107 protein-coding genes (2 of these 107 only partly in view) are annotated in these 112,592 nt (G+C 67.0%); 65 read left to right on the top strand and 42 right to left on the bottom strand.

The window, feature by feature from the left end:
- Positions 1-813, bottom strand: the beginning of a protein-coding gene (locus V5F68_RS22160) for a DUF3772 domain-containing protein (RefSeq protein WP_394015244.1). The gene continues 1,740 nt to the left of window position 1, outside the view; 813 of the gene's 2,553 nt are visible here — the first part of the coding sequence; it begins with the start codon at positions 811-813; the stop codon falls past the left edge of the window.
- A 180-nt stretch (positions 814-993) separates the two neighbouring features.
- Between V5F68_RS22160 and dapE the strand changes: the two genes are divergently transcribed.
- The 3 genes from dapE to V5F68_RS22145 all read left to right on the top strand — a co-directional run bounded on the left by dapE (position 994) and on the right by V5F68_RS22145 (position 3,502).
- A complete protein-coding gene (dapE, locus tag V5F68_RS22155; RefSeq protein WP_394015245.1) occupies positions 994-2,184 on the top strand; it encodes a succinyl-diaminopimelate desuccinylase in 1,191 nt (396 codons plus the stop codon).
- An 18-nt stretch (positions 2,185-2,202) separates the two neighbouring features.
- Complete coding sequence (locus V5F68_RS22150) at positions 2,203-2,970, top strand: alpha/beta hydrolase (protein ID WP_394015246.1); 768 nt, start codon at positions 2,203-2,205, stop codon at positions 2,968-2,970.
- 82 nt (positions 2,971-3,052) lie between these two features.
- Positions 3,053-3,502 (top strand): DNA polymerase III subunit chi, encoded by a 450-nt coding sequence (locus V5F68_RS22145; protein WP_394015247.1) that lies wholly within the window; start codon positions 3,053-3,055, stop codon positions 3,500-3,502.
- 14 nt (positions 3,503-3,516) lie between these two features.
- Here the strand turns inward: V5F68_RS22145 and V5F68_RS22140 are convergent, their stop codons facing one another.
- Both V5F68_RS22140 and V5F68_RS22135 read right to left on the bottom strand, forming a co-directional pair.
- Complete coding sequence (locus V5F68_RS22140) at positions 3,517-3,984, bottom strand: phage holin family protein (RefSeq protein ID WP_394015248.1); 468 nt, start codon at positions 3,982-3,984, stop codon at positions 3,517-3,519.
- The gene (locus V5F68_RS22135; RefSeq protein WP_394015249.1) at positions 3,981-4,346 is read right to left on the bottom strand and encodes a hypothetical protein; all 366 of its coding nucleotides are present in this window, start codon (positions 4,344-4,346) and stop codon (positions 3,981-3,983) included. Before V5F68_RS22135 ends, V5F68_RS22140 begins: the two co-directional genes overlap by 4 nt.
- 372 nt (positions 4,347-4,718) lie before the next feature.
- Between V5F68_RS22135 and V5F68_RS22130 the strand changes: the two genes are divergently transcribed.
- The 3 genes from V5F68_RS22130 (at position 4,719) to V5F68_RS22120 (ending at position 7,071) form a co-directional block, all read left to right on the top strand.
- A complete protein-coding gene (locus V5F68_RS22130) occupies positions 4,719-5,348 on the top strand; it encodes a 2-hydroxychromene-2-carboxylate isomerase (RefSeq protein ID WP_394015250.1) in 630 nt (209 codons plus the stop codon).
- Between the two features lie 86 nt (positions 5,349-5,434).
- Complete coding sequence (locus V5F68_RS22125) at positions 5,435-5,857, top strand: hypothetical protein (protein ID WP_394104120.1); 423 nt, start codon at positions 5,435-5,437, stop codon at positions 5,855-5,857.
- A gap of 116 nt (positions 5,858-5,973) precedes the next feature.
- A complete protein-coding gene (locus V5F68_RS22120; RefSeq protein ID WP_394015252.1) occupies positions 5,974-7,071 on the top strand; it encodes a DmpA family aminopeptidase in 1,098 nt (365 codons plus the stop codon).
- Positions 7,072-7,254: 183 nt separating this feature from the next.
- Here V5F68_RS22120 and V5F68_RS22115 read toward each other — a convergent pair whose 3' ends face one another.
- Positions 7,255-11,754 (bottom strand): choice-of-anchor I family protein, encoded by a 4,500-nt coding sequence (locus V5F68_RS22115; RefSeq protein WP_394015253.1) that lies wholly within the window; start codon positions 11,752-11,754, stop codon positions 7,255-7,257.
- Positions 11,755-12,181: 427 nt separating this feature from the next.
- Between V5F68_RS22115 and V5F68_RS22110 the strand changes: the two genes are divergently transcribed.
- Complete coding sequence (locus tag V5F68_RS22110; RefSeq protein WP_394015254.1) at positions 12,182-13,033, top strand: alpha/beta hydrolase; 852 nt, start codon at positions 12,182-12,184, stop codon at positions 13,031-13,033.
- A gap of 10 nt (positions 13,034-13,043) precedes the next feature.
- Complete coding sequence (locus tag V5F68_RS22105) at positions 13,044-13,511, top strand: secondary thiamine-phosphate synthase enzyme YjbQ (RefSeq protein ID WP_394015255.1); 468 nt, start codon at positions 13,044-13,046, stop codon at positions 13,509-13,511.
- A gap of 154 nt (positions 13,512-13,665) precedes the next feature.
- Here V5F68_RS22105 and V5F68_RS22100 read toward each other — a convergent pair whose 3' ends face one another.
- Positions 13,666-13,824, bottom strand: a complete 159-nt coding sequence (locus V5F68_RS22100; protein ID WP_394015256.1) for a hypothetical protein — start codon at positions 13,822-13,824, stop codon at positions 13,666-13,668.
- A 129-nt stretch (positions 13,825-13,953) separates the two neighbouring features.
- Here V5F68_RS22100 and V5F68_RS22095 point away from each other — a divergent pair, with 129 nt between their 5' ends.
- Positions 13,954-14,940 (top strand): GlxA family transcriptional regulator, encoded by a 987-nt coding sequence (locus tag V5F68_RS22095; protein ID WP_394015257.1) that lies wholly within the window; start codon positions 13,954-13,956, stop codon positions 14,938-14,940.
- Positions 14,941-15,055: 115 nt separating this feature from the next.
- Here V5F68_RS22095 and V5F68_RS22090 read toward each other — a convergent pair whose 3' ends face one another.
- Positions 15,056-16,096 (bottom strand): glutamine synthetase beta-grasp domain-containing protein, encoded by a 1,041-nt coding sequence (locus V5F68_RS22090; RefSeq protein ID WP_394015258.1) that lies wholly within the window; start codon positions 16,094-16,096, stop codon positions 15,056-15,058.
- Positions 16,097-16,586: 490 nt separating this feature from the next.
- On the opposite strand from V5F68_RS22090, the gene V5F68_RS22085 reads away from it, so the two are divergent.
- The 3 genes from V5F68_RS22085 (at position 16,587) to V5F68_RS22075 (ending at position 19,355) form a co-directional block, all read left to right on the top strand.
- Entirely contained in the window at positions 16,587-16,784 is a 198-nt protein-coding gene (locus V5F68_RS22085; protein ID WP_394015259.1) for a DUF2735 domain-containing protein, read from the top strand.
- Between the two features lie 509 nt (positions 16,785-17,293).
- Positions 17,294-17,914: a LuxR C-terminal-related transcriptional regulator gene (locus tag V5F68_RS22080; RefSeq protein ID WP_509274719.1), complete on the top strand. Its 621-nt coding sequence runs from the start codon at positions 17,294-17,296 to the stop codon at positions 17,912-17,914.
- Between the two features lie 67 nt (positions 17,915-17,981).
- On the top strand, positions 17,982-19,355 hold the full coding sequence (locus V5F68_RS22075) for an AmpG family muropeptide MFS transporter (RefSeq protein ID WP_394015260.1): 1,374 nt from the start codon (positions 17,982-17,984) through the stop codon (positions 19,353-19,355).
- On the opposite strand, the gene V5F68_RS22070 is transcribed toward V5F68_RS22075, so the two are convergent.
- Entirely contained in the window at positions 19,352-20,206 is an 855-nt protein-coding gene (locus tag V5F68_RS22070; protein ID WP_394015261.1) for a C40 family peptidase, read from the bottom strand. The genes V5F68_RS22075 and V5F68_RS22070 overlap by 4 nt on opposite strands.
- 10 nt (positions 20,207-20,216) lie before the next feature.
- Complete coding sequence (locus V5F68_RS22065) at positions 20,217-21,590, bottom strand: leucyl aminopeptidase family protein (protein ID WP_394015262.1); 1,374 nt, start codon at positions 21,588-21,590, stop codon at positions 20,217-20,219.
- Positions 21,591-21,773: 183 nt separating this feature from the next.
- Here V5F68_RS22065 and leuS point away from each other — a divergent pair, with 183 nt between their 5' ends.
- From leuS to holA, 3 genes are read left to right on the top strand one after another with little or no spacing between them, the layout of a single operon-like run.
- A complete protein-coding gene (leuS, locus tag V5F68_RS22060) occupies positions 21,774-24,404 on the top strand; it encodes a leucine--tRNA ligase (RefSeq protein ID WP_394015263.1) in 2,631 nt (876 codons plus the stop codon).
- Positions 24,391-25,041, top strand: coding sequence for a hypothetical protein (locus tag V5F68_RS22055; RefSeq protein ID WP_394015264.1), 651 nt, complete (start codon positions 24,391-24,393; stop codon positions 25,039-25,041). The genes leuS and V5F68_RS22055 overlap by 14 nt, the downstream gene beginning before the upstream one ends.
- 3 nt (positions 25,042-25,044) lie before the next feature.
- Entirely contained in the window at positions 25,045-26,070 is a 1,026-nt protein-coding gene (holA, locus tag V5F68_RS22050) for a DNA polymerase III subunit delta (protein WP_394015265.1), read from the top strand.
- A 10-nt stretch (positions 26,071-26,080) separates the two neighbouring features.
- Here holA and V5F68_RS22045 read toward each other — a convergent pair whose 3' ends face one another.
- A complete protein-coding gene (locus tag V5F68_RS22045; protein ID WP_394015266.1) occupies positions 26,081-27,280 on the bottom strand; it encodes an alpha/beta hydrolase family protein in 1,200 nt (399 codons plus the stop codon).
- A 185-nt stretch (positions 27,281-27,465) separates the two neighbouring features.
- On the opposite strand from V5F68_RS22045, the gene V5F68_RS22040 reads away from it, so the two are divergent.
- From V5F68_RS22040 to eda, 4 genes are all read left to right on the top strand, one after another.
- Positions 27,466-28,635 (top strand): MFS transporter, encoded by a 1,170-nt coding sequence (locus V5F68_RS22040; protein ID WP_394015267.1) that lies wholly within the window; start codon positions 27,466-27,468, stop codon positions 28,633-28,635.
- Positions 28,636-28,793: 158 nt separating this feature from the next.
- Positions 28,794-28,958, top strand: coding sequence for a Flp family type IVb pilin (locus V5F68_RS22035; RefSeq protein WP_348845587.1), 165 nt, complete (start codon positions 28,794-28,796; stop codon positions 28,956-28,958).
- 5 nt (positions 28,959-28,963) lie between these two features.
- Positions 28,964-29,440 carry a prepilin peptidase gene (locus tag V5F68_RS22030; protein WP_394015268.1) on the top strand — a complete coding sequence of 159 codons (477 nt, stop codon included), beginning with the start codon at positions 28,964-28,966 and terminating at the stop codon, positions 29,438-29,440.
- Positions 29,441-29,592: 152 nt separating this feature from the next.
- Positions 29,593-30,240: a bifunctional 4-hydroxy-2-oxoglutarate aldolase/2-dehydro-3-deoxy-phosphogluconate aldolase gene (gene eda, locus V5F68_RS22025; RefSeq protein ID WP_394015269.1), complete on the top strand. Its 648-nt coding sequence runs from the start codon at positions 29,593-29,595 to the stop codon at positions 30,238-30,240.
- 46 nt (positions 30,241-30,286) lie between these two features.
- On the opposite strand, the gene V5F68_RS22020 is transcribed toward eda, so the two are convergent.
- The 3 genes from V5F68_RS22020 to V5F68_RS22010 all read right to left on the bottom strand — a co-directional run bounded on the left by V5F68_RS22020 (position 30,287) and on the right by V5F68_RS22010 (position 33,149).
- Positions 30,287-31,210 (bottom strand): sugar kinase, encoded by a 924-nt coding sequence (locus V5F68_RS22020; RefSeq protein WP_394015270.1) that lies wholly within the window; start codon positions 31,208-31,210, stop codon positions 30,287-30,289.
- 150 nt (positions 31,211-31,360) lie between these two features.
- Positions 31,361-31,942: a lysozyme inhibitor LprI family protein gene (locus V5F68_RS22015; RefSeq protein ID WP_394015271.1), complete on the bottom strand. Its 582-nt coding sequence runs from the start codon at positions 31,940-31,942 to the stop codon at positions 31,361-31,363.
- A 22-nt stretch (positions 31,943-31,964) separates the two neighbouring features.
- Positions 31,965-33,149 carry a pyridoxal phosphate-dependent aminotransferase gene (locus V5F68_RS22010; RefSeq protein WP_394015272.1) on the bottom strand — a complete coding sequence of 395 codons (1,185 nt, stop codon included), beginning with the start codon at positions 33,147-33,149 and terminating at the stop codon, positions 31,965-31,967.
- A 143-nt stretch (positions 33,150-33,292) separates the two neighbouring features.
- Here V5F68_RS22010 and V5F68_RS22005 point away from each other — a divergent pair, with 143 nt between their 5' ends.
- Entirely contained in the window at positions 33,293-33,859 is a 567-nt protein-coding gene (locus V5F68_RS22005) for a type 1 glutamine amidotransferase domain-containing protein (protein WP_394015273.1), read from the top strand.
- Between the two features lie 71 nt (positions 33,860-33,930).
- Here the strand turns inward: V5F68_RS22005 and V5F68_RS22000 are convergent, their stop codons facing one another.
- Complete coding sequence (locus V5F68_RS22000) at positions 33,931-35,160, bottom strand: polyhydroxyalkanoate depolymerase (RefSeq protein ID WP_394015274.1); 1,230 nt, start codon at positions 35,158-35,160, stop codon at positions 33,931-33,933.
- 297 nt (positions 35,161-35,457) lie between these two features.
- Here V5F68_RS22000 and V5F68_RS21995 point away from each other — a divergent pair, with 297 nt between their 5' ends.
- A complete protein-coding gene (locus V5F68_RS21995; protein WP_394015275.1) occupies positions 35,458-36,108 on the top strand; it encodes a glutathione S-transferase family protein in 651 nt (216 codons plus the stop codon).
- Between the two features lie 201 nt (positions 36,109-36,309).
- Here V5F68_RS21995 and V5F68_RS21990 read toward each other — a convergent pair whose 3' ends face one another.
- Positions 36,310-37,215, bottom strand: a complete 906-nt coding sequence (locus tag V5F68_RS21990; protein WP_394015276.1) for a hypothetical protein — start codon at positions 37,213-37,215, stop codon at positions 36,310-36,312.
- Positions 37,216-37,449: 234 nt separating this feature from the next.
- Positions 37,450-38,349: a LysR family transcriptional regulator gene (locus V5F68_RS21985; protein ID WP_394015277.1), complete on the bottom strand. Its 900-nt coding sequence runs from the start codon at positions 38,347-38,349 to the stop codon at positions 37,450-37,452.
- 76 nt (positions 38,350-38,425) lie between these two features.
- On the opposite strand from V5F68_RS21985, the gene V5F68_RS21980 reads away from it, so the two are divergent.
- Positions 38,426-39,196 carry a TSUP family transporter gene (locus V5F68_RS21980; protein ID WP_394015278.1) on the top strand — a complete coding sequence of 257 codons (771 nt, stop codon included), beginning with the start codon at positions 38,426-38,428 and terminating at the stop codon, positions 39,194-39,196.
- A 61-nt stretch (positions 39,197-39,257) separates the two neighbouring features.
- Here the strand turns inward: V5F68_RS21980 and V5F68_RS21975 are convergent, their stop codons facing one another.
- The 3 genes from V5F68_RS21975 to V5F68_RS21965 form a co-directional block, all read right to left on the bottom strand.
- A complete protein-coding gene (locus V5F68_RS21975) occupies positions 39,258-40,409 on the bottom strand; it encodes a DUF3734 domain-containing protein (protein ID WP_394015279.1) in 1,152 nt (383 codons plus the stop codon).
- 158 nt (positions 40,410-40,567) lie between these two features.
- Positions 40,568-41,314 carry an acetoacetate decarboxylase gene (locus V5F68_RS21970; protein WP_394015280.1) on the bottom strand — a complete coding sequence of 249 codons (747 nt, stop codon included), beginning with the start codon at positions 41,312-41,314 and terminating at the stop codon, positions 40,568-40,570.
- Between the two features lie 174 nt (positions 41,315-41,488).
- Positions 41,489-42,481 carry a WD40 repeat domain-containing protein gene (locus V5F68_RS21965; protein WP_394015281.1) on the bottom strand — a complete coding sequence of 331 codons (993 nt, stop codon included), beginning with the start codon at positions 42,479-42,481 and terminating at the stop codon, positions 41,489-41,491.
- 153 nt (positions 42,482-42,634) lie between these two features.
- Here V5F68_RS21965 and hrpB point away from each other — a divergent pair, with 153 nt between their 5' ends.
- The 3 genes from hrpB (at position 42,635) to V5F68_RS21950 (ending at position 47,806) form a co-directional block, all read left to right on the top strand.
- Entirely contained in the window at positions 42,635-45,118 is a 2,484-nt protein-coding gene (gene hrpB / locus V5F68_RS21960) for an ATP-dependent helicase HrpB (protein WP_394015282.1), read from the top strand.
- Positions 45,119-45,306: 188 nt separating this feature from the next.
- The gene (locus tag V5F68_RS21955) at positions 45,307-46,713 is read left to right on the top strand and encodes a sodium:proton antiporter (RefSeq protein ID WP_394015283.1); all 1,407 of its coding nucleotides are present in this window, start codon (positions 45,307-45,309) and stop codon (positions 46,711-46,713) included.
- Positions 46,714-46,744: 31 nt separating this feature from the next.
- Entirely contained in the window at positions 46,745-47,806 is a 1,062-nt protein-coding gene (locus tag V5F68_RS21950; protein ID WP_394015284.1) for a hypothetical protein, read from the top strand.
- Positions 47,807-47,830: 24 nt separating this feature from the next.
- Here the strand turns inward: V5F68_RS21950 and V5F68_RS21945 are convergent, their stop codons facing one another.
- The 5 genes from V5F68_RS21945 to V5F68_RS21925 form a co-directional block, all read right to left on the bottom strand.
- On the bottom strand, positions 47,831-48,907 hold the full coding sequence (locus V5F68_RS21945; RefSeq protein WP_394015285.1) for a CobW family GTP-binding protein: 1,077 nt from the start codon (positions 48,905-48,907) through the stop codon (positions 47,831-47,833).
- 101 nt (positions 48,908-49,008) lie between these two features.
- Positions 49,009-49,962: a metal ABC transporter substrate-binding protein gene (locus V5F68_RS21940; protein WP_394015286.1), complete on the bottom strand. Its 954-nt coding sequence runs from the start codon at positions 49,960-49,962 to the stop codon at positions 49,009-49,011.
- A gap of 11 nt (positions 49,963-49,973) precedes the next feature.
- Positions 49,974-50,846, bottom strand: coding sequence for a metal ABC transporter permease (locus tag V5F68_RS21935; RefSeq protein WP_394015287.1), 873 nt, complete (start codon positions 50,844-50,846; stop codon positions 49,974-49,976).
- A 3-nt stretch (positions 50,847-50,849) separates the two neighbouring features.
- Positions 50,850-51,596, bottom strand: coding sequence for a zinc ABC transporter ATP-binding protein AztA (gene aztA / locus V5F68_RS21930; RefSeq protein ID WP_394015288.1), 747 nt, complete (start codon positions 51,594-51,596; stop codon positions 50,850-50,852).
- A complete protein-coding gene (locus V5F68_RS21925; protein ID WP_394015289.1) occupies positions 51,593-51,808 on the bottom strand; it encodes a hypothetical protein in 216 nt (71 codons plus the stop codon). The genes aztA and V5F68_RS21925 overlap by 4 nt, the downstream gene beginning before the upstream one ends.
- 155 nt (positions 51,809-51,963) lie before the next feature.
- Between V5F68_RS21925 and mobA the strand changes: the two genes are divergently transcribed.
- From mobA to V5F68_RS21870, 11 genes are all read left to right on the top strand, one after another.
- Positions 51,964-52,614: a molybdenum cofactor guanylyltransferase gene (gene mobA, locus V5F68_RS21920; protein ID WP_394015290.1), complete on the top strand. Its 651-nt coding sequence runs from the start codon at positions 51,964-51,966 to the stop codon at positions 52,612-52,614.
- 35 nt (positions 52,615-52,649) lie between these two features.
- A complete protein-coding gene (locus V5F68_RS21915) occupies positions 52,650-53,042 on the top strand; it encodes a group II truncated hemoglobin (RefSeq protein WP_348845611.1) in 393 nt (130 codons plus the stop codon).
- Positions 53,043-53,441: 399 nt separating this feature from the next.
- A complete protein-coding gene (locus V5F68_RS21910) occupies positions 53,442-54,872 on the top strand; it encodes a homospermidine synthase (protein ID WP_394015291.1) in 1,431 nt (476 codons plus the stop codon).
- 243 nt (positions 54,873-55,115) lie between these two features.
- A complete protein-coding gene (locus V5F68_RS21905; RefSeq protein WP_394015292.1) occupies positions 55,116-57,011 on the top strand; it encodes an extracellular solute-binding protein in 1,896 nt (631 codons plus the stop codon).
- Positions 57,008-58,927, top strand: coding sequence for an extracellular solute-binding protein (locus tag V5F68_RS21900; RefSeq protein ID WP_394015293.1), 1,920 nt, complete (start codon positions 57,008-57,010; stop codon positions 58,925-58,927). Before V5F68_RS21905 ends, V5F68_RS21900 begins: the two co-directional genes overlap by 4 nt.
- A gap of 46 nt (positions 58,928-58,973) precedes the next feature.
- Positions 58,974-60,086: a microcin C ABC transporter permease YejB gene (locus V5F68_RS21895; RefSeq protein ID WP_394015294.1), complete on the top strand. Its 1,113-nt coding sequence runs from the start codon at positions 58,974-58,976 to the stop codon at positions 60,084-60,086.
- Positions 60,087-60,089: 3 nt separating this feature from the next.
- On the top strand, positions 60,090-61,268 hold the full coding sequence (locus tag V5F68_RS21890; RefSeq protein ID WP_394015295.1) for an ABC transporter permease: 1,179 nt from the start codon (positions 60,090-60,092) through the stop codon (positions 61,266-61,268).
- A 34-nt stretch (positions 61,269-61,302) separates the two neighbouring features.
- Positions 61,303-61,569 (top strand): hypothetical protein, encoded by a 267-nt coding sequence (locus V5F68_RS21885; protein WP_394015296.1) that lies wholly within the window; start codon positions 61,303-61,305, stop codon positions 61,567-61,569.
- A complete protein-coding gene (locus V5F68_RS21880; protein WP_394015297.1) occupies positions 61,523-62,041 on the top strand; it encodes a type II toxin-antitoxin system VapC family toxin in 519 nt (172 codons plus the stop codon). Before V5F68_RS21885 ends, V5F68_RS21880 begins: the two co-directional genes overlap by 47 nt.
- A complete protein-coding gene (locus tag V5F68_RS21875; protein ID WP_394015298.1) occupies positions 62,031-63,662 on the top strand; it encodes an ABC transporter ATP-binding protein in 1,632 nt (543 codons plus the stop codon). Before V5F68_RS21880 ends, V5F68_RS21875 begins: the two co-directional genes overlap by 11 nt.
- The gene (locus tag V5F68_RS21870) at positions 63,659-64,318 is read left to right on the top strand and encodes an NUDIX domain-containing protein (RefSeq protein ID WP_394015299.1); all 660 of its coding nucleotides are present in this window, start codon (positions 63,659-63,661) and stop codon (positions 64,316-64,318) included. Before V5F68_RS21875 ends, V5F68_RS21870 begins: the two co-directional genes overlap by 4 nt.
- Positions 64,319-64,365: 47 nt before the next feature.
- Here the strand turns inward: V5F68_RS21870 and V5F68_RS21865 are convergent, their stop codons facing one another.
- Together V5F68_RS21865 and V5F68_RS21860 are read right to left on the bottom strand one after the other, a co-directional pair.
- Complete coding sequence (locus tag V5F68_RS21865; RefSeq protein ID WP_394015300.1) at positions 64,366-65,379, bottom strand: Ldh family oxidoreductase; 1,014 nt, start codon at positions 65,377-65,379, stop codon at positions 64,366-64,368.
- Positions 65,376-66,191, bottom strand: coding sequence for a creatininase family protein (locus V5F68_RS21860; protein WP_394015301.1), 816 nt, complete (start codon positions 66,189-66,191; stop codon positions 65,376-65,378). The genes V5F68_RS21865 and V5F68_RS21860 overlap by 4 nt, the downstream gene beginning before the upstream one ends.
- A 248-nt stretch (positions 66,192-66,439) precedes the next feature.
- Here V5F68_RS21860 and V5F68_RS21855 point away from each other — a divergent pair, with 248 nt between their 5' ends.
- From V5F68_RS21855 to V5F68_RS21840, 4 genes are all read left to right on the top strand, one after another.
- On the top strand, positions 66,440-66,931 hold the full coding sequence (locus tag V5F68_RS21855) for a MarR family winged helix-turn-helix transcriptional regulator (RefSeq protein WP_348845623.1): 492 nt from the start codon (positions 66,440-66,442) through the stop codon (positions 66,929-66,931).
- A gap of 346 nt (positions 66,932-67,277) precedes the next feature.
- Positions 67,278-68,030, top strand: coding sequence for an SDR family NAD(P)-dependent oxidoreductase (locus V5F68_RS21850; protein WP_394015302.1), 753 nt, complete (start codon positions 67,278-67,280; stop codon positions 68,028-68,030).
- Between the two features lie 40 nt (positions 68,031-68,070).
- Positions 68,071-69,000 carry a DMT family transporter gene (locus V5F68_RS21845; RefSeq protein ID WP_394015303.1) on the top strand — a complete coding sequence of 310 codons (930 nt, stop codon included), beginning with the start codon at positions 68,071-68,073 and terminating at the stop codon, positions 68,998-69,000.
- A gap of 84 nt (positions 69,001-69,084) precedes the next feature.
- Complete coding sequence (locus tag V5F68_RS21840) at positions 69,085-69,951, top strand: type 1 glutamine amidotransferase (protein ID WP_394015304.1); 867 nt, start codon at positions 69,085-69,087, stop codon at positions 69,949-69,951.
- A gap of 146 nt (positions 69,952-70,097) precedes the next feature.
- Here the strand turns inward: V5F68_RS21840 and V5F68_RS21835 are convergent, their stop codons facing one another.
- The 6 genes from V5F68_RS21835 to V5F68_RS21810 all read right to left on the bottom strand — a co-directional run bounded on the left by V5F68_RS21835 (position 70,098) and on the right by V5F68_RS21810 (position 78,217).
- A complete protein-coding gene (locus V5F68_RS21835) occupies positions 70,098-71,000 on the bottom strand; it encodes a hydroxymethylglutaryl-CoA lyase (RefSeq protein WP_394015305.1) in 903 nt (300 codons plus the stop codon).
- Entirely contained in the window at positions 70,997-73,000 is a 2,004-nt protein-coding gene (locus V5F68_RS21830; protein ID WP_394015306.1) for an acetyl/propionyl/methylcrotonyl-CoA carboxylase subunit alpha, read from the bottom strand. The genes V5F68_RS21835 and V5F68_RS21830 overlap by 4 nt, the downstream gene beginning before the upstream one ends.
- Positions 72,997-73,773, bottom strand: coding sequence for an enoyl-CoA hydratase/isomerase family protein (locus V5F68_RS21825; protein WP_394015307.1), 777 nt, complete (start codon positions 73,771-73,773; stop codon positions 72,997-72,999). The genes V5F68_RS21830 and V5F68_RS21825 overlap by 4 nt, the downstream gene beginning before the upstream one ends.
- A 118-nt stretch (positions 73,774-73,891) precedes the next feature.
- Positions 73,892-75,499, bottom strand: coding sequence for a carboxyl transferase domain-containing protein (locus tag V5F68_RS21820; RefSeq protein ID WP_394015308.1), 1,608 nt, complete (start codon positions 75,497-75,499; stop codon positions 73,892-73,894).
- A 153-nt stretch (positions 75,500-75,652) separates the two neighbouring features.
- A complete protein-coding gene (locus V5F68_RS21815) occupies positions 75,653-76,333 on the bottom strand; it encodes a TetR/AcrR family transcriptional regulator (protein ID WP_394015309.1) in 681 nt (226 codons plus the stop codon).
- 261 nt (positions 76,334-76,594) lie between these two features.
- Complete coding sequence (locus tag V5F68_RS21810; protein ID WP_394015310.1) at positions 76,595-78,217, bottom strand: AMP-binding protein; 1,623 nt, start codon at positions 78,215-78,217, stop codon at positions 76,595-76,597.
- A gap of 168 nt (positions 78,218-78,385) precedes the next feature.
- Between V5F68_RS21810 and V5F68_RS21805 the strand changes: the two genes are divergently transcribed.
- From V5F68_RS21805 to V5F68_RS21775, 7 genes are all read left to right on the top strand, one after another.
- Entirely contained in the window at positions 78,386-79,234 is an 849-nt protein-coding gene (locus V5F68_RS21805) for an ABC transporter ATP-binding protein (protein WP_394015311.1), read from the top strand.
- 7 nt (positions 79,235-79,241) lie between these two features.
- Positions 79,242-81,200, top strand: coding sequence for a long-chain fatty acid--CoA ligase (locus V5F68_RS21800; RefSeq protein WP_394015312.1), 1,959 nt, complete (start codon positions 79,242-79,244; stop codon positions 81,198-81,200).
- A 43-nt stretch (positions 81,201-81,243) separates the two neighbouring features.
- On the top strand, positions 81,244-82,137 hold the full coding sequence (locus tag V5F68_RS21795) for a branched-chain amino acid ABC transporter permease (RefSeq protein WP_394015313.1): 894 nt from the start codon (positions 81,244-81,246) through the stop codon (positions 82,135-82,137).
- Between the two features lie 4 nt (positions 82,138-82,141).
- Positions 82,142-83,212 (top strand): branched-chain amino acid ABC transporter permease, encoded by a 1,071-nt coding sequence (locus V5F68_RS21790; protein ID WP_394015314.1) that lies wholly within the window; start codon positions 82,142-82,144, stop codon positions 83,210-83,212.
- A gap of 132 nt (positions 83,213-83,344) precedes the next feature.
- Complete coding sequence (locus tag V5F68_RS21785) at positions 83,345-84,565, top strand: ABC transporter substrate-binding protein (protein WP_394015531.1); 1,221 nt, start codon at positions 83,345-83,347, stop codon at positions 84,563-84,565.
- Between the two features lie 140 nt (positions 84,566-84,705).
- On the top strand, positions 84,706-85,545 hold the full coding sequence (locus V5F68_RS21780) for an ABC transporter ATP-binding protein (RefSeq protein WP_394015315.1): 840 nt from the start codon (positions 84,706-84,708) through the stop codon (positions 85,543-85,545).
- 202 nt (positions 85,546-85,747) lie between these two features.
- On the top strand, positions 85,748-86,995 hold the full coding sequence (locus tag V5F68_RS21775) for a phenylacetate--CoA ligase family protein (RefSeq protein WP_394015316.1): 1,248 nt from the start codon (positions 85,748-85,750) through the stop codon (positions 86,993-86,995).
- A gap of 176 nt (positions 86,996-87,171) precedes the next feature.
- On the opposite strand, the gene V5F68_RS21770 is transcribed toward V5F68_RS21775, so the two are convergent.
- Positions 87,172-88,284 (bottom strand): alanine racemase, encoded by a 1,113-nt coding sequence (locus V5F68_RS21770; RefSeq protein WP_394015317.1) that lies wholly within the window; start codon positions 88,282-88,284, stop codon positions 87,172-87,174.
- 371 nt (positions 88,285-88,655) lie between these two features.
- Between V5F68_RS21770 and V5F68_RS21765 the strand changes: the two genes are divergently transcribed.
- The 4 genes from V5F68_RS21765 to V5F68_RS21750 are packed head-to-tail and all read left to right on the top strand — an operon-like array spanning position 88,656 to position 91,704.
- The gene (locus V5F68_RS21765) at positions 88,656-89,414 is read left to right on the top strand and encodes an amino acid ABC transporter ATP-binding protein (protein ID WP_394015318.1); all 759 of its coding nucleotides are present in this window, start codon (positions 88,656-88,658) and stop codon (positions 89,412-89,414) included.
- A gap of 5 nt (positions 89,415-89,419) precedes the next feature.
- Complete coding sequence (locus V5F68_RS21760) at positions 89,420-90,121, top strand: amino acid ABC transporter permease (protein WP_394015319.1); 702 nt, start codon at positions 89,420-89,422, stop codon at positions 90,119-90,121.
- A gap of 9 nt (positions 90,122-90,130) precedes the next feature.
- The gene (locus V5F68_RS21755) at positions 90,131-90,808 is read left to right on the top strand and encodes an amino acid ABC transporter permease (RefSeq protein WP_394015320.1); all 678 of its coding nucleotides are present in this window, start codon (positions 90,131-90,133) and stop codon (positions 90,806-90,808) included.
- Positions 90,809-90,855: 47 nt separating this feature from the next.
- The gene (locus V5F68_RS21750; protein ID WP_394015321.1) at positions 90,856-91,704 is read left to right on the top strand and encodes a substrate-binding periplasmic protein; all 849 of its coding nucleotides are present in this window, start codon (positions 90,856-90,858) and stop codon (positions 91,702-91,704) included.
- Positions 91,705-91,770: 66 nt separating this feature from the next.
- Here V5F68_RS21750 and V5F68_RS21745 read toward each other — a convergent pair whose 3' ends face one another.
- On the bottom strand, positions 91,771-92,640 hold the full coding sequence (locus V5F68_RS21745) for a GntR family transcriptional regulator (RefSeq protein WP_394015322.1): 870 nt from the start codon (positions 92,638-92,640) through the stop codon (positions 91,771-91,773).
- 194 nt (positions 92,641-92,834) lie between these two features.
- Between V5F68_RS21745 and V5F68_RS21740 the strand changes: the two genes are divergently transcribed.
- From V5F68_RS21740 to V5F68_RS21715, 6 genes are read left to right on the top strand one after another with little or no spacing between them, the layout of a single operon-like run.
- Complete coding sequence (locus V5F68_RS21740; RefSeq protein WP_394015323.1) at positions 92,835-93,644, top strand: putative hydro-lyase; 810 nt, start codon at positions 92,835-92,837, stop codon at positions 93,642-93,644.
- A gap of 1 nt (position 93,645) precedes the next feature.
- Positions 93,646-94,137 (top strand): RidA family protein, encoded by a 492-nt coding sequence (locus V5F68_RS21735; RefSeq protein WP_394015324.1) that lies wholly within the window; start codon positions 93,646-93,648, stop codon positions 94,135-94,137.
- A gap of 54 nt (positions 94,138-94,191) precedes the next feature.
- Entirely contained in the window at positions 94,192-95,115 is a 924-nt protein-coding gene (locus V5F68_RS21730; protein ID WP_394015325.1) for a glutamate cyclase domain-containing protein, read from the top strand.
- A gap of 42 nt (positions 95,116-95,157) precedes the next feature.
- Entirely contained in the window at positions 95,158-95,928 is a 771-nt protein-coding gene (locus tag V5F68_RS21725) for a LamB/YcsF family protein (protein WP_394015326.1), read from the top strand.
- Positions 95,925-96,671 (top strand): 5-oxoprolinase subunit B family protein, encoded by a 747-nt coding sequence (locus tag V5F68_RS21720; protein ID WP_394015327.1) that lies wholly within the window; start codon positions 95,925-95,927, stop codon positions 96,669-96,671. The genes V5F68_RS21725 and V5F68_RS21720 overlap by 4 nt, the downstream gene beginning before the upstream one ends.
- Positions 96,668-97,708, top strand: a complete 1,041-nt coding sequence (locus tag V5F68_RS21715; protein WP_394015328.1) for a 5-oxoprolinase subunit C family protein — start codon at positions 96,668-96,670, stop codon at positions 97,706-97,708. The genes V5F68_RS21720 and V5F68_RS21715 overlap by 4 nt, the downstream gene beginning before the upstream one ends.
- Before the next feature lie 22 nt (positions 97,709-97,730).
- On the opposite strand, the gene V5F68_RS21710 is transcribed toward V5F68_RS21715, so the two are convergent.
- The 3 genes from V5F68_RS21710 to V5F68_RS21700 form a co-directional block, all read right to left on the bottom strand.
- The gene (locus V5F68_RS21710) at positions 97,731-98,354 is read right to left on the bottom strand and encodes a YceI family protein (RefSeq protein ID WP_394015329.1); all 624 of its coding nucleotides are present in this window, start codon (positions 98,352-98,354) and stop codon (positions 97,731-97,733) included.
- 129 nt (positions 98,355-98,483) lie between these two features.
- The gene (gene ispG, locus V5F68_RS21705; RefSeq protein ID WP_394015330.1) at positions 98,484-99,779 is read right to left on the bottom strand and encodes a flavodoxin-dependent (E)-4-hydroxy-3-methylbut-2-enyl-diphosphate synthase; all 1,296 of its coding nucleotides are present in this window, start codon (positions 99,777-99,779) and stop codon (positions 98,484-98,486) included.
- Positions 99,780-99,893: 114 nt separating this feature from the next.
- Positions 99,894-100,376, bottom strand: coding sequence for a Fur family transcriptional regulator (locus tag V5F68_RS21700; RefSeq protein WP_394015331.1), 483 nt, complete (start codon positions 100,374-100,376; stop codon positions 99,894-99,896).
- A 336-nt stretch (positions 100,377-100,712) separates the two neighbouring features.
- Between V5F68_RS21700 and V5F68_RS21695 the strand changes: the two genes are divergently transcribed.
- Together V5F68_RS21695 and V5F68_RS21690 are read left to right on the top strand one after the other, a co-directional pair.
- The gene (locus V5F68_RS21695) at positions 100,713-101,495 is read left to right on the top strand and encodes a 3-hydroxybutyrate dehydrogenase (RefSeq protein ID WP_394015332.1); all 783 of its coding nucleotides are present in this window, start codon (positions 100,713-100,715) and stop codon (positions 101,493-101,495) included.
- A 25-nt stretch (positions 101,496-101,520) separates the two neighbouring features.
- Positions 101,521-102,732, top strand: coding sequence for a patatin-like phospholipase family protein (locus V5F68_RS21690; RefSeq protein WP_394015333.1), 1,212 nt, complete (start codon positions 101,521-101,523; stop codon positions 102,730-102,732).
- 213 nt (positions 102,733-102,945) lie between these two features.
- On the opposite strand, the gene V5F68_RS21685 is transcribed toward V5F68_RS21690, so the two are convergent.
- Positions 102,946-103,464, bottom strand: coding sequence for a hypothetical protein (locus V5F68_RS21685; protein ID WP_394015334.1), 519 nt, complete (start codon positions 103,462-103,464; stop codon positions 102,946-102,948).
- A gap of 197 nt (positions 103,465-103,661) precedes the next feature.
- On the opposite strand from V5F68_RS21685, the gene V5F68_RS21680 reads away from it, so the two are divergent.
- The gene (locus V5F68_RS21680; protein ID WP_394015335.1) at positions 103,662-104,420 is read left to right on the top strand and encodes an RluA family pseudouridine synthase; all 759 of its coding nucleotides are present in this window, start codon (positions 103,662-103,664) and stop codon (positions 104,418-104,420) included.
- Positions 104,421-104,423: 3 nt separating this feature from the next.
- Here V5F68_RS21680 and V5F68_RS21675 read toward each other — a convergent pair whose 3' ends face one another.
- Positions 104,424-105,323, bottom strand: a complete 900-nt coding sequence (locus V5F68_RS21675) for a DMT family transporter (RefSeq protein ID WP_394015336.1) — start codon at positions 105,321-105,323, stop codon at positions 104,424-104,426.
- A gap of 131 nt (positions 105,324-105,454) precedes the next feature.
- Here V5F68_RS21675 and V5F68_RS21670 point away from each other — a divergent pair, with 131 nt between their 5' ends.
- Complete coding sequence (locus V5F68_RS21670) at positions 105,455-106,321, top strand: LysR substrate-binding domain-containing protein (protein ID WP_394015337.1); 867 nt, start codon at positions 105,455-105,457, stop codon at positions 106,319-106,321.
- A 24-nt stretch (positions 106,322-106,345) separates the two neighbouring features.
- Here V5F68_RS21670 and V5F68_RS21665 read toward each other — a convergent pair whose 3' ends face one another.
- Together V5F68_RS21665 and V5F68_RS21660 are read right to left on the bottom strand one after the other, a co-directional pair.
- Positions 106,346-107,107 carry an ABC transporter permease gene (locus V5F68_RS21665; protein WP_394015338.1) on the bottom strand — a complete coding sequence of 254 codons (762 nt, stop codon included), beginning with the start codon at positions 107,105-107,107 and terminating at the stop codon, positions 106,346-106,348.
- The gene (locus V5F68_RS21660) at positions 107,104-108,030 is read right to left on the bottom strand and encodes an ABC transporter ATP-binding protein (RefSeq protein ID WP_394015339.1); all 927 of its coding nucleotides are present in this window, start codon (positions 108,028-108,030) and stop codon (positions 107,104-107,106) included. The genes V5F68_RS21665 and V5F68_RS21660 overlap by 4 nt, the downstream gene beginning before the upstream one ends.
- Positions 108,031-108,169: 139 nt before the next feature.
- Here V5F68_RS21660 and V5F68_RS21655 point away from each other — a divergent pair, with 139 nt between their 5' ends.
- Positions 108,170-108,412: an Ada metal-binding domain-containing protein gene (locus V5F68_RS21655; RefSeq protein ID WP_394015340.1), complete on the top strand. Its 243-nt coding sequence runs from the start codon at positions 108,170-108,172 to the stop codon at positions 108,410-108,412.
- A 12-nt stretch (positions 108,413-108,424) separates the two neighbouring features.
- Here the strand turns inward: V5F68_RS21655 and V5F68_RS21650 are convergent, their stop codons facing one another.
- Together V5F68_RS21650 and V5F68_RS21645 are read right to left on the bottom strand one after the other, a co-directional pair.
- A complete protein-coding gene (locus V5F68_RS21650; RefSeq protein ID WP_348845663.1) occupies positions 108,425-108,613 on the bottom strand; it encodes a DUF3008 family protein in 189 nt (62 codons plus the stop codon).
- A 71-nt stretch (positions 108,614-108,684) separates the two neighbouring features.
- Complete coding sequence (locus tag V5F68_RS21645; RefSeq protein WP_394015341.1) at positions 108,685-109,353, bottom strand: GntR family transcriptional regulator; 669 nt, start codon at positions 109,351-109,353, stop codon at positions 108,685-108,687.
- Between the two features lie 167 nt (positions 109,354-109,520).
- Between V5F68_RS21645 and V5F68_RS21640 the strand changes: the two genes are divergently transcribed.
- The 3 genes from V5F68_RS21640 to V5F68_RS21630 all read left to right on the top strand — a co-directional run.
- Positions 109,521-110,660, top strand: a complete 1,140-nt coding sequence (locus V5F68_RS21640; protein ID WP_394015342.1) for an ABC transporter substrate-binding protein — start codon at positions 109,521-109,523, stop codon at positions 110,658-110,660.
- 93 nt (positions 110,661-110,753) lie between these two features.
- Complete coding sequence (locus V5F68_RS21635) at positions 110,754-111,629, top strand: branched-chain amino acid ABC transporter permease (RefSeq protein ID WP_348845666.1); 876 nt, start codon at positions 110,754-110,756, stop codon at positions 111,627-111,629.
- Positions 111,630-111,639: 10 nt separating this feature from the next.
- On the top strand, positions 111,640-112,592 hold the 5' portion of the coding sequence (locus V5F68_RS21630; RefSeq protein WP_394015343.1) for a branched-chain amino acid ABC transporter ATP-binding protein/permease. 802 nt of this gene lie beyond the right edge of the window; 953 of the gene's 1,755 nt are visible here — the first part of the coding sequence; its start codon is at positions 111,640-111,642; the stop codon falls past the right edge of the window.

Here is a 112,592-nt window from a genome sequence, read left to right as displayed (position 1 = left end):
CGCCACAGGCGTCGTCAGGGCGTTGAATACCGCCATCTTCACCGCTTCGCGGGCGGAGCGGAGCCGCGAATAGCTGGTGCCTTCCGCCGGCGGGGGACAGGCGAACCTGCGCCGCAGGAAACGCCCGCCCGCGAACACCAGACCGAAGATCAGCAGGGCGCCGGCGGTGATCGCCACCAGCACCGGGCCGCCCTGGCGCTGCAGGGCGAAGGCCAGCCAGTCGTTCGCCAGGAAGCGGAGCGAGCGGCCCTCGCTGCCGAGCCCGCTTGCCGCCCCGGTCCACAGGCTTGGGTCGAGGATGCTCATGGAGCGGTCGAACAACTGCCCGGTGAACAGGCTGCGGCGGCGGCTCGACAGGCGGTCCGACAATTGGTCCGCCCGCACGAGCAGCGCGCGGTTCTGCTTGATCACCGCATCCAGCTCCGCGATCAGGCTCTGCATGCTCTCGCGGTCGGCGGTGACCGAGGGATCTTCCGGCGGCGCGCCGGCGGCGGGCGGCTCCCCCAGCTCCTGCGCGCGGGTCTTGGCATTGGCGAGGCGCGGCACCAGGGCGTCGGTGCGCTGGGCCAATTCGCGGCGCACCGGGTCGAGGCGGTTGCGCAGTTCGTCGAGATCATCGGCGCGCAGCCCCTCCACCGAGAGCGCGCCCTCGATGCTGTCGAGGGAGGAGCGCGTCGCGTCCACCTTTTCGCGCGCGGCCTGCACGGCCGGATCGCTCGCGGCGGCGGCAAGCCCAGGCAAAGCCAGGCTCCCGAACAGAACCGCGATCAGAAGTCCAGCCAAAGCGGCGGCGCGCGCGATGGGTCGCGACATGAGAAACCTCCAGGGGGCGCCCGTACAGAAGGCGCCCTTATAGGAAAGCGAAGGCGGCAGACTGATGGCCGCCCGAAAATGGCCGCGATGCGGGCAAAGCCGGCGGCACGCCGCGCGACTGTTTCCATTCGCGGGCGAAGCGCACTAAGAACAGGAAAACCTCGACGCGGACCTACCTCCATGACCAGCCCCCTTCCCGTCAAGAGCGAAGCTCCGATCGCGGTGCGCGATCCCCTCGCGTTGGCTCAGGCGCTGCTGCGGGCGCCCTCGGTGACACCGGATGCCGAAGGGGCGGTTGCCCTGGTGGCGCAGATCCTGGAGGGCGCGGGCTATGAGGTGACGCTCCTCCCATTCGACAGCGCCGGCCCGCGGATTGCCAACCTCTATGCGCGGATCGGCACCGGGCATCCCAATTTGTGCTTCGCCGGCCATGTGGACGTGGTGCCGCCCGGCAACGAAGCCGCCTGGAGCCACCCTCCGTTCGGCGCCGAGGTGGTGGATGGCCAGCTTTATGGCCGGGGCGCCGTCGACATGAAGGGCGCGGTCGCGGCGGCGCTGGCGGCGGCGCTGCGCCATGGCGCGCCGAACAAGGGCGCCATTTCCTTCCTCATCACCGGCGATGAGGAAGGCCCCGCGCTCGACGGCACGGTGAAGGTGGTGGAATGGCTCAAGGCCCGCGGCGAGCGGGTAGACCATTGCATCCTCGGCGAGCCGACCAATCCCTCCGCGCTCGGCGATGCGGTGAAGATCGGCCGGCGCGGCAGCCTTTCCGGCGTCATCCGCGTGCATGGCAAGCAGGGGCATGTGGCCTATCCCCATCTCGCCGACAATCCGGTGCCCCGCCTGCTCCGGCTGCTGACGGCCTTGACCGCGCAGCCGCTCGACTTAGGGTCGGCCCATTTCCCGCCCTCGAACCTGGAAGTGGTCTCGGTGGATGTCGGCAATCCCGCGTTCAACGTCATTCCCGCGGAGGCCGAGGCCAAGTTCAACGTGCGCTTCAACGACCAGTTCACGCTCGACAGCCTGAAGGCCGAGATCACCCGCCGCCTCGCCTCGGCGCACCACACCGGCTCCTATGAGGTGAGCTTCCGCACCGGGGCGAGCACAAGCTTCCTTACGGCGCCCGGCCCGTTCGTCGATCTCGTCAGCGGCGCCATCGCCGAGGTGACGGGCCATATGCCGGAGCATTCCACCTCCGGCGGCACGTCGGATGCCCGCTTCATCAAGGATCTGTGTCCCGTGGTGGAGTTCGGCCTGGTGGGCCGCACCATGCACGCGGTCGACGAGTGCACCCCGGTCAGCGACCTGGAAGACCTCACCCGCATCTATGAGCTGATGATCGCCCGCTATTTCGCCGCCTTCGCGGCCTGACCCGTTCGGAACCGACCCATGAGCACCCCCGGCGCGGAAATCCTGACCCATCTCGACGTGAACGGCCGCGCCATCGCAGTGCGCCGCCTGCCCGGGCAGGTGCCCGGCGTGATGTGGCTCGGTGGCTTCAAGTCCGACATGATGGGCTCCAAGGCGCAGACCCTCGCCCATTGGGCGGCCCAGCGCGGGCAGGCCTATGTGCGCTTTGATTATTCTGGCCACGGGGAATCCGCCGGCCGGTTCGAGGACGGCACCATCTCCGCCTGGGCGGAGGAGGCGCTCGCTGTTTTCGATCGCGAGACCGTCGGCCCGCAGATCCTCGTCGGCTCGTCCATGGGCGGCTGGATGGCGCTGCTACTTGCTCGCGCCCTTGCCGCGCGGGGCGAGAGCCGGCTGAAGGCCCTGGTGCTCATCGCCCCCGCGCCCGATTTCACCGAGGACCTCATGTGGGCGCGCTTTCCGCCCGAGGCGCAGCGCGCGATCCTGGAGACCGGCCGCTATGAACGGCCCTCCGATTATAGCGCCGAGCCCTATGTGATCACCCGCGCCCTGATCGAGGATGGGCGGCAGCATCGTGTTCTTGGCGCGCCGTTCGCGGTGGGCTGCCCGGTGCGCATTCTCCAGGGCGCGCAAGATGAAGACGTGCCCTGGCAGCACGCCATGCGCCTTGTGTCCTGCCTGGCGGAGGACGACGTGGTCTTCTCCTTGGTGAAGGATGGCGACCATCGCCTCTCCCGGCCCGAGGATCTGGAGCGGCTGACGGCGGTGCTGGAAGAATTCGTCTGAGCGCGCGCCGCTTGACCGGGCACGCGAGGCACCGCACATCTGACGCTTGGCCCCGCAAGGTCGCGCGGCGAAGGAACGGGCGTTGAGCGAAGTCGTCTTCTACCATCTGGAGCGGCGCCCCCTGGAGGACGCCCTGCCCGCCTTGCTCGAAAAGAGCCTGGAGCGGGGATGGCGTTGTGTCGTCCAATGCTCCTCGCCCGAGCGGCGCGACGCGCTCGATGCCCATCTGTGGACCTATAACGAAAGCTCGTTCCTGCCCCACGGCACGGACGCGCAGCCCCAGGTGGAACGCCAGCCGATTCTCATCACCACCACGGAGGAAAACCCCAACGGGGCGCAGGTGCGCTTCCTGGTGGACGGCGCGATCCTCGCCGATGCCGCGCCCTATCTGCGGGTGATCCATATGTTCAACGGCCGCGACGAGGAAGCCGTCGCTGCCGCCCGCGACCGCTGGCGCGAGGCCAAAGCTGCCGGCCACGCCCTCACCTATTGGCAGCAGGACGAAAACGGCCGCTGGGTGCGCAAGGCATAACCCCTGGCCTGCGGCTATTTTCCCCGGTCGGACCGCAGCCCCTTCAGCAGCGATCCCACCACCGGCACGAGCAGCGCAGGCAAGGCCGAATCGAAGGGGTGGCGCACCGCGTTGGCGATCGCCTTCACCTCGCCCTCCGCCTCGCGCAGGTCCGCCGCCAGGGCCTCGATGGCCGATTTGTGGATCTCGTTGGCGAATTCCAGGTCGCGCCCCGGTTTGATGGCGCTTGCAATGACCGCTGCAATGCCGGCGACGAGGATGTTGCCTCCGCCCACCGCAACGGCCGCCCAGATCGGGCCCCACAGCTCCGACAAGGCGAGATAGGCAGCGACGCCCAGCATCAGCACGCCCCCAGACGCGATTAAAGCCGCGAAGGCGTAGATGCCGGACCGGGCGAGCAGCGTGCGCAGATGAATGTCGGCGATGATGGAATCGGCGCGCCAGAGAACCCGCAAGTTCCGCGCGGCAGTATCGAGCTTCATGACGAACGTCCCCATGCGCGTCCCACCAGGACGCCGAGAAGGAAGGCGGAGGCGACGGAGACCGCCGGATGCGCGGAAACGGTGGCATCGGCCTGTGCCTTCGCATCCGTCACCGCTTCCTGGAGATCGCGCACCAGAGCCTGCAGTTCGGTGAGGCTCGGCTCGGGCGCCTCGGAAGCGCTGTCGTCCGGCGGAAGAGCCTGGTCGCGGAGCGCCTCATCGAGCGGAGCATCGGGTGCCGGTGCGGCAGCGGGCTTCGCGCGGGACCTTGCCTTGTGAGGCGCGGCGGGCGCGGGATCGGCGGTCGCTTGCGCCGCCAGTTCGGCCTTGAGGGCGTCGAGTTCGGGACGGCGGGTTGCCATGGCGGGCCTTTCGAAGAAGCGGCCGGGAAACGGTCTCGCCCCAGCTTAGGCGCAGAGCCCGCACCCGGCAAAGTCCTTTGAAACCATGCGCCCGCGCCGCCGGCGCGCCTTGACGCGCATCAAACGCCGAGTCTGGCGTTCCAGCAAAGAAAAAGGCGCGACCAGAGGTTCGCGCCCAAAGGTGTCAGGGAGGACCTTTACCAGAACTGCCCGGAACGTTCGGCATGGCGAACGCTGAAGCAGGCAATGCCGAACGATGCCAATTTCACATTGTATCGTCAACATTTTAATTAAATAACATTATTTTTCGTTTAATTAGAGGCAAATCCTGCGCCGCAAGCGTGCTAAAACAGCAAAAAATTGGAGGCGCCAGTGTCCGCAACATCCCGTCATATCGACTATTTCTTTTCCGTCGTCAGTCCCTGGACCTTCCTCGGCCACGCGCCCTTCATGGCGGTTGCGGCCCGGCACAAGGCGCAGGTGCGGTTCATTCCGGTGGATCTGGGATCGGTATTCGCGGAATCCGGTGGCCTGCCGCTTTCGAGGCGGGCGCCGCAGCGCCAGCGCTACCGCCTGCTGGAACTCCAGCGCTGGCGGGTAAAGCTGGGGGTGGATTTCCATATCCATCCGGCGCATTGGCCGTTCAACGGGGCCTTGGCCGACAAGGTGCTGATCGCCGCTCTCGCCCGTGGCCTGGATATCGAACCGGTTCTGCCGCTTATCTTTTCCGGCATCTGGCAGAACCAGCAGAACCTCGCCGACCCGCAGGTGATCGCCGCGTTGTGCGACACCGTCGGACTGCCGGGCGCCGACCTGATCGCCGCCGCCGGAACCGCCGAGACCGATGCCGCCTATCACGCCAACCGGGAGCAGGCCCTGGCCGCCGACGTCTTCGGCGCCCCGGCCTATGTGCTTGATGGAGAAGTATTTTGGGGCCAGGATCGGATCGAGCTGCTGGACGATGCACTCGCCAGCGGCCGGGCGCCGTTCCGCCCGGTGTAGCAGCGCGCGTGCCGCGGTTCGGCCCACTTCCCCTGCGACAGTCGCAATCCATGCCTGACGGGAGACGGACGATGCAAAGGGCCTCCATGGGCCGACCAACCCTCGCGGGCCTTGGGTTTGCGGCCCTTCTTCTGATGCCGGCGCACGCCGCCGAGCCGGCCGCGCCCGGCGCTCCGGCGCCGGCGGGGCCGCGCTACACCTTCTCGCCGGTCGAGGGCGGGGCCCTGAAGCTCGATACCCAGAGCGGGCAGGTTTCCTTCTGCGGCAAGGGTTCGGCAGGCTATTCCTGCGAGGCGGTGCCGGATTCGCGCGATGCCTATGAGGCGGAGATCGCCCGCCTCCAGGCGCGGATCGCCACATTGGAAGGGCGGCCCGCGACCGCCCCCAATCCGGGATCATCCTACCTTCCGAGCCAGTCGGATTTCGACGCCGCCCTCGATTATGCCGAGCGGGCCTTCCGCCGCCTGCGCGATCTGGTGAACGGCACCCCAAGCGGCGACCGCACCTGACGAACATTGGTTTCATGGCCGATCACCGCGCCATGAAACCACTCTTCGGGGCGATTTCATCCGGATTTCATGCTCGGCGTAAAAAACAGTGCCCGCCTGATCGCGAAGGCTGAACCATGAGCGAACCTCACATCCGTTTCGCCCCGGCCACCCACGCCCCGACCGGTCGCCCGCGGGCGCGCGGGCTCGGCCTGAAGCTGCCGGGGACGCCGGGCGTGCTCAATGCAATCACGGATGTCGCCGGCGTCAGCGTGGGGATGACCACCCTCACCGCGCCCCAGGAGGGCATCCTCACCGGTGTCACCGCCATCCTGCCCCGGCCGCCCGACGCCCTGCTCGAACCCATCTGGGCCGGCGCCTTCTCCATGAACGGCAATGGCGAGATGACCGGGGTGCACTGGATCCACGAGGCCGGCTGGTTCACCGGGCCGATCACGCTCACCAACACGCTCTCGCTGGGCATCGCGCACCACGGAACGGCGCGCTGGATGTGCCGGCGCTTCGGCCCGGTGATCGGGGAAGACCTCTGGGTGCTGCCCGTGGTGGCCGAGACCTATGACGGGTATCTCAACGACATCTCCGGCTTCCACGTCACGGAAGAGCATGTGCGCGCGGCCATCGACGGCGCGCACGGCGGGGCTGTGGCGGAAGGCTCGGTCGGCGGCGGCGCGGGGATGATCTGTTATGAATACAAGGGCGGCACCGGCACCGCCTCGCGGATCGCCCGGACCCCCACGGGCGCGTTCACGGTGGGCGCGCTCGTGCAGGCCAACCACGGGATCCGGCCCTGGCTCACCGTATGCGGCCAGCGCGTGGGCGAGACGCTGACCGACAACCTGCTGTGGACCCGTGAGCGCGGCTCCATCATCGTCATCCTGGCCACCGATGCGCCCTTGCTGCCGACCCAGATGCAGCGGCTCGCGAAGCGGGCGGCCATCGGCATCGGCCGTGGCGGCACGCCCTCGGGCAATAATTCCGGCGATATCTTCCTCGCCTTCACCACCGCCAATTCGCCCGGTCCGCTGCCGGAGCCGCCGCGCCTGAAGCTGGAGGCGCTCTCCAGCGACGATCTCGACCCGATCTTCCTGGCGGCCGTGGAGAGCGTGGAGGAAGCGGTGCTGAATGCCATGCTCGCGGCCGATCCCGTGACCGGCAAGCGCGGGCGCGCCGTGGCGGCGCTCGACGGCGCGCGGCTGTTGGAATTGGTGCGCTAGGCCGATCGGCCCGCCCTCGGGCGCGCGCGTTTCCCGGCGCCATCCTCCTGAAACGACAAGGCCCTCCTTTTGGGAGGGCCTTGAACAAGATGCCGACTGCGGTGAAGGCGCGGCGGCAGGGAGCGCCGCAGCCGCGCCCATCCCGCAATCGCGCGCTGAACGCGCGATTGTGAAACGGCGTCCTCAGGCCATGGAGCCGTCCGCGAAGGTCTGGCGACCTTCGTAGATGCCGTAGGTGAGATAGTGCACCAGCGGGTTCACCTTGGCCTCCGCCACGTCCTGATAGGCGGCAAGGTAGGACGAACTGTCGAAATCGACGGAGGGGTCGCGGCCCTCGGCCGCGCCGTACAGGAGGTAGTGGGCCAGCGGATCGACGCCCGCCTTCGCCACGTCCGCATTCGCCGCCAGATAGGCCGAGGTATCGAACACCGCGTTGGGGTCACGGCCTTCCTTGATGCCGAATTGCAGATAATGCTGATAGGGGTCCATGCCGGACTGGCCGACATCCACATTGTTCAGCACGTAATATTCCCGGTCGAACCCGTTCACCAAGGTCTTGCCGATGGCTTCGTAGGTCTGGCGGCCTTCCGCCTGGCCGAACTGCAGGTAGTGCGCGAGCGCACCCATGCCGGATTTGGCCACATCGGAATTGTGCGCCAGATAAAGGGCGGCGTCGAAATTGGCCGAGGGGTCGCGGCCTTCGGCGGCACCGTTGTTCAGATAATGGGTCAGCGGGTTGAAGCCCGCCTTCGCCACATCGGGATTGGCGGCGAGATAGGCCTTGCCGTCGAAGAAAGCGTTGGGGCTGCGCCCCTCGGCCGCCCCGAAGCGGGCATAATGGGCTTCGGCATCCAGGCCGGACGCCAGGACGTCCGGGTTGCTGAGCAGGTAATAGAGATCGTCGACGAACGGGTTGTCGTCGGCGCCGTTGATCACGCGGTCGCTGAATTCCAGCTTCTCGATGCCGGACAGCAGGTCGTGCGTGCCGCCCGGGCCGGAGACCACGATGCCCTGGGCGGTGAAGGCGAACTTCGCCTGGGCGAAGCTGTGGGCGAACACCGCCGTGTCGATGCCCTGGCCGCCCTTGACCACATCCTCGCCGGCGGTGAGCACGAAACGCTCGTCGCCATTGCCGCCGGTCTGCGTCGGCGACTGGATCACCGTGTCGGCGCGGAAGTTGAGGTTCTGGATGCGGGTGTCCAGCGCCATCGGCGTATCCGCCTCGTCAAAGGCGGTTTCCTTGGTGGCGTGGTGGGCGGAGATATAGTCGTTGAACGCCTTCTGCTCGCCGAGCGCGTTGGCCGGCACGTTGGGCGCAACGGTGAAGTCCACCGCTTCGTCCAGCGCCGGGCCGACGGTGCCGTCGGTCAGGAGATAGCGGAAGTTCTCGCCGTTCGCCTTGGTGGGATATCCGTCGCCGCCGTTGGCAGTGAAGTTCAGCGTCACGACGCTGATCTTGGCGGGGGCGAGCGGGTTCACGATGCCGTCGTTCACCAGGACGGCGAGCACGGTGTCGTTCTCGTCGATCAGCGCCACGTCGGTGATGCGGTGGCCGGCCGGCAGGTCCGGATCATAGGCGAAGCGCACGCCGCCGATCTGCGGGAAGCGGCCCTGATTGCCGCCGGCCGCAACGCCGTGTTCCAGGATCGCCAGCAGGCCGGCGGCCGTGGTGTCGAACACCATCAGCTTGTTGTCGAAGCGCAGCGAATTCTCCACGTCGAGCTGGGAGATGCCGCCCTCCTGCTTGCCCGCGTCGGGATTGGCGGCAGGGCCGATCTTTTCGCCGGTCGCCGGGTCCACGGCGCCGATCTGCGCGCGGATGCCGCCGCCGTTCTTCAGCGACACCACGAAGGCGCCGTCCCCGAGCGCCTTCTGGGCGAAGGCGCCGTTGGCGTCGGCGGAGAGGTTGCCGAAATTGGTCTCCTCGCCGCGCACGAAGGTGCGCTCGCCTTCCAGATAGACGTCGGTGTAGCCGAACACCGTGCCGTCCTTGGAATCGATGATGCCCGACACCGCGTCGGTGATGTCGCGCACCTTGTCGCCCTTGGAGCCTTCGGCGAACGCCTTGGCGATGTCGGCGCCGTAGGCCGCTTCAAGCGTCTGCTGATTGGCGGCATAGGCGCCGTTGATGTCCACATTGGCGGCAACCGAGGGAAGGACGATGTCGCCATTGGCGTCGAAGTCCACCACGAGGCGACCGAGATAGCTGTATTCGTTGTCGGTATTAACGATCAGCGTGGTCTTGCCGTCGGTGCCGGCGGTGACGATGGGATAGGTGTCGGCGAAGTCCGCGCCGTGGCCGGGGAAGGTGCCGGGCACGTCCGTGCTGTCGCCGAGGCGGGTGTGCGAGCCGGCGGCCATGATGATGTCGACGCCGTGCAGCTTGGTGGCGAGGGCGCGCTCGTTGTTCAGGTCCTGCAGGTGGGTCTGCAGGATGATCTTGTTGAGGCCGGAGGCCAGCATCTGGTCGATGATCGGCTGGAGCTGGGCCGCCAGCAGGTCCATGTCGTCCACTTCGACATTGTTGTCGCCGGGTTCGCCGGCCTTCGGGAAGCCGTTCACCTCGGTGCCGGAGGGCGAGGAGATGCGCTCCAGGATCTGGGTGGTGGCGCCGAGGATGCCGATCTTCTCGCCGCCCTCGGTGACCGTCACCCACGGGGCGATCTTGCCCTTGATGCTGGCCGCGTCCTGTCCACCGGTGGTGGTGAGGGGCTTCACGGCGCTGTCGCCGGAGAAGTCGAGATTGGCCGAGACGGTGGCGTACTGGGCACCCACCCAGGCGCCCGAGCCGCGAATCGCATCGGCATAGACCGCCGAGCCGAGGTCCCATTCATGGTTGCCGATGGCCGAGACCTCGACGCCGAGCGCGTTGAGGATGGCGACGTCGGGGCGGCCCGGCGCGGTGGCGCCGATGAGCGCGTTCAGCGCCGGATCGGTGCCGGCATTGATGAACGGGCCGGGGATGAAGCTGTCGCCGCCGCTGAGGATCAGCGTATTGGCATATTGATCGTCGAAGCGGTCGACAAGGGCCGCGAGGATCGGGGCGGTGTCCTCGGCCAGCAGGCCGGCTTCCGCGTCCGACAGATGCAGGAGCTGCAGCGTGTAGGTCTTGGCCTCCGCCAGATAGGCGGTGACCGAGCCGCTGATCTCGTTCGCGGTCAGCACCAGGCCCTTGCCCGTGGGGCTGTCCACCGGGGCGATGTATTTCACGATCTCCGGGCCGTAATCCTGCGAGGTGGCCGGGGTGTAGCTCACGAACTGGATATGCTCGGGGTCGGTGACGTCATAGGTCATGATGCCGCCGAGGCGCTCCAGGCCGACGAAGGCGAAGAAGCGGCCGCCGATATTGGCCACGTCCACCGCTTCCGGCTCCGCCGCCTTGTTGTCCGAGCGGGTATCGAAGCTGCCGCCGTTCTCGCCGTTGAACACCGTGGTCGCGTTCGGCAGGGCCGCCGCGATCGCCTCAAACTCGCCGCCGGTCTCGTCCACCTTGACGATGGTGCCGTCCGCATTGACGCGGAACACCGACATGCCGCGCCCGCCGAAGGCATAGATGGCTTCGAGCCCGGCGGCCGAGGGGTCGAGGTCGCCGTCGATGTTGGAGATGGTCAGGCGGCCGGCGCCGTCGTCATTCTTCAGGATCGCCTCGTTGGAGCCGAAGATCGCGTTGTTGAGATCCACGTCCTTGAGGCGCGCTTCGTCCGAGCCGTCGACGCGGGAATCGCCCTCGTTGGCGGTGACGAAATAGGTGACGCCGCCCACCGTGAAGGTGGCGATCGCGTCGGGCATCAGCATGCCGCGGATCGGGTCGTTGCCGATGGAGATGGCGCCGCTGTTGCCGGGGCCGTCACGGTCGGAGAAGTCGCCCGCATTGCCGGGGAGGGAGAAGTCCACATAGCCGAGCGGCAGGATGGACTTGAGCACCGGTGTCTTGCCGGACACGTCGAACACGCCCACCGCGTTGACTTCCTGGAGCGTGACGTAGGCGGTCTTCCCATCGTCGGAGAGATCGATGTATTCGGGCTCGATATTGAGCGAGGCAAGCGTGCCCGGCGTGATGCGGATGCCGAGGGCGCGCAGCGCGTCTTCCTGGCCGTCGAAGCCGCCGAAGCCGGTGGTGGAGGCGGTCGCGCCAGCGGCGCCGGCCGACATGTCGATGATCGAGATGGAACCGGCGGGGTCGCCGACACCGGCGACCGGCTCGCCCTCATTCGCCACCAGGATCTTGGAGCCGTCGGGCGAGAAAGTCAGCATGTCGGGCAGCACGCCCACTTCCACGGTCTTCACGAGGGCGCCCGTGACGGTGTTGTAGAGCGCCACAAGGCCGTTCGCCATGCCGTCGGCGTTCTGCACCGCGACCGCGAGCGTCGTGCCGTACACCGCGACAGAATTCATGCCGCCATAGCCGGCGAGCGCACCCACGTTGATCTCGCCGATCTTGGTCATGGCGGCCGAGCTGGAGATGGAGACGATCTCCACCTTGTCCGTGACGTTGTTCATCACGAACATGTTCTTGGTCAGCTTGTCATAGGCGAACACCTCGCCGGACTCGGTGCCGGACCCGGTCTGATAGGCCCCGAGGCGCGTCAGCGTCAGCGCGTCGCTGCCGGTGGGGGTGGTGGGCGAGCCCGCGAGCGAGTTCGCCATATCCTGAATCTGGATGCCGCTTACCGTTCCAGCCATGGTAGCCCCTAATAGTTAGCCAGCTTGAAATGCTTCAGGTGGCAAAGTGACGTAAGTGCCGAATAACCCGGCGCTCCGTATATCAGGCGGCATTTGATCGATTTGTGACGTTTATATGATTTAGATTTATCTATATTTGCTGTGAAATAGACTAAGCCGGCTCAAAATTAGCTTTATCCGCCCACATTCTGCGACGTATTCCGCAGAGATTCGCATGCAGTGACTTGATCTGGCTTTGCGAATGAATATTCATACCATCACTTCACCTTGCGCATTTTCTCTGCCTCTGCGGCATCCCCAACGTCCGGTGCGGCGGCATAAAAAATTGGCGAACGGTGCGCGGCGCGCGCCTCTTGAATGCCGCGCCGTTCCGGTGTCGGCTCTGCGCAAAGGCGAAACGGATTCGGCGCGCGGGGAGAGCTTGGGGATGGACACGGCGATTGAAGCGCCCGATTGGCGCGCGCTCGACCAGGAGGCCCGCGATCGCGCCTTCAACAATTCGGCGGCGGTGGCCGACAGCGCCGAGATCCTACGCGGCTGGGGCGAGCGCTCGGCCGCCCTGCGCGCGCAATGCGGCCTCACGCTCGACTTGCCCTATGGCCCCGGCCCGCGCAACCGCATCGATTTCCTCAAAGCGGGCGAGAATGCCCCCACCCTGGTGTTCATCCACGGCGGCTATTGGCAGATGCGGGCGAAGGAGGACTTCACCTTCTGCGCCGCCGGGCCGCTCGCCCACGGCATCAATGTAGCGCTCATGGGCTATACGCTGGCGCCCGACGCCACCATCGACGAGATCAGCCAGGAAATTCGCACCGGCCTGCGCCATCTCACGCGCGAACTGCCGGCGCTCGGCGGCGATGTGGACCGGGTGTTCCTCTCCGGCTGGTCGGCCGGCGGGCACCTGGCGGTGATGAACCTCGACCACCCCCTCATCAAGGGCGGCATCGCGATCTCCGGCGTGTTCGACCTGGAGCCCATGCGCCACATCTATATCAACGCCAAGCTCGGGCTCGACGAGGCGGCGGTGGCGCGCAATTCGCCCACCTTGCTGCCGGGGCGCGGCGATGTTCCCCTCATCCTCGTGGCCGGCGGCGCCGAACTGCCCCTCATGCGCAAGCAGACCGCCGATTTCGCCGCCCATCGCGCGGCGCAGCACCTGCCGCTGCACTATGAGGAAATCCCCGATACCAATCACTTCACCATATTGGAGACCATGGCCGACCCCTCGGGCCGCATCGCCCAGCTCATCGCCGCCCTGGTGAAGGGTGTCGCGCTCTGAGGAGGCCGGCATGAGCCAGTTCCGCCGCGCCCGCGCGCGCGTCACCGCCCTCGACATCTGCACCCAGGCGCGGCTGGAGGTGGAGACGCGCGGCGAGGGCTTCACCGACCTCACCCGCGAGGCCCGCGCCTTCCTCGCCGAGGTGGGCGCGCGGGACGGCATGCTGCATTTGTTCTGCCGCCACACCTCCGCCTCGCTGACGATCCAGGAGAATGCCGACCCCGATGTGCGGGTGGATCTCCTCACCGCCCTGCGGCGCCTCGCGCCGGCGGATCATCCCTGGGTGCACGATCTGGAAGGGCCGGACGACATGCCCGCCCACATCCGCACAGCGCTCACCGCCAGCGACCTGTCGATCCCGGTGGCCGACGGCGCGCCGCTGCTCGGCACCTGGCAGGCGATCTATCTCATCGAGCACCGCTCCCGCCCGCATGTGCGCGAGGTGGTGCTGAGTTTCTGCGGCGAGTCGGGGCGATAGGAGCCTCCCGCACCGCCGGAGGTGCGGTCGTAGAGGCCGCAGCAGGCCACCGGACATGAAGGCCCGCGCACCGATCAATTCTGCGAGATTGTCAGCGCACTGAGTCCCGGTATCCCCGTGCGCCCGCCCGATGGAGCGGCCGTGGCGGTTTCCGTCATTGCAACACTTCCCTGGCCGCGCGGGTCGCAGGCGCCCGCGACGCTGCCCGGGCATCCGCCGCCGGCGCGCGGGACGCGGAGGGCAGGAGCGGCTGGCCTGCGCGGAAATCCTTGTAGAAGATATCCCTGCCGTCCTTCGTGGTGATCGCGCTCATGGTCCTGTCCTCGGTTGGAAGCGATTGGCGTCCGGCGCCTGCAAGATCGTTTTTTCCGTCGGCAAACTGCGAGCGGCGGCCTGCCACCGGGATTGTCGTTAGCGACATTTATCGGGCAAAAACCGACCCATGATTCCTGCCGAACTGACGCCATTCGAAATCGCCCTTCTCCTCTATCCCGGCATTCAGATCGCGGCGCTCCACGGCCTCACGGATCTGTTTGCGCTGGCTAACAAAGAGGCCGCGACCCGCGCGACGGGCGCGCCGCACCTGCGCGTCACCCATTGGGCGCGGCTGGACGACGGACGCTTCGCGCGCAGCTTCGATACCGATCCCGGCCTCGGCGGCACGCCGCGGGTGGTGATCCTGCCGCCCACCCTCAACCAGCCGGTCAGCCGGGAGGTCGCGGCACCCTATGGGCCTTGGCTGAAGGCGCAGCACGCGGCGGGAGCGACCCTCGGCTCGGTGTGCGCCGGGGCGTTCGTGCTCGCGGAGAGCGGGGTGCTCGCGGGTCGCACCGCAACCACCCACTGGGCCTATGCGGAAGCCCTCGCCACACGCTTCCCGGATGTCCACGTCGACCCCGACAAGCTTGTGATCGACGACGGCGACATCATCACCGCCGGCGGCTACATGGCGTGGACCGACCTGGGGCTGAAGCTGGTGGAGCGCGTGCTCGGGCCGAGCGTGATGATGGCGACCGCACGCTTCATGCTGGTGGATCCGCCGGGGCGCGAGCAGCGCTTCTACAGCCCGTTCGCGCCGCCTTTGCGCCACGGCGACAAGGCGGTGCTGAAGGTGCAGCATTGGTTGCGGGACCAGCACGCCAAAGACGTGCACCTGCCGGACATGGCGGCCCAGGCCGGGCTGGAGGAGCGCACATTCCTGCGCCGGTTCCGCAAGGCCACGGGCATGAAACCGATCGAATATTGCCAATATGTGCGGGTGGGCAAGGCGCGCGAGATGCTGGAGCTTTCCGCCAGCTCGGTGGAGCAGATCGCCCGCGAGGTGGGCTATGAGGACGCCGGCGCGTTCCGCCGCGTGTTCGCCAAGGTGACCGGCCTCTCGCCCGGGGATTATCGCCGTCGCTTCGCGCCCGGCCTCGCCGAGGCGTGAGGCCCGCAGAACCAGACACCGAGGACCCGGACCCCGCAGCCCCTCGCATATGAACCGCACAAATGAAAATGGCGCGACCGCAAGGCCGCGCCATTTTCCGTAACGCTGGGAAAGATCAGGCCGCAGCCGAGACGCTGTCCTTGGTGGGAACCTCGGAGATGGTCTTCAGGATCTGCGAAGCGATCTGGTAGGGGTCGCCCTGGGAATTGGGGCGGCGATCCTCAAGATAGCCCTTGTAGTCGTTCTTGACGAACGAGTGCGGCACGCGGATGGAGGCGCCGCGATCGGCCACGCCATAGCTGAACTTGTTCCACGGCGCGGTCTCGTGCTTGCCGGTCAGGCGCATGTGGTTGTCCGGACCGTACACGGCGATGTGGTCTTCAAGGTTCTTGTCGAAGGCCGCCATGAGGGCTTCGAAATAATCCTTGCCGCCGACTTCGCGCATGTACTTGGTCGAGAAGTTGGCATGCATGCCCGAGCCGTTCCAGTCGGTGTCGCCGAGCGGCTTGCAGTGGAACTCGATGTCCACGCCGTACTTCTCGGTCAGACGGAGCAGCAGGTAGCGCGCCATCCACACTTCGTCGGCAGCCCGCTTGGAGCCCTTCCCGAAGATCTGGAATTCCCACTGGCCCTTCGCGACTTCCGCGTTGATGCCTTCGTGGTTGATGCCGGCTTCGAGGCAGAGCTCGAGGTGCTCCTCGACGATCTCGCGAGCCACGTCGCCGACATTCTTGAAGCCGACGCCGGTGTAATAGGGACCCTGCGGGGCCGGATAGCCATGCTCGGGGAAGCCGAGCGGACGGCCGTCCTTGTAGAAGAAGTATTCCTGCTCGAAGCCGAACCAGGCGCCTTCGTCATCCAGGATGGTGGCGCGGGCGTTGGTGGCGTGGGGGGTGACGCCGTCCGGCATCATCACTTCGCACATCACCAGGGCGCCGTTCTTGCGCGCGGGGTCGGGATAGATCGCGACCGGCTTCAGCACGCAATCCGAGCTGCGGCCTTCGGCCTGATTGGTGGACGAACCGTCGAAGCCCCAAAGCGGCAGCTCATCGAGCGCGGGGAAATGGTCGAATTCCTTGATCTGCGTCTTCCCACGCAGATTGGGAACGGGGCTGTACCCGTCCAGCCATATGTACTCGAGTTTGTACTTTGTCATTACGAGCCTCTCGTGAGCTGATGACGCGACGTTTGACCGTGTTCGGATGCGCGACCCCGAAAAAGGATCGGCAGCGAATGGCGTGCTCGGCCGCCAACTGGCTGACCCTTCCCAAGCATTTCTTATGCCAACTCCGGCGACAGGCTGGACCGGACATATCCGGCCGTGAAACCCACCCCAGCCCCGAACCGTCCCAGGCCCGCACAAGATAGGCGGCTCAGCATGAGGCTGAATGGCGTGCCCAGGAAATGAACAGGCTCCATTTGACAGCAACCCCGTCAGCAGCCGCAGGGTGCGGCCGGAACTTCATGCGTAACCGCACGTTCCATCTTCATGGAATGCTAGCCGAAGATGCAAAAACCGAAGTGCTGATAATGTAGTCAAACGGTGATTTTAAAAGAGGCAACTTGTATAAAACGCGGGCAGACCATGCTATGCTCACCTAACGTCTGATGCGTTATCGCACAGCACAAAACGAGAGAGAGATAGAATGGCTACGAGTCAGTATCCGGGATCTGCAAAGATTTACGCCTTCCCCACCGGCGGACGCGCGGGTGTTTCCAGCCGGCAGACCCCCGCGAAGCCGGTGAACGACCTTGCTGCGATGCAGATCGCTACCATGAATTTCGGCAGCAGCTGGTACCACGAGGCTGCAATTCAGGACGCGGAGACGCCGCGCAAGCGCTGAATTCAAGACGTCCACGCAACCGATGCAACGTTCGTCTTCAAAACACTTTCACATGATCTAAGGGCCGGCCCGTACATGCGCCGGCCCTTTTTATTTGCAGACCCCCGCCCGCGTCACCTTGCCTCGCCGCAAAACCCTTCTCCCGCTTGGCCCCGTCACGCGCCGCACCGCAAAATGCGCGGCTGAAGCCGAATATGCTCAATTTTTACGCATTGTTGCCTTTTGAATAGGCATCATGCGGCGGTCGGCTGTTTCACGTGTGGTCGGCGCCGATTGCACCGGGCTTTGACCTGCCCGCTTGACTCCGCACCGTGCCGTATGCCCTCAAGGCACGGGTGGATAAGCCGGCTTGCAACGCGCGCCGACGGGTCGGATCATTCGCTTGTTTCCGATTCGGGCGCGGGCCTCAAGCAAAGGCCGGTGGGCAAGCAAAAGCCGGTGCGACCGGGGGGAGAAGCCATTTGGGAGACGCCAACGCCTTCCGGCTCGTCATCGCCGACGACCATCCGATGTTTCGCGGCGCGCTGCGCGAAGCGCTGACCGCGCTCTATCCGCAGAGCGAGATCGCAGAGGTCGGCACGTTCGACGATCTCCACGCCCTGCTCGAGAAGGAAGCGGATTTCGACCTGATCCTGCTCGATCTCACCATGCCCGGCGCGCGCGGCTTTTCCGGCCTCATCTATCTGCGCGCCCAATATGCCGGCGTGCCGGTGGTGGTGGTCTCCGGCAATGAGGAAGCGCCGATCATCCGCCGCTGCCTCGATCTCGGCGCCTCCGGCTTCATTCCCAAGACGCTCGGCGTCACCGCCATGCGCGACGCGGTGGCCACCGTGCTCGCCGGCGGAAGCTGGGCGCCGCCGGACATCAACCTCTCCGGCCGCGGCGACAGCGAATCCGACGCCATCCTCGCCCGCCTCTCCACCTTGACGCCGCAGCAGGTGCGCGTGCTCATGATGCTGTCCGAGGGGCGGCTCAACAAGCAGATCGCCTATGAATTGTCGGTGTCCGAGGCAACCGTGAAGGCGCATGTCTCGGCCATCCTCCAGAAGCTCGGGGTGGAAAGCCGCACCCAGGCCGTCATTGCCGTCTCCAAGGTGGAATCCGGCCTGTGGAGCCACGGGCAGGCCTGAGCCCTTTCGAGATCGCGCCCCGGGCCGCATGGTGGCGGCCCGGATGTCCCACGCTGGAGCCCGCTTCATGAGCCTCACATCTGCGAATGCGCGCGTTTCCTCCGCATTCGCGGCGCTCGCGGTCTATCTGCGGCCGAGCGTGCTGGTGGTGATCCTGCTCGGCTTCTCCTCCGGCCTGCCGCTGGCGCTCACGGGCACCACGCTGTCGGTCTGGATGACGGAAGCGGGGGTAAACCTCGCCACCATCGGCCTGTTCTCCTTGGTGGGCCTGCCCTACACGCTGAAATTCCTCTGGGCGCCGATCGTCGATGCGCTCGATGTGCCGGTGCTCTCGCGCTGGCTGGGCCGGCGGCGCGGCTGGCTGCTGGCGACGCAGATCGTGCTCGCCTTCGCCATCCTGTTCCTCGGCATCCAGAACCCGGCGTCGGCGCCGTTCGCCGTCGCGCTCGGGGCGGTGATCGTCGCCACCGTCTCGGCGACGCAGGACATCGTGGTGGACGCCTTCCGCGTGGAACGGCTCGACACGTCCGAGCAGGCCGCCGGCATGGCGGGCTATGTGGCGGCCTATCGCATCGGCATGCTGGTCTCGGGCGCCGGCGTCATCGCCATCGTCGCGGCACTGGAAGTCTATGGCGTGCCGCGCGCGCAGGTGTGGACCTGGGGTTATGTGGCCGCCGCGCTGTTCATGGGGGTTGGCATCGCGGCCACCTTCCTCGCCCGCGAGCCGGAAGCTCCGGTGCGGCACGATGGCGACACAGCGACCCGCGAGGGCAGCGCGCTGAAGCGCGTCGTCGCAACCGCAGTGGGTGCGTTCAGCGAGTTCCTCTCGCGTGACCAGGCGGTGACCATCCTGCTGTTCGTGCTGCTCTATAAGTTCTGCGACGCGTTCGCCGGCGTGCTCACGGCGCCGTTCGTCATCTCCATCGGCTTCGACAAGGCGACCTATGCGGCCATCGTGAAGGGCGTGGGGCTTGCCGCGGCCCTGCTCGGCGGCTTTGCCGGCGGGGCCTTGGCGCGCGCCTATCCGCTCGTCACCTGCCTGTGGATCGGCGGCATCCTGCAGATGACCTCGAACCTCGCCTTCTCCGCCCAGGCGCTGATCGGCGTGAACGTGCCGGCGCTCACCGCCACCGTGGTGGTGGAGAATTTCACCGGCGCCATCGGCACGGTGATCTTCGTCGCCTATCTTTCGGCCCTGTGCGGCGCGCGGGCGCACACCGCCACCCAATATGCCCTGCTCACCGCGCTCACCGCGGTGGGCCGCACCTTCCTCGCCTCCGGCGGTGGCTATATCGCGGAGGCGACCGGCTGGGCGCTGTTCTTCGTCATCACCGTCATCGCCGGCATTCCGGGCCTGATCCTGCTGGCCTGGCTGCAGGCACGCGGCCATTTCAAGTCGCTGGCGAAGAAGGATGCCTTGGCGGAGCAGCCGGCCGGTTAAAGCGCCAGCCGCTTCACACTGCGCAGCGGCGCCGTCTGGGGGATGCGGGCCAGCGCGTGCGCCAGAGGCTCGCGGGCAACGGACATGGCGAAGGCGTTGGCGTGGAGCAGGGTCGCCTCATCCTCGACGATTCCCACATGGCCCGCCCAGAACAGCAGGTCGCCCCGCCGCAACGGCGCATCCAGCGGCAGGGCGGTGCCGAGGGCCGCTTCCTGCTGGTCGCTGTCGCGCGGCGCGGCGATGCCGCAGGCGGCAAGCGCTGTCTGCACCAGGCCCGAGCAGTCGAGCCCAAACGCCGAGCGCCCGCCCCAGAGATAGGGTGTGCCCAAGAACCGCCCCGCCACTTCGACGAAATCGGCCTCCAGCACATCCAGCGGCGCCACATGCACGGCCGGCAAGAACCCGTGCGGCGTCACGGCGAAGGCGCCGCGCTCTTCGCGCACCTCCACTTGCGCGCCGAACGGCAGCACCGCCCGCGGCGGCAGCTTGATGTCCGGGCCGGGGAACAGGAAGGTGCGCTGCGCCCGCACCTTGTGGGTCGGCTGCTGGCCGAGGGCGGCGAGCGATTCGCTCGGCAGATAGCCCACATAGCCGTCGCTCTCCAGCTGGCCCCAGGCCCAGCCCTCGCCCTCATCCTCATAGATGGTGACGATCTCCCCCTGCAGCGCCTCGGTATCGAGTGCGGCGGTGGAGGACGGCGCGCGGCGCACCGCCGCCACCGGCTCCACCACGCGGCGCTTCACGCCCTCGTTGTAGAACGGCGCATCGACGATGCCGCGCAGGCTCTCGGCGGCGAGGTTTGCCTTGGCCGGCGTGAGACGCGGGTCGCGGCCTTTGGGCAGATCGTTCATGAAACGGCCCTCATGCGCCGTAGCGTTCGGCGATGAGGGCATCGAGCGCGCGGATGGTCTGTGCCTCGCCGCCCTCCGGCCGGCCGGGGCGGGCCGAGGGGTTCCAAGCATAGATGTCGAGATGCAGCCAGGATTTGGCGGTCTCGACGAATTTCGCCAGGAACAGCGCGGCCGTGATCGAGCCGGCAAAGCCGCCCGAGCCGGCATTGTTGATGTCCGCCACCTTGGAATCGAGCATCGCCGCGTACGGCCGCCACAGCGGCAGGCGCCAAAGCGGATCGGCCTGCGCCTGGGCGTGGCGGGCAAGATCGGCGGCGAGCGCCTCGTCGTCCGTGTAAGCCGGCGGCAGATGGGGACCGAGCGCCACGCGGGCGGCGCCCGTCAGCGTGGCGAAATCCACCAGCAGATCGGGGCTGTCCTCGTCCGCCAGCGAGAGCGCATCGGCCAGCACGAGGCGGCCTTCCGCATCCGTATTGCCGATCTCGACGCTGAGGCCCTTGCGGCTCGCGAAGATGTCGCCGGGGCGGAAGGCATCGCCGGCAATGGCATTCTCCACAGCCGGGATCAGCACCCGCAGCCGCACCTTCAGGCCGCGCGACATGATGAGATGGGCAAGGCCCAGCGCGGTCGCGGCGCCGCCCATGTCCTTCTTCATGATCAGCATGCCGGAGGAGGGCTTGATGTCGAGGCCGCCGGTATCGAAGCACACGCCCTTACCGACCAGCGTCACCTTGGGCGCGTCTTCCGGGCCCCAGGTCAGATCGAGCAGGCGCGGCGCGCGGGTGGCGGCACGGCCGACCATGTGGATCAGCGGAAAATTGCGCGCCAGCAGATCGGCGCCGACGATGGAGCGGAAGCTCGCCCCATGGCGGGCGGCGAGACGGCGGGCGGCATCCTCCAGTTCGGCGGGGCCGAGATCGTTTGCCGGGGTGTTGACCAGGTCGCGCACGAGGCTCACCGCCTCAAAGGTGCGCGCAAGCGCCGCGGCATCGTCGCCGGCGCCGAGCTTCAGGCGCGCCTGCCCCTTGGAATTGGCGCGATAGCGCGTGAAACGATAGGTGCCGAGCGCGAAGGCGAGGGTGTCCAGCGCGCCGATCTCGCCTTCCAGATGATAATCGCCTTCCGGCAGCAGCCCCGGCAGGGCGCCGGCGGCGAACGGGTCGCCCTTTTCGCCCGGCACGCCGAACAGAAAGCCCGCGACCGCCCCATCGGAGCCCGGCAGGGCCAGCAGCTTGCCGCTTTCGCCCTTGAAGCCCGCCGCTTCCGCGAACCGGCGCGCGGCCGGGGCCAGGGCCGCGGTCTTGAAGCCCTCCCGGGTCAGCAGGTGCACGGGCAAAGAGGGCGCGGCGGCGGGGGCGAAGCAATCGGGCAGCACGGTCGACATGGCGGTCTCCTTGCCCTGCTGGTTAGCATGGCGCCAAGGCGGCGGGCCAGTGCGACGGCGGGATGGCGTGCGGGTCCGCCATGCGTGTCCCGCCCCTCCCGCACCCCTCTTCCGCAGCCGCGAAGGTTGACCCGTGGCGCGGTTTCTGTCCTAGTCCCGCCGCCCCTGGACCATAGATATTCGATGACCACAGACCGATACAACGCGCGCGACGCCGAACCCCGTTGGCAGAAGATTTGGAAGGACCGCGGCATCTTCCGCACGCGGAACGACGATCCGCGTCCCAAATTCTTCGTGATGGAGATGTTCCCCTATCCGTCGGGCCGTATCCACATCGGCCACGGGCGCAATTATGTGATGGGCGACGTGCTCGCGCGCACCAAGCGCATGCAGGGCTTCAACGTGCTCCATCCCATGGGCTGGGATGCCTTCGGCTTGCCGGCGGAGAATGCCGCCATCGAGCGCGGCATCCATCCCAAGGCGTGGACCTACGAGAACATCGCCTCCATGAAGGAGCAGCTGCAGCTGCTCGGCCTGTCACTGGACTGGAACCGCGAGATCGCCACCTGCGATCCCTCCTATTATGTGGAGCAGCAGCGGATCTTCCTCGACTTCTTCGACAAGGACCTCGCCTATCGCAAGGAGAGCGAGGTCAATTGGGACCCCATCGACAACACCGTGCTCGCCAACGAGCAGGTGATCGACGGGCGCGGCTGGCGCTCCGGCGCGGTGGTGGAGCGGCGCAAGCTCTCCCAATGGTTCTTCCGCATCACCGATTTCGCCCAGGACCTGCTGGACGCCATCGACACGCTGGACCGCTGGCCGGACCGCGTGCGCCTCATGCAGCGCAACTGGATCGGCCGTTCGGAAGGCCTGGAGGTGCTGTTCGAACTGTCGAAGGCGCACCACCGGGAGAAGATTCCGGCCGGCACCGCGGCGGTGAAGGTCTATACCACCCGGCCCGACACGCTGTTCGGCGCGTCCTTCCTGGCGCTCTCGCCCGATCATCCCCTGACGGCGGCGCTGGCGGCGAAGGACGAGGCGCTCGCCGCCTTCATCGTCGCCTGCAAGAAGGGCGGCACCACCGCCGAGGCCATCGAGACCCAGGAGAAGATGGGCTACGATACCGGCCTGAAGGTGGTGCATCCGCTGGATGCCAGCCGCACCGTGCCGGTGTACGTGGCGAATTTCGTGCTGATGGACTACGGCACCGGCGCGATCTTCGGCTGCCCGGCGCACGACCAGCGCGACCTCGACTTCGCCCGCAAATACGGCCTCACGGTCACCCCCGTGGTGCTGCCGCCGGATGCCGACCCCGCAACCTTCGCGGTGCAGGACCTCGCCTATGACGGCGAGGGCACGCTGTTCAATTCCCAATTCCTCGACGGCATGAGCGTGGAGGACGCCAAGGAGGCGGTCGCCCGCCGGCTGGAGCGGTTCCGCATCGGCACCGAACCGCAGGGCAAGCGGCAGGTGAACTTCCGCCTGCGCGACTGGGGCATCTCGCGCCAGCGCTATTGGGGCTGCCCGATCCCCATCATCCATTGCGAGACCTGCGGCCCCGTGGGCGTGCCGCGCGACCAGCTTCCCGTGACGCTGCCGGACGATGTCACCTTCGACATGCCCGGCAATCCGCTGGATCGCGCCAAAGCCTGGCGCAACGTGCCCTGCCCCAAGTGCGGCGCGCCGGCGAAGCGCGAGACCGACACCATGGACACCTTCGTGGATTCGTCCTGGTATTTCCTGCGCTACGCCAGCGACGACGTGTCGAAGCCGCTGGACAAGGACGCGGTCCGCCATTGGCTGCCGGTGGACCAATATATCGGCGGCATCGAGCACGCGATCCTGCACCTGCTCTATTCGCGCTTCTTCACCCGCGCGCTGAACGCCTGCGGCCGCGTGGACATCAAGGAGCCGTTCGCCGGCCTGTTCACCCAGGGCATGATCGTCCACGAAACCTATAAGGACAAAGCCGGCCGCTGGCTGTTCCCGGAGGAAGTGAAGCTCCTCGGCACCGGCAAGGCGGTGAAGATCGACACCGGCGAGGACGTGGCGGTCGGCCCGCCGGAGAAGATGTCCAAGTCCAAGCGCAATGTGGTGGCCCCGGAAGTGGTGGCCGACACTTATGGCGTGGATTGCGCCCGCTGGTTCATGCTCGCGGACACCCCGCCCGAGCGCGACAGCGAGTGGACCCAGTCCGGCATCGAAGGCGCGTGGCGCTTCGTGCAGCGGGTGTGGCGTCTGGTGCACGAGGGGATCGCCCTCGGCGCGCCGGCCGACGCGCCGGTGCCAGACAGCTTCGGCGCGGAGGCGACCGCTTTGCGCCGCGCCTCCCATGCCCTGGTCGCCACGGTCGCCGAGGATGTGGAACGCCTGCGCTTCAACGTGGCGGTCGCGCATGTGCACGAGTTCGCCAATGCGTTCGGCCAGGCGATCGCCGGCGTGCGCGCCGGCGAGGTGGCGCCGGACATGGCGTTCGCCTTGCGCGAAGCCGCCGAGATGCTGGTGCGCACCATCGCCCCCATGACGCCCCATCTGGCGGAGGAATGCTGGGCCGCGCTCGGCCACGAGGGCCTGGTTGCCGAAGCCGCGTGGCCGCAGGTGGACCCGGCGCTGCTGGTGCAGAACACCATCACCCTGCCGATCCAGGTCAACGGCCGCAAGCGCGACGACATCGTCGTCCCGCGGGAGGCGACCGCCGCCGAGGTCGAAGCCGCCGTGCTCGCATTGGACAGCATCCAGCGCGCTCTCGACGGACGGCCGCCGAAGCGTATCATCGTGGTTCCACAGAGGATCGTGAATGTTGTCGCCTGACCGCGCCGCGCTGCTCGCCCGCCTCGGCCTCGTGTGCGCCCTCTCCGGGGCGCTCGCCGGCTGTTTCCAGCCCATGTATGCGGCCAATTCCACCGTCGCCGGGCCTGCCTTGCAGGAGCGGCTGCAGGACATCGAGATCGTCAAGATCAACGGGCGCATCGGCAACGATCTGCGCAACGACCTGATCTACAATCTCACCGGCGGCGCGGGAAATCCCGCCAACGCGCCGTACAAGATGTTCATCACGGTGAAATCGTCCAGCTCGTTCGCCATCGTCGACACCCAGTCCGGCCTGCCGGAAGCCAAGACCTTCCGCGTGGAAGGCGAATGGAAGCTGGTACGCGCGGGCGAGGAGACCAAGCCGCCGCTCGCCTCCGGTCGCGCCGCCGCCGCCGTCTCCACCGACGTCAGCGAGCAGCGCTTCGCCAATTACAGCGCCGCGCGCGATGCCGAGAACCGCGCCGCCCAGACGGTCGCGGACCAGATCAAGGTGCAGCTCGCTGCCTTCTTCATCAAGAACCCGACCGGCACGCCCGCGCCCGGCGGACCCTCGACCGGCAGCCCGCCGGTGCCGCCGCCGCCGGCAGCCGCTCCGGAGACGCCGGCCGCAGCTCCGGCCACAACTCCGGCGCGCTGACCCATGGTTGCGGTGCGCGCGGGCGAGGCGGACGCCGCCCTCGCGCGCCGCGATTCCAAGCGTCCCGTGGTGCTGATCTACGGCCCGGACATGGGGCTGGTGCGCGAGCGCGCCGCCGGGCTCGTGCGCCGCGCCGTGCCCGACACCGCCGACCCGTTCGCCGTGGTGCGGCTCGACGGCGACGAAGTCTCCTCCGATCCGCGCCGGCTTATGGACGAGACCCGCACCATCGGCCTGTTCGGCGGCCAGCGGGTGGTATGGATCCGCGCCGGCAGCCGCAACATCGTTCCCGCCCTGGAGCCGGTGCTCGCCGAGCCCTGCGACGCACTGGTGGTGGTGGAGGCCGGCGACCTGAAAAAGGGCGCCCCGCTGCGGGCCCTGTGCGAGGGCGCGCCGAACGCGCTCGCCATTCCCTGCTACGCCGACGGCGAGCGCGACCTGATGCGCCTCGTCGATACCATGCTGGGCGAAGCGGGCCTCGCCATCGACCGCGACGCGCGCGACCTGCTGGTTTCCCTCATCGGCGGCGATCGCCTCGCCTCGCGCGGCGAGATCGAGAAGCTGGCGCTCTACGCCAAGGGCAACGGCCGCGTCACGCTGGACGATGTGCGGGTGATCGTGGGCGATGCCTCGGCCCTCGCCATGGATGATGTGGTGGACGCAGCGCTCGCCGGCCAGCCGGCGCAGACCGCAACCGCCCTCGCCAAGGCGTGGGGCGCGGCGACGCGGCCCGATGCCATTCTCGGAGCGCTGCTGCGGGCGCTGATGTCGCTGCACCAGATGGCGCTGGCGGTGGAGGCCGGCAGCAGCATCGAGCGGGTGATCGACCAGGCCCGCCCGGCCGTGCATTTCTCCCGCAAGCCGTTAGTGGACAAGGCTCTGCGCTCCTTCACGCCGGAACGCTGTCTGCGCGCGATCCTCACCGTGGACGAGGCCATTCTCGCCTGCCGGCGCAATGCCGCCATGGCCCAGCCGATCACCGAGCGGGTGTTGCTGAACCTCGCCGTGCGTCGAAGGGATGCCGCCTGAGCCGCGCCGCTCAGCGCGCGAGCACGGTATCCAGCCAGTCGAACATCTCGCGATTGAAGAGCGCGCGGGCGCCGCTCTCGCAATGCGCCGCCGCACCGTCGTCCGCCTTGAAGAGGGCCAGGCGCTTGGTGCAGGCGAGCCGCTCGAACAGGCTTTCCGCCGAGGCGCCGATAGCGTCGCCCTGCGCCTTGCAGACCATGGTGGGGCAGGCGATCTCCTGCGCGCGGCCTTCCAGGGTGTAGGTGGCGATCGACTGCACATAATCCCACGGGGTCGCCACGCCATGGACGAACAGGCCGCGCCGCAGGGCCCAGCCCTTGGTGGGGCTGCGCATCATGCGCTCCATCATGCGGCTCAGCACCCGGCGCGTGAGGGGATTGCCCTTCGGCAGACCGCGACCGAGCCAGCCCGGCAGGCGTGCCCGCATCTCCTCCAGCAGGGAATATTGGCCGGGGTCCGCCACCAGGGCCGCGAGGCGCGGCTCGCCGCTCGCGCCCCGCGGCGCCAGATAGCCGCCGAGGCTGACGCCCAACAGCGCGATCTGGTCGGAGGCGACGCCCGGCTGGGCGAGGACGAAGTCCACCACAGGCCGCAGCACGTTTTCCCAGTCCGGCCGCAGGTGCAGACCTTGCTTGAACAGGGCCTCGCCCTGTCCCGGCCCGTCATAGAGCAGCACGTTATAGCCGCGCTCCAGCGCCGCCGCGCCGCTGTAGAAGAAGTTTTCCTCGGCCGTGCCGTCATAGCCGCCGGTCACGATGAGGGTCGCGCGGGGCGTGTCGGTCACCGAAGGCCGCAGGAACAGGCCGTGCAGGCTCGTCTCCTCGAACGGGATGCGCACGCTCTGCGCCGGGTGCTCCATGAGCGCGCAGGCGCGGGCGAAGGCTTCCGCCTGCCGGTCATAGGCCCGCACGGCGCGCTCATCGAGCGGCGCGGCGAGGAGGAACACATAGGCGGTGCGGAAATAATTGGAGGCGCGCAGAAAAGCCTGGCGCGCGCTAGTGCCCCGGCCGGCGGCAAGGCTCGCCTGCCCGGCATCGTAGAGCCGTTCGGCGAGCGCGTTCCATTCGCTGTACCAGCGCTCCGTGTCGCCATCCGGAATGCGCGCGGCGAGCGCCAGGCATTCGCCGATGTCGGCCCCGTGATAATAGGTATGGCCGAGCGTGCGCAGGAATTGCGCGTCGAACAGTTCGTCCCTGAAACGCAGGCCCATCGCCTCTCCCCTGCCCCCGTCGAACGCGGCTTTGGCAACATATCAGACACACGCGCGCTGTCGCGATGCGAAGACGAGCGGGTGCGCCCTCCCGCGCCATCGCATGGCTGGCAATACCGCACCGCACTTGCTGCAGCGCGTCAATTTGATCAGGATCAAATCTGACCCTCAGCGCGGATCCGCCCATGCCCTTGTCGCTCCTGTCGCTCGCCGTGGCCGCCTTCGGCATCGGCACCACGGAATTCGTGGTGATGGGCCTTCTGCCCGATGTGGCACGCGACCTCGGTGTCACCATTCCGCAAGCCGGCCTGCTGGTGACCGGCTACGCGCTCGGCGTCGTGGTGGGCGCGCCGTTGCTGGCCATCCTCACCGCCAACTGGCCGCGCAAGACCACGCTGGTGGGGCTGATGGCGGTGTTCATCGGCGGCAACATCCTGTGCGCGCTCTCGCCCAGCTATGGCCTGCTGATGGGGGCGCGCATCGTCACCGCCTTCTGCCATGCCGCCTTCTTCGGCATCGGCTCGGTGGTCGCCTCAGACCTCGTGCCGCGCCACAAGCGGGCGCAGGCGATCGCACTCATGTTCGCCGGCCTCACCATCGCCAATGTGCTCGGGGTTCCGGCGGGCACTGCGCTCGGCCAATGGCTCGGCTGGCGCTCCACCTTCTTCGCCGTGGCACTCATCGGGGCCGCTGCGCTCGCCGCCCTGGTGGTGCTGCTGCCCCGCGGCCTGCCCATGAAGAGCAGCCGCATCCTCAGCGAATTCCGCGTGCTGGGCGATGTCCAGGTGGCGCTGGCGATGCTCATCAGCGTGCTGTGCTCGGCCAGCCTGTTCAGCGTCTTCACCTATATCTCGCCCCTGCTGGCGCAGGTGACGGGGCTTTCCGCCAATGCGATCACGGGCGCCCTGCTGCTGTTCGGGGTGGGGCTCACCGCCGGCAACATGCTGGGCGGCAAGCTTGCGGACTGGCGGCTGATGCCCTCGCTCATCGGCACGTTGGTGGTGCTGATCGCCGTGCTGGTGCTGTTCGTGCCGGCGAGCACGGCGCCGCTGCCCGCGCTCGGGATCCTCACGGTGTGGGGCGTGCTGGCCTTCGCGCTGGTGCCGCTGCTGCAATTGCGCGTGGTGGACACCGCCGCCTCGGCGCCGAACCTTGCCTCCACCCTCAACCAGGGCGCCTTCAACCTCGGCAATGCCGCCGGCGCCTGGATCGGCGCGGTCGCCATCACCCATGGCCTCGCCTATCAGAACCTGCCGTTCGTGGGCATTGCGCTTGCCTGCGCGGCGCTCGCGCTCGGGCTGGTCTCGCAGCGGCTCGACGCCCGCGCCCAGCCGGCGGTGGCCGAGCGCTGCTGAGGGAGCGTTAACCTTCTGGGCAAGCTGTGCCGGCGCAAGAGGCCCCCGGACCCCCGCGTTTACCACTCGGCAAAGGAGCATCCCCTAGCGTCGGGACCCAAGGACGGGCGCTACACCGTCTGAGACCGCCGCGCGGGATGCGCGGACGAGGGTGCGCGATGAAGCTCTTGCTGGCCCGCTTCGTAAGGGAAGAACACGGCTCGACGGCCCTGGAATACGGGCTGATCGCCGCCGGGCTGTCCATTGCCATCGTCACCGTGCTGACGCAGATCGGCCTGACGCTGGCGCGGCTGAAGGCCGGCGCCGCAGCGGCGGGCAATTGAACGGCGTGGCCTTCCTTCCGCTCGACCATCTGCTGGTGCTCGGCCTGTTCCCGGCCGCTTTGGCGGCGGTGATCGCGACCGATCTGTCGCGCCGCATCATTCCCAACCTCATCATTTTTGCCTTGGCCGGCGGCTTTGCGCTGCTCGCCGGCGCCGGCCATGTGGATGATCTGCCGCTGCGGCTGATGCTGGCGGCCGGCGTGCTGGCGGCAGGCTTCTGGCTGTTCGCCCATGATCTGATCGGCGCGGGCGATGCCAAGCTCGCCGCCGCCCTCGCCCTGTGGCTCGATCCCTCCCAATTGCCGGCCTTCGCCCTGATCTGCGGCGTGTTCGGCGCCCTGCTGGTGGGCGGCGTCACGCTGTGGGCACGGGGCGGATGGCGCGGCCTCCGGATGGCGGGGAGCCTGCCCTATGGCGTGGCGCTCGCCGGCGCGGGGCTGGCGCTGTTCCCAAGCTCCAGCCTGATGACCGCCCTGGTCTGACACGCCGCCGATTTTCCGCCGGGCATTTCTTAAATCGTTTCAACCCTTTGGCGCGCAACGCCCGCGGCTGTGCGGGCCTGCCCTGCGCGATGCCCCCTCGACAGCGGATGGCGGGTGGGGTTCAAAGGCGGCTCGGTTGAGAGAGACACATCATGAGCCTTCCAAGCCCGCTCCCCTTCGTCGCCCGCGCGCCCGTCATCCCGGTGGTGGTGATCGAGCGCCTGGAAGATGCCGTTCCCCTGGCCCGCGCCCTGGTGCAGGGCGGCCTGCCGCTGATCGAGGTGACGCTGCGCACGCCCGTGGCTCTGGAAGCCATCCGCCATATCGTGCGCGACGTGGAAGGCGCGCTCGCGGGAGCCGGCACGGTGACCGACCAGGCCCAGGTGGAAGCTTCCATCGAGGCCGGCGCCGCCTATCTGGTGAGCCCCGGCACGACGCCGCGCTTCGCCGAATCGCTGGCCCAGGCGCCGGTGCCCGTGCTGCCCGGCTGCGCCACCACGAGCGAAGCCATGGTGCTCTCCGGCCTCGGCTTCGAGGTGCTGAAATTCTTCCCCGCCGAGGCCTCGGGCGGCGTCGCCTTCCTCAAATCCGTTGCCGGGCCGCTGCCACACCTGCGCTTCTGCCCCACGGGCGGCATCGGGCCCAACAATGTGGCGAACTATCTCGCCCTGCCGAACGTGGTGGCGGTGGGCGGCTCCTGGGTGGTGCCGGCGGATTTGATCCGCGCCGGCGACTTCACCGCCATCCGCGATCTCGCGAGCGTGGCCGCCGCTTTGCCCCGGGCCGCGAAGTTCGGCTGAGGCTGGTCCTGCCGCCATAAGCCGGGCGCGTGGAGCGCCCGGCCGCTCAATGGGCGGAAAGCCCCTCTTGCGACATGCGCGGGATGATGGCGCCGCGATGCATGATGACCGTGCCGGCGAGACGGTGGCCGGCGCGCGCAGCATCCTCCGGGCTTGCGCCCTTCAGGCGGGCGGCAAGATAGGCGGCGTTGAAGCTGTCGCCCGCGCCGGTGGTGTCCACGGGCCTGACTTCCCGCTCCACCGGCACTTCGACGATGCGGCCCTCGGCATAGACCAGCGCGCCGCCGGCGCCGTTCTTCACCACCACTTCTCCCACCCCATAGGTGGTCATGCGCTCAATGGTGGCATGCGGCGAGGCATCGCCCCAGAGCGCCGCCTCGTCCTCGAACGTGGGCATGGCGATGGACGCGCGCTTCAGCGCCTCGGCGAACACCGTGCGGGCGCGCGTGACATCGCCGCCCCAGCCGCGCGGCCGGTAATTGCCGTCGAACACGCGCCACGCGCCCCGCTCGCCCGCCATCTCCAGCGCGGCGAGGAACCGACCGAGCCCGACATTGGAATAGAGCGACAAGGTGATGCCGGAGAAATAGGTCGCCCGCGCATCCACGAGGATCTCAGCGACGCCCTGCCAGCCCTCGAACTCGAACAGCGAACGGGCGGGGGCGGTATCGCGCCAATAATGGAAGGTGCGCTCGCCCCGGTCGTCTGTGGTGATGAGATACAGCCCCGGCACCCGCCCCTTGGCGATCAGCACCGCATCGCGCTCAACGCCCTCGGTAGCGGCAAGTTCGAGGATCTGGGCGGAATAGGCATCGTCGCCGAGCGCGGTGGCGTAAGCGGTCTCGATGCCGGCGCGGGCCAGATAAACGGCGGTGTTGAAGGTATCGCCGCCGAAGGCGAGCCCGAACCGGCCGTCATTGCCGCGCGCCAGTTCCACCATCACTTCGCCGACGCAAACCACTTTGGCCATTGCACTTCCTCGAACGCATCCGCCCGCACCTTTGGCGAAAGCCAGCGGCTGGCGCAAGTCTAATGGTTTTAGGCGACAGGGGATGGCTGCCCCCTCACCCCAGCCCTCTCCCCGGCGGGGAGAGGGGGCATTTCCGGGAAGCTCGCGCGGCTAATCCAGCGGCCGCGCCACGGCGGCGAGCCAGGTGGCGGGGCGGGTGCCGATATTCTCCACCACGACGGCAGGGGCAGGCGCTGTGGGCGGCGGCACCTCGCCATAGCGCCGTCGCAGATCCTCGGCCCGGCGCTCGTTATTGGCGATCAGGCACAGGGCCCGCTGCTCGAAATTGCCGATGCCGCGCGGCCCCTCGAACGGCGCCACGCTCTGGCAATCGAAATTGCGGTACATGCCGTAGCGGATCTGCGCCTCGTCGAGCAGGAGACGCCAGCGGTTGCGCTGCGACGGCAAAAGATCCGAGCGGGCGTCGATCACCCCGAAGGCATTGGCGAGCGCCGCCTCCATCACCTTCTCGGACACCTGGATGGCATCGTAGAGGCAACGATTGTAGTCGCGCGCCAGCACCTCGCCGCTGCGGCAGCGGGCGGTGGCCGGCCAGGGCTCCGCCGCAACCGCTTTCGCCGGCGCGGCCGGGGGCTGGGCCTGCGCGTGCGGTGCGCCGAGAAGGAGGAGCACAAACAGAAGCCGCGCAAGACCGCAGCCGGGGAACCTGCGGGCGAAGGCGCAGCGTGTCATTCCCCCTCCGCCCGCCGGCTGCTCAGGCGACCTGCCGCCGCGCCAGGAATTCCGCGATGCGGCCAAGGGCGGCACGGATGTTCTCGGCCGAATTGGCATAGGACAGCCGCAGATACCCTTCGCCATAGACGCCGAAATCCGGTCCGCCGATCACCGCCACGCCCGCGTCCTCCAGCAGCGCCGATGCGAGCGCCTTGGCCGAGGTCCAGCCGGTGCCGGCGATGTTCGGGAAGGCATAGAAGGCGCCGCCCGGCGTCGCGCAGGAAATCCCCGGCAGCGCGTTCAGCCCCTCCACCACGATGTGGCGGCGGCGGTCGAACTCGGCGACCATGGCATGCACCGCGTCCTGGGGCCCCTGAAGCGCGGCGATGCCGGCATATTGGGTCGCGGCGTTGACGCAGCTCCAGGCGTTCACGGAGAGCTTGCGCACCTGCTCGTACAGGCCCTTCGGCCAGATGGAATAGCCGAGCCGCCAGCCGGTCATAGCATAGGTCTTGGACCAGCCGTTGAGCAGGATCAGCCGGTCGCGAATCTCCGGATAGGCGAGCAGGGTCTGGTGGGTTTCCCCATCGAAGACGAAATGGTCGTAGATCTCGTCCGACATGATCGCCACGTGGGGATGGGCGGCAAGGCCCTTCACCAGCTTGTCGATCTCGGCCTTGGGCGTGACGCCGCCGGTCGGGTTGGCGGGGGAATTGATGATCAAAAGCCGCGTCTTCGGCGTGATGAGCGCCAGCGTCTCCTCGGCCGAGAAGGCGAAGGCGTTTTCCTCGCGGATCGGCACCGGGATCGGGGTCGCGCCGGTGTGCTCGATCATCGAGCGGTAGATGGGGAAGCCGGGATCGGGATAGAGGATTTCCGCGCCCGGCTCGCCGAACAGGCGGATCGCCGCATACATGGTGACCTTGCCGCCGGGCACGATCATCACAAGGCCGGGATCCACCTCCACGCCGTAGCGCTTGTGGAGATCGCCCGCCACCGCCTCGCGCAGCGGCGCGATGCCCACCGAGGGGGTGTAGCCGTGCTGCCCGTCGCGCAGCGCCTTGATGGCGGCTTCCACGATATGCTCGGGGGTGCGGAAATCGGGCTGGCCGATGCCGAGATTGACGATGTCGCGGCCCTGGCTCGCGAGCGTGGTGGCGCGCGCCAGCACGGCGAACGCATTTTCCTCGCCGATCCGGTCGAAGGCGGCGACGGTTTTCAACATGGGGTCTCTCCCTCGGGCTCCCGGCGGCGCCAGGAACCCCTTGCTGCTTCCTCGGGTTGTTCCCCGGGGCCGGACGGGGCTCGTCCTCTCGCCACAGGGCTTGAGCGCACCGATAGCACCAATGAGCAAAAAGGAGAATTTCCATGGCTAACCGTCTCGACGGACGCAGGATCGCGGTCCTGGTCGCCAACGGCTTCGAGAATGTGGAGCTGACAGAACCGGTGAAGGCCCTCAAGGCCGCCGGCGCCGACGTGAAAATCGTCAGCCCCGAGAAGGGCGAGGTTCAGGGCGTCAATCACGACAAGCCCGCCGACCGCATCAAGGTGGATGTCGCGCTCGACCAGGCCGACGCGAAAAACTTCGACGCTTTGCTGCTGCCGGGCGGGGTCATGAACCCCGACGCGCTGCGCATCAATGACAAGGCGCTCGCCTTCACCCGCGCCTTCTTCGCCGATCACAAACCCGTGGCCGCCATCTGCCACGGCCCGCAGGTGCTGATCTCGGCCGGGCTGGTGAAAGGCCGGTCGATGACCGGCTACAAAGCGATCCAGGTGGATCTCGCCAACGCCGGCGCGAAGGTGGAAGACAAATCGGTGATGGTGGACCAGGGCCTCGTCACCAGCCGCAATCCCAAGGACATTCCTGATTTCAACGCCAAGATGATCGAGGAATTCGCCGAGGGGAAACACGGCGGCCAGCGCGCGGCGTGACGATGCCTGCCTGAATGAAACCGCCCCATGCGCGGGCTTCGCCCCCGGCCGCCCGGCCGGGGGAGCAATGTTCAATCGCTGGCGAGGATGTGGTTGCGCACCAGCGGATAGACTTGGCCGGCCCATTTGCGCCCGCTGAACACGCCGTAATGACCCACGCCCGCCTGCATGTGATGGCGCTTGCGATGGGGCCGCAGGCCCGAGCAGATATCCTGCGCCGCCATGGTCTGGCCGATGGAGCAGATATCGTCCCGCTCGCCTTCCACGGTGAGCAAAGCGGTGCGGCGGATCGCCTTGAAGTCGATGGGATTGCCGCGATAGGTCAGCTCGCCCTTCGGCAGGAGATAATCCTGGAAGACGTACTTCACCGTCTCCAGATAGAATTCCGAGGCCAGATCCAGGACCGCGAAATATTCATCGTAGAAGTGCTTGGTGGCATCGGCCTTTTCCAGCTCCCCGGCGGCGAGGTTCTCGTACAGCTCCATGTGCGCCTTCACATGGCGGTTCATGTTCATGCTGACGAAAGCGGTCAACTGGATAAAGCCGGGATAGACCTTGCGGCCGGCGCCCTTGAAGCCCATCGGCACGGTGGCGATGAGGTTCTTCTCGAACCATTCGATGGGCTTGGAGGTAGCCAGCTCGTTGACCTTGGTGGGATTGATGCGACAGTCGATGGGACCCGCCATCAGCGTCATGGAACGCGGATAGGCGGGGTTGCCCTCCTGCGCCATCACGGCCGCCGCCACCAGAACCTGCACACACGGCTGGCACACGCCAAGGATGTGGCAGCCGGGGCCCATGAATTCCAGGAACTTGATGACATGCTCGACATAATCGTCGAAGCCGAAGGCGCCGTGCTCCAGGCTCACGTCGCGGGCATTGTGCCAGTCGGTGATGTAGACATCGTGGTCCGGCAGAAGCGTCTTCACCGTGCCCACCAGCAGGGTGGCGAAATGGCCGGAGAGCGGCGCCACCACCAGCACGCGCGGCTGCGGCACCGTGGTGTCCTTCTTGAAATGCAGCAAGGTGCCGAAGGGCAGCACGTGGGCCGGCTCCTCGGTGACTTCCACCTCCTGGTTGCCGACCACCGTGCTTGAGATGCCGAACGGCAGGCGCGCGTGGCTGAGCCCGGCGCGTTCCACCATCTCGAACGCCGCCGAGAGATGGCGCATGCCGGTGCGCATGCTCTCGGTGCTGAACAAGGAGAGGAAGGAATTGTCGAGGGCGCGCCGGGCCATGTGGGCCCCGAAGCGCAACGGGTCCATCAGATCGGATTGGGTCTGGTAAGCGAGGTACATCATGATGCCCTTCGCTGCCGGAAAGAGGGGGGCTGGGTCCTGGAAGACAGGTTCTTTTTCATCGCGTTTGAACGCCTTTTACCCGCTGGATACCCGCTGAGCGTGCCGCGCCGACGACCGAGCCGGCCCGCAATTCGACCTGTCCGAAAGAGCTAAGGCTTTGGCGCAATTTCTGTTCTACAGCTTCCCTAGGCGCTCGATCGGATGTACTTAGAAAAGGATATTGGAGCGGGGGGTGGTGCATTGCAACACACAACCGCTAAGATTGCTTCAGATGCCTTCGAGCCAGCGGTGACGTTCATGAGCGCCCTCACCATTTCGAGCAAGAACTACTCCTCCTGGTCCCTGCGCGGCTGGCTGCTGTGCAAGATGGCGGGCCTCGCCTTCGAGGAGGAGCGGGTGCCGGTGGACGATCCGGACGCGAAGGCCGAACTGCTGCTGCTGTCCCCCTCCTTCCTCGTGCCGCGCCTGGTGCACGAGGGCGTCACCGTGTGGGACACGCTGGCGATCGCCGCCTATCTCAACGAAGTCTTTCCCGAAGCCCAACTTCTGCCCGCCGACCGCGCGGCACGGGCGCACTGCCTCTCCATCTCCGGCGAGATGCATTCCGGCTTCGCCAACATGCGCTCGGCGCTGCCGATGAACATGAAATCTCATTTTCCCGGCTTCAAGGTGTGGGCCGGCGCCCAGGCGGATATCGAGCGCATCCTGGCCATCTGGCGCGGCTGCTTCGCCGCCCACGGCGGGCCATATCTGATGGGCCAGAACATCACGCTCGCGGACGCCATGTACGCGCCGGTGTGCTCGCGCTTCGCCACCTATGACGTCGCCCTCGACGCCGCCTGCACCGCCTATCGCGACCGCATGATGGCCCACCCCTTCATGCAGGAATGGATCGCCGGCGCGAAGAGCGAGCCGGACGAGCTGGAAGAGCTGGACGTCGAGTTCTGAGGGCCGATCTTGCGGTTCCAGGTCCGGCATGTGGGGATCGGCTGAAACAGAAGGACCTGCGGGTGCTTCTGTCGCGACCGACGCTCGCACCGGGCCGCACGCGCGTGCGGCCCTCCTTTGACGCCGATGCGTCCGGCGACCCGCGCAGCGCTGGCGAGCGGCTTCAGGCTCTGTTGGTCATTCAGGCTCTGTTGGCGATCTTCAGGCTCTCTTGGCGATGCCGTACGGTGCGGCGGGCGCCCTGTGTCGCCGGGGCGCGAGGGTGGTGAACGGGGCTCGCAACGCATGCGTCCAGCCCTGCGAAAAGACCGCATCCGAGCCGGTATTCAATCCCACCCGATCCAGCGACCAGCCAACGCTCACCCGCAGCGCCTTACCCACCGCGCCGCTCGCCCGCATGGCCTGGTAGGAGAGGCGATGGCGCAGGACCGACACCGCCGGCCGCGTGCTGGAGGCGCAAAACCGTGCCTTGCTCATGGTATAGAGCGAATAGCTGTCGTCCAGGGGAGCGCCGCGGCACGCATCGGTGAGGCTCAGCCAATGCTCGTAATAAAAGCGCTCCATGCCTTCGCGGGGCTTTTGCAGGCCGCGGATATAGTCCGCCTTCGCCCACCAGAAATTGAACCACATCCAGCCGCCCCAATCGTCCCGATCACGGGCGGGAAACAGGCCGATCTTGTTGATCTCCTTCTGAGTCTCGAAAATCTCGAGCGCCTTCCGCCAGGATGAGAAGGTAAAATAGGTCAGGACCGCCTCGACCTTGCACCGCCGCTTGTTGGCGTAGCTCATGCTCTTGGTGCGCAGATAAGCGACATAGCGATATCCCGCACGGCCCTGCGCCAGATGCCACAAATAGGAAATCGCCCAGAATTCGTATTTGTTTTTCGCGTGAACCAGGATGCGCCGGCACGGCACGTCCAAACCGACGAAAAACGCTTCCACGCCGGCAACCCCGAAGGGATTCGAGACGATCACATGCAGATCCGCGACAGCGAGAACACCTGTCGCGCACAGGTCTGCCAGCTGCTCTCGGATAAAGCTTTTCCAATCCACCTGGGGATTGATGTAAACGCCATATACGATGGCCGCGACACGCTTCGTATTCATCGTCGTTCGATTGTCCAAAATACCTCGGATCATATCGAACAAGATAGTGAATCGGGTCAACGACTATTGGGTTATGTGTTATTTCCCATATTTTTCTAGATGTTTCTGGTTTCTGATCTTTCATTTCTGAATTTTTCTGAAAGGCGGCGGAAAAACAACCGGCCGAAGCCGCGATGCAGGCGGCGCAACGGAAATCGACGGCGAAATCACGGCACGGGACCTTGCGCCCAGCCTTCACGCCGCCGGCCGCAGATAGGCGAGCAGGCGCTTGGCATAGGCGGGCAATACGTCTTCACGCCGCACCGCGATCACCAGGGTACGGCGCGCCCAGGGCTCGTCCAGCGGCACGAAGACGAGGGCATGGCTCTCGCGCAATTGCTGCGCCACCGCCGCCGGGATCACCGCGAGCCCCACATGGGCTTCGATGTGCGGCCCCACCATGGTGGCGACCGCGGCAAACCCGTTCACCCGCACGCGATACTTCAGCGCCCCGCCGGCCCGCACCGCATTGCGATCCACCAAGCTTTGCAGGCCGTTGCCCTCGGGCAGGCCGACGAACGGCTGGTCCAGCACATCGGCGATGCGCAGGCGCGCGCGCTGGCACAGGGGATGGCCGCGCGGCATGGCCACCACCAGTTGGTCTTCCCGATACCGCGTCAGTTGCAGGCCCGAGGTGTCGGCGGCGTCCGAGGTGATGCCGAGATGGATCAGCCCCTCCGCGAGCGCCTGGGCGATCTGCCAGCTGGGCCGTTCCTCCAGATCCATATCGATATTGGGATTGGCCGCGAGAAAGCGGGCGAGGTCCGCCGAAAGGCCGTGGCCGAAGGAGGCGGTGTTGCACCACAGGCGCACATGCCCCTTCAGTCCCTTGCCATAGCCTGCAAGCTCGCCGCGCATCCGCTCGCTCTGCGCCAGCATCAGGCGGGCATGATGTACCAGCGCCTCCCCGGCCGGCGTCACGGCGATGCCGGCGCGCCCGCGCTCCAGCAGCGGCGTGCCGATCTCCGCTTCCATGTCACGGATCCGCGCGCTTACCGAAGCCAGCGCCAGATGGGCGCGCGCGGCCCCGGCGGTCAGGCTCCCGGCCTCCACCACATTCAGGAACAGCCGCAGGTCTGAGAGATCAAAGCGCATAGAAGGAGATTATCCTACGGAAATTCCGAAGGCTAGAAGCGGAAGTTCCACATTGCCGCGCTCGGGCGGAAGCAGCATGTTCGCGCCCATGTCCGACTGGCCCCTGCTCACCCTCATCTTCATCACCTTCGCACTGGTCCTCGCCGGTGTCGTGAAGGGTGTCATCGCCATGGGCCTGCCGACCATCGGCGTCGGCCTGCTCAGCATCGTCATGCCGCCCTCCCATGCGGCGGCGATCATCATCATTCCGGCGACCGTGACGAACGTGCTGCAATTGTTCAGCGGCCCGCGCGTCGTGCCCAACGCGAAGCGGTTCTGGGCGCTGCTGGCGATGCTGGCGACCGGAACGCTGGTCGGCGGCTATTGGCTGGGCGGGCTAAGCTCCCACTGGGCGCCGCCGCTGCTGGGGCTGACCTTGTCCGTCTATGGCGTGCTCGGCCTGCGGGCGATTCATTTCCATACGCCCAGCGGCTGGGAAGGCTGGCTCTCGCCGGTCATCGGCCTCGCGTCGGGCTTTCTCACCGGCACCACGGGCGTCACCGTGATGCCCTCCGCGCCCTATCTGCAATCGCTCGCCCTGGAGCGGGAGGATTTGATCCAGGCGCTCGGGCTCACCTTCACGGTGGCGAACTTCACCCTTGCCTTCGCCCTCACCGGCGGCGACGCGCCGCTCGCCGATCCGCATGCGGTGATGCTGTCGCTCATCGCTCTGGTGCCGGCACTGATCGGGATGGAGGCGGGCCGGCGCATGCGCCTCACCTTCTCCCCGGCGACGTTCAAGACCTGCTTCTTCGCCGGCCTCCTCGGCCTCGGCGTCTTCATGCTGGCGCGCGGCCTCCTCGCCTGAGGGGCCAGATGAAAATCCCCGGCCTGGAAGCCGGGGATGAAGCGTTCGGGACCCGCCCGGATCAGTCGTCGGTGCGGTGCACGTCGTGGATGACGATGGCCTTGCTCTTGTCCGGCTTCACCAGCCATTGCGGATGGCGCAGCGTCTTCACCGTATCCTCGAAGCCCGACGCCCAATGGTCGCGCATGGAGGTGCCGGAGAATTCGTAATCCTTGAAGTCGCGCTCGTAATCCTTCTCCTGATAGATCAGGTGGCAGATGTTGACCGCGCCGGACTTCTCGTAATCGGCGATCACCTGCTGGTCTTCCTCGGTGCGCAGCTGCTCGGGAATGCGCAGCACCGCTTCCGCATGCTTGGCGCGCAGCAATTGCACGCGGCGGAACAGGTCCGTGGTGTAGCGCGTGCGGCTGGAATAGCCGATGTCCTTCTGCCGTTCGATCACCTGGAACATGTCGCGGGGCAGTTCGCCGCGCGCGCTGAACAAATCCACCTGGAACACCAGGGCGCCCGGATGGTCCGGCTGGTCCAGCAACCATTGCAGCGGGGTGTTGGAGACCACGCCACCGTCCCAATAATATTCGCCATCGATGCGCACCGAGGGGAAAGCCGGCGGCAGCGCGCCGGAGGCCATCACGTGCTCGGGGCCGATGCGGTGCGTGGTGTTGTCGAAATAGACGAAGTTGCCGGTGCGCACATTGGTGGCACCCACAGAGAAGCGCTTCTGCTTGCTGTTGATGAGGTCGAAATCCACCAGCCGCAGCAGGGTCTCGTGCAGCGGCGTGGTGTCATAGAGGCTGGTGGCGCCCTCGGCGCCGGTCGGCAGCAGCCACGCATTGGGCCAGCGCGGCTTGAAGAAGCCCGGCTGTCCCATGTTGATGGTCACATAGGAACTCATCTGGTTGCGCAGGGCGCGGAACACGTCGCCGTCTGGGGTGAACGGCCAGATCTTGCGGCCGGAGACCGTCTCCCAGAATTCCCGCAAGCGGGGGATGCGGTTTTCCGGCGTGTTGCCGGCGATGATCGAAGCGTTGATGGCGCCGATCGAGACGCCGGAAATCCAATTGGGTTCGGCCCCCGCGATCGACAGCGCCTCATAGACACCCGCCTGATAGGCGCCGAGCGCACCGCCGCCCTGGAACACCAGGGCGATACGGTCGTAATCCTTCACGATCTCGCTGATGTCGTTGGGATTTTCACAGGTCCGCGTGCGCATGTCGTTCCCCATCCAGCTTGGCGGCCAGCGGCCCGTTCAGCGCGCAAGGGGCGGAGGTTTCCCCGCCACCCCTCGCCGGGCCACGCCGTCGTGTTCGAGAAGGCAAAATCAGGCGCCGGAGCGCAAGCGCCCTGCGGCGGCATGCCCTCCGGGCCGGATCATTTCGGCTCGGCCAAGTAATCGTACACCACTTCGCCCATGCCAAGGGTCAAGTCGGCGCGCAGGTGCAGGGCCGAGACCACCTCCAGCACCGGCAGCTTGGCGACGTCCGCCATCACGTGCGGGTAGAGGCCGAGCGCGGCCGGGCCGGTCCAGCATTCCTTGAGCTGGATGTCTTCCAGATAATAGCGGACCAGCTCGCAGATGCGGGGCGTGGCGTCCACATGGGGAATGATCTTGATGAGGAAGCTCGGCGTCTTCAGGGCGGCGAGCACCGCGTCCTTGTCGGCTTGCTTGTGCTTGTAGCCCATGGTGGCTTCCACGCACAGGGTCTTGCCGTAATGCAGGCGGCCGACCAGAACGTCCTTTTCCACTTCCATCTTGGGGTGGGCATACTTCTTGGGGAAGCCCCACAGCTCGCGGCCGCCGGCAATCGGCGCCTCGTCGTCCAGATACATGGAATGGACGTAGCCGCCTTCCACGCCGTTGAACTTCACCGGGATCACCTGTCCGGTCTCGGTGTAATCGCCGAAGCCGGTGGAATCGGGCATGCGGATGAATTCATACTTCACCAGCGGCTCATAGACTTCGAGCGGCTCGGGCACGACGCGGCGCAACGCCTCGATGTCGGTGCGATAGGTGATGATGAGGAATTCGCGGTCGAAGAAGCGGTAGGGTCCCGGCGGATAGGCGGGATTCGTCAGGGGCATGGAATAGGCGTTGCGGCGAACGTCCTCGATCTTCATGGAGCATCTCCGACCGGCTGTGGCATCTCGCGCCTGCGAGATGACGCTGACGTTAGCCGATAGCCCTTCGACGTGACAGCCCCGCGACGATCACAACCAGCCAAGGCGCGGCGGCGGGGTTGAGCCGTGGCGCCCAGGCGGCGGACCGCCTCATCCCGCCCGCCCGCGCACAGCCTAGAATTCCAGCAGCCCGGCGCTTCCGCCCGCCGTGCCGAACGCCACCGCGCCGCCGTCCTTGCGCCAGGCGATGGCCGAGACGGGGGAAGCGTCGGGCGCCCGCAGCAGGATTTCCGCGCCGTCGGTCAGGCGCACCATCAGCACCATGCCGTCGTCATAACCGCACGCCATCACCGGGTCCTTGGGATGGCAGGCCACCATGGTCACGCGCCCGCCGCTGGCCGAGGGCGCCTGCATGGAGGGCTGCTTGCCGATGGGGCCGTCCTTGGTGGCGAACGGCCAGAGCACCACTTCGGTCGAGCCGGAGGAGGCTAGCCACTTGCCGTCATGGGTGAATTCGAAACTCTTCACCCGCGCCGGATAGCCGGTCATGCGCATGTGCGCGCCGTCGGCGAGGCGCCAGCCGTGCAGCGAGGGTTCCTGCATGGTGGTGATGATGAAGCGACCGTCCGGCGAATAGGTGACGCCGAGATGGGAGCCCTTCCATTCCAGCACCTCGGGCTTCGCGTCGGCGGCGTTGGGGTACCACAGGCTCACCCCGCCATAATGCGCCACCGCCACCCGCAGCCCCTTGGGCGCGAAGGCGAGGCCGCCGACGGTGGAGGGCGCTGTGAAGCTGCGCGCCTCGCCCTTCGTCGGCACCATGTGGGCGACCTTGCCGGCGGAATAGGCGACCGCACCGTCCGGCCCCAGCGCGATCCGGTCGATCCAGCGAGCCTTCTGGGTGGCGATGGTCTTCGCTTCACCGGTGGCGAGCACCTCCATCACCTTGCCGTCGTCCCCGCCGGTGACGAGGCGCTGCCCGTCGCCGGCCGCGCACAGAACCACGCCGTCGTGCAGCGCGAGCGTGCGGTCCGCGCCGGGAAACAAGGCGGTGCCGGTCTCGGAAATGAAAACGCAGGTGCCGCGCAGGAACGCGACGCAGGCGGTCGCCCCGTCGAGGGCGAAGGTGCGCACCTTGTCGGTGAGCGAGGACGGCGTGGACGGCATTGAGGGCGACATTCCATGAAGGCGGTCGGATGCCGCCTTCATAAGCCAAGGCCGCCGCCTTGTCTCACTTCGGGGCGCCATGCGGGCGTGACTCCTCTGGATTTCCCTGCGCTTTGATGGCCTAAGGAGCGGCTCTCCTGGTCGCCGTGCTCCATGTTCGATACCCGCCTGCCCATCGACGCCGTTCTGCCCGCCCTCACCGCGACGCTGCGCGCGCGGGCGAGCGCCGTGCTGGTCGCCCCGCCGGGCGCGGGCAAGACCACGCGCGTGCCCCTCGCGCTGATGGACGAACCCTGGGTCGCGGGCCGGCGCATCCTGGTGCTGGAGCCGCGCCGCCTCGCGGCCCGCGCCGCCGCCCACCGCATGGCGCAGACGCTCGGCGAGCGCGTGGGGGATCGCGTCGGCTACCGGGTGCGCCTGCGCTCGGAAGTCTCCCGTCGCACGCAGATCGAAGTGATCACCGAAGGCGTCTTCACCCGCATGATCCTGGACGATCCGGAATTGTCCGGCGTCGCGGCGGTGCTGTTCGACGAATATCACGAGCGCAGCCTGGACGCCGACCTTGGCCTCGCCCTCGCGCTCGAGTCCCAGGGCGCGCTGCGCGAAGACCTGCGCCTGCTGCCCATGTCGGCCACGCTGGACGGCGCCCGCGTGGCCGCGCTGCTGGGCGGGGCGGGCGAGCCGGCGCCGGTGGTGGAGAGCGAGGGCCGGGCTTTTCCCGTCACCACCCGCTATCTCGGCCGCGATGCCCGCGCGCCCATCGACGCCCAGGTGGCGGACGCGGTGAAGACCGCGCTCGCCGCCGAGCGCGGCTCGGTGCTCGCGTTTTTGCCCGGTGCGGGCGAAATCCGCCGCACGGAAAACCTGCTGCGCACGCAGGTGCGGGACCCCTCCGTCGATATCGTGCCGCTCTATGGCGCGCTGGATTCCGCCGAGCAGGACCGCGCCGTGCTGCCCGCCCCGGCGGGACGGCGCAAGGTGGTGCTGGCCACCTCCATCGCCGAAACCAGCCTCACCATCGAGGGCGTGCGCGTGGTGGTGGACGGCGGGCTTGCCCGCGTGCCGCGCTTCGAGCCGGACGTGGGGCTGACGCGCCTTGAGACCGTGCGCGTGTCCCGCGCCGCCGCCGACCAGCGGCGCGGCCGCGCGGGCCGCACGGAGCCCGGCGTGTGCTATCGCCTGTGGGGCGAAGGGGAGACGGCGAGCCTTCAGCCGTTCGCGACCCCGGAGATCCTCGCCGCCGACCTGTCCGGCCTGGTGCTCGATCTCGCGGTATGGGGCGTGCGCGATGCCCGCAGCCTCGCCTTTCTCGATCCCCCGCCGCTGCCCGCCCTGGCCGAGGCGAAGGCCCTGCTGGTGCTGCTGGGCGCGCTCGACGAAGACGGCGGGGTGACGCCGCTCGGCCAGCGCATGGCGCGCCTGCCGCTGCCGCCGCGCCTCGCCCATATGGTGGTGATGGGCGCCGATGCCGGCGTGGCCGCGCTTGCCGCCGAAATCGCCGCGCTCCTGGTGGAACGCGGGCTCGGCGGCGAGAGCGTGGACCTGCTGCACCGCCTGGACGAATTCCGCCGCGACCGCTCGCGCCGCGCCGACGACGCCCGCCGCCTCGCAGAACGCTGGGCCGATCTTGCTGGCGCGCGCGCGCCGAAGACGGGCGATGCCCCCTGCCCCGCCGCCTTGTTGGCCCTCGCCTTTCCCGACCGGGTGGCGAAGGCGCGCGGCGACGGCACGCGCTTCCTGCTTGCGAACGGGCGCGGCGGGGTGATGGAGCCCTCCGCCGCACTCGCCAAGGCACCGCTGCTGGCGGTGGCGGAGATTTCAGGCCGGGCAGAGGCGGCGCGCATCTCGCTCGCCGCCGCGCTGTCCGACGAGGAGCTGGAGCGCCTGTTCGCGGGCGAGATCCGCACCGGAATCGAGATCGGCTTCGACGCCGAAGCCGCCGCCGTGCGGGCGCGCGAGACGCGGCGCCTGCGCGCCTTGGTGCTCGCGGACCGGCCGCGCCCGGTGCCGCCGGGTACGGAAACCGCGCGGGTGCTGGCGCAGGGGATCGCCGCGCTCGGCCTCAATCGCCTGCCCTGGACGGCGGCGCTTGCCCAATGGCGCGACCGGGTGGAATTCCTGCGCCATGCGGAGGGCGAGGCCCAGGGCTGGCCCGACCTTTCCGACGCAACGCTTTCCGCCACGGCGGACGTCTGGCTCGCCCCGTTTCTGGACGGCAAGTCGTCGCTCGCCCAGATCGGCGCGGGCGATCTCGCCAATGCGCTGCACGCCTTGCTGCCCTATGCGCTCACCGCCCGGCTTGAGGCGGAGGCGCCGACCCATTTCGATGCCCCCTCGGGCTCGCGCCTGCCCATCGATTATGAGAATCCCGAAGGGCCGCTGCTGGCGGTGCGGGTGCAGGAACTCTTCGGCCTCACCCGCCATCCCGCCATCGCAGGAGGCAAGGTGCCGCTGATTCTCTCCTTGCTCTCGCCCGCGCACCGGCCGATCCAGGTGACGAAGGATCTGCCGCAATTCTGGCGCGGCTCCTGGCGCGACGTGCGCGCCGAAATGCGCGGGCGCTATCCCCGCCATCCCTGGCCGGAGGACCCGGCGAGCGCGCCGCCGACGCACAGGGCGAAGCCGCGCAGGACATGATCCTTCCTGACGTTACGGCATGTGAGATGCCGAAAGCGGCCCGGCCAGCTTGCGTTAGCCGCCTGCATCGTCCATCAAAAAGCTTGGCAGACGTGGGAGGGTGGACGGTGGTGCGAAATCCGGGACGTGAAACCGCAGAGCCGCATGCACCCCACGGGCGAGGCCGACTGCGCACGCTTGCCGGCGCATTGGCCGCCACTCCGGTTCTGTTGGGCGCCTCGCTCGCCCACGCCGCCGCGCCGGGCGCGACGACCATCAACGGGGCCGACCTGAACCTGCTCTGGGGCATCCCGTTCGTCGGAATGCTGCTGTCCATTGCGTTGTTTCCGCTGCTGGCCAACCATTTCTGGCACCATCATTACGGCAAGGTGGCGCTGTTCTGGGGCGCCTGCTTCGTGGTGCCGTTCGCGCTCACCTTCGGACCCAGCCTGACCCTGCACGAAGTGGTGCATACGGCGACACTGGAATATATTCCTTTCATCATCCTCCTGTTCTCGCTGTTCACGGTCTCGGGCGGCATCCTGATCGCCGGCAACATCCACGGCACGCCGCTGACCAACACCGGCATTCTCGCCTTCGGCACGCTGATCGCCAGCCTCATCGGCACCACCGGCGCCTCCATGGTGCTGATCCGCCCGCTGCTGCGCGCGAACGACAATCGCCGCTACAACGTGCATGTGGTGGTGTTCTTTATCTTCCTGGTGTCGAACATCGGCGGCTCGCTGACCCCGCTCGGCGATCCGCCGCTGTTCCTGGGCTTCCTGAAGGGCGTCACCTTCTTCTGGACCACCACCCACCTGTTTCATGACACGGTGGTGGTCGCCGGCCTGCTGCTGGTGGCGTTCTATCTTCTGGACCGCTATTTCTATTCCAAGGAAACCCCGCCCCCGCTGCGCGATCCCACCCCGGACACCGAGCGCGTCAATGTGCGCGGATTGCAGAACCTGCCGCTCCTGGTCGGCATCATTGGCGCCATCCTTTTGAGCGCGCTGTGGAAGCCCGGCATCGTGTTCGATGTCTACGGCACCCGCGTGGAGCTGCAATGGGTGGTGCGCGACGTGCTGCTGATCGCCATCGCCTTCGTCTCGCTCGCCATCACCCCGCGCCTCGTGCGCGAGCGCAACGGCTTCGACTGGGAGCCGATCCTGGAAGTGGCGAAACTGTTCGCCGCCATCTTCCTCACCATCATCCCGGTCATCGCCATCCTGCGCGCGGGCTCCACCGGCGCGCTCGCGCCGCTGGTGGACCTCGTCACCGATCCGAACGGCCAGCCGGTGAACGTCTGGTATTTCTGGCTGACCGGCATCCTGTCCTCGTTCCTGGACAATGCGCCCACCTATCTCGTCTTCTTCAACCTCGCCGGCGGCGATCCCTATCGTCTCATGGGGCCGCTGCAGGTGACGCTGGAGGCAATCTCGGCGGGCGCCGTGTTCATGGGGGCCATGACCTATATCGGCAACGCACCCAACTTCATGGTGCTCTCCATCGCCCGCCATCGCGGCGTGAAGATGCCGAGCTTCTTCGGCTATATGGGCTGGTCCTGCCTGTTCCTGCTGCCCTGCTTCGCGCTGCTGACGTTCCTCTATTTCATCTAGCGGCCGGGCGGGGGGAAGACGGAGCGAGGCGATGTCCTTCACCCGCGAACAGATCGCCGAGGCGGCGGCCTCCGCCGCCATCGCACCCGATGCGGTGGCGCGGCTGCTCGCCGCCTTGCCGCAGACGCCCGCGACCGGCGCCTCCGCCATGGCGAAGCCGCGCTTCGATCTCACCCATCTGCTCTGGTATGGCGGGGCGCTGATCATCCTCGGCGCCATGACGCTGTTCGCCACCCTCGCCTTCGCGCAGATGGGCGGGGTGGCGCTCACGACGACCGCCGTCGCCTATGCCGCGGTCTTCCTCATCGCCGGCCATCATCTGTGGCGGCGCGGGCTCACCACGCCGGGCGGGCTGATGGTCGCCATCGCGGTCGGCATGGCGCCGCTCGCCGTCTTCGGCATCCAGGACAGCCTCGCGGCCTGGGGACCGGAGGGCAATCCCGGCACATACGTGGATTTCTACCGCTGGATCCACGGCAGCTGGGTGCCAATGGAGCTGGCGACCCTCGCGGCGGGCGCGCTCGCGCTTTATTTCTACCGCTTTCCCTTCATCGTCGCGGTCATCGCCTTCGCCCTCTGGTTCCTCTCCATGGACCTCGCCCCGGTTCTGTTCCACCGGCCGGACCTGGGCTGGGAGGAGCGGCGCGACGTCTCGCTCTATTTCGGCCTCGCGGTGCTGGCGATCGCATGGGTGGTGGATCTCGCCGCGACCCGTGCCGATTTCGCCTTCTGGCTGCATCTGGTGGCGGCGGTGACCTTCTGGGGCGGGCTGACCTTTCAGGACGGCGGCACCGAATGGTCGAAGATGCTCTATTGCCTGATCAATGTGGGCCTGGTGCTGCTCGCCATCTTCCTGGCGCGACGGGTCTATGCCGTGTTCGGCGCCATCGGCATCTGCATCTATCTCGGCCACCTGGTGGTGGACGTGTTCAAGGATTCGCTGCTGTTCCCCTTCGCGCTGTCCGCGCTGGGCGTGGCGGTGATGGGCGCGGGCTTGTGGCTCTACCCGCGCCGCCAGATCTTCGCGGCCTGGATCGACCGCACCTTGCCCGCCCCGCTCCGCCGCCTGCGCCCGGCCCACGCGCGGGGCTGACGCCGACCGCGCGCGGCAGGTGGCTCAGGCCGCGCAGCTCAGGAAGCCGTCTTCCAGCTTCGTGCGGTCGAGATTGCGGCCGATGAAGACGATGCGGCTCTGCAGCCTCTCCTCCGGCTTCCAGGGGCGCTGGTGATCGCCGTCCAGGATCATGTGCACGCCCTGGAACACGAACCGGTCCGGATCGTCCTTGAACGCCAGTATGCCCTTGGAGCGCAGGATATTCGGGCCCTCGGTCGCCACCAGCTCCTGCACCCAGGGGAAGAATTTGTCCGGGTCCATGAGCTTGTCGGTGGCGATGGAGACCGACTGCATGTCCTCGTCGTGGAAATGCTTCAGCCCGCCATGGCCGTGATGGTGGCCGTGCCCATGATCGTGATCGTGCCCGTGGTCATGCCCATGATCATGGCCGCAGTCCGGGCCGCAGACGTGGTCCGGGTCGTCCTGCTCCAGGAATGCCGGCTCCAGCGACAGGATGCGCTCGAGATCGAACGCGCCGCGGTCCAGCACCTGATCGAGGGCGATGGCCGACTTCTGGGTGCGGTGGAGCTTGGCATAGGGGTTGATGGCGCGGATGCGCGCCTCCACCTCGGCCAGTTCCTCGGCGGTGACGAGGTCGGTCTTGTTGAGCAGGATCACGTCGGCAAAGGCGATCTGGTTCTTCGCCTCGGGCGCGTCCTTCAGCCGGTCGATGAGCCATTTGGCGTCGGCGACGGTGACCACCGCGTCCAGCTTGGTGCGCGCGCCCATCTCCTCGTCCACGAAGAAGGTCTGGGCGACGGGCGCGGGATCGGCGAGGCCGGTGGTCTCGACGATGATGCCGTCGAAGCCGCCCTTGCGGCGCATGAGCCCGTCGATGATGCGGATGAGGTCGCCGCGCACGGTGCAGCAGATGCAGCCGTTGTTCATCTCGAACACTTCCTCGTCGGCGCCGACCACCAGGTCGTTGTCGATGCCGACCTCGCCGAACTCATTGACGATGACGGCGTATTTCTTGCCGTGCGGCTCGGAAAGGATGCGGTTCAGCAGCGTGGTCTTGCCGGCGCCGAGATAGCCGGTGAGCACGGTGACGGGGATTTTTTCGGACGCGGTTCCAGACATGGTCTCTCCTGTGCGGGCTTCGGCCCCGCCACATGCCGGGCGGCAGGCTCGCGCCGCCGCCCGGTCAAATGAAAATCCTTTGCCCCAGCCCGTGGCGCCGCTCAGCTCGACAAAGCAGCTGAAAGGGCGTGCAGGTTGGACTGCACCATGTCGATGTAGGTGGTGGCAGGGCCTTTGTCATCGGACAGGGCGTCGGAATAGAGCGTGCCGCCCACCTTCGCGCCGCTTTCCTTGGCGATGCGGTCCATCAGGCGCGGGTCGGACACGTTCTCCAGGAACACCGCCGGCACCTTCTGCGCCTTGATCTGGCGGATGATGCGGCCGACATCCTTGGCGGACGCCTCGCTCTCGGTGGAGACGCCTTCCGGCGCCAGCAGCTTCAGCCCATAGGCGTCGCCGAAATAGCCGAAGGCGTCGTGCGAGGTGATGATGCGGCGGTGGTCGTCCGGGATGGCGGCGACGGTCTTCAGCACATCGGCCTGGAGCGCATCGAGCTTGGCGAGATAGGCGGCAGCATTGGCGGTATAGACGTCCGTGCCGGCCGGGTCGGCGGCGATCAGGCCGTCGCGGATATTGGCCACATAGACCTTGGCATTGGCCACCGACTGCCAGGCGTGGGGGTCGATCGCGCCGTGGGCGTGCGTCTCCTTCTTGCCCTTGGGCTTGTCGTCGTCGTCCTGCGGCTCGTCGGCGGTGCGCTCGCGCGGCTTGATGCCGGTGGTGGCGACCACCACCGTCGCCTTGGTGCCGGAGGCCTTCACCAGCCGGTCCATCCAGCCCTCGAAGCCGAGGCCGTTGACGAACACCACCTTGGCGGCGGCGAGCTTTTTCGCGTCGTTCGGGGTCGGCTGGTAGACGTGGGTATCGCTGTTGGGGCCGACGATGGTGGTCATGGCGATGCGGTCGCCGCCGACATTCTTCACGAAATCCCCGAGGATCGAGAACGAGGCCACCACCGGCAGCTTCGCGGCGGGGGGGGCGGCATCGCTCTGGGCGAGCGCCGGGGTTACGCCGAGCACGAGTGCCGCGGCGAGCAGGGAACGACGAGAGAGCATGGCTTACTCCGTTAGGCTTCGAGATGCCGTCTTCGGACCCGTCCGGACAAGATGCCGCCGGCTGGCCCGACGAGCACGGAGACCGCATAGGCGGTGCCTGCCACCAGGATGATGGCCGGCCCCGAGGGGGCGCCGAAATGGTAGGACACGAGCAGGCCGACGACCCCGCTCGCGAACGCAATGCAAGTGGCCAGCGCCACCAGGGGCGTCAGGTCGCGCACCCAGAAGCGGGCGGTGGCGGCGGGCAGCATCATCAGGCCCACCGACAATAAGGTTCCCAGGGCATGGAAGCCGCCCACGAGGTTCAGCACCACCAGCGCCAGGAAGGCGATGTGGCTCGGCCCGCCGGCCCGGCTCACCGAGGCGAGGAAGGCCGGGTCCACGCATTCCAGCACCAGCGGGCGCCAGATGATGGCCAGCGTCACCAAGGTCAGCGTGGCGATGCCGGCCACCAGGATCAGCGTCGGGTCGTCGAGCCCCAGCACGGTGCCGAACAGCACGTGCAGAAGGTCCACGTTCGAGCCCTTGAGCGAGACGATCATCACGCCCAGCGCCAAAGAGATCAGGTAGAAGGCCGCGAGCGAGGCGTCCTCCTTCAGTTCCGTCGCGCGGGCGATCACCCCCGCGCCCACCGCCACCAGCAGCCCGGCGGTGATGCCGCCGAGCGTCATGGCGTAGAGATTCAGCCCCGACACCAGGAAGCCCAGCGCCGCGCCGGGCAGGATGGCGTGGGCCATGGCGTCGCCGGTCAGGCTCATCCGCCGCAGCATCAGGAACGCGCCGACCGGCCCGGCGCCGATCGCCAATGCGAACACGCCCACCAAGGCGCGGCGCATGAATTCGAATTCCGCGAACGGACCGACCAGCAGGTCGTAGGCGTTCATGGTTCAGGCCGCCGCGCTGCAGGGCGCGGCGCCATCCTGGGGCGCTTCGGTCATGCGGCGGGCGAGAAGCAGGTTCTCCGGCGCCAGCACCTCGGCGGTCGGGCCCCACGCGACCGGCGTGCGGGCCAAAAGCAGGGTCTGCGGGAAATGCGCGCGCACCAATTCGAAATCGTGCAGCACCGCGAGCACCGTGCGCTTTTCCCCGTGCCAGCGGCGCACCAGCTCCAGCAGGTCGGAAACAGTCTTGGCGTCGAGCGCGTTGAACGGCTCGTCCAGCAGGATCAGGCGCGCATCCTGCAGCAGCAGGCGCGCGAACAAGGTGCGCTGCATCTGCCCGCCGGACAGCGTGCCGATGGGCCGGCGCTCGAAGCCGGTCAGGCCGACCGCGGCGATGGCGTCGGCGATGCGGGCGTGGTCGGCCTTGCCGATGCCGCCGAACAGGCCGGCGCGGCGCCACAGGCCCATCGCCACCAGATCATAGACGCTGATGGGAAAAGAGCGATCCACCTCCGCCCCCTGGGGCAGATAGGCGATGTCGCGGGAATCGAGCCCGCAGCGCTCGATGGCGCCGCCGAGCGGGCGCAGCGCGCCGGAAATGGCCTTCATGAGCGTGGACTTGCCGGCCCCGTTCGGTCCGCAGACCGCGAGCAGGGCCCCTTCCTCCACCGCGCCGTCCAGGTGATGGACCGCCGGATGACGCTCATAGCCGAGCGTGAGGTCGCGGAAGCGCAGCTGGATGGGAGTGTTCACGAGATCACCCACAGCACGCCCGCCCACATGACGGCGCTGAGGCCCGCCACGAACGCCAGCCGCGCCCCGAGCGAGGAGCGCAGCACCGAGAACGTCACCGGCCGGGCCACCGCCACCACGCCGGAAGGCCCATGGGCGTGGCTGTGGCGATGGGGCGCGGCGTGGGAAGCAGCGCGGGACGGGGCCTGGGAAGTGGGGTCGAGCAACGTCATGGGCATTCTGATACAGAGTATCTTTACGCCTGTCCAGCATGACCAAAGGCGAGCCGATCCACTTTTTCTTGAACGCAGCGCAGCGCCTTGCCAGGGCCGGACGCGACGTCCATATCCGGTCGACCGCGGGCGGGCGGCGGGTGGAGCAGAGCGAGATGAGTGAGCAGCGCATTTCCGGCCTCAGCGCCGCCATTCTCGCCGGCGGCCAGGCCCGCCGCATGGGCCATATCAACAAGGCCCTGGTGACGGTGGGCGGCGTGCCGGTGATCGACCGGCTGATCGCCCGCCTCGCGCCGCTGTGCGAGGAACTCATCGTGATCGCGGCCGATCCCGAGCCTTATGCGGCCCGCGGGCTTGTGGTCTATCCCGATATCGAGGCGGGCAACGGGGCACTGGGCGGGCTGCATACGGCCCTGACCCGCGCGCGCGGCGACAAGGTGTTCGTGTGCGCCTGCGACATGCCTTTCATCTCCGCGCCGCTGATCCACCATTTGAACGCCAGCCTCGGCGCGCACGACGCCGCGGTGCCGCGCGACGGCTATGGCTTACAGCCGCTGCACGCCATCTATGCCCGCCGCATCGCGTCGCTGATCCCGCCCTTCATCGCGCGCCGCGCGCTGCGCATGGACGGCTTCATTGCCGCCCTCGATGCGGTGATCCTGCCACCGTCCGATGTGGCCGCCTATGCGGCGGAGGCGGAGATCTTCTTCAACGTCAATACCCCGGCGGACCTCGAACAAGCGCGGCTCAAGGCGCGGGAAGCTCCGCAATCGCCCCAGGATGAGCCGGCGCGCGCGCCGCGCTAGGCTTCCGGGCACATAGCGAAAAACGGGAAGGAAACATGCCAGACGTCGGGGATCCCAGCCTCTATGAGCGCATCGGCGGCGAAGGCGCCGTGCGGGCGCTGGTGGGGCGTTTCTATCATTTGATGGACACGCTGCCGCAGGCTGCCGAATGCCGCGCCATCCATCCGCCGAGCCTGGAGGGCAGTGCGCGCAAGCTGGAGGAATATCTTACCTATTGGCTGGGCGGCCCGTCCGATTACGTGGCCCGCAACGGCCATCCGCGCCTGCGCATGCGCCATTTCCCAGCCGCCATCGGCCCGGCCGAGCGCGACGGCTGGCTGGCGTGCTTCCGCCAGGCGCTGGCCGAGACGGTCACGGACCGCACCGCCGCCGCCGAGCTTCTGCCGCGCGTGGAGGCGCTCGCCGCCCATATGCAGAATCGGGCCTGACCGCCGCCGCCCCCTCCAAAGCGCGGGCCAGCTGGCTTCACGGGCGCGGCATCCGGGCGGCAAAGCGCCGCCCCCGCGCGCGTTAGGGCCATCGACCGATCCTGAGGCGCGCGCGACCCGCCCCGCGCGCGCCGGAGGGTGCATGGCGCGCGCATGCACGACGCTACGGCAGCTTCCCACAGGGCGGCGCGGGCTTTTCGCGCATCGCGGGCGGTGCGCCCGCACCTGCACTCCACATGACATTTTTATGTCGTCCCGACCCCGCGCCGCGCCCGCAAAATCCCGTCCCAAGCCTTGTGTTTCTTCACTTTTCACCGGGCAAGTGTTGACGGCGGGACCGGCCGTCCGCATGGTGCGGCCGCGCTTACATCTGGGCGTTGACGAGGAGTATTCCCCATCATGAGCCAATGGCCGGTTCACGCGAAAATCGATGGACCCATTGTGATGATCGGCTTCGGGTCGATCGGTCGCGGCACGCTGCCGCTTATCGAGCGTCACTTCGAATTCGACAAATCCCGCTTCGTGGTTATCGACCCCGTGGACAAGGATCGTGCTCTGCTGGACGCGCGCGGCGTGCGCTACATCCAGTCCGAGGTGACGGCTGAGAATTATCGCGACCTGCTGACCCCGCTGCTGACGGCGGGCGGCGGGCGCGGCTTCTGCGTCAATCTCTCGGTGGACGTGTCCTCGATCGCGATCATGGAACTGTGCCGGGAAATCGGCGCGCTCTATGTCGATACGGTCATCGAGCCCTGGAAGGGCTTCTATTTCGACAACACCCTCGGCCCCGAGGCGCGCTCCAATTACGCGCTGCGCGAGGGCCTGCTGGATGCGCGCCGGCGTTCGCCGGGCGGCCCCACCGCCGTCTCCACCTGCGGCGCCAATCCGGGCATGGTGTCCTGGTTCGTGAAGCAGGCGCTGCTCAACATCGCCGCCGATACCGGGCTGGACCGGCCGGAGCCCGCCAGCCGCGAGGAATGGGCGCAGCTCGCCCGCGCCCTCGGCGTGAAGGGCATCCACATCGCCGAACGCGACACCCAGCGCGCCCGCGATCCCAAGCCCGCCGACGTGTTCGTCAACACCTGGTCGGTGGAAGGCTTCGTCTCCGAGGGCCTGCAGCCGGCGGAACTCGGCTGGGGCACGCACGAGAAGCAGCTTCCCCCGGACGGGCGCACCCATGCGAGCGGCTGCGGCGCCGCCATCTATCTCATGCGGCCCGGCGCGGACACCCGCGTGCGCAGCTGGACCCCGACCCCGGGGCCGCAGTTCGGCTATCTGGTCACGCACAATGAGGCGATCTCGATCGCCGACTATCTCACCGTGCGCGACGGGGCGAACGTGCTCTATCGCCCCACCTGCCATTATGCCTACCACCCCTGCAACGACGCGGTGCTGTCGCTGCACGAGATGTTCGGCAATGGCGGCGTGCAGCAATCGTCCTGGAAGATCCTCGACGAGAACGAGATCGTCGACGGCCGCGACGAGTTGGGCGTGCTGGTCTATGGCCATGCCAAGAACGCCTATTGGTACGGCTCGCACCTCTCCATCGAGGAAGCGCGCGAACTCGCGCCCTATCAGAACGCCACCGGCCTCCAGGTGACCTCGGCCGTGCTCGCGGGCATGGTGTGGGCGCTCGAAAACCCGGAAGCCGGCATCGTGGAAGCCGACGAGATGGACTTCCGCCGCTGCCTCCAGGTGCAGGCGCCCTATCTCGGCGAGGTGAAGGGCACCTATACCGACTGGACCCCGCTCACCAAGCGCGTGGACCTGTTCCCCGAGGACATCGACCGCGAAGACCCCTGGCAGTTCAAGAACATCATCGTGCGCTGACCGCGAGGTCGCATCATGCGCTGACCGCGGCGGCAGCGAACCGCCGCCGCTCGAACGAGGCCCTCCCCGCCGGGGAGGGCCTTTTTCTTTTCCCGCCCGCCCGCTCCTCACCGCAACGTGCACGGCGGGCGGGGAGAATGTGGCGCGGCCTGTGCGCTCCGCCATTTTTATGCCGTCGCGGCAGGTGCCATAATCGGATATTGGCTGAAGCGCAGTCGCTTATCCCAGCCTCCGGAGCCGCTGATGCATGTGAAGGTCCGCCTCGCCGCCCTCCTCGTTTCCCTCCTGCCCGTTCTGGGCCTGCCGGGGACGATCCGCGACGCGGCCGCGCAGGGCGCCTCGACCCCGGCCGCAGCACCGGCCGACGCCGGCCCCTTCCGTTTCGCGACCTCGCTGATGGGCACGCCGAAATATCCGGCGGATTTCAAGCATTTCGACTATGTGAACCCGGACGCGCCCAAGGGCGGCACCGTGCGCCTGTCCGAGAACGGCACCTTCGACAGCTTCAACGCGATCATCACCCGCGGCACGCCGGGCGCGGGGCTCGGCCTGATCTACGATACGCTCACCACCCAGTCCCGCGACGAGGTGGCGACCGCCTATGGCCTGATCGCGGACGGCATCCGCTTTCCGCCGGATTTCTCCTCCGTCACCTATCGCCTGCGGCCGGAGGCGAAATGGCATGACGGCACGCCGATCACCCCCGACGATGTGATCTGGTCGTTCGACGTGCTCACCAAGAACAATCCCGGGCAGGCCTTCTATTATCGCCACGTGAAAGAGGTTCAGAAGACCGGCGAACGGGAGGTGACCTTCACCTTCGACCAGGGCGGCAATCGCGAACTGCCGCAGATCGTCGGCGAGATGATGGTGCTGCCCAAGCATTGGTGGACCGGCACCGACGGCACCGGCAAGAAGCGCGACATCACCCAGGGCACGCTGGAGGCGCCGCTCGGCTCGGGTGCCTACAAGATCAAGTCCTTCGTGCCCGGCCGCACCATCGTGTACGAACGGGTGAAGGATTATTGGGGCGCGAACCTGCCGGTGAATGTCGGCACGAACAATTTCGACGAGATCCGCTACGAATATTATCGCGACGACACGGTGGAGCTGGAAGCCTTTAAGGCCGACCAATACGACTTCCGTGTCGAGATCTCGGCCAAGAACTGGGCCACCGCCTACGACTTCCCGGCCAAGACCGACGGCAAGGTGCTGCTCGAAACCTTCGAGAACCGCGCCTCCGGTGTCATGCAGGCGTTCGTGCCCAATCTGCGCCGGCCGAAGTTCCAGGACCCGCGCGTGCGCCGGGCGCTGAACTATGCGCTCGACTTCGAGGGCATGAACAAGACTCTGTTCTTCGACCAGTACGAGCGGGTGAACAGCTATTTCAGCGGCACGGAGCTGGCCTCCTCGGGCCTGCCCGCCGGGCGCGAGCTGGAAATCCTCACCCCGCTGAAGGACAAGCTGCCGGCCGAGGTCTTCACCAAGCCCTATGTCAATCCCGTCAACGGCACCGACCAGGACCGCCGCAGCAATCTGCGCATGGCTGCCGACCTGCTGAAACAGGCGGGATATGTGGTGAAGGGCAAGCAACTGGTGGACGCCTCAGGCGCGCCCTTCACCATCGAGATCCTGCTGACGAGCCCCTCCTTCGAACGCGTCGCCCTGTTCTACAAGCCGGCGCTGGAACGCCTCGGCATCGGCGTCTCGGTGCGGATGGTGGATACCTCACAATATATCAACCGCATCCGCTCGCGCGATTTCGACATGATCGTCGCGAGCTGGGGCCAGTCGCTCTCGCCCGGCAATGAGCAGCGCGATTACTGGGGCTCGGATTCCGCGACGCGCGACGGCTCGCGCAATTATGCCGGCATCTCCAATCCGGCCATCGACGCGCTGATCGAGAAGGTGATCTACGCCACCAGCCGCGAGGATCTGGTGGCCGCGACCCACGCACTCGACCGCGCGCTGCTGTGGAACGACTATGTCATCCCCGCCTGGACGCTGCGCTACACCCGCACCGCCCGCTGGGACCGCTTCAGCCATCCGGAAAAGCTGCCGCGCTATTCCTATGCCTTCCCCGAAATCTGGTGGTGGGACGCGGCCAAGGCGGCGAAGGTCGGGACCCGCGGCCAATGAGCGATTTCGATCGCCGCACCCTGTTGCGCCTCGCCGCCGCCGGCGGGGTCACGCTGCTCGCCCGGCCGGCGTTCAGCCAGACCCAGGCCACGCCCGACGGCAAGACGGCGGCGGAGGCGGAAGGCGGCGCATCGTCCGCGCCAGGGGTGGAGCGACACGGCATCTCCTCCTTCGGCGAACTGAAATATCCCAAGGACTTCAAGCATTTCGACTATGTGAACCCGGACGCCCCCAAGGGCGGCACGTTTTCGCAGATCGGCCCGACGGCGGCCTATAACCAATCGTTCCAGACCTTCAACTCGCTCAACGGCTACATCCTGCGCGGCGATGGCGCCCAGGGGCTGGCGCTGATCTTCGACAGCCTGATGGCCCGCGCCACCGACGAGCCGGATGCGCTCTATGGCCTCGTCGCTTCCGGCGTGACCATCGGGGATAGCGGCCAGCTCTACACCTTCCGCCTGCGCCCCGAGGCGCGCTTCCACGACGGCACCCCGCTGACGGCGGAGGACGTGGCCTTCTCGCTCAACACGCTGAAGGCGCAGGGCCATCCGCTGATCCGCCAGGCGCTGCGCGAGTTCACCGGCGCCGAGGCGGGCGGGACGGGCACCGTGAACCTGCGCTTCACCGCGCAGCGTCCGCGCGACGTGCCGCTCTATGCCGCGAGCCTGCCGATCTTCTCCAAGGCCTATTATACCAAGCACAAGTTCGAGGAGACGACGCTGGAGCCGCCGCTCGGCAGCAGCGCCTACAAGATCGGCCGCTTCGAATCCGGCCGCTATATCGAATACGACCGGGTGAAGGACTATTGGGCCAAGGACCTGCCCGTGAACGTAGGGCGCAACAATTTCGACACCCTGCGCTTCGAATATTTCCGCGATCGGGATGTCGGCTTCGAGGCGTTCAAGGCCCGCGTCTATCTGTTCCGCGAGGAATTCACCTCGCGCGCCTGGTCCACCCAATATGATTTCCCCGCACTGCGCGACGGCCATGTGAAGCGCGACGTTCTGCCGGACGAGACCCCCTCGGGCGCGCAGGGCTGGTTCTTCAACACCCGCCGGCCGAAATTCTTCGACCGCTCGGTGCGCGAGGCGATCTCGCTCGCCTTCGATTTCGAATGGACCAACAAGAACCTGATGTTCGGCCAGTATGAGCGCACTTGGTCGTTCTTCCAGAATTCCGACCTGATGGCGCAGGGCAAGCCTTCGCCGGCGGAAGAAAAGCTGCTGCGCCCCTATGCCGAGCGCCTGCCGCAGGATGTGTTCGAGGAGGCCTATGCGCCGCCCGTCACCGACGGCTCTGGCCAGGACCGCGCCCTGCTGCGCCGCGCGGCCGCCTTGCTGAAGGAAGCCGGCTATACCATCCAGCAAGGCAAGCTGGTGGACGGCAAGGGCCAGCCGCTGCAGATCGAATTCCTGGACGACGAGGGCTCGTTCGAGCGCCACACCGCCCGCTTCATCGGCAATCTGAAGCTGCTCGGCATCGACGCCACCTATCGCATCGTCGATCCCGCGCAATATCAGGCGCGGCTGAAGGATTTCGACTTCGACATCGTGGTGCGCCGCTATTCGGTATCGCTCAATCCTGGCGAGGAATTGCGCGCCTATTTCGGCAGCGAGGCGGCGCGCACGCGCGGCTCGAACAATCTCTCCGGCATTTCCGATACCGCCGTGGACGGGCTGATCGACGTGGCGCTGGGCGCCCAGACCCGTCCAGACCTTGTCACCGCCTGCCGCGCGCTCGACCGGGTGCTGCGCGCCGGCCGCTATTGGGTGCCGCAATGGAACAAGGCCTCCCATTGGGTCGCCTATTGGGACCTGTTCGAGCGCCCCGCCGTGAAGCCGAAATATGATCGCGGCGTGCTCGACACCTGGTGGCAGAAGCCGGCATCCTCCCTGCCGCCCGTAAAGGGCGGTTGACGCCGCCCGCCAGAGCCCGCACCGTCGGCCCGAACCTGGAGACCCGATGCTCGCTTATATCATCCGCCGTGTCGCGCTCATGATCCCGACCATCCTCGGCATCATGCTGGTTTCGTTCGTGGTGGTGCAGTTTGCGCCGGGCGGCCCGGTGGAACGGGTGATCGCGCAGCTGACCGGCGACGGCGCCTCCGCCACCTCGCGCATTTCCGGCCAGGGCGGCGATTTCGCCGGCGGCGCCACGTTGCCGGGCGGCGGCGGGGCGGATGCCTCGGCCTCGAAATATCGCGGCGCCCAGGGGCTGGATCCGAAATTCATCCAGGAGCTGGAGAAGCAGTTCGGCTTCGACAAGCCGGCCTATGAGCGCTTCTGGCTGATGATCAAGAATTACGCGACCTTCGATTTCGGCCGCTCCTATTTCCGCGACATTCGCGTCATCGACCTGATCGCGGAGAAGATGCCGGTCTCGATCTCGCTCGGCCTGTGGATGACGCTTTTGACCTACGCCATCTCGATCCCGCTCGGCATCTCCAAGGCCATGCGCGACGGCTCGCGCTTCGATGTGTGGACCTCGGCGGTGATCATCGTCGGCTATGCCATCCCGTCCTTCCTGTTCGCCATCCTGCTGATCATCCTGTTCGCCGGCGGCTCGTTCCTGGATTGGTTTCCGCTGCGCGGCCTCACCTCGGACAATTGGAGCCAGATGTCCTGGCCCGCGCGCATCGCCGATTATGGCTGGCACCTGGTGCTGCCGCTCACCTCCATGGTGCTCGGCGCCTTCGCCACCATGACCTTGCTGACCAAGAATTCGTTCCTGGAAGAGATCCGCAAGCAATATGTCACCACCGCCCGCATGAAGGGGCTCTCCGAGCGCAGCGTGCTCTATCGCCACGTGTTCCGGAACGCGATGCTGATCGTCATCGCCGGCTTTCCCGGCGCCTTCATCTCCGCCTTCTTCACCGGCTCGCTGCTGATCGAGACCATCTTCTCCCTCGACGGGCTCGGCCTGCTGGGCTTCGAGAGCGTGCTGAACCGCGATTATCCGGTGGTGTTCGGCACGCTCTATATCTTTTCACTGGCGGGCCTCGTGGTCGGCCTCCTGTCGGACCTCACCTACATGCTGGTCGATCCGCGGATCGATTTCGAGACGCGGGACGTCTGAACCATGACGGCCCTGCCCACCCTTCCCCAGACCGCCCCCGCCACCCCGCCGGCCCCCATGCCGACGGCGAAGCCGACCAAGCGGCCCTTCTTCTCGCCGCTCAACCGGCGGCGCATCGCCAATTTCCGCGCCAACAGGCGCGGCTGGTGGTCCTTCGTGCTGTTCATGATCCTGTTCGTGCTCAGCCTGTTCGCGGAATTCATCGCCAACGACCGGCCGATCGTGGTGCGCTTCGATGGCGCCTATTATTTCCCCGTGCTGACCGCTTATCCCGAAACCACGTTCGGCGGCGATTTCGAGACCACGGCGGATTATCGCGATCCCTATCTGCGCAAGCTGATCGACGAGAAGGGCGGCTGGATGATCTGGCCGCCGGTGCATTTCAGCTATTCCACTCACAATCTGGACCTGCCGACCCCCGCCCCCTCGCCGCCCACCTGGATGCTGAGCGAGGAGCAGTGCAAATCGGTGGCCGAGCGCAAGGGCGTCTCCGGCTGCTCGGGGCTCGAATACAATTGGCTGGGCACCGACGACCAGGGCCGCGATGTGCTGGCACGCCTGATCTACGGCTTCCGCATCTCGGTGCTGTTCGGGCTCGCGCTGACCCTCGTCTCTTCCGCCATCGGGGTCGCGGCAGGCGCGGTCCAGGGCTATTTCGGCGGCTGGGTGGACCTTCTGTTCCAGCGCTTCATCGAGGTGTGGACCTCCATCCCCTCGCTCTACCTGCTGCTCATCATCTCCTCGGTGCTGGTGCCCGGCTTCTGGGTGCTGCTGGGCATCCTGCTGCTATTCTCCTGGGTCTCGCTGGTGAGCCTGGTGCGGGCGGAATTCCTGCGCGCGCGCAATTTCGAATATGTGCAGGCGGCGCGCGCCTTGGGCGTGAACAATTTCACCATCATGGTGCGGCACCTTTTGCCCAACGCCATGGTGGCGACGCTCACCTTCCTGCCGTTCATCCTCTCCTCCTCGGTGATGACGCTGACCGCCCTGGACTTCCTCGGCTTCGGCCTGCCGCCCGGCTCGCCCTCGCTGGGCGAACTGCTCTCGCAAGGCAAATCCAACGTCCAGGCCCCCTGGCTGGGCCTTGCCGGCTTCTTCACCGTGGGATTGATGCTGAGCCTTCTGATCTTCATCGGCGAGGCGGTGCGCGACGCCTTCGACCCGCGCAAGACCTTCGGGTGAGGTGTGGTAGGATGCACGCCATGGAGATGAAGCTATGAACAGGATCGTGCGGGAGCATTATCCCGTGGAGAAATTGCCGGAGGATCTGCGGGACGGATTGCCTGCGGGCGTGACGGTGACAGTAACGGTGGAAGACGAAGGCGGACGTAGGGATACGATCGAGCCGTCTTTAAGGGAAGTCGCTCGCAATCCCAAGCGAATGACCTTTGCCGAAGCGCGCGCTCTTGCGCAAAGGGCCATGCCCATCGGAGACGATGCTGTCGAACGCATCAGAAAGCTGCGCGATGAGTGGGATACCTGATCCGCAGGACGAAGCGAGGATCTATCTCGACACTAATGTATTTATTGATGTTTTCGAGGGGCAAGGGCCGATTTCGAGGGCGCTCGAAGCGCTCTTCCTTGCGGAAGGCGATTGGAAACTGCAACCGCTCGTTACCAGCGAGCTGACTCTCAGTGAGCTATTGGTCAAGCCGCTGGAAACCCGCAGGGCCGAGTTGGTGAGCGTCTATGACAATTGGACCATCACGAACGATCAGATCGAAGTGGTGCCAGTTGTTCGTCGTGTCCTGCATACGGCGGCGGAAATTCGGGCCAAGGAGAAATCCATGAAGCTTCCCGATGCGATCCATGTCGCCAGCGCCGTTGCAGTGGGGTGCCGGTTCTTTCTCACCCGAGATACAACGCTTTGGACTCCCCCCGAAATCTCCAAGGTCCTCACGACCGAGGACAATGTCTGGCGGCTCTTTAAGGAGATTTCGGCGCGTGCCCACTGATCCCCTCCTCTCCGTGCAAGACCTGTCCGTCGCCTTCCGCCGGGTGGGCGGGGATTTTCTGGCGGTGAAGAACGTCTCGTTCGATGTCGCGCCGGGCGAGACGGTCGCGCTGGTCGGCGAGTCCGGCTCGGGCAAGTCCGTCACCGCGCTCTCGGTGCTCAAACTCCTGCCCTATCCGGCCGCGAGCCATCCCACCGGCAAGATCCTGTTCAAGGGCCGCGACCTGCTCACCTTGCCGGAGCGGGAGTTGCGCGGCGTGCGCGGCAATGACGTGACCATGGTGTTCCAGGAACCCATGAGTTCGCTCAACCCGCTGCATACCATCGCCCAGCAGATCGGCGAGATGCTCATCCTCCATCGCGGCATGGGCGGCACGCAGGTGCGCGAACGCACGCTGGAATTGCTGCACGAGGTGGGCATTCCCGATCCCGAGCGGCGGCTGTCGGATTATCCCCACCAGCTCTCCGGCGGCCAGCGCCAGCGCGTCATGATCGCCATGGCGCTCGCCAACGAACCGGACCTCTTGATCGCCGATGAGCCCACCACCGCGCTGGACGTCACGGTCCAGGCGCAGATCCTCAAGCTGCTGAAGGATCTCCAGGCGCGCATGGGCATGGCGATGCTGTTCATCACCCACGACCTCGGCATCGTGCGCAAGATCGCCGACCGGGTGTGCGTGATGAGCAAGGGCGAGATCGTCGAGCAGGGCGGGGCGGAGGAGACCTTCCTCCATCCCAAGCACCCCTACACCCAGGCGCTGCTGCATGCGGAGCCCAAGCCCGATCCCGCCCCCGCCGCGCCGGACGCGAAAGTGGTGGTCTCGGCGCAGGACCTGAAGGTGCATTTTCCCATCAAGCGCGGCATCCTTCGCCGCACCATCGGCTATGTGAAGGCGGTGGACGGGGTCACGCTCGACATCCACGAGGGCGAGACCCTGGGCGTGGTGGGCGAATCCGGCTCGGGCAAGACCACGCTCGGCCTCGCTCTGCTGCGCCTCATCTCGTCCAACGGCCCCATCGCCTTCCTCGGCAACCGCATCGACGGCCTGCGCTTCAAGCAATTGCGGCCCCTGCGGGCGGACATGCAGATCGTGTTCCAGGATCCCTACGGCGCGCTCTCCCCGCGCATGTCCATCGAGGACATCGTCGGCGAGGGCCTGCGCGTGCACCAGAAGGGGCTCGACGCCGACGCGCGCGAGCAGCGCGTGATCGCCGCGCTCGCCGACGTGGGCATCGACCCGGAAAGCCGGCACCTCTATCCGCACGAATTTTCCGGCGGCCAGCGCCAGCGCATCTCAATCGCGCGGGCGATGGCACTCGAACCCTCGTTCGTGGTGCTGGACGAGCCCACCAGTGCGCTCGATATGCTGGTGCAGGCGCAGATCGTGGAATTGCTGCGCGCCCTGCAGCGGCGCCGGTCGCTCACTTATATGTTCATCTCCCACGACCTGCGGGTGGTGTCCGCGCTGGCGAGCCGCATCCTGGTGATGCGCAACGGCAAGATGGTGGAGGAAGGCCCGGCGCGAGAGGTATTCCAAAACCCGAAGGAAGCCTATACCAAGGCCCTGTTCGCCGCCGCCTTCAATCTGGAAACCGCCCAGCCGGGAGTGACCGCGCAATGACCGAGCCGAGCAGGACCGCGCCCCCGCGCGCCCATGGCGATGCGGCCGCGCAGGCCGAGGTGTCCCCGCCCCATCTGCTGGGCAAGGGGTTTCGCGACTATCTGCGCTATGAGGTGAAGCTGCATCACGAGCCGGGCGGCGCGGCGGAGACGTCGCAACGCGATATCGTGGTCGGCGGACGGGTGGTCGGGGTGCTGTGCTTCGATCCGGCGCGCGACCGCGTGGTGCTGATCCACCAGTTTCGCCTCGCGGCCCATCTCGCCACCGGCCTCGGGCGGATGGTGGAGATCGTCGCCGGGCGGGTCGATCCCGGCGAGGCGCCGGCCGCCGCCGCCCATCGCGAATGCCTGGAGGAGATCGGCGTCGCGCCGACGCGCCTGGAAGAGCTGTTCAAATTCATGCCGACGCCGGGCGTGACCGACGAAATCTGCACGCTCTACCTCGGCATCGTGGATTCCCACGCTTTGCCCGCCCGCGCGGGCCTCGCCCATGAGCACGAGGTCACGGCGCCCTTCACCTTGAGCCTGGATGATGCGCTCGGCATGCTCAGCCCCGGCTGCGTGATGAACGGCTATACCCGCATCGCGCTGCAATGGCTGGCGCTCAACCGCGCGCATCTGGCCGAGCTCGCGGCCAAGGCCCGGGCCGAAGCCTGAGCTTCGCCCCCAAGCTTCGCCCCCAAGCCTCACCTCGTGCCGCGGCGCTAAGCGCCGAAGCCGAGTTTCGCGAGTTCGCGCTCCAGGGCGGCGCTCACCAGCACCCCCTCCTGCGCGGCATGGGCGCGGGCGGCGATGCGGCGCGAGCCGGGCAGGCGCGCGCCCTCCTGGCCCTCGATGGCTTCCACCAGCCGCGCCAGATGGTCGAGATAGCCAGGGCCGCCCAGCGCGCCGGGATTGATCGCCACCAGGGTCTGGCCGATGGCGGGCGGCGGGCCTTCGCCGTCGAAGAAGGACGGGGCATCGATGGCGAAAGTGGCCGCGTTCAGCGCGGCGGAGAGCACCTCCACCATGAAGGCGAGCGCCGTGCCCTTGGCCTCGCCCATGGGCACCATGGTGCCGGCCAGACCCGCCTTGGCGTCGGTGGTGGCGCGCCCCTCGGTATCCAGCGCCCAGCCCTCGGGGATCGGCTCGCCCTTCTGCGCGGCGGCGAGGATATAGCCGCGCGCGACCTTGGAGACGGACAGATCCACCACCGCCGGCGGCCGGTCCAGCAGCGGGGTCGCGAACGCGATGGGATTGGTGCCGAACACGGGGCGCCGTCCGCCCCAGGGCGCGATGGAGGCGGGCGCATTGGTGAAGGCGAGCGCGATCAGCCCCGCCTCCGCCATGCGCTCCACCGGATGGCCGGCGACGCCGAAATGACTGGAGCGGCGGATGCCGGCAATCGCGATGCCCATTTCCTTCGCCAGCGGCACGAGGTGCTGTTCCGCGAGCCGCACGGCGGGATAGGCAAAGCCGTTGGCGGCATCGACGCCGACCACCGAAGGCGCGGCCTTGCGGTGCGTGGGCACGGCATGGCCGTCGATCTTGCCGGCGAGCGCCTGGAGGCCATAGCTCGGCAGCCGGGCGAGCCCGTGGCTGGGCAGGCCGTCGGCTTCCGCCGCCACCAGCGCCTCGGCGACCACGGCCGCGTTTTCCGCACTGGTGTTGAAATGCTGGAGCGCGGCGGCGGCATAGGCACGCGCGCCGTCCATATCGAGCCTGCGGCCCTCGGTCATAACGGGTCTTCTCCTTCAGGCCGCGCATCGAACCGTGTGAGGTCGAAGGCGGCGACATCCTCAAGCAGGGCGACGAAGGCGCGGGCACCGAACTCCGCCGCCGCCGCGCCCTTTTCCGCGCTGGCCGGGCGGGCATCGCCCATGGCGCCGGCGGGGCTTAGATCCTCGCTCATCCAGCCGAAGCCGACGGGATGGTTGGCGCGCAGCTGGGTGAACTGGCGTTCCATGGCGATGCTCCAGGGCGCGAAGTCGCGCGCCTGCGCCATGTCCACCAGATCGGGGCGGAAGGCGAGCATCAGCGAGGTCTCGATATCCCCGCCATGGATGCCGTGCGCCCGCTCCTGCGGCGCGAACAGCCCTTCCGGATAACCGAAACGGTGCATGGAGACGTTCACCGCCAGCATCTTGTGGCGCACCCGAAGCGTGCGCGACACGAGATCCATCACCGGCACGTTGCCGCCGTGGGTGTTGAGCAGCACCAGGCGGCGGATGCCGGCGCGGGCCACCGCATCGCCGATCTCTGTCCAGGCGCGCAGCGCGGTTTCCGGCGACAGGGTGAGCGTGCCGGTGAAGGAGAGGTGCTCGTCGGACTTGCCCACCGCCTGGATGGGCAGGAACAGGGCTGTTAAGTCCGGGCGCAGCAAGGGCAGGATGCGGTCGATATAGCCCTGGGAAATGAACGTGTCCGTGCCGAGCGGCAGATGGGGCCCATGCTGTTCCACCGCCGCGACCGGGAGGATGGCGATCGCCGCCGCGCGGTCCAACGCCGCGAGCGCCGGCGACGACAGCGCGGCCCAGAATCGGTGTGTCATGGAAGAACCCGTGGGGTCATGCCGGTGTCATCGTGGTCGCGGGGCGGGCGCCTGGGGCGGCGCGCCCGCGTTTTCGGCGCGGACATTAGGAGCGTGTCTGCTGCACCGCAAGCACGCCGGCGCGGCCCTTGTCTCCCAATCGGCACAAGACCTTCGCAAAATTGTAAGCCGGCGCGTGGATAAGGTAGGCTGCGCGCGGCAATCGACGGCCTGCGGACGATTGTGCTGGGGCGCGCCAGGGGGTTGGGATGAAGGATCCGATCGCAAAGACCATCGGCTACCGGCTCACACATACGGCGCGGCTGCAAAAAGCCCTGTCCGCGCGGCTGCTGGCGGATCTCGGATTGTTTCCGGGGCAGGAATCGGTGCTGAAACTGCTGATCGACGAGGACGGCCGCACCATGGGCGATCTCGCCACGGCCTTGCGTGTGCGCCCGCCCACGGCCTCCAAAACCATCGCCCGCCTCACGACGCAGGGCCTGGTGGAACGCCGCGCCACCGACGGCGACGGGCGCCTGGTGCGCGTGTTCCTCACCGCTGCCGGCCGCGACAAGGGCAGCGCCATCGACCATGTCTGGGAAACCCTGGAAAACGAGATGGTCGCCGGCCTCGAAAGCAAGGAGCGCAAGCGCCTGCGCAAATTGCTGCGCAAGGTGGAAAAGAACCTCGCGCTGCGCCTCGGGGCCGATGGCGGCGCGGACGATGACGTCGAGCCGGCGGACGACGAAGACGACAATTGAGCGCCGTCCCCGGCCGCGAGCTGAGCCCGGCGGTTGCTGGGCGGCTCTTGCCGGGGAGAGGTTGCAGATCTGGTCTTGCAGGGCAGAGCTCACTGGGCAGATCTTGCAAGGCAGATCTTGCAGGACCGAAAGCATCGCGCGCACGCTCCGGCCAAGGCCCGCGAGCGCCGCGCCGGCGCCGAAACCGGGGCCGGCGATTTGCCGATCGCGCGGCCCCGCTCCGCGCGCATGGGCCCTTTCCCGATCCATGCAAGATTAGAGCTTTGCCCATCCCGCGCGCACGCGGTATTGCTGGAAATCTAATCGATTAAGAGCCGAATCTTCACTTCGGTCGGAAAGGGGAGTCATGTCCAACGCCATCGATCTCAATGGACGCTGCGCTGTCGTCACCGGAGGGGCCCAGGGCATCGGCCGCGCCGTGGTGGAGCGCTTCCTCGCCTCCGGCGCCAAGGTCGCCATCTGGGACCGCGACGCCGGCCTGGCGCAGAGCGTCGCGGACACGCTCGGCCGCGACAAGGTGGTGCCCGTGGCGGTGGACGTGACCAGCCTCGCCGAGGTGGAGCGCGCCCGCGATGAAACCCTCGCCGCGCTCGGGGCGATCCATATCCTCGTCAACAATGCCGGCATCGCCGGACCCAATCATAAGACGTGGGACTATCCCGCCGACGCCTGGGCGCAGGTGATGGCGATCAATCTCAACGGCCCGTTCAATTGCTGCCGCGCCGTGGTGCCGGGCATGATCGCCCAGAATTACGGGCGCATCGTCAATGTCGCGTCCATCGCGGGCAAGGAAGGCAATCCCAACGCCTCGGCCTATTCGGCCTCCAAGGCCGGCGTGATCGCGCTGACGAAATCGCTGGGCAAGGAACTGGCGGATTATGATATCGCGGTGAATTGCGTCACCCCCGCCGCAGCCAAGACCGCCATCTTCGACCAGATCAGCGAACAGCACATCGCCTACATGCTCTCGAAGATTCCCCGCAACCGCTTCCTCAAGGTCGACGAAGCCGCCGCCACCATCGCATTCGCCGCCTCGGCGGACTGCTCTTTCACCACCGGCGCGGTGTTCGACCTGTCGGGGGGACGCGCCACCTATTGACCAGCAGCGCCGCGCGGGCCGCGGCGCCGGGAAGCCTTCCATGAACATCGCCGGACACAAGGTGCAGGTCTCGGGGCGGCGCGATTCGACGCTCGTCGGCATCGGCCTCATGTGCCTGGCGGTGATCTGCTTCGCGCTCAGCGACGCGACGGCCAAATGGCTCAGCGGGCACGTGAACGTGTTCGTCGTGGTGTGGGCGCGCTATGTGGTGCAGTTCGTACTGGCGCTTCTGGTGTTCAATCCCTGGACCGTGCCGGGGCTGATGCGCACGCGCCGGCCGGGGCTGCAATTGTTCCGCTCCGCCTTGCTGTTCGCCTGCACCGCACTCAACTTCTACGCCCTGCAATATCTGCAGCTCGACCAGACCGTCTCCATCATGTTCTCGACCCCCTTCTTCGTCGCTTTGTTCGCCGGGCCGATGCTGGGCGAATGGATCGGGGTGCGGCGGTGGGCGGCGATCCTGGTGGGCTTTGCCGGCATCGTGCTGGTGGCGCGGCCGGGCGTGGGCGGCATCCATCCCGCCGCCCTGCTCTCGCTGGCGGCGGCGGTCTGCTATTCGCTCTACGGCATCACCACGCGCATGCTGGCGGCGACCGACGCCTCCCAGACCACCTTGTTCTATTCCTCCCTGGTGGGCGCGGTGGTGGCCTCGGTGCCGCTATTCTGGGTGTGGGAAACGCCGCACGAGCCGATGGTGTTCGGCGCCATGCTGGAATTGGGCGTGGTGGTGGGCGCGGGGCATTTCCTGCTCATCCTCGCCCACGCCCGCGCACCGGCGGCGACGCTCTCGCCCTTCATCTACACCCAGATCATTTCCATGATCGTGCTCGGCTGGCTGATGTTCGGCAACCTGCCGAGCGGATGGACGCTGGCGGGCGCGGCGGTGGTGGTGAGTTCGGGAATCTATCTTCTCTTGCAGGAGCGAAAAGACCGGGCGCGCAAGACCCTCTATGCGACGACGCCCGAGTGAGGAAACAGGGAAAAGTCCCGCCGCTTCCTCGCTTTCGTCAAAATAGGCCTTATGCTGCAAGGCACAGAGTTCGGATCGTCATCCATGCCCGCCCCCCATTTGCTCGTCGTTGAAGGAAATACCGCAGACGCCCGCGCCCGCCAGGTGAAGTTCGGCGGCGAGGCGGCGAGCGAAGGGTATGCCCGCCTGCTGCGCGACCTTTGCCCCGGTGCCGTGGTCGATATCTGCTATCCGGCGGACCCCGGTGCCAATCTGCCCGACGCGGGCGGGCTCGAGGGCTATGACGGCATCGCCATCACCGGCTCCTCGCTCAACATCTACAATGGCGGCCTGCCCATCGAGCAGCAGATCGAACTGCTGCGCACCGCCTTCACCACCGGCACGCCGGTGTTCGGCAGTTGCTGGGGCCTGCAGCTCATCACGGTTTCGGCCGGCGGCGTGGTGCGGCGCAATCCGCGCGGGCGGGAGGTCGGCTTCGGCCGCCGCATCCGCATGACCGAGCATGGCGCGCAGCATCCCATCTTCATCGGCAAGCCGCGCGTGTTCGAGGCCATGACCGTGCATCTGGACGAGGTGGAAACCTTGCCGGAGGGCGCGCGCCTGCTGGCCACCAACGATCATTCCCAGGTTCAGGCCGCCGAAATTCCGGCCGGCGCCAGCACCGCCTGGGCGGTGCAATACCATCCCGAATATCCGTTCCGGGAAATGGCCGCCATCTTCCGTCGGCTGAGCCCCTCCCTGGTGGCGGAGGGCTTCTTCCAGGACGAGGAGGCCCAGGAGAGCTTCATCGGCGATCTGGAAACCCTGGAGCGCGAGCCCGGCAACCAGCCCCTGGTCTGGCGCCACGGGGTGGACGGGGCCGTGATCTCCAAGGATCTGCGCACGGTGGAGATCCGCAATTGGATCGAACAGCTCGTGCTTCCCACCCGCGCGGCGCGCGGGCGGGGCTGACGGCGCCGGCGATACCCCAACCCTCCCCTGCAAGCGGGAGAGGGAATTGACGCACGCTCGGAAAGGTATTGCCAGTTTTCTGACGGGGAATTGGTCCGGATCGACCAGATCAGCGGCTGGGCCAGATCCACCGACCTCGGCGCACGCTAGAGCTTCGCCGCCAGCGCCTGCGCCACCTTGGAGGCCGGCACGCGCCCAAGCGCGGCTGTGATGTCCCGCCCGGCTGCGGAGAGCTTGTCCAGATCCACGCCGGTCTCGATACCCAGGCCGTCCAGCATATAGACCAGATCCTCGGTGGCGAGATTGCCGGAGGCGCCCTTGGCATAGGGGCAGCCGCCGAGCCCCGCCACCGCGCTGTCCACCACGGCGATGCCGAGATCGAGGCACGCCAACACATTGGCGAGCGCCTGTCCGTAAGTGTCGTGGAAATGCACCGCCGTGCGCTCCACCCCGATGGCCTCGGCCACCGCGCCCGCCATGGCCTTCGCCTTGTCCGGCGTGCCGACGCCGATGGTGTCGCCGAGCGAGATTTCGTAGCAGCCCATCTCCACCAGCGCGCGCGAGACCTCCACCACTTTCTCCACCGGCACCGCGCCTTGATAGGGGCAGCCGAGCACGCAGCTCACATAGCCGCGCACCGCGATGCCGGCGACGCTCGCCGCCGTGAGGACCGGCACGAAGCGCTCCAGGCTCTCGGCGATGGAGCAATTGATGTTGCGCTGGCTGAACGCTTCCGAGGCGGCGGCGAACACCGCGATTTCGGAGACGCCGCTCTCCAGCGCCCCCTCGAGCCCCTTCATATTGGGCACCAGCGCCGGATAGCGCACGGTTTCGCGCGGCCGGATGGCCGCCAGCACCTGCGCCGTATCCGCCATCTGCGGCACCCATTTGGGGGAAACGAAGCTGCCCGCCTCGATGGTGGTGAGGCCGGCATCGGCTAGCGCCTCGATAAGCGCCACCTTGGCGGCGAGCGGAACGGTGCCCGGCTCGTTCTGCAGGCCGTCGCGCGGCCCCACCTCGACGATGCGCACCCGCGCCGGCCGCCTCACGCCACATCCTCCAGCACCAGCAATTCCGCGCCTTCGTCCACGAGATCGCCGACGCCGAAGGCGACGCTCTTCACCCGCCCGTCGCGCGGGGCGGTGACCGTGTGCTCCATCTTCATGGCCTCCACCACCACCAGGGCCGTGCCCTTGGTCACCTCTTCCCCGGCGCTGACGGCGACGCGGATGATCGTGCCCGGCATCGGCGCCACAAGGCGGCCGGCGGTGCCGGTGGCCTCGATGCTGGCGAGGCGCGGGTCGATATGGTCGAGGCTGCGCTCGGTGCCGGCGGAGAAGATGGTCAGCCGCGCGCCGCTGCGCACCACACGGGCGCGGGTGCGCACGCCGTCCAGCCGGGCGATGAGGCCGCCGTCCTCAGTGCTCGTGCCCTCCACCGCCATGCGGCCGCCTGGCAGGTCCAGCAGGAAGCCGCCGTCGGTATAATGGGCGCGCACCGGAATGCGGGTCTCATGGTCGGCGAAGGTCAGGTCCACGAACGCGGAGCGGTTCAGCCGCCAGCCTGGCGCGAGGCCCCAGGGCGACCAGGGATCTGCGGGATCGGCCGCGGCGGCGGAAATCCGCGCCTCGTCCAGCAGCAGGAACAGAGCGGCGAGCGCCAGCACCCGGTCGTCCACCGGCATCGGCGCCGGCAGGAGCGTCGCGCGATGCCGCTCGATGAAGCCGGTGTCCAGCTCCGCCGCCGCGAACGCGGGCTCGGAAACGATGGCCTGGAGGAACATGCGGTTGGTGGGCAAGCCCACCACTTCGGTTGCCGCCAGCGCCGCAGCGAGCCGGCCCAGGGCCTCGGTGCGGTCGGCGCCCGAGGCGATGATTTTCGCGATCATGGGGTCGTAATGGATCGACACCTGATCCCCGGCGCGCACGCCGCTGTCCACCCGCAGCCCGGCGAGATCGAACGGCAGGCGCAGATGGTCGAGCCGGCCGACCTGGGGCAGGAAATCGCGCGCCGGATCTTCGGCATAGAGCCGCACCTCGATGGCATGGCCGATGAGGGGAATGTCGCCTTGCGCCAACGGCAGCTTTTCGCCACGCGCCACCCGGATTTGCCATTCCACCAGATCCTGCCCGGTGATGGCCTCGGTGACGGGATGCTCCACCTGCAGACGGGTGTTCATCTCCATGAAGAAGAAATCGTCGCCCTCGGCGATGAATTCCACCGTGCCCGCGCCCACATAGCCCACCGCCTTGGCGGCATCCACCGCCGCCTTGCCCATGGCCGCGCGGCGCTCCGCCGTGAGGCCGGGGGCCGGCGCCTCCTCCACCACCTTCTGGTGGCGGCGCTGGATGGAGCAGTCACGCTCGTGCAGATAGACCGCATTGCCGTGGGTATCGGCGAACACCTGCACCTCGATATGGCGCGGCTTAGTCAGGTATTTCTCGATCAGCACCTGATCGTCGCCGAAGGCGTTCTTCGCCTCGCGCTTGGCGGAGGCGAGCGCCTCGGCGAATTCCTCGGCCGCCCGCACCACCTTCATGCCCTTGCCGCCGCCCCCGGCGGACGCCTTGATGAGCACGGGATAGCCGATCTCGCCGGCCTTGCGGGCGAGCAGGGCTTCGTCCTGGTCCTTGCCGTGATAGCCGGGCACGAGGGGCACACCAGCCTGTTCCATCAGGGCCTTGGCCGCGCTCTTGGAGCCCATGGCGCGGATCGCGGAAGCCGGCGGGCCGACGAACACGATATCCGCCCGCGCGCAGGCGTCCGCGAACTCCGCATTCTCGGACAGGAAGCCGTAGCCGGGATGGATCGCGTCCGCCCCGCTCATGCGCGCCGCATCGAGGATCGCCTCGATCCTGAGATAGCTCTCGCGCGCCGGGGCGGGGCCGATGGGATAGGCCTCGTCCGCGCGCTCCACATGGAGCGCACGGGCGTCGGCTTGCGAATAGACCGCAACGGTCTTCAGCCCCATGGCTTTCGCGGTGCGCATGATCCGCACCGCGATCTCACCCCGGTTCGCCACCAAGAGGGTGCGGATGGGTCGGGTCATGCTTGTCCCCATTCGGGTTTGCGTTTTTCCAGGAAGGAGGAGACGCCCTCGCGGCCATCGGTGCTGGCGCGCGCGCGGGCGATGCGCTCTGCGGTGTCCGCGATCAGATCGGGGGTTAGCGGCCGGTCCACCGCCGCCACCAGCTCCTTCGCCGCCTTGAGCGCCGCCGGGCTCGCCGCCTTCAAGGCCTTGAGATGCTGGGCGATGGCGCCGTCCAGCTCCTCCGCCGGCACCACCTGGTGCACGAGGCCGAGCGCAAGCGCCGTCTGCGCCGAGAAGCGCTCGGCGGTGAGGAAATAGCGCCGCGCCTGCCGCGCCCCCATGGCTCGCACCAGATAGGGGCTGATGACCGCCGGGATGAGGCCGATGCGCACCTCGGTGACGGCGAATTCCGCTTCCGGCACAGCGACCACGATGTCGCTCGCCGCGATCAGCCCCACCGCCCCGGCGAAGGCCGCGCCCTGCACCCGCGCCAGCGTCGGCTTGGGGCAGGTGTCGATGACGTGGATGAGATGGGCGAGCGTGCCCGCATCCGCCACGTTCTCCTCGTGGGAATAGCCGGCCATGCGGCGCATCCAGTTGAGGTCCGCCCCGGCGCAGAAGGATTTGCCATTGGCGCGCAAGACCACGGCGCGGATCGCCGGGTCGCTGCCGGCATGATGATAGGCGGCCGTGAGCAGGGCGATCAGGCCGTCGTCGAAGGCGTTGTGCACCTCCGGCCGGTCGAGCGTGAGGGTGGCGATGCCGTCTTCATGGGAAACGATGAGGCTCATGGACCTGTTCTCCGCCGGTAGGATGTTCCGTGGCGGACTTTGGCCGAGCGGCTGTGACAGGCGAGATACAGCTCCGCCCAAGATTGGGGACAGCCGCCGGCGGGCGTGGAAATTTCGCTCACATGCGGAACACGCCGAAGCGCGTCTCCCTGTCCGGCGCATTGAGCGCGGCGGAGAGCGCGAGCGCCAGCACCATGCGGGTGTCGGCGGGGTCGATCACCCCGTCGTCCCAGATCCGCGCGGAAGAATAATACGGGTGGCCCTGGCGATCGTACTGGGCCTGGATCGGCGCCTTGAAGGCGGCCTCCTCCTCCGCCGGCCAGGTGCCGCCCTTGCCCTCGATGCCGTCGCGCTTCACCTGCGCGAGCACGTTCGCCGCCTGTTCCCCGCCCATCACGGAGATGCGGGCATTGGGCCACATCCACAGGAAGCGCGGATCGTACGCACGCCCGCACATGCCGTAGTTTCCGGCGCCGAAGGAATTGCCGATCACCACCGTGAATTTCGGCACGCTGGCGCAGGAGACCGCGTTCACAAGCTTCGCGCCGTCCTTGGCGATGCCCCCCGCCTCATATTTGCGGCCGACCATGAAGCCGGTGATGTTCTGCAGGAACACCAGCGGGATATTGCGCTGGCAGCACAATTCCACGAAATGCGCGCCCTTCAGCGCGCTCTCGGAAAACAGGATGCCGTTATTGGCGATGATGCCCACCGGATAGCCGAAGATGCGGGCAAAGCCCGTCACCAGCGTCTGGCCATAGAGCGGCTTGAACTCGTCGAACTCCGAGCCATCGACGATGCGGGCGATGATCTGGCGCACGTCGAACGGCTTCTTGGGATCTTCCGAGACGATGCCGTAGATCTCTTCCGCATCATAGAGCGGCGCCTTGGGCGGGCGGATGTCGAGATCATGCCGCTTCACCCGGTTGAGATCGCCGATGATGGTGCGGGCGATGCCGAGCGCGTGGGCATCGTTCTCCGCCATATGGTCGGCGACGCCCGAGACCCGCGTGTGCACGTCCGCACCACCCAGTTCCTCGGCGGTGACCACCTCGCCCGTCGCGGCCTTCACCAGCGGCGGGCCGCCGAGGAAGATGGTGGCCTGGTTCTTCACCATGATGGACTGGTCCGCCATGGCCGGCACATAGGCGCCACCGGCGGTGCAGGAGCCCATGACCACCGCCACCTGGGCGATGCCCTCGGCCGACATATTGGCCTGGTTGAAGAAGATGCGGCCAAAATGCTCGCGGTCCGGGAACACTTCGTCCTGGTTGGGCAGGTTCGCGCCACCGCTGTCCACGAGATAGACGCAGGGCAGGTGATTCTCCCGCGCGATGGCCTGGGCGCGCAGGTGCTTCTTCACCGTCATGGGGAAATAGGTGCCGCCCTTCACCGTCGCGTCATTGGCGACGATCATGCATTCGCGGCCGGAAACCCGGCCGATGCCGGTGATGATGCCAGCGGCGGGCACATCGCCGCCGTACATGTCATAGGCGGCGAGTTGGCTGAGTTCGAGAAAGGGCGAGCCGGTGTCCAGCAGGGTACGGATGCGGTCGCGCGGCAGCAGCTTGCCCCGCTTGAGATGGCGCTCGCGCGCGACCTCCCCGCCGCCCTGAGAGATGCCCTCCACCTTCTCGCGCAGGTCGCTGACACTGGCGAACAGCGCTTCGCGATTGCGGTGATAGGCTTCGGAGCGGCGGTCCACCGCATCCTCGATGATCGCCATGAGGCCTCACCCCTGAGTGTCGATTGCGGAAGAAGGAACGCCGGAACGCCCTGCCGAAAAAGCGGGCGGAACCTCGACGCGTCGTCCTCCCGTGCCGCTCGTTGTCGGCTTAGAAACGATCGTACGTTTTTTTATGAGAACCGCAAGGACAAATCAGGCGCGCGCCTTGCGCTTGGCGCGGGCGGGCGGCACCTCCGCCGCAAGGAGCGGCGCTTCAAGAGACGCGGCCAGCGCCTGCGGCGCTCCCGGCGCGACGCCCTGGGTGACGAGGTTGCCATAGATCTCCACAAGATCATCCTGGCTCAGCCGCCCGTCGGGCCGGTACCACATGCAGATCCCGGTGAGCATGGAAATGATGGCGTAGGTGGAGACCTTCGGTTCGCGCACCTGGAACACGCCCTGCGCGGCGCCCTCGCGCAGGATCTGCTCCAAGAGCCCCTCGTAGCTGCGCCGCATCTCCACCACCACGGCGCGGTGCTCGTCGTCCAGCGAGCGGATTTCCATGTTGGCGATGAAGACATGGGCGCGCCGTGTCATGTGATAGCGCAGGTGAAAGCCCACGAATGCCTTCAGCCGATCCAGCGGCGTCTCCAGCCCTTCCAGGGCCTCGCGCGCCTTGGCTGTGAGGTCTTCCATGTGATCGCGCACGATGTCGAACAGCAGGCTCTGCTTGTTCTCAAAATACTTGTACAGCGAGCCGGACTGCAGACCGACTTCGGCAGCGAGCTGCCGCAGGCTCATGGCCTCGTAGCCGTGCTTGTAGATCAGCAGCACCCCCGCCTGGCGGATCGCCTGGGCGGTGCGGGCACCGTTGGAACCGACTGTACGCGCCATCTTTTTCTCAATTTGCAATCGCGCTCTTGGGCGCACGATCCTCGGACATCGGCTGGGCCGCCTACCCCGGCGCCCCGCCTAGAGTGAGCGCAGCGCGGCGGGGACGCAAGACGCACGCGGCCAAAAATGGCCTTGACCGCGAGAGAAAAAGAACGTTCGATTGTTTCCTGAAAACCCGACGGAATGATCGGGACCGGCGCGCCACGCCAAGACGGCCGCCAATGACGGGAGAGACAGCATGACCAAGGCTCGGATGCGCCTTCAATCTTTCTGCATCAATATGGCATGGGACGCCCGTCCGCTGTAGTGGACCCACCCTTCCTCGTCGATGAAACCTGTATCGCCCAGAATATAATAGTCGCCACCGAACTGGAATCGCGTCTTTGTTCTGGCATCGTCCTTGAAATAGGATCGGAACCAAAACAAGGGCGAGCGTTCCACATCGATGGCGAGGATGCCTTCGGAGCCGGCGGGCAATTCGTCGCCGTGCTTGTCCAGCACCGCGAGGGCGAAGCCGGGCATCACGCGGCCGACCGAGGAGCGGCGGGAGGAAGCGGGGTCGTTGGGGTCATATTTCATCCCCACGATCATGCCGGTTTCGCGGTGTCCATATTGGTTGATCAGCGGCACTTCGAGCTTCTGCGTGACCCAGGAAATGACGTCGGGCGGCAGCGGTTCGCCCCCCACAGTGACCATGCGGATGGCGAAGGGCGATGTGGCGTCGTTCGGATCGCCGCGCCGCCACGCCTTGATCTGGGAGGGGGCGGCCGTGAGGTTGGTGACGCGGAACTTCGACAGCACGCGATAGCCCTGCGAGACATCGTAGGGCCCATCGCAGAACAAGATCGAACAACCGATCAGGAGAGGACCGATGAGACCGTAATAGATGCCGTATTCCCAGCCCTGGTCGGCCATGTTCCAATAGACGTCGTCATCGCGCACATCCATTCCGATCCGCATATATTGCTCGATCGCCGCCAAGGCCCGAACCGGCGTCAGAAGGCCCAGGCGAGCCTCCACGAAGCTCGGGGCATAGGTCATGGTGAAGGGGTCGTTCGCGCCGTAGGTTTCAACCCCTTCGAGTGGCTCGGATGCATAGATGGACGACCAGAACTGGGTCACCTTGCCGTCGATCCGGTTGATCTGATCGCCTTCGATCAAGCAGACGAAGGTCTTCTCGTTGATGTAGCGGGAGGCGCGATCGATCAGGAACCGGTTCGCCACCACGGCCTTGACGCCGCCGGCTTTCAGCCGGGCTTCGACGGCCGCCGGCGAATAGGTGGAAAACAGCGGCATGTAGACGGCCCCGATCCGCCAGATGGCGAGCGCCGTGATGACCAGTTCCATGCCCTTGGGGAGCAGGACGGCGACCCGGTCGCCCTTCCTGATGCCCGCCGCCGAAAGAACACGGGCAAATCGAGATGAATATTCCGCGAGCTTTCCGAAGCTCAATTCTGAGGTCTGGCCCGAGACCGTCTCGTGGATCATCGCGGGATGGGCGCGTTTTACAGCCAGGTGCCGGTCGCACAGCAGATGCGCCAGAGGAATCTTGCTGCCGCTGTAGCGGCCTGGATGCGCCGCAGGGCGGGACATATCCTCCTCGATCGGAAGGCGGGCGGCGACTTGGCCTTTGCCGGCCACGAACTTCGAGAAGAACGCGCCGAGGGAATAGCATCGGTCGCGGGGGTCGTAGGCCAGCAGGGTCTCGAAGACCAGGGTCGTTGCGAGCCGATGGGCCGTGGCCTTCGACAGGCCGGTGCCCTGGATCAGGTCGGCGAGGCGGACGGGATGCGGGGCGGCATTGGCCACCACCCGCAGCACGGAGATGGCCCGCCCAAGGCTTTGCGCGCCCTTGGGCGCGGTCGGATCAAGTTCGTCGTTCATGTCCTACAATGTGAGACAAAAAGGTGCATGTCGCAATATTTCGGATGTCCATATGCGATGTCCCTTGAAAGAAGCAAACGTTCGCTAGATAATCAATCCAATTCATCTCACAATGTGGGATGCGGCCAAAGAAGCCACCCGCTCATATGCGGAATTCGGGAGGGGAACATGTCGACAGGCAAGGGTCCTGGCGCGTCCGTCGCCGACTCGTCGTTGTTGAATGTCGATAACATTTCGCTGCGCTTCGGCGGCCTCAAGGCGCTGAGCAACGTCGGATTTTCCGTCCGCAACGGCGAACTGTTCTCCGTCATCGGTCCAAATGGCGCTGGAAAGACGTCTTTGCTGAACTGCATTTCCGGGCGCTACTCGCCGCAGGAAGGCCGCATTGCGTTCGACGGGCAGGACATCACCCGCCTGAAGCCGAACAAGCGCGCCGCCGCCGGCATCGGCCGCACGTTCCAGAATCTCGCCCTGTTCCACCACATGAGCGTGCTCGACAACATCATGGTCGGCCGCCACCATCTGCTGAAGAACAATTTGTTCACAGGCGCGATCTACTGGATCGGCGGCGCGCAGAAAGAAGAGCTGGAACACCGCAAGGCGGTGGAGGACGTCATCGACTTTCTCGAAATCCAGCACGTGCGCAAGGCCACCGCCGGCACCCTCTCCTATGGCCTGCGCAAGCGCGTGGAGCTGGCGCGCGCCGTCGCCCTGCAGCCCAAGCTGATCCTGCTGGATGAGCCCATGGCCGGCATGAACCTCGAAGAGAAAGAGGACATGGCCCGTTACATCGTCGATCTCAATGAAGAGTGGGGCATGACGATCATCATGATCGAGCATGACATGGGGGTGGTGATGGACATTTCCCACCGCGTGATGGTGCTCGATTTCGGCCGCAAGATCGCCGAGGGCCTGCCCGCCGAAGTGCTGGCCAATCCCAATGTCCGCAAGGCCTATCTCGGCGAGGAAGACCTTGTCGTCGAGGATGAGCCCCTCCTCCAGGCCGTGTCCGCGTGAGGCAGTCATGAGCGTGAACAGCCCCGCCTCCGCTTTGCCCGACGTGGCGATCTACGACACGTTTCCCAAGCTGCTCGCGCTCAATGCGCGCCAGCACCCCACGGATACCTGGCTGCGCGAGAAAGACCTCGGCATCTGGAATGCCTATACCTGGCAGCAGGTGAACACCCGCGTGCAGAACATGGCCCTCGGCCTGCTCGATCTTGGCGTCGCGCGCGGCGACGTGATCTCGCTGCTCGGCGACAACCGGCCGGAATGGCTGATGGGCGAGATCGCCATCCATGCGGTCGGCGGGCAATCGCTCGGCATCTATCGCGACGCGCTGGCGGACGAGGTCGCCTATCTCGTCACCTATGCGGGCGTGGCGATCATTTTCGCCGAAGACGAGGAACAGGTGGACAAGCTCCTCCAGCTGGAGGAGCGCATCCCCACCGTGCGGCACATCATCTATTCCGACCCGCGCGGCCTGCGCAAATACGAGGATGCCCGCCTCGTGTCCCTGGCGGACCTTGAAGCCCGCGGCGCGGCGCGCGCGGCGGCGGAGCCGGAGTTCTACGAACGCCTCGTCAATCAGGGCTCGGGCGCCGATGTCGCGATCTTGTGCACCACGTCGGGCACCACCTCCCATCCCAAGCTCGCCATGCTCACAGGCGGCGCCGTGCTGCGCCATTGCGCGGCCTATCTCGCCGCCGACATGCGCGGGCCGGACGATGAATATGTCTCCGTGCTGCAGATGCCGTGGATCATGGAGCAGATCTACGCCTTCGGTCAGGCCCTGCTCTCCCGCATGAAGGTGAACTTCGTCGAGGAGCCGGAGACCACCATGGCCGACATGCGCGAGATCGGACCGACCTTCGTGCTGTTCGCCCCGCGCGTGTGGGAGCAGATCGCCGCCGACGTGCGTGCGCGCATGATGGATGCCTCGGTCCTCAAGCGGGCCATGTTCGACTTCGGCATGAAGCTCGGCCTCGCGGCGCTCGATCGCGGGCAGCGCTCCAAGCTCGCGGACTTCATCCTGTTCCGGGCCCTGCGCGACCGCCTCGGCTTCTCGCACCTGAAATCGGCGGCCACCGGCGGCGCCGCCCTAGGGCCGGATACGTTCCGCTTCTTCCTCGCGCTCGGCGTGCCCATGCGCCAGCTCTACGGCCAGACGGAACTGCTGGGCGCCTATACCATCCACACCGCCAGCGACGTCGATTTCGACACGGTCGGCGTGCCGATGAACGGGGTGGAAATCCGCATCGACGATCCCGATCCCAACGGGCTCGGTGAAATCGTCACGCGCCACGGCAATACATTCACCGGCTATTACAAGAATCCGGAAGAAAGCGCGAAGTCGTTCGTGGATGGCGGCTGGATGCGCACCGGCGATGCCGGCTTCGTCAATCCGCGCGGCCATCTGGTGGTGATCGACCGCGTGCGCGACATGGCGCAGACCGCCCATGGCGACCGTTTCTCGCCGCAATATATCGAGAACAAGCTGAAATTCTCGCCCTATGTGGCGGAAGCGGTGATCCTGGGCGACGGGCGCGAGCATCTCGCCGCCATGATCTGCATCCGCTTCCCCATCGTGTCCAAATGGGCGGAGAAGAACCGCATCTCCTTTACCACCTATACCGACCTCTCGGCCAAGCAGGAGGTGACGGACATGCTCCGCCGCGAGGTGGAGCAGGTGAACAAGACCTTGCCCGAGAAGCAGCGCATCTCGAAATTCCTGTTGCTCTACAAAGAATTGGACGCGGACGACGGCGAGCTGACACGCACCCGCAAGGTGCGGCGCGGCGTCATCAACGAGCGCTATGGCGAGATCATCGACGCCATGTATCGCGGCGATCCGAACATCGACGTGGACACCACCATCGCCTTCCAGGACGGCACGAAACAGCGCATCCGCACCACGCTCAAGGTCATCGACCTGAAGCTGGCGCCGACGGCTTCCACCTCCGGCAAGAAGAGGGCCGCATGATGCGCCGTTCCAGCTCACACACTCAGCAAGCGGGAGGCGTGAAGTGACCTTTCAGCTCTTCATCCAGCTCTGCATCAACGGCCTCATCATCGGCACGCTCTATGGCGTGGTGGGCATGTGCTTCGTGCTCATCTACAAGGCCTCCCAGGTGGTGAACTTCGCCCAGGGCGAATTCCTGCTCATCGGCGCCTGGGCCTGCTGGTGGCTGCTGACCTATTGGCAGATCCCCTTCATCTGGGGCTTCCTGATCTCGCTCGCCTTCATGATGCTGTTCGGCCTGGCGCTGCAGATGCTGGTGCTGCGGCCGCTGATCGGCGAGCCGGTGATCTCGGTGATCATGGTCACCATCGGCCTCAGCATCTTCTTCCAGGCGCTGATGAAATGGATGTTCGGCACGTTCGCGCAGCCGTTCCCGCCGATCTTCGCCGTCAGCAAGGTGGATATCTTCGGGCTCCAGGTGCAGAGCGCCTATCTGATGTCCACCGGGGTCAGCGTGCTGATCATGGCGGGCTTCGCCTGGTTCTTCAAATATTCCAAGATCGGCCTCGCCATGCGGGCCACCGCCTTCAACCAGCAGGTGGCGCAATCGCTCGGCATCTCGGTGCGCCAGATGTTCGCCCTCTCCTGGGGCATCTCGGCGGCCGTCTCCGCGGTCGCGGGCGTGGTGGTGGGCATCGTTAACGGCGTGTCCTCCGCGCTCTCGTTCTTCGGCATCAAGGTGTTCCCGGCGGTGATCCTCGGCGGGCTCGATTCGGTGTTCGGCGCGGTGGTGGGCGGGCTCATCATCGGCCTGCTGGAAAACATCGCCCATTATTTCGACAGCCAGTTCCTGCACTGGGGAAACCTGTATGAAATCGTTCCCTTCTACGTCCTCATCATCATTCTCATGATCAAGCCTTACGGCCTGTTCGGCACCCGCGACATCGAGAGGGTCTAGCGCCATGGCCACCGACACCATGCGCCCGTGCGGCGATTATCGCACCAGCTACCGCGCCGACCAGACGATCTTCGATACCCGCCTGACCTTCGCCTTCATCGTCGGCGGCATCATCCTGCTGGCGCTCGCGCCCCTGTTCCTCAGCACCTATTTGCTGAGCCTGCTGATCCAGATCGGCTATCTCGGCATCGCCGCGCTGGGGCTGAACATATTGGTCGGCTTCTCGGGCCAGATCTCCATCGGCCATGCGGTGTTCTTCGGCTTCGGCGGATTTGCGTCCGCCTATCTCGCCGAGCACGGCGTGCCGGTGCCGATCGCGATCGTGTTGGCGGGGGTGTGGACCACCGCCGTGGGCCTGCTGTTCGGCCTGCCGGCGACACGGGTCAAGGGCCTCTACCTCGCCATCGCGACGCTCGCCGCCCAGTTCATCCTGCAAGACTTCTTCGTGCGGGCCACCTGGTTCACCGGCGGCTCCTCGGGGGCGGTGGCGGCGCCGTTCACCATCCTCGGCTTCGACATGTCCGGGGACCGGCGCTATTTCTACGTGGTGCTGGTGTTCGTGGTGGTGATGTATCTGTTCGCCGCGAACCTCATGCGCACCCGCGACGGGCGCGCGCTGATCGCGGTGCGCGATCATTATCTCTCCGCCGAGATGATGGGCGTGAACCTGGCCAAATACCGCACCATGGCGTTCGGCATCTCGTCCTTCTACGCCGGCATCGGCGGGGCGCTCTATGCCCACTACATCGGCTACATGTCGGTGGAGGGATTGGACATCCTGTTCTCCATCCAGTTCCTGGCGATGATCATCATCGGCGGGCTCGGCTCCATCATGGGCTCGCTGCTCGGCACCATCTTCATGGTGCTGCTGCCGGAGCTGACCGGCGCGCTCGCGGGCGTGCTGCAGGGCAGTGCCATCGACAAGGCGCTGCATCTGAAGGACGGCATCACCTACATGCGCGAGATGCTGATCGGCGCCACCATCATCCTGTTCCTGATTTTCGAGCCGGACGGGCTCGCCCATCGCTGGAAGCAGATCAAGGCCTATTGGAAGCTCTACCCCTTCTCCTATTGAGCAGGATCGCGGACCGGCGCCAGCAACGAGCGGCGGCCGCACGAGGAAACACCCAAACCCAAGGAGACGTGCATGAAACGGATCGCCACCACCCTCGTCAGCGTCATCGCCCTTTCGGCGGCGGCGCCGGCCATGGCCCAGTCCATCAACATCGGCCATCTCGCGGACTATTCCGGCGGCACCTCGGACGTGGGCACGCCCTACGGCCAGGGCGTGCAGGACGCCATCGCCTATATCAACAAGAACGGCGGCGTGAACGGCAAGCCCATCAATTCCGACTTCAACGAATACGGCTATCAGGTGCCCCGCGCGCTGGCCGCCTTTAAGAAATGGGTCGGCGGCGACAAGGTGGTCGCGATCCAGGGCTGGGGCACCGCCGATACCGAGGCGCTGGTCGCCATGGTGACCAAGGAAGAGATTCCCTATTATTCCGGCTCCTATGCCGCGACCCTCACCGACCCCACCGGCAAGGGCGGCCCCAAGAGCGAGCGCGCCGCGCCGTATAATTTCTTCTACGGCCCATCCTATTCGGACGCCGCCCGCGCCGAGGTGCAGTGGGCCGCCGACGACTGGAAGGCCAAGGGCGGCCAGGGCAAGCCCAAATGGGTGCACATGGGCGCCAACCATCCGTTCCCCAATTCGCCCAAGGCGGCGGCGGAGGCCTATGCCAAGGAGCTGGGCTTCGAGGTGCTGGACCCCATCACCTTCGCGCTCACCCCCGGCGACTACACCGCCCAGTGCCTCACGCTCAAGCAGTCCGGCGCGAACTACGCCTATCTCGGCAATACCGCCGGCTCCAACATCTCGGTGCTCAAGGCGTGCGAGACCGCCGGCGTGAAGGTGCAGTTCTTCGGCAATGTGTGGGGCATGGATGAGAACGCCATGAAGGCGGCCGGCAGCGCGGCCAACGGCGTCATCTTCCCCGTGCGCACCGCCGTGACCTGGACCGGCGAGGCGCCCGGCCTCGCCACCTTCAAGGACATTTCCAAGATGTCCGACCCGAGCGGCAATACCTATCGCCCGGTGCACTACATGGCCGCCATCTGCACCGTCATGTACATGAAGGAAGCGATGGAATGGGCCGACAAGAACGGCGGCGTCACCGGCCCGAAGATCCGCGACGGCATGTACCAGAAGGCAAACTGGGTGCCCAAGGGCACGGAGGGGGTGTGCAATCCCTCCACCTGGACCGCCAGCGACCACCGCCCCACCACCACGGTCGATCTCTATCGCGCCGTGGTCTCCGGCGCCACCGAGGGCAGCGTCTCCGACCTCGTGAAGAGCGGCGCCATCAAGCTGGAGAAGGTCACCACCATCAACCTGCCGCGCAAGACCGACCTGCTCGGCTGGTGAGCTGACGGCCTGCGCAACGTGCGCCCTCTCCCGCGCGCGGGAGAGGGTTGGGGAGGGGGCCGCGCGGGCCGCCTCCCGGCATTTCCCCCTCCCTGCCCTCCCCCGCAAGCGGGAGAGGGTTCGCGCCCAGGACCCGAGCCATGTCCAACGCCGCTTTGAAGCTCGATATCCGCCCCGAGGCCGCGCCCGCGCCCATGCTGGCGGTGAACAATATCGAGGTGGTCTATAACGACGTCATCCTGGTGCTGCGCGGCCTGTCGCTGAAGGTGCCGGAGGGCAAGATCGTGGCCCTGCTCGGCTCCAACGGCGCCGGCAAGTCCACCACGCTGAAGGCGATCTCCGGCCTGCTGAAGACCGAGGACGGCGAGATCACGCGCGGGGACGTCACCTTCCTCGGCGAGCGGCTCAACGGCATCGAGCCGGACAAGATCGTGCGGCGCGGCATCTTCCAGGTGATGGAGGGGCGCCGCATCATCTCGGACATGACGGTGCTGGAGAATCTGCGGCTCGGTGCCTTCACCCGCAAGGACAACGGGGTGAAGGACGATATCGAGCGCGTGTACGGCTATTTCCCCCGCCTGAAGGAGCGCACCGGGCTCGCCGGCTATCTCTCCGGCGGCGAGCAGCAGATGCTGGCCATCGGCCGGGCCATGATGGCGCGCCCCAAGCTGATCCTGATGGACGAGCCCTCCATGGGCCTCTCGCCGCTGATGGTGAAGGAGGTGTTCTCCATCATCAAGCAGCTCAACCAGGATCTCGGCGTGACCATCCTGCTGGTGGAGCAGAACGCCCGCGTGGCGCTAAGCGTGGCGGATTTCGGCTACATCATGGAGCAGGGCAAGATCGTGCTGGACGGCACCGCCGAGCAGCTCGCGAACAATGAGGACGTGAAGGAATTCTATCTCGGCCAGGGCGGCGGGGAGGAGCGCAAATCCTTCAAGAACCTGAAATCGTTCAAGCGCAGGAAGAGGTGGCTGTGAGGCCGGACCCCGCCGTGCCCCCTCCCAACTCTCCCCCGAACCGAAGTGGGATGTTTCCGACTTCGGCACCTGACTGTGCCGAACTCGGCAACAGCCGAGTTCGGGCGGGAGAGGGCTTTCAACCTGTGCGCGCGGCAAGCCCCCTCTCCCGCGTGCGGGGGAGGGCTGGGAAGGGGGCCGCGCAGCGGCAAGGGAGCAAGACATGAACGACCGCAGCCGCCATTACGACGCCGCCGAGACCCGCGATCCCCATCTGCGCGAAGCCGCGCTCATGGAGGCGCTGGCGGCGCAGGTGGCGACGGCCAAAACCCGCTCCGCCTTTTTCGGCGCCCTGCTGAAGGATGTGGACCCCGACGCCATAATCAGCCGCGCCGCGCTCGCGCAGCTGCCCGTCACGCGCAAGTCCGACCTGCTGGAGATCCAGCCGAAAAACCTGCCGTTCGGCGGGCTCAACGGGGCTGCGCCGGGGCAGATGGCGCGCATCTTCATGTCGCCCGGGCCGATCTACGATCCCGAGGGGCGGCGACCCAATTACTGGCGTTTCGCCCGCGCGCTGTTCGCCGCCGGCTTCCGGGCCGGGGAGATCGTGCACAATTGCTTCTCCTACCACCTCACCCCCGCCGGCTCGATGGTGGAGAGCGGCGCCCATGCGCTGGGCTGCGCGGTGGTGCCGGGCGGCGTCGGCCAGACCGACCTGCAATTGCGCGCCATCGCCGACATCCGCCCGCACGGCTATGGCGGCACGCCTTCCTTCCTGAAGATCCTGGTGGACAAGGCGCGCGAGGAAGGCGCCGACATTTCCTCTCTGAAGAAGGCGCTGGTTTCCGGCGAAGCGTTCCTGCCCAGCCAGCGCGCCGAGATGAAAGCCGCCGGCATCCTCGCGCGCCAATGCTACGGCACCGCCGACCTCGGCCTCGTGGCCTATGAGAGCGAGGCGGAAGAGGGCCTGATCGCCGACGAGGATCTCATCATCGAGATCCTGCGCCCCGGCACGCCCGACCCCGTGGAGCACGAGGGCGAGGTGGGCGAAGTGGTGGTGACGCTGCTGGAATGCGACTATCCCCTCATCCGCTTCGCCACCGGCGATCTCTCCGCCGTCCTGCCCGGCATCAGCCCATGCGGGCGCACCAACACGCGCCTGCGCGGCTGGCTCGGGCGGGCGGACCAGGTGACGAAGATCCGCGGCATGTTCGTACATCCCGTGCAGGTGAGCGCGGCGGTGAAGAAGCATCCCGGCATCGCGCGGGCCCGCCTGGTGGTGGACCGCGCCGGCGACAGCGACGACATGCTGCTGGAAGTGGAAGTGGCGGACGGCGGCGCGCTCTCCCAGGAGGCGTTGCTGGAGGATGTGCGCGCCTCCACCAAGCTGCGCTGCCGCCTCGCCCTTTTGGCGCCGGGAAGCTTGCCGGCGGACGCCAAGACCATCGACGACCGCCGCACGGTGGGGTGAGCCCGCGCCGAACGGGCCCTGCCATGTGCCCCCCGCCCCCTCTCCGGTGTGCGGGAGCAGGGCGTCGCGTATGAGATGAGCGCTTTGTCGGCCGACGCGTTAAATCCCCTCTCCCGCGTGCGGGGGAGGGGCCTTCGGCGGTCGCGCCCGGCCAATTCCCAACCGGCTAAAGCGCTTCAGCGATTGGCGCCGAGCTGGTCGCGATATTCCCAGCTGCCGTCGCGCAGCCGCACCAAGGCGCGGGAATAAAGATAGGCCGCCGTGCAGGCGTGGCGCGGCACCAGCGGCACCTGCTGGCCGACGCTGAGCGCCTTGGTTTCCACCACCACGTGCTCTTCCTTCATCATGCGGATGGCGCCGCCGCCCTCGAACCGCTTGGCGAGCGGAATATCGGGCGAGATCGCCTTGGAGCCGGCATCGAGCGTCGCCGTCTCCTCGCGCACCGAGAGCACGGTCGCGAGCACATAGGCCGCCACCTGCCAGTCGAGATCCTCCAGGTCCGCGCCGTGCTGGGCGCTGGAATAGGTGAAGCTGCCGGGCGAAACCCAGCGCGCGAGATCCGCCGGCCAGAGGTTGAAGGAATAGCTGCCGGCGGCGATCAGATCGGTGGAGAGATTGCGTGCGGCGGCAAGCGCCATCAGCTCGCGCACCGCCTGCATCACGCCGGCGAGGCGCCCTTCGCGCGCCGTGCGGTCGGCATCCTGGATGTGGCCGTCATAGGCATGCCAGCCGGCGAACAGGCCTGCCGCCGCGATGCGCTCGGCCAGTTCCACGGCAACCGGGGCGATGGGCAGGCCGGTGCGCCCGAGGCCGGGATCGAGATCGACCCGCAGCCCGATATTGCCGGCGGGAGCCGCCTCCAGCTCCCGGGCCCAGGCGGCGAAGCCTTCCGGGGAATCCACCAAAGCCTCGATGCGCACCGCCGGATTGTGCCGCGCGGCGGCGGCGACGCGGCGGATCGCCACCGGATTGACGGTGGGATAGGCCCACACCACCAGCGCGGCTCCCGCTTCGCTCGCCATCTCCACTTCCGCCGGCACCGCCGCCTTGAAGGCGCGCACGCCGCGCGCGATCATCAGCTCGGTGATCCAGGGCGCGCGATGGGTCTTCACGTGCGGCATCAGGCGGGCGATGCCGCCGGCGCGCGCCGCCGTCTGCTCCAGATTATGGAGCACACCCTCCTCCAGAATGACGAAGCACGGCGTCTCCACGGGGAAAGGCGGCAGCGGCAGCGCGCTCGGCTGGCCGGCGGCCGATGGCATCTGCGCGGTTTGATCCTGGCTCAGCATAGCGGCATCCATATTAGATATACGTGAGATATACATAGACTGAGGGTGCGGCTCAAGGGCTTTATCCGTGCCGCGGCGTCACGCGTTTCCAGGCGTCAGAGGGATTTCCCTGCGGAACGGCCCCCTCTTGCACGGTGTCTGCCGCCCTGCATAGGCCCGCCCCACACGTCGCGCCAGTTCGGCGCCGCTTGCATCGCCGCATGGCGCGCCACTTGCTGCGCCACTTGCCGAATTCGGCGGCACCTCTTGCCCAACATTCGTTCGTCCCGCACTGCAAAACCGCCTTGATCGGGGCATTCGTATATGTGACGTATATATGGAATTCGGACGATGCCAGCGCCGAGGCAGCCCGAGAACAGGGGACGACTGCGGTGTCCGCGATTATCGAAACCATAGACCTGCGCAAGTCGTTCGGAGCCGTCGAGGTGCTGCGCGGCATTTCGCTTTCGGTGGCGCAGGGCACGGTGGTGAGCCTGATCGGCGCCAGCGGCTCGGGAAAAAGCACTTTCCTGCGCTGCCTGAACTATCTGGAGCAGCCCACCTCCGGCGCCATCATCATCGACGGCGACGTGCTGGAGGCGACGCCCGCCTCCAACGCCCGCCAGGACCGCAAGACCATCACCCGCATTCGCACCAAGCTCGGCATGGTGTTCCAGCAGTTCAACCTGTGGCCGCACATGACAGTGCTCCAGAATGTCACGGAAGCGCTGACCCAGGTGAAGCGCACCCCGGCCAAGGAAGCCGCCGAGATCGCGCGCCATTTCCTGCAGAAGGTGAACCTGATCGCCAAGCAGGATGCCTATCCCTCCCGCCTCTCGGGCGGCCAGCAGCAGCGCGTCGCCATCGCGCGGGCCCTCGCCATGCAGCCCAAGGTGATGCTGTTCGACGAAGCCACCTCCTCGCTCGACCCCGAGCTGACCGGCGAAGTGCTCCAGGTGATGCGCGACCTCGCGCAGGACGGGATGACCATGCTGGTGGTCACCCACGAGATGGGGTTCGCGCGCGATGCCTCCGACCGGGTGCTGTTCCTGCACGAGGGGCGCATCGAGGAGGACGGCACCGCCGCCCAGGTGTTCGGCGCCCCGAACAGCGAGCGTTGCCAGCGCTTCATCGCCTCGTCTTTGAAATAAACGCCATGTTCACCTATCTCGCCAGCACGTTCGACCCTGGGCTGCTTTGGGAATACCGAGAAACGCTGCTGCAAGGACTTCAGCAGAACCTCATCATTTTCTTCCAGTCCGCCGTGCTCGCGGTGCTGCTCGCCTTTGTGGTGGGCAATGCGCGCGCCAGCCGCAGCCGGCCGGTGCGGTGGATGGCGATCTGCTATTCCGAATTCTTCCGCAATACCCCGGAATACGTGCTTCTGGTGTGGATCTATTTCGTGGTTCCGCTGATCATCGGCAAGATGATCGGCAGCCGCGCCGGCTTCAGCCCCCATGTGGCGGCCGTGCTCGGCCTCGGGGTCGCCTATAGCGGCTTCCTGTCCGAGACGGTGCGCGCCGGGCTGCGCTCGGTGCCACTGGGACATGCGGAAGCGGCCACCGCGCTCGGCCTGTCCCCGTTCGCCACCTTCCGCCGCATCGTGCTGCCGCAGGCCATCCGCCGGATGCTGCCGGAAGCCACCAACCAGATGATCTCCCTGTTCAAGTCGACCACCATCGTATCGCTGATCTCGGTGCACGACATCTTGTACCAGGTGTCGGTCATCAGCTCTTCGGAGATGCGGCCGATCCCGCTCTACACCGGCGTGGCACTGCTTTACTGCCTGATCATCATCCTCGCGACCTATCTGCTGAACCGGCTGACCGACCGGTGGCGGCGACGCGGCTGGGCGTGAGGCGAACCGATGCTGGATAATTTCAATCGCCTCGTGCTCGCCAACATCGGCATGCTGCTGGATGGTCTCGGCGTCACGCTCTACATCTGCTTCTGCGCATTCGCCTTGTCGATCGTGCTGGGCATGCTCGCCTGCATGGTGCGCATGTGGGTGTCGCAGCTGCGCTTCGTGGCCATCGCTTATATCGAATTCTGCCGCGCCACACCGATCCTCGTGCAATTGCTTTGGGTGAACTACGTCTGGCCCGATCTGTTCGGCTTCCCCGAGACCGCCATGCAGGCCGGCATCCTGGCGCTGGCGCTGCAATCGAGCGGATATCTCGCCGAGACGTTCCGCGCCGGCTTCGAGGGCCTCCCCAAGGGGCAGCGGGAGGCGGCGCTGGCGGTCGGGCTCAGCCGCTGGCGGATCGTCACGCGCATCGAGGCGCCTCAGGCGCTGCTCGTGGTGGCCCCGCTCATGATCAACCAGCTCGCGGTGGTGGTGAAGTCTTCCACCCTGGTCTCGGTGATCTCCAATCCGGACCTGATGTACCAGGCCTTGAAGATCGTCAACCAATGGTACGAGCCCATCGAGGTGCTCACCGTGGTCGCGTTGACCTATTTCATCGTGCTGTTCTCGCTTTCGAGCATCGCGAACCATTTTTACGTCCGGTTCCAGACCAAATACGGGCTCGCGGCCGGAACCTGACGCCGGAACTGCCTTCAATACATCCAGAGATAAAAGAGGGGATGGTCGTGAGCGAACAAACTGATGTGTCGAAACGCGCCTTGCTGGGCGGAATGCTGGGCGTCGCGGGTGCCGCTGCGATGATCGGCGGGGCCGGCGGCGCCAAGGCCCAGCTTCTGGAATCGGGCATCGACCCGAAGTCCGTGCTGGCGAAGGTCAAGAAGGGCGGCCAGCTTCAGGTCGGCTACGCCCTGCTGCCGCTGTGGTTCTTCAAGGATCCGAAGAGCGGCGAATTGAAGGGGGTCTACAAGGATCTCGTCGATATCCTCGCGCGGGATCTTGAGATGACCGTGCAGTGGAAGGAAGTGAGCTTCGCCAATTCCACCATCGACCTGCGCTCGGGCGAATTCGACCTGTTCGGCTCGTCCGCCAGCTTCACCGTGCCGCGGGCGACGGTGGTGAATTATGTCGGCCCGCTGTGGGCCAAGGGCAGCCTGCCGGTGATCCGCAAGGCCGATGCCGAGAAGTACAAGACCGCCGCCGACCTCAACAGTCCCGACGTGACGATCGCGGTGAATGCCGGCTCGGCGGACGAGCAGCGCATGCCGGCGATCTTCCCGAAGGCGAAGATCATCGGCATCGCCGGCCAATATGCCATGGCGGCCGAACCGGTGCGCGCCGGGCGCGCCACCGCCTGCATCGTCGGCGATACGGAAGCGATGGCGCTGGTGCGGCGCAATTCCGATTGGGCCTCCATCGTCGAGCCCGGCAAGAGCATCGACAAGCGGCCCAACAGCTGGATGATCCGCTACGGCGATGTGCCCTGGAAGAACTTCCTGGATTCCTGGTGCTATTACATCACCACCAACGGCGAACTGCAGCGCATCTACGATCGGTACGCGGTCGATATCTTGTGAGCGGGAAGACGCGCCCCGGCGCGGCGGGAGGCAAGAGGCGCCTCCCGCATGGCGGCCCGGCGCGCGTCAGCCCTTCGGCGAAACCGCCTCGCTCGGACCCGAGGCAAAGCGGATCAGGTCGGCGTCGAGGCCGGGGGGCTTCAGCGTCGTTTCGCTGAGAATGCGCAGCAGGCGCTTCTGCGTCTGCCGCGCATGGGCGGGCATCAGGGTGGTCAGCGCCGCCCTGTCGCGCGCCTCGAGCGCGGCAATGATCTCGTCGTGTTCCTTCAGGTTCACGTCGAACTGCTCGTCCAGGCGCGAGCCTTCTTCTTCTTCCACCTTGTAGATCATCACCAGAAGGCGGCGCACATGGCGATGAGCCGAGCGCGAGAATTCAAAGAACAGCGAATTGCCGATGGAGCGGCTGATGCGCAGGTGGAATTCCTCGTTCAGCCGGGTGATTTCCAGATAGGCGCGCTTGTGCACCTCGCGCTCGTAGCGCGCCTCGATGGCCTTGAGGTCGTCCAGCAGCGTGGAATCCTCGAAGCGGCACAGCTGCGCGCTAATGGATTCGGCGATCTGATAGGCGACCACCACCTCGTGGATCTCGCGGAAGTCCAGCTTGCGCACATAGATGCCGCCGCGATTGGGCGCGATATAGACCAGCCCTTCTGCCGCGAGGCGGTTGATCGCCTCGCGCGCCGGGGTGCGCCCCAGCTTGAACTTGTTGATGAGCAGCGCCTCGTCGATGCGGCTGCTGGGCTCCAGGGACATGTCGATGATCTTGGCGCGGATCAGCTCCACCGCTGCGTCCGTCTGCGAGGCGGATTTGGGCGGCGCAGACTTCGCCAGCGCGGATTTGGACGGCTTGCCGCTCTCGCCCGCCGTGCGCGGCCGCCGTCCCGCCGCGGCCGCGGGCTTCCCGGCGGCGGCTCGATCTTTCCCTGTCTGTGCCATGGGCGGTGCGCTTCCTCCAGCCATCTTCCTGCCCGGACGTGGAAAACGAGCGCCAGCCCCGCCCCGTCCGGACGCGGGACAATAACACTTGCCAATGATATACGCGACGTATATTTAATCCCGGCATCATCGAAAACCAGCCGGCGCGCGCCCTGCGGCTGCCCGTCGCGTGCCGATCGAAGGTGAATTCCCTTATGTGCGCCTCCCGAGCGTTCCCGCCCCCTTTCAGCACCCCCGCCGACGCGCGCGCAGCGATCCGGGCGGCGGACTATGCCGGGCCGACCAGTGCCATGGCGCGCGGCCACGTGCAGGCCAACATCGTCATCCTGCCGCGCCAGCATGCGGCGGATTTCCTGCGCTTCTGCCAGCTCAATCCCAAGCCCTGCCCGCTGCTGGAAATGGGCCAGCCGGGCGACCCCGCCCTGCCCGGCCTCGGCGCCGACATCGACATGCGCTCGGATCTCTCGGCCTATGACCTGATCGAGAATGGGGAGCATGTCGCCACCGTCTCCGACATCCGCGAATACTGGTCGCAGGATCTCGTCACCTTCGCGATGGGCTGTTCGTTCTCCTTCGAGGAGGCGCTCGAGGACGCGGGCCTCGGCGTGCGGCACAACGAGCTTGGCCTGGTCGGCCCCATGTACACCACGAACGTTCCCACCCGCCCGGTGGGCGCGTTCGGCGGCCCGCACATCGTGACCATGCGGCCCTACACCCCGGCGAAGGCGATCCGCGCGATCCAGATCACCGGCCGCTTCCCCGGCGTGCACGGCGCGCCGATCCATTTCGGCGATCCCGCCGCCATCGGCATCGAGAGCCTGGACGCCGTGGAGTATGGCGGCGACCAGGTGCCGATCCATGCGGACGAAGTGCCGGTGTTCTGGGCCTGCGGCGTCACCTCCCGGCGGGCGGTGGAAAGCGCGAAGCTGCCCTTCTTCATCGCCCACAAGCCGGCCCACATGCTGATCACGGATCGGCGCAACGCAGAGATGGCGGTGTTCTGAAATGTCCGCTCCCACCTGGACCTCGCACGACATCTTCACCCGCCTGCGCGCGCTGGAAATTCCCGTTCCCGAGCGCGTGCAGGCGCAGGGCGGCTATGCTCTCGTCAGCGTCCACGGCGGCATCGCCTATACCAGCGGCCAGCTGCCCCGCCTCGATTCCACCGGCGGCATCATCAGCGGCTGCCTTGCCGCCGGGGATTCCCTGGAGCTTGCGCACCAGGCCGCGCGGCTGTGCTTCGCACGAGCGCTGCTCGCCCTGCACCAGGAGCTGGGCGATCTCGCGCGCCTGGAGCGGCTGCTGTTCATGCGCGGCTTCGTCAATGCCCGCCCCGACTTCGCCAAGCATGGCGCGGTGATGGATGCGGCCTCCGATCTTGCCATCACCCTGTTCGGCGAGAGCGGCCGCCACGGCCGCTCGGCGCTGGGGGTCGCGAGCCTGCCGGCCGGCGGGCTCGTGGAAATCGAACTGGTCGCGGCGGTGCGCGCCGCCTGAGCCGCCCCGCGGCCCCGCCTTTCCTCCCCTCCCTCCTTGTTGCGAGACACGCCCGTGGGTGACAGCATCGATCTGATTGAAAGCGTCGTATCGCGGCACGTCCGCCGCGACATCTCGCGCCTGACCGCCTTCGCGAAGGGCAATCTCGGCCGCGCGGCCCAGTCCATCGCCGGCACGGCGCGCCCGCATGTGGGCATCGTCGCCGGCTTCTACATCAAGCATGCCGAGCCGCCCTCGCCCGAAACCGACGGGCTGATCGGCATGGCCCATCTGGCCGCCGGCTTCCGCGCGGCGGGGTTCGATGTCACGGTCATCACCGATGCGCCCTGCGCCAAGGCGGTGTGGGCGGTGGTGGATGCCCTGCCGGAGCCGGTCCATCTCGAAGTGGTCGGCGTCGACGAGGGCGCGGTGCTGCGCCTGCGCGAACGGCTCGCCACCCAGACGTCGCCCCTCACCCATCTGGTCGCGGTGGAGCGGGTCTCGCCGGGGCCGGACGGCAAGCCCCATCGCGAGCACGGCTGGGACATGTCGCGCGAGACCGCGCCCCTGCACCTGCTGTTCGACGATCCGGCCTTTGCTCGCCCCTGGACCACCATCGGCATCGGCGACGGCGGCAATGAGATCGGCATGGGCTCGCTACCGGCGGATATCGTGGCGAGCGATATTCCCAACGGCGAGGTCATCGCCGCCCAGACCCCCTGCGACCACCTGATCGTCGCCGGGGTGTCCAATTGGGGCGCCTATGGTCTGCTGGCCGGGGTCGCCGCCGCGCGGCCGGACCTTGCCGAAGCGCTGCTCCGCCATTTCGACACCGCGCACGAATATCGCTTCCTCACGGCGGCGGTGGAAACCGGGCAGGCGATCGACGACAGCCGCGTGGACCGGCTCGGCAAGCCGCAGATGAGCGTGGACCGCATTCCGGTCGCCGAGCATGCGGCCCTGGTCGAGGAAATCCGCGCGCTGGTGGTCGCGGCCTGACACCCAACGCGCGGCGCCGCGCAGGACCGGGCGGGAAACCCCATGCGCAGCATTGATCTCAATGCCGATCTCGGCGAGGGCTTCGGGCGCTATGTCTGCGGCGATGACGCGGCGTTGCTGGCGCTGGTGTCGTCGGCCAGCGTCGCCTGCGGCTTTCATGCCGGCGATCCCGACACCATGGCCCGCACCTTCGCCGAGGCGAAGCGGCGGGGCGTGCAGGTGGGCGCGCATCCCGGTTTCGCCGATCTCGCCGGCTTCGGCCGGCGGCGCATTCCCCACAGCGCGGGCGAGATCGAGCGGCTGGTCGCCTACCAGATCGGCGCCGCCCAGGCGCTGGCGCGCTATTGCGGTCACGAGATCACCTATGTGAAGCCGCATGGCGCGCTCGGCAATCTCTGCGAGACCGATGCCGACGCCGCCCTGGCGCTGGCGCGGGCGGTGAAGGCAGTGGACGGCCGGCTCGCCTGCCTGTGCATCGCCGGCAGCGCGCAGGTCCAGGCTGCCGAGCGGCTCGGCCTTGTGGCGGTGTCCGAAGTCTTCGGCGACCGGGGCTATGGCGATGACGGCCGCATGGTGCCGCGCGGGCAGCCGGGCGCGCTGATCACCGACCCGCAGGCGGTGGCCGAGCGCACCTTGCTGATGGTGCGGACCGGCGCGCTCGCCACCCTCAGCGGCCGCCTGGTGCCGGTCCGCATCAATTCGGTCTGCTTCCACGGCGATGCGCCCCATGCGGTGGAAAGCCTGCGCCGGGTGCGCGTGCGCCTCGCCGAGGAAGGCATCGCCGTCGCCCCGTTCGCGACGGTGGCCAGATGAGCGCGGGATATGCGGCCCCGCGCTTCCTGGATGCCGGCGACAGCGGGCTGGTGGTGGAATTCGGCGCCGAGGTGAGCCGCGAGATCAACGAGCGCGTGCTCACCCTTGCCGCCGCGCTGGAGCGCGCGGCGTTGCGAGGCGTGGTCGAGCTGGTCCCGACCTATCGCTCGCTCATGATCCATTACGACATGATGGCGATCGGCCGCGACGCGCTGACGGAGGCGGTGGCACAGTTGCTCGATGCGGCGGCCCCGGTTTCCGCCGCGCCGACGACCTGGGAGATCCCCTGCTGCTACGATCCCGCCATGGGCGAGGACCTGCCCCATCTCGCCGACCATCTGCGCATGCCGGTGGACAAGCTGGTGTCGCTCCACCACGGCGCGGAATACCGCATCTATATGTACGGCTTCGCGCCCGGCTTCTGCATGCTGGGCGGCCAGCCGCCGGAGCTCAATGTCAGCCGCCGGCTGGAGCCACGCCCGCCAGCGCCGGAAAACCTCATCAAGACGGCGGCAGGGCTCACCGAGATCAGCACCTTTTCCATGCCCACGGGCTGGTGGATTCTCGGCCGCACGCCGGTGCGCATGTTCGCCCTGGCGCGCACGCCGCAATTCTTCGCGAAAGTGGGGGATTTGGTGCGCTTCCGCCCCATCGGGCGCGACGAATTCGCTGCCCTCGATGCGCGCGCGGCGGCGGGCGAGATCATCGCGCGCAAGATCCCGGCTCGGGAGATCACAGCGTGACGGCGGGGGTCGAGATTCTCGCCACGGCGGGCGGCGCCACGCTCCAGGATGGGGGGCGGCGCGGCTATCTGCGCTACGGCGTGCATGTTGCCGGCCCCATGGATCGCGCGGCCTTCGCCATGGCCAATGCGGCGGCCGGTGCCGCGCCCGGCGCCGCCGCCATCGAGATTTCCGTCGGCGGGCTCGAACTCGCCGCGCGCGGGCGCGCGGTTCGGCTGGCGATTGCCGGCGAGGATTTCATCGTCCGGCACGGGGAGCGACGGCTGTCCGACGGCTGCGTCGTCACGGTGCAGCCCGGCGAGCGCCTGTCGGTGAAGGCCGGGGCGGCGGGCATGTGGTGCTATCTGGCGTTCTCCGACCGGCTGGACCTGCCCCTGGCCCTCGGCGCGCACGCCACCCACGCCCGCACCGGCATCGGCGGCCTTTCTGGCCGGGGCTTGCGGGCGGGCGATTTTCTTCCCCTCGCGCCGTCTGCGGCATCCCCTGCCGAGGGACCGGCCGAGGGCGCATTCGCGATCGCCGATCCGGCGGCGGGGGCGCCGATCCGGGTGATGCTGGGGCCACAGGACGATTTCTTCGCGCCGGACCAGATCGCGGAATTCCTCGCCGCCGAATGGACCGTCTCGCCCAAATGCGACCGCATGGCCTATTTCCTGAACGGGCCGAAACTGGCGCACCTGAAGGGCTTCAACATCATTTCAGACGGCATCGCCATGGGCGCGATCCAAGTGCCGGGCAACGGCCTGCCCATCGTGCTGATGGCCGATTGCCAGCCCACCGGCGGCTATCCCAAGATCGCCAACGTGATCACCGCCGATCTCGGCCGCTTCGCCCAGATGCGCCCCGGCACGCGCTTCCGCTTCCAGGCGGTGGTGTGGGAAACGGCGTACGCGGCCCAGCGCCGGCTGCTGGGCGCGATGGCCAGCATGGAGCTGCGCGCCCTCGCCCGCGCCCCCGACCTCTCCTCCGAGCGGCTGTTGGGCCTCAATCTCGTGGGTGGAGTCTGGGGGCCGGGACACGAGGCCCGGCCCCTTTAGACCGACCGCCGAAGCGGGGTGGCTATTTCGCCTTCAGCTCGGTTTCGATCTGCAAGGTCACCTCGTCGCTCACCGCCGGCACATAGGTCTTCATGCCGAAATCCGAGCGCTTGATGACCGCCTTCGCGTCGAAGCCAATCGAATAGGTCTTGTCCAGCGGGTTGGTGCCGGCCTTGTTGAAGGTGGCATCCAGCGTGATGGGCTTGGTCACGCCGAGCAGGGTGAGATCGCCGGTGATCTTCGCGGTCTTGCCGGTGGCGACGATCTGGGTCGCCTTGAAGGTGGCGGTGGGGAATTTCTCCACATTGAAGAATTCCGCGCTCTTCAGATGCTTGTCCAGCGCCGGATCGAGCGTGCCGACCTTGCCGGTGTGCAGGGTCACGGTGAGCGTGCTCTTTTCCGGCGCGGCAGGGTCGAGCACCAGCGTGCCCTCGGCGGCGGGCAGAAGGCCGGTGTAGGTGGAAAAGCCGAGATGCGTCACGCTCCAGCTCACGCGGCTGTGGCCGGGATCCAGCACATAAGTGCCGGCCTTCACGGCGCCGGGATCGCTGGTGCCGGCATCGCTGGCGCCGGCAGTCTGAGCACGCGCCGGCAGCGCGAGCAGGGCCAGGGCGAGGGCGACGGCGGAGAGGCGCGCAAATGTCATGCTGAGATGTCCCGTGGGGGCGCGGCCAGCCGGCCGGCGCCTGAAGCGGACGACGCTACGCAGCGGCACCTGCGGGTTCAAGTGAAGGATTCGTGAGACGCGCGCGGCACACCTGCAACCGCGCGGCGGCTATTCCGCCGCGTCGATCTCCGCGACCGCGCGGGTGGCGGCGACGCCGTAGCGCTTGGCTACATAGTCTTCCACCATCGCGCGGAATTCGCTCTGGATGTTGGGGCCGCGCAAGGTGGCGACCTTCTTGCCGTCCATGAAGATGGGGGCGGAAGGGGTTTCCCCCGTGCCGGGCAGCGAGATGCCGATGTCGGCATGCTTGCTCTCGCCGGGGCCGTTCACGATGCAGCCCATCACCGCCACATTGAGCGCCTCGACGCCGGGATAGGATTTCTTCCATTCCGGCATGCGCTCGCGGATCATGTCCTGCACGCTCTGCGCGAGTTCCTGGAACACGGTGCTCGTGGTGCGCCCGCAGCCGGGGCAAGCGGCCACCAGCGGCACGAAGGTGCGCAAGCCCATGGTCTGCAAGATTTCCTGCGCCACCTGCACTTCGCGGGTGCGGTCGCCGTTCGGCTCCGGGGTCAGCGACACGCGGATGGTGTCGCCGATGCCGGCCTGCAGCACCACGCCCATGGCGGCGGTGGAGGCGACGATGCCCTTGGAGCCCATGCCCGCCTCGGTGAGGCCGAGGTGCAGCGCATAATCCGCGCGGCGGGAGAGTTCGGTATAGACGGCGATCAGGTCCTGCACCGCCGAGACCTTGGCGGAGAGGATGATGCGGTCGCGAGGCAGGCCGATATCCTCGGCGAGCTGCGCCGAGAGCAGGGCCGAGCGCACCAGCGCCTCGCGCGTCACGGCGCGCGCTTCCGCCGGACGGTCGAGCTTGGCGTTCTCGTCCATGAGCGCGGTCAGCAATTCGCTGTCCAGCGAGCCCCAATTGGCGCCGATGCGCACCGGCTTGTCGTATTTAATGGCGGTCTCGACGATGGCGGCGAACTGCCGGTCCTTCTTGTCGCCGAAGCCCACGTTGCCGGGATTGATGCGGTATTTGTCCAGCGCCTCGGCGCAGGCGGGATGATCGGCCAGCAGCTTGTGGCCGATATAATGGAAATCGCCCACCAGCGGGGCGTCCACGCCCATCTTCAGCAGCCGGTCCTTGATGCGCGGCACGGCGGCGGCGGCTTCGTCGCGATCCACCGTGATGCGCACGATCTCCGAGCCGGCGCGGGCGAGCGCGGCCACCTGGCGCACCGTGCCGTCGATGTCGGCGGTGTCGGTATTGGTCATGGACTGGACCACCACCGGCGCGTTTCCGCCCACCATGACCTTGCCCACGCGGACGCCGACGGTGGCGCGGCGCAGCGCGGGGCCGGCTTCCAGCAATTCGGTGGGCACGACGGGCTGCTGCGTCATGGGAGCGTCCTGTAATGGGCGGCGGCACCCCCGTCCCGCAGACGGCGGCGCGATTTGGCTAGCAGGTAGGCCGCGCGCGGGCGAGCGTCAATCTTTCACGCGCCGGCCGCGATCTCACTCGCGGCAACGTGCGCAGCACCCGGCGATCTCCAGCACCCGCTGGCGCGGCTCGAACCCCTCGGCGCGCGCCGCCCAGGAGAGGTCGCGCCCCACCGCATGGGAGCGCACCTCGCGGGTGTCGCCGCATTGCTCGCAGATGAGAAACACCACCACCTCGTCCTTGTCGTGCTCATGGCCGCAGGCGAGGAACGCGTTGCGGCTCTCGATGCGATGGGCGAGCCCCTCGGTCACCAGGAAATCCAGCACCCGATAGACCGACATGGGCGGCGGCCGCTCGCCCGCGGCGCCGAGCCGGTCCACCAGCTCATAGGCGCCGAGGGGTACGTGACTTTGCGCCAGGGCCTCCATCACCCGCCGGCGCAGCGGCGTGAGGCGCATGCCCTTCTGCGTACACAATTGCTCGATCCGCGCCATCGCGCCCGAGATGCAGGCCGCATGGTCGTGGTGATGATGGGGCGAGGCGGCGGGACCGGGCATGGACATCTCGAACTGGAAAACGCGCGCGCTGGATCGCGGCTTCCGCGGCCCGCCACAAAGGGGCGCGCCATGGAATGGGCGCCCGGCGGGCAGCGGCTTGTGAAACAATGTAGCAATCCACGGCGCTCTTTTCCATGGCCGCGCCATTCAAATGCCCCACGTCCGCCGCGGAGCGGGTCCTATCCTTGTTTGCATTGCACCGCGGCGGCGGAGGGAGCAAGGTCGCCGCGCGAGGCCGTGAGCGCAGCGTGACGCCAGCGTCACACCGCCCCGCTAAACCATCGCCATCGGCCCCCGTTCCGCGTGCGGGCTGCATCGAGCTTGAGGGATAGAACCATGCTGAAGGGTAAGGTCGCTGTCGTCACTGGGTCCACCAGCGGTATCGGGCTCGCTTATGCGCGCGCCTTCGCGGAGCAGGGCGCAAACGTGGTCATCAACGGCCTCGGCGACGCCGCCGCCATCGAGGCCGAACGCAAGAAGATCGAGAGCGACTTCGGCGTCAAGGCGCTCTATTCCGACGCCAACATGCTCAACGCGGAAGAGATCGGCGGCATGGTGAAGCTCGCCGAGACCGAATTCGGCGCCTGCGACATCCTGGTCAACAATGCCGGCATCCAGCATGTGGCGCCGATCGAGGAATTCCCGATCGAGACCTGGAATATGATCATCGCGATCAATCTCTCGGCCGCCTTCTTCGCCACCCGCGCCGCCATCCCCGGCATGAAGGCGAAGAAGTGGGGCCGCATCATCAACACCGCCTCGGCCCACGCGCTCGTCGGCTCGCCCTTCAAGTCGGCCTATGTGGCGGCCAAGCACGGCATCGCCGGCCTGACCAAGGTGACGGCGCTGGAAACCGCCACCTTCGGCATCACCTGCAACGCCATCTGCCCGGGCTATGTGTGGACCCCGCTGGTGGAAAAGCAGATCCCCGACACCGCCAAGGCCCGCGGCATGACCGAGGAGCAGGTGAAGAAGGACGTGCTGCTCGCCGCCCAGCCCACGAAGGAATTCGTGACGGTGGAAGAGGTGGCCGCCCTCGCCGTGTTCCTCGCCTCCGACAATGCCCGCTCCATCACCGGCTCCATGCAGCAGATCGACGGCGGCTGGGTCGCCGAGTGATGCCGGCGCTGCCGGAGGCCGCACGATGAGCGTGCGCGGCGGCGCCAAGGCCGGCGGGCCGGACGCATCCGACACCACGCCGCCGGGGGAAATGTCCCCGGGCGGCAAGGCGGCCGGGGCCGAGGGCGCGAAGACCAAGGGCGCAAAGCCGAAGGGCACGGGCAAGACGGCGGGGGCCAAGGCCTCCGCCAAAGGCACGGGCGCAAAGCCTTCCGGCGCCAAGCAGATCTCCCTCGCGCTCCAGGGGGGCGGCGCCCATGGCGCCTTCACCTGGGGCGTGGTGGACCGCATTCTCCAGGAAGAGCGGCTGGTCATCTCGGGCATCTCCGGCACCAGCGCCGGAGCGATGAACGCCGTGGTGCTGGCCTCGGGCCTCGCCAAGGGCGACCGCGAGCAGGCACGCGGCGCGCTGACCCAGTTCTGGCGCGACGTCTCGCGTGACGGGCGCATGTCGCCGATCCAGCGCTCGGCCTTCGACCGGCTGATGGGAAACTGGTCGCTCGCCAAGAACCCGGCCTATCTCGCGCTCGAAGTCGCGAGCCGGTTCTTTTCCCCGTATGATTTCAATCCCCTGAACATCAATCCGCTGCGCGAGATCATCGACGCCCATGTGGATTTCGCGGCGATCCGCGCCTCGGACGTGAAGGTGTTCATCTCCGCCACCAACGTGCACACGGGGCGCGCGCGCATCTTCGGCCATACGGAGATGACCGCCGACGCGGTGATGGCCTCGGCCTGCCTGCCGTTCCTGTTCCAGGCGGTGGAGATCGACGGCGTGCCCTATTGGGACGGCGGCTATATGGGCAATCCGCCGCTGTTTCCGCTCTATGAGAAGGTGGATGCGGACGACATCGTGCTGGTGCAGATCAATCCCGTGGTGCGCGAGCAGACGCCTCGCACGGCGGCGGAGATCCAGAACCGCATCAACGAGATCACCTTCAACGCCTCGCTGCTCTCCCAATTGCGTTCCATCGACCACGCCACCCAATTGATCGAGCAGGGCCTGCTGACCCGCTGGACGCTGGGCGGCTCGGGCTACCGGCGGGTGCGCCTGCACCGCATCGGCTCCGACCAATTGGTGGATTTCGACCTCTCCTCCAAGCTCAATGCCGAATGGGCTTTCCTGCAGCATCTGCGGGACATGGGCCGGCAGGCGGCGGAGGATTTCCTTGCCGCCCATTTCGACGACCTCGGCAAGCGCTCCACCCTGGACCTGCGGCTGGAACTCGCCGACTAGCGGTGGCCGGCGGGCATCTCGCCGGTTGCCGAAATTCATCGCGCGAATTTCGCCCGAAACGGCGGTTTCATCGGCCGGAAAGGCGCGGTGAAGCCCCAGTAAACCGCTGTTCGTCTTCGCTAAGCCATTGTTTCACGTGAAACATTTTAAGCGCGCCGCGAGCATTCGCAGGCGCTCCGCCGCACCGGCCGGCCGGCGGAGCGCCCTTCGGCCTCAGCGATTGTCCTTTTTCGCCTGGGCGGTGGCGACGAATTTCGTCACCCGCCCCGCCTCGGCCGGGCGCGAGAGGGAATCGACCCGCTTGCGGGCTTTTGCGCGCATGCCCTCGTTGGCGGTGGGGCCGCCGTCGGGATGGTGCGGCCCGCCGGCCGCCTGCTTCAGCGCCAATGCATGGCGGGCATTGGCCATCAGCTCCTCACGGGCGGCCTTCTCGGTGCGGCGGGTCATCTCGCGGCGAGCGCGGGTGAGCGCGTCGGTGAGCACCGAGGCCTTCTGGCGATTGCCGAGATCGGCCTTGTCGTAGCGCACATCGCCCGGCCCCTTACCCCGCAAGGCCCGGCGCTGGCCGTTGGCGATGGTCTGCGCCCGGTCCCGCCGCTCCCGCAGATGGCCGATGAGCGCGTGCAGGTCGGCATGGGGCATCTCGGCGAGCGCCGGATGGCGGGCCTTGTCCACGAACTCCAGCTCGGCGTCCGACAGGACGCGGCGCTCGTTCTTTCTCGTATGGGCCATGGCCGAAGCTCCTTTCCATAGACACGATGGCCGACAGTGCCACGCCTTCACCGCGCCGTCATGACACCGCGCAACAGCTAACAGGCTTGAATCGCGTGTGTTTTTGCTGCGTCGCGGCAGGTCGAGCACGACCGGAGCCCCCGCGCGGGCGAAATCGTGCTATGCGGGCGCATCGTCTCCAGCCCGAAACACCGCCGATGACTGCCGCTCCCGCCGCCCCCGCGGACATCCAATCCCCCCTCGCAGCCCGCGTGCTGCATCGCGACGGCATGGTGCTGGTGCTGGACAAGCCGGCGGGCCTGCCGGTGCATCCCGGCCCCAAGGGCGGGGAGACGCTGCACGACCACCTGAACGGCCTGCGCTTCGGCCTGCCGCGCGCGCCCGAGCTCGCCCACCGGCTGGACAAGGACACCTCGGGCTGCCTGGTCCTCGGCCGCCATGCCAAGGCACTGGCGCTGCTGAACAAATTGTTCGCCGCCGGGCAGGTGGACAAAACCTATGTGGCGCTCACCAAGGGCGCGCCGGAGGCGGACGAAGGCCGCATCGACCAGCCGCTCGCCAAGCGCTCGCCCCATCGCGGCTGGTGGATGCAGGCGGTGCCGAAGGGGTCGCCCGGTGCGCTCGATTCCATCACCGACTGGCGCGTGCTCCATCGCGGCACGGGGCTGAGCGTGCTCGCCCTCTCCCCCGTGACCGGACGCACCCACCAATTGCGCGCGCACCTCTCCCATCTCGGTTTCCCGATCCTGGGCGATGCCATTTACGGCGGCGCCTCGCGCCTTCCCGGCGGGCCCATGCTGCATTTGCATTCGCGCCGCATCGTCCTGCCGGTGGCGAAGAACGGGCCGAAACTGGACGTCAGCGCCCCGCTTCCAGTCCATATGATCGAGACGCTCCAGGCGCTTGGCCTGGACGCGGACGAGATCGGCGCGACGGCGGACGCCGCCTTCTCCTGAGCCTTACCGCGTCACGAGGCGGATGCCGAGCGCGATCGGCACGATGCCGGCGAGATCGAGCAGCGGGACATGCTCGCCCAGCAGAAGCCAGCCGAACAGCAGCCCGAGCGGCGGCATGAGGAAGTGCAGCGCGCTCGCCTCGGTCGCGCTGGCGCGGCCGAGGATAAAGTACCACAGGCTATATCCGCCGATGGAAACGGCCAGCACCATGTAGGCGAACGAGCCCACCAGCGCAGGCGTCAGGTTCACCGCGCTCAGGCTCTCGGTGGCGAGGGCGAGCGGCAGCAGCGCGATCCCGCCGGCCAGGCTCTGGACGCCGCTCGCCATGAACAGATCGGCGGTGGTGCGCACCCGCTTGTAGACCAGCGTCCCCGCCGAGAGCGCCACCAGCGCCGCGAACACAAACAGCGTGCCGACCACGTCCTCATGCCCGCCGCCGATCCGCGAGCGCAGAACCACCGCCACCCCCACGAGGCCGAGAACCAGCCCGAGCAGCTTGCGGCGGGTGAGATGCTCGCCAAGCACAGGCCCGGCCAGGAAGGCGACCAGCAGCGGGTTCGCGCTGATGATCACGGCGGCGAACCCCGAGGAGACGGTCGAGATGCCGACGAAGCTGAAACCGAGATAGACCGCGTTGTTCAGCACCCCGGATAGGCCCAGCATCGCGAGTTCGCGGCGCGGGATCGGCTTCAGCCGGCCGGCGAGAGCGCAGCCCACCAGCAGGATCGCGCCCGCCAGCAGAAACCGCACAGCCAGCAGCAGCAGCGGCGGGCAATCCACCACCGCGATCTTGGCCGAGACGAAAGCCGAGCTCCACAGCACGCAGAACAAGGCGACGAGCGCCGGCGTCGCGGCGGCCGGTGCGGACGCGGCGGAAATCGGGGCGGCGGCGGTCGGTTTCATGACGGGAATCCTGGACGGCACGTCCGGGGCCCGCCGGATGCGCTTGCGCCGCGTTCTTACCGGCAGAAGCGCGCATTGAAAAATTAAATGTCATGATCTTTAATAGTGGAAACGCAAATGAACGACCGACCATGCTGGACCTCGATCTCCTGCGGGCCTTTGTCAGCGTGGTGGATGCCGGCGGCTTCACCCGCGCCGGCGAACGCGTCAACCGCACCCAGTCCACCGTGAGCCAGCAGATCCGCCGGCTCGAGGAGGCGGCGGGCTGCGCGCTGTTCCATCGCGGCGGGCGGGGTGTGCGGCTGACCGAGGAGGGCGAGCGGCTGATCGGCTATGCCCGCCGCATCCTGGCACTGAGCAGCGAGGCGCAGGCCGCGCTGCGCCAGGAAGCGCCGCAGACCATGGTGCGCGTCGGCATTCCCGACGATTTTGCCTTGATCCCGCTGACCCGCACGGTTGCGGCCTTTGCCCGGGCGCGGCCCGACGTGCGTCTTTCCGTACGCTGCGGCATGTCCCGGGACCTTGGGGCGGATCTTGCCCGCAGCGATCTCGACGTCGCTCTATTGAAGCGCGAGCCGGCGGCCGCAGAAGCCCTCGGTGTATGGCCCGAGCACCTGATCTGGATCGCCGCCGCCGACTACGATATCCCCCCGCTCGCCCCGGTGCCGCTGGTGGCGTTCCCGCAAGGCTGCATCTATCGCAACCGGGCCATCCATGCCCTGGAGGCGGCCGGCCTCACCTGGCGGATCGCCTATGAAAGCCCCAACCTCATGGGCGTAAAGGCGGCGGTCGCGGGTGGACTTGGCATCGCGCTGCTGGAACGGCGCAGCCTCACCCCCGCGCATCGCCGGCTCGGGCGGGCCGAGGGGCTGCCCGATGTGGCCGACGCCGAACTCGCCTTATGCCTTGCCCCGCATGCCGGAGAGGCCGCGCGCGAACTCGCCGGAATACTGGCCCGCTTCTGCGATGCCTCCGCCCCGGCAGAACTCGCCGCCTGAACGGGCGGGCCCTGGAGGCGGCGATCAGCTCTTCAGGCGATAGCCGGTCTTGAACATCCACATGACGATGCCGAGGCACAGGCACAGGAACAGCAGGGTCATGGCGAGGCTGATCTCCACGCCCACGTCGGAGATGCCGAAGAAGCTCCAGCGAAACCCGCTCACCAGATAGACCACGGGATTGAACAGCGTGACGGTGCGCCAGAACGGCGGCAGCATGTCGATGGAATAAAAGCTGCCGCCGAGAAAGGTCAGCGGCGTCACGATCAGCAGCGGCACCAGCTGCAGCTTTTCGAAATTATCGGCCCAGATGCCGATCACGAACCCGAACAGGGAGAAGGTCACCGCCGTCAGCACCAGGAAGGAGAGCATCCAGAACGGATGCACGATGTGCAGGTCGACGAACAGCGAGGCCGTGCCGAGCGTGATCAGCCCGAGGATGATGGATTTCGAGGCCGCCGCGCCCACATAGGCGATCACGATCTCCACCGCCGAGACCGGCGCCGACAGCAGTTCGTAGATGGTGCCGACGAAGCGCGGAAAATAGATGCCGAACGAGGCGTTGGAGATGCTCTGCGTCAGCAGGCCCAGCATGATGAGGCCCGGCACGATGAAGGCGCCGTAGCTGACCCCGCCGATCTGGGCCATATGCGAGCCGATCGCCGAGCCGAACACGACGAAATAGAGCGACGTGGACAGCACCGGCGAGATGATGGACTGCAGCAGCGTGCGCCCGGTGCGGGCCATTTCGAAGATGTAGATCGCGCGGATGGCATAAATGTTCATTGCGCGTCCCTCATCAGGCTCACGAAGATGTCCTCGAGCGAGCTTTGCTCCGTGTGCAGATCCTTGAAGGCGATACCCGCCCCGGAAAGATCGCGCAGCAGCTCGGCGATGCCGGAGCGCTGCCCGTCGGCCTCATAGGTGTAGATGAGGTCCGAGCGGTCGGCGGACAGGGCCAGCTGATGGGCGGACAGGGATGACGGGATCGAATCGAGCGGCGCCGCGAGCTGCAGGGTGAGATGCTTCTTGCCGAGCTTGCGCATCAGCGTGCGCTTCTCCTCCACCAGGATCAGTTCGCCCTTGCGGATCACGCCGACCCGGTCCGCCATCTCCTCCGCCTCCTCCAGATAATGGGTGGTGAGGATGATGGTGACCCCGGAATCGCGCAGCACCCGCATGACCCGCCACATGTCGCGGCGCAGTTCCACGTCCACGCCTGCGGTCGGCTCGTCGAGGAACAGGATGCGCGGCTCGTGGGACAGCGCCTTTGCGATCAGCACGCGGCGCTTCATGCCGCCGGACAGCGTCATGATCTTGCTGTCCTTCTTGTCCCAGAGGGACAGGTCCCGCAGCACTTTCTCGATATGCGCCGGATTGGGCTTCTTGCCGAACAGCCCGCGGCTGAAGCTCACCGTGCCCCACACGCTCTCAAAGGCGTCGGTGGTGAGTTCCTGCGGCACGAGGCCGATCTGGCTGCGGGCGACGCGATAGTCCTTGAGGATATCGGCGCCATCCACGGTGACTGTGCCGCCGCTCGGGTTGACGATGCCACAGACGATGGAGATGAGCGTCGTCTTGCCCGCCCCGTTGGGGCCCAGCAAAGCGAAGATCTCGCCGCGGCTGATATCGAGGGAGACGTCCTTGAGGGCCACGTGGCCGGACGCATAGGTCTTGGACAGATGGCTGATGGAGAGGATCGGCTGCATGGCGCGGGGTATAGCGCGGGACGACCGCCCGGTCGATATCGCAAGCGCGTGACCGGGGCCGGGGCCTGTCCAAATCGGGCTGCGCACGCGCGGGGCGCGGCGTATCAAACCCCTAGAGACACACGCCCTGGAGCATCCCATGCGCAGCGAAGAAGCCGGTTCGGCAGAGGCCATGTGGCGCGCGGTCGAGGCCCGCGATCCCGCGCAAGACGGCGCCTTCGTCTATTGCGTGCGGACCACCGGGATTTATTGCCGGCCGTCCTGTCCCTCGCCGCGGGCGCGACGGGGGCATGTGACTTTCATGGCCGACGGGACCGCCGCCGAGAGCGCCGGCTTCCGCGCCTGCCTGCGCTGCCGGCCCAGCATATCACGACAGCCGTAGCTCGTCCGGAACTCAGCGCTTGGAGACGTGCTCCGGCTTCCCCTTCCGCTTGGTCGAGGCCATTTTCTCAAGTTCGGCCTCGCTCATGGACTCCGCCATGGAGCGCGACGCGCCTTTCAGGTCTCCCTTTGCGGTCTCGCCCCGCTTAGCGGAAAGGGCGGCGCCGGCGGCCATCTGTTGGGCCTTGGATTTTGCAGGCATGACATCCTCGCAGCTTGCTCCCCTGCGGGATGAACACGCGTATGGCCGGAAGGTTCACTGCCTGTCCGGCGTCACCCCTCGAACACCGTCTTGAACCGGGCATGCGCATTTTCGATGTGGATCCGCATGGCGGCAGCGGCGCCCTCGGCGTCTTTCTGGCCGAAAGCATTCAGGATCCGCGCATGCTCGACGATGGCGTCCTGGGTGACGCGGGCATGGAAGCGCAGGCGGAACAGATGCAGCTGAACCCGTTGCTGCGTGATGATGTCATGCAGCAGGTCGTTCTGACTCGCCTTCGCGATCGCCGCGTGGAAGCGGGCGTCCTCCTGCGCGAACGCATTATAAGCTGCTTGAGCATCCTCGGGCTTGGACTCATGCATCTTCGCCGCCAAGCTCGTTATCCCCTGCAATTCTTCCGGCGACATCAACACGGCGGCCCTGGCGGCCGCCGGCGGCTCGATCAAAAGGCGAAGTTCGCACAAATTGTCGAACTGCTTGCGCGTTAATTGCGCGGCAGCGCGGTAACCGGAGAGGTGGACCTTCACCACCAGCCCCTGCACTTCAAGTTGAGAAAGCGCTTCGCGGATGGGTGTTTGCGAAACACCCAGTTCCCGCGCCAGACCGTCAACACCAATACGCTCGTCTGGCTGGATTTCCAAGGACATCAACTTCTTGAGCAGGATGTCATAGACTTCACTGCCCAAGCGTATGGGCTTGGAAATCTGATAGATACCGCTCATTTGGCGCCCCAGAGATGATTTTGAGGGGTTTTCTCTTTATAACGACAAAAAAGTCAACGATATGTCCACTTACGGACGCCAATCCCCTTGACTTGAGGAAATCCTAGCAGCCATGTTCGCGGCCATCAATTCCGATATCAAATCGGATCGGATATAGGGAGACACATATGGTCCTGTCCCGCCGCACGGCTATCGGCTTGCTTTCCGCCGCTGCCCTCCTGGGTTCCTTCGGCGCTGCTTCGGCGCAGGAGACCATCAAGATCGGCCTCACCGCGCCGCTCACCGGCCCGGCCGCCGAAATTGGCCACCTCCAGACTGAAGGCGCCAAGCTCGGCATCGAGAAGGTGAACGCTGCCGGCGGTGTGCTCGGCAAGAAGTTCGAACTGGTGATCGAGGATGACCAGACCACCAATCCCGGCATCGTTCTGGCCTTTTCCCGCCTGATCAGCCGCGGCGACCTCGCCGCCGTGCTCGCCTCCGTGCGTTCCACCCAGGTGAACGCCATTTCGGCCGATGCGAAAAAGGCCGGCATCCCCGTCTTCTTCGGCGGAACCGATCCCACGCTGACCCATTCGGGCAACCCGTGGCTGTTCCGCGCCCGTCCCAATGACATCTATTCCGCCAAGGTGATCGCCGATTTCGGCGTCAATCAGCTGAAGAAGAAGAAGTGGGCGGTGCTGCACTCCACCGACGCCTTCGGCTCCAACGGCGCCAAGGCGCTGATCGAGCAGCTCAAGGGCCTCGGCGTCGAGCCGGTGCTGGTGCAGGGCTTCAACAACGGCCAGGCCGATCTCACCCCGGTGGTGCTCGCGGTGCGCCAGTCGGGCGCCGACATCATCGCCACCTACACGCCGTTTGAAAACGACGTGGCCGTGCTGGCCCGCCAGCTCAAGCAGTTCGGCGTGACCGCCCCGTGGGTCGGCTCGGCCTCGGTCGCCTCCACCACCGCCATGCAGCTGGCCGGTCCGGCGCTCTACGGCACCTATGCGGTGGCCGATTTCAACGCCGACGCCAACCCGCTCGCCAAGGCCTATTTCGAGGAGTTCTCCAAGAAGGTCGGCCGCGCGCCCGACTACACCTCGGCCTGGACCTATGATTCCGTGCTCCTGCTGGCGGAAGCCATCAAGAAGGCCGGCAGCACCGATCCCGCCAAGGTTCGCGAAGCGATCCTCGCCATCAAGGACTTCCCCGGCACCGAGGGAACCTACAATTTCGACGAGAATGGCGATGGCCTGCGCGGCTACAACATCGTCAAGAACGAAAACGGCAAGATCGTCTTCGACCGCCACATCGCCTTCGACAAGTGATCGCCTGATCGCTTTCACACCCCGCGTCGGGCCTGCCGTTTGAGGCGGGCCCGGCGCGGGATGTCTTACGCCCTCTCGCGCACAGGATCGGCGATGAGCTTGCTTCCTCAGCTTCTATTCACCGGGATCGGCATCGGCAGCATCTATGCCATGGTCGCTCTCGGCTTCGTTCTGCTCATTCGCTCGGCCAATGTGGTGAACTTCGCGCAGGGCGAGTTCTCCATGCTCGGCGCCTATTTCATGGTCATCCTGTTCGCCGGCTTCGGCGTGCCCTACCCCATCGCCCTCATCGGGGCAGTGGTGCTGATGGCGGTGTTCGGCGTGATCTTCGCCGGCATCACCTACTGGCCGCTGCGTGATCGCGGGCAGATCCCGGTGATCATCTCCACCATCGGCGCAACCATTCTTCTGTCGAACCTGATCCTCGCCACCTACGGGCCGAGCCCGCAGGTGCTGCCCGGCCTGTTCGACGGCTCCGGCTTCCTGGTCGGCAACATCTTCATGGACAGTCAGTATCTCTCCATCATCGCGGTCACCATCGCGCTGGTGACGCTGCAATATCTGGTGTTCGAGAAGACCATGGTCGGCAAGAAATTGCAGGCCACCTCGCAGGACAAGGAAATGGCGAGCCTGCTCGGCATTCCGGTCATCGCCATGATCCTCGGCACCTTCGCCTACAGCGCGGCCCTCGGTGGCCTCGCCGGCATCCTGGTGGCGCCGATCTTGTTCGTGTCCGTGGGCATCGGCCCGCTGATCGCGCTGAAGGCCTTCGCCGCCAACATCATCGGCGGCTTCGGCTCGATCCCCGGCGCCATCTTCGGGGGCCTGCTGATCGGCATCGTGGAGACGCTGGGCGCCGCCTACATCTCCGTTCCCTACAAGGACGCGTTCGCGTTCCTCATGCTGCTCGCCGTGCTGCTGGTTCGTCCGCAGGGGCTGTTCGGCGAACGCATCGCCGAGAAGGCGTGAGGAGGCACCCATGAAAACCGCAGCCTCGCACCGCAACCGCGGTCTCCTGTTCGGCGGCATCGCCATCCTGGCGGTGATCGCCATCGCCTTCGTGGCGCCGACCCACGGCTATTACCTCAACATCATGATGCAGGCGGCGACCTATGCGATCGCCGTCGCCGGCGTCGTCATCGTGCTCGGCTATTGCGGCCAGCTCGCCCTGTGCCAGGCCGCGTTCCTCGGCATCGGCGCCTATTGCGTCGCCCTCGGCACGGTGGATTACGGCCTGCCCTTCTTCGTCGCGCTCGGCATGGGCGTCGTGCTGACCGGCCTCGGCGGCATGTTCCTGGGCTTCGCCTCCCTGCGCCTCGGCGGGCATTATCTCGCCATGGTGACCATCGGCTTCCAGATGATCGTCACCATGGTGCTGACCAATTGGATCAGCCTCACGCGCGGCCCCGACGGGGTTTCCGGCGTGCCCCGGCCGATGCTCGGGCCGCTCGATCTTTCGGGCGGGTCCACCTATCTCGGCCTGTGCATGGTGTTCCTGGTGGTGGTCACACTCTATGCCGCCCTGCTGAAGACCAGCCGCCTCGGCCGGGCCATGCAGGCGGTGCGCGACAATGAGATCGCCGCTTCCACCTGCGGCATCAACGTGTTCCGCACCAAGACCGTCGCCTTCGGCATCAGCGCCGCGCTCGGCGGTCTCGGCGGCGGCCTGTTCGCCGGTGCCTTCTCCTACATCTCCCCGGACCAGTTCACCTTCAACGAATCCATCGTTCTGCTCACCATGGCGCTGCTGGGCGGAGTGCAGTCCCCCATCGGCGCCCTGCTCGGCACGGTTCTGCTGGTGCTGCTGCCGGAATGGCTGCGTTTCCTGCGCCAGGCCTATCTGGCCGTGTACGGCGCGGCGGTGATCGCGATCATGATCTTCCTGCCGCGCGGTGTGTGGGGGCTCCTGACCGACCGCTTCTTCAAGCCGGT

The organism is Roseixanthobacter pseudopolyaromaticivorans (assembly GCF_043195145.2).
Classification (GTDB): Bacteria; Pseudomonadota; Alphaproteobacteria; order Rhizobiales; family Xanthobacteraceae; genus NCEH01.
This window is presented reverse-complemented; position numbering and strand designations above follow the sequence as displayed.

Bases quoted from the DNA above. Each gene is read 5' to 3' on its own strand.
- V5F68_RS21820 (WP_394015308.1), bottom strand. From the start codon at position 75,499: ATGGCGATCATCGAGGATGCGGTGGACCGCCGCTCCGAAGCCTATCAC.
- V5F68_RS21865 (WP_394015300.1), bottom strand. From the start codon at position 65,379: ATGACCGAGGGCCGCAGGCTCGATATGGACGGCGCGCGTGCCTATGCC.
- V5F68_RS21995 (WP_394015275.1), top strand. From the start codon at position 35,458: ATGAGCGCCCTCACCATTTCGAGCAAGAACTACTCCTCCTGGTCCCTG.
- V5F68_RS21760 (WP_394015319.1), top strand. From the start codon at position 89,420: ATGTTCACCTATCTCGCCAGCACGTTCGACCCTGGGCTGCTTTGGGAA.
- V5F68_RS22080 (WP_509274719.1), top strand. From the start codon at position 17,294: ATGTTTCGCGGCGCGCTGCGCGAAGCGCTGACCGCGCTCTATCCGCAG.
- V5F68_RS21695 (WP_394015332.1), top strand. From the start codon at position 100,713: ATGCTGAAGGGTAAGGTCGCTGTCGTCACTGGGTCCACCAGCGGTATC.
- V5F68_RS21635 (WP_348845666.1), top strand. From the start codon at position 110,754: ATGAGCTTGCTTCCTCAGCTTCTATTCACCGGGATCGGCATCGGCAGC.
- V5F68_RS21935 (WP_394015287.1), bottom strand. From the start codon at position 50,846: ATGAACGCCTACGACCTGCTGGTCGGTCCGTTCGCGGAATTCGAATTC.
- V5F68_RS21910 (WP_394015291.1), top strand. From the start codon at position 53,442: ATGAGCCAATGGCCGGTTCACGCGAAAATCGATGGACCCATTGTGATG.
- V5F68_RS21805 (WP_394015311.1), top strand. From the start codon at position 78,386: ATGTCGACAGGCAAGGGTCCTGGCGCGTCCGTCGCCGACTCGTCGTTG.
- V5F68_RS21670 (WP_394015337.1), top strand. From the start codon at position 105,455: ATGCTGGACCTCGATCTCCTGCGGGCCTTTGTCAGCGTGGTGGATGCC.
- V5F68_RS21950 (WP_394015284.1), top strand. From the start codon at position 46,745: ATGTCCTTCACCCGCGAACAGATCGCCGAGGCGGCGGCCTCCGCCGCC.
- V5F68_RS21985 (WP_394015277.1), bottom strand. From the start codon at position 38,349: ATGCGCTTTGATCTCTCAGACCTGCGGCTGTTCCTGAATGTGGTGGAG.
- V5F68_RS22070 (WP_394015261.1), bottom strand. From the start codon at position 20,206: ATGAACGATCTGCCCAAAGGCCGCGACCCGCGTCTCACGCCGGCCAAG.
- V5F68_RS22005 (WP_394015273.1), top strand. From the start codon at position 33,293: ATGGCTAACCGTCTCGACGGACGCAGGATCGCGGTCCTGGTCGCCAAC.
- V5F68_RS21895 (WP_394015294.1), top strand. From the start codon at position 58,974: ATGCTCGCTTATATCATCCGCCGTGTCGCGCTCATGATCCCGACCATC.
- leuS (WP_394015263.1), top strand. From the start codon at position 21,774: ATGACCACAGACCGATACAACGCGCGCGACGCCGAACCCCGTTGGCAG.
- V5F68_RS21725 (WP_394015326.1), top strand. From the start codon at position 95,158: ATGCGCAGCATTGATCTCAATGCCGATCTCGGCGAGGGCTTCGGGCGC.
- eda (WP_394015269.1), top strand. From the start codon at position 29,593: ATGAGCCTTCCAAGCCCGCTCCCCTTCGTCGCCCGCGCGCCCGTCATC.
- V5F68_RS21650 (WP_348845663.1), bottom strand. From the start codon at position 108,613: ATGCCTGCAAAATCCAAGGCCCAACAGATGGCCGCCGGCGCCGCCCTT.
- V5F68_RS21720 (WP_394015327.1), top strand. From the start codon at position 95,925: ATGAGCGCGGGATATGCGGCCCCGCGCTTCCTGGATGCCGGCGACAGC.
- V5F68_RS22100 (WP_394015256.1), bottom strand. From the start codon at position 13,824: ATGAGCGCGATCACCACGAAGGACGGCAGGGATATCTTCTACAAGGAT.
- V5F68_RS21965 (WP_394015281.1), bottom strand. From the start codon at position 42,481: ATGCCGTCCACGCCGTCCTCGCTCACCGACAAGGTGCGCACCTTCGCC.
- V5F68_RS22120 (WP_394015252.1), top strand. From the start codon at position 5,974: ATGAGCGAACCTCACATCCGTTTCGCCCCGGCCACCCACGCCCCGACC.
- V5F68_RS21880 (WP_394015297.1), top strand. From the start codon at position 61,523: ATGCTGTCGAACGCATCAGAAAGCTGCGCGATGAGTGGGATACCTGAT.
- V5F68_RS21685 (WP_394015334.1), bottom strand. From the start codon at position 103,464: ATGGCCCATACGAGAAAGAACGAGCGCCGCGTCCTGTCGGACGCCGAG.
- V5F68_RS21830 (WP_394015306.1), bottom strand. From the start codon at position 73,000: ATGACCCGACCCATCCGCACCCTCTTGGTGGCGAACCGGGGTGAGATC.
- V5F68_RS21815 (WP_394015309.1), bottom strand. From the start codon at position 76,333: ATGGCGCGTACAGTCGGTTCCAACGGTGCCCGCACCGCCCAGGCGATC.
- holA (WP_394015265.1), top strand. From the start codon at position 25,045: ATGGTTGCGGTGCGCGCGGGCGAGGCGGACGCCGCCCTCGCGCGCCGC.
- V5F68_RS22095 (WP_394015257.1), top strand. From the start codon at position 13,954: ATGATTCCTGCCGAACTGACGCCATTCGAAATCGCCCTTCTCCTCTAT.
- V5F68_RS21655 (WP_394015340.1), top strand. From the start codon at position 108,170: ATGCGCAGCGAAGAAGCCGGTTCGGCAGAGGCCATGTGGCGCGCGGTC.
- V5F68_RS21915 (WP_348845611.1), top strand. From the start codon at position 52,650: ATGCCAGACGTCGGGGATCCCAGCCTCTATGAGCGCATCGGCGGCGAA.
- V5F68_RS21665 (WP_394015338.1), bottom strand. From the start codon at position 107,107: ATGAACATTTATGCCATCCGCGCGATCTACATCTTCGAAATGGCCCGC.
- V5F68_RS21890 (WP_394015295.1), top strand. From the start codon at position 60,090: ATGACGGCCCTGCCCACCCTTCCCCAGACCGCCCCCGCCACCCCGCCG.
- V5F68_RS21780 (WP_394015315.1), top strand. From the start codon at position 84,706: ATGTCCAACGCCGCTTTGAAGCTCGATATCCGCCCCGAGGCCGCGCCC.
- V5F68_RS22010 (WP_394015272.1), bottom strand. From the start codon at position 33,149: ATGTTGAAAACCGTCGCCGCCTTCGACCGGATCGGCGAGGAAAATGCG.
- V5F68_RS22115 (WP_394015253.1), bottom strand. From the start codon at position 11,754: ATGGCTGGAACGGTAAGCGGCATCCAGATTCAGGATATGGCGAACTCG.
- V5F68_RS22045 (WP_394015266.1), bottom strand. From the start codon at position 27,280: ATGGGCCTGCGTTTCAGGGACGAACTGTTCGACGCGCAATTCCTGCGC.
- V5F68_RS21990 (WP_394015276.1), bottom strand. From the start codon at position 37,215: ATGAATACGAAGCGTGTCGCGGCCATCGTATATGGCGTTTACATCAAT.
- V5F68_RS21840 (WP_394015304.1), top strand. From the start codon at position 69,085: ATGCCCGCCCCCCATTTGCTCGTCGTTGAAGGAAATACCGCAGACGCC.
- V5F68_RS21905 (WP_394015292.1), top strand. From the start codon at position 55,116: ATGCATGTGAAGGTCCGCCTCGCCGCCCTCCTCGTTTCCCTCCTGCCC.
- V5F68_RS22105 (WP_394015255.1), top strand. From the start codon at position 13,044: ATGAGCCAGTTCCGCCGCGCCCGCGCGCGCGTCACCGCCCTCGACATC.
- V5F68_RS22000 (WP_394015274.1), bottom strand. From the start codon at position 35,160: ATGATGTACCTCGCTTACCAGACCCAATCCGATCTGATGGACCCGTTG.
- V5F68_RS22110 (WP_394015254.1), top strand. From the start codon at position 12,182: ATGGACACGGCGATTGAAGCGCCCGATTGGCGCGCGCTCGACCAGGAG.
- V5F68_RS21825 (WP_394015307.1), bottom strand. From the start codon at position 73,773: ATGAGCCTCATCGTTTCCCATGAAGACGGCATCGCCACCCTCACGCTC.
- V5F68_RS22065 (WP_394015262.1), bottom strand. From the start codon at position 21,590: ATGTCGACCGTGCTGCCCGATTGCTTCGCCCCCGCCGCCGCGCCCTCT.
- V5F68_RS21940 (WP_394015286.1), bottom strand. From the start codon at position 49,962: ATGCTCTCTCGTCGTTCCCTGCTCGCCGCGGCACTCGTGCTCGGCGTA.
- V5F68_RS21870 (WP_394015299.1), top strand. From the start codon at position 63,659: ATGACCGAGCCGAGCAGGACCGCGCCCCCGCGCGCCCATGGCGATGCG.
- V5F68_RS21680 (WP_394015335.1), top strand. From the start codon at position 103,662: ATGACTGCCGCTCCCGCCGCCCCCGCGGACATCCAATCCCCCCTCGCA.
- V5F68_RS21745 (WP_394015322.1), bottom strand. From the start codon at position 92,640: ATGGCACAGACAGGGAAAGATCGAGCCGCCGCCGGGAAGCCCGCGGCC.
- V5F68_RS21945 (WP_394015285.1), bottom strand. From the start codon at position 48,907: ATGTCTGGAACCGCGTCCGAAAAAATCCCCGTCACCGTGCTCACCGGC.
- V5F68_RS21790 (WP_394015314.1), top strand. From the start codon at position 82,142: ATGGCCACCGACACCATGCGCCCGTGCGGCGATTATCGCACCAGCTAC.
- V5F68_RS21850 (WP_394015302.1), top strand. From the start codon at position 67,278: ATGTCCAACGCCATCGATCTCAATGGACGCTGCGCTGTCGTCACCGGA.
- V5F68_RS22015 (WP_394015271.1), bottom strand. From the start codon at position 31,942: ATGACACGCTGCGCCTTCGCCCGCAGGTTCCCCGGCTGCGGTCTTGCG.
- V5F68_RS21785 (WP_394015531.1), top strand. From the start codon at position 83,345: ATGGCCCAGTCCATCAACATCGGCCATCTCGCGGACTATTCCGGCGGC.
- V5F68_RS21810 (WP_394015310.1), bottom strand. From the start codon at position 78,217: ATGAACGACGAACTTGATCCGACCGCGCCCAAGGGCGCGCAAAGCCTT.
- V5F68_RS21645 (WP_394015341.1), bottom strand. From the start codon at position 109,353: ATGAGCGGTATCTATCAGATTTCCAAGCCCATACGCTTGGGCAGTGAA.
- V5F68_RS22040 (WP_394015267.1), top strand. From the start codon at position 27,466: ATGCCCTTGTCGCTCCTGTCGCTCGCCGTGGCCGCCTTCGGCATCGGC.
- dapE (WP_394015245.1), top strand. From the start codon at position 994: ATGACCAGCCCCCTTCCCGTCAAGAGCGAAGCTCCGATCGCGGTGCGC.
- hrpB (WP_394015282.1), top strand. From the start codon at position 42,635: ATGTTCGATACCCGCCTGCCCATCGACGCCGTTCTGCCCGCCCTCACC.
- V5F68_RS21925 (WP_394015289.1), bottom strand. From the start codon at position 51,808: ATGACGTTGCTCGACCCCACTTCCCAGGCCCCGTCCCGCGCTGCTTCC.
- V5F68_RS22075 (WP_394015260.1), top strand. From the start codon at position 17,982: ATGAGCCTCACATCTGCGAATGCGCGCGTTTCCTCCGCATTCGCGGCG.
- V5F68_RS21975 (WP_394015279.1), bottom strand. From the start codon at position 40,409: ATGCGCACGCGGACCTGTGAAAATCCCAACGACATCAGCGAGATCGTG.
- V5F68_RS21885 (WP_394015296.1), top strand. From the start codon at position 61,303: ATGAACAGGATCGTGCGGGAGCATTATCCCGTGGAGAAATTGCCGGAG.
- V5F68_RS22135 (WP_394015249.1), bottom strand. From the start codon at position 4,346: ATGGCAACCCGCCGTCCCGAACTCGACGCCCTCAAGGCCGAACTGGCG.
- V5F68_RS21690 (WP_394015333.1), top strand. From the start codon at position 101,521: ATGAGCGTGCGCGGCGGCGCCAAGGCCGGCGGGCCGGACGCATCCGAC.
- V5F68_RS21710 (WP_394015329.1), bottom strand. From the start codon at position 98,354: ATGACATTTGCGCGCCTCTCCGCCGTCGCCCTCGCCCTGGCCCTGCTC.
- V5F68_RS22055 (WP_394015264.1), top strand. From the start codon at position 24,391: ATGTTGTCGCCTGACCGCGCCGCGCTGCTCGCCCGCCTCGGCCTCGTG.
- V5F68_RS22140 (WP_394015248.1), bottom strand. From the start codon at position 3,984: ATGAAGCTCGATACTGCCGCGCGGAACTTGCGGGTTCTCTGGCGCGCC.
- V5F68_RS21855 (WP_348845623.1), top strand. From the start codon at position 66,440: ATGAAGGATCCGATCGCAAAGACCATCGGCTACCGGCTCACACATACG.
- V5F68_RS21900 (WP_394015293.1), top strand. From the start codon at position 57,008: ATGAGCGATTTCGATCGCCGCACCCTGTTGCGCCTCGCCGCCGCCGGC.
- V5F68_RS22150 (WP_394015246.1), top strand. From the start codon at position 2,203: ATGAGCACCCCCGGCGCGGAAATCCTGACCCATCTCGACGTGAACGGC.
- V5F68_RS21640 (WP_394015342.1), top strand. From the start codon at position 109,521: ATGGTCCTGTCCCGCCGCACGGCTATCGGCTTGCTTTCCGCCGCTGCC.
- V5F68_RS21660 (WP_394015339.1), bottom strand. From the start codon at position 108,030: ATGCAGCCGATCCTCTCCATCAGCCATCTGTCCAAGACCTATGCGTCC.
- V5F68_RS21980 (WP_394015278.1), top strand. From the start codon at position 38,426: ATGTTCGCGCCCATGTCCGACTGGCCCCTGCTCACCCTCATCTTCATC.
- V5F68_RS22020 (WP_394015270.1), bottom strand. From the start codon at position 31,210: ATGGCCAAAGTGGTTTGCGTCGGCGAAGTGATGGTGGAACTGGCGCGC.
- V5F68_RS21675 (WP_394015336.1), bottom strand. From the start codon at position 105,323: ATGAAACCGACCGCCGCCGCCCCGATTTCCGCCGCGTCCGCACCGGCC.
- V5F68_RS21800 (WP_394015312.1), top strand. From the start codon at position 79,242: ATGAGCGTGAACAGCCCCGCCTCCGCTTTGCCCGACGTGGCGATCTAC.
- V5F68_RS21755 (WP_394015320.1), top strand. From the start codon at position 90,131: ATGCTGGATAATTTCAATCGCCTCGTGCTCGCCAACATCGGCATGCTG.
- V5F68_RS21860 (WP_394015301.1), bottom strand. From the start codon at position 66,191: ATGACACACCGATTCTGGGCCGCGCTGTCGTCGCCGGCGCTCGCGGCG.
- V5F68_RS21735 (WP_394015324.1), top strand. From the start codon at position 93,646: ATGTCCGCTCCCACCTGGACCTCGCACGACATCTTCACCCGCCTGCGC.
- ispG (WP_394015330.1), bottom strand. From the start codon at position 99,779: ATGACGCAGCAGCCCGTCGTGCCCACCGAATTGCTGGAAGCCGGCCCC.
- V5F68_RS21740 (WP_394015323.1), top strand. From the start codon at position 92,835: ATGTGCGCCTCCCGAGCGTTCCCGCCCCCTTTCAGCACCCCCGCCGAC.
- V5F68_RS22035 (WP_348845587.1), top strand. From the start codon at position 28,794: ATGAAGCTCTTGCTGGCCCGCTTCGTAAGGGAAGAACACGGCTCGACG.
- V5F68_RS22125 (WP_394104120.1), top strand. From the start codon at position 5,435: ATGGGCCGACCAACCCTCGCGGGCCTTGGGTTTGCGGCCCTTCTTCTG.
- V5F68_RS21775 (WP_394015316.1), top strand. From the start codon at position 85,748: ATGAACGACCGCAGCCGCCATTACGACGCCGCCGAGACCCGCGATCCC.
- mobA (WP_394015290.1), top strand. From the start codon at position 51,964: ATGAGTGAGCAGCGCATTTCCGGCCTCAGCGCCGCCATTCTCGCCGGC.
- V5F68_RS22085 (WP_394015259.1), top strand. From the start codon at position 16,587: ATGGCTACGAGTCAGTATCCGGGATCTGCAAAGATTTACGCCTTCCCC.
- V5F68_RS21970 (WP_394015280.1), bottom strand. From the start codon at position 41,314: ATGAAGATCGAGGACGTTCGCCGCAACGCCTATTCCATGCCCCTGACG.
- V5F68_RS21770 (WP_394015317.1), bottom strand. From the start codon at position 88,284: ATGCTGAGCCAGGATCAAACCGCGCAGATGCCATCGGCCGCCGGCCAG.
- V5F68_RS21845 (WP_394015303.1), top strand. From the start codon at position 68,071: ATGAACATCGCCGGACACAAGGTGCAGGTCTCGGGGCGGCGCGATTCG.
- V5F68_RS22090 (WP_394015258.1), bottom strand. From the start codon at position 16,096: ATGACAAAGTACAAACTCGAGTACATATGGCTGGACGGGTACAGCCCC.
- V5F68_RS21700 (WP_394015331.1), bottom strand. From the start codon at position 100,376: ATGCCCGGTCCCGCCGCCTCGCCCCATCATCACCACGACCATGCGGCC.